The organism is Pseudomonas sp. FP1154 (assembly GCF_030687245.1).
Classification (GTDB): domain Bacteria; phylum Pseudomonadota; class Gammaproteobacteria; order Pseudomonadales; family Pseudomonadaceae; genus Aquipseudomonas; species Aquipseudomonas rhizophila.
The window spans coordinates 5,819,177-5,934,519 of the sequence record NZ_CP117465.1 but is presented as its reverse complement, the minus strand read 5'-3'; the positions used below and the strand labels follow the sequence as shown (position 1 = coordinate 5,934,519).

The window sequence follows — 115,343 nt, the reverse complement described above, 5'->3', positions numbered from 1 at the left end:
GCACGATTTTCAGCATTGCGGCGTTGATGTTTATCGCCCCGATCCTGGCGGACGTGGCCTTGAGTTTCGGTCCCCATGAATATTTCTCCATTGCCGTTTTTTCGCTGACCCTGATTGCCACACTGTCCACCGGTTCGCTGGTCAAAGGGCTGTTCGCCGGCGCCTTGGGCTTTGCCTTTTCAACCGTCGGGATCGCCCCGGTCGACGCCATTCGGCGTTTCACGTTCGACCTGCCGAGTCTTAACGGTGGCTTCGCCATGCTTACCGTCATGATCGGCATGTTTGCGGTCTCCGAAGTGCTGAAATTCGCCGAGAGCGCCCGCTCAAGCCACCGTGCCAAGCCACAGAACATCAGCATGAAAGGCGTGAAAGGGTTTGGTTTTTCCATCAAGGAGTTCATCAGCCAATTGCCGAACGCGACCCGCTCGGCGTTCATCGGCCTGGGCATCGGGATCCTGCCGGGCATCGGCGCTGGTACCTCGAACATTGTTTCCTACATCGCGGCAAAAAAGCGCTCAAAGCACCCGGAAGAATTCGGTAAAGGCTCCATCGAGGGCGTGGTTGCCAGTGAAACCGCGAACAACGCCGGTATTGGCGGTGCGATGATCCCGCTGCTGACCCTGGGTATTCCCGGAGACACCACCACGGCGGTGATGCTTGGCGGCTTCATGATTCACGGCATCCAGCCTGGCCCGCTGTTGTTCATCAGTCAGGGATCGCTGGTCTACACCATCTTTGCCGCGCTGATTCTGGCTTCGTTGCTGATGTTGGTGCTGGAGTTCTACGGACTGCGCATCTTCATCAAGTTGCTGGCGGTGCCCAAGCACATTCTGTTGCCGATCATCCTGGTGCTCTGCGTAGTCGGTGCGTTCGGCCTCAACAGCCGCATTTTCGACGTCTGGGCGGTGCTGCTGTTCGGCCTGATGGGCTATGGCTTCGTCAAAGGTGGACTACCGATTGCGCCGTTCATCATTGGCTTCATCCTCGGCCCTATGGCTGAAACCAACCTGCGGCGCGGTCTGATGCTCTCGGATGGCAACTTCAGTGGTTTCCTCACCACGCCGATCTCGGCGGTCTTCCTGGCCCTCGCAGCGGCGTCTGTCTCCTGGCACCTGGTGACGGTGATCCGTCACAAGAAAAGTGCCGCCATTGAGCTGATGCGCAGCTAGTTCATCTCAATCGGTCGCTTCCACTGCTGCAACGCACGATGTGCGCTGCAGCAGCCGAATTCAAACGCCGGAGACAGTCATGCAAAACCTCAATTCTCTCTCTTCGGCCGATCTCGACCCGATGGCCTGGGAGACGTTGATCCAAAGCGTCGAGCAAGTGGTCGGCGCGGCGGGGCTGGTGCGTGATCCTGAACTTATGCACAGCTACCTGACTGACTGGCGTAACGCTTACCAAGGCCGGGCCGCACTGGTGGTGCGCCCGGCCACAACCGAAGAAGTGGCGGCGGTGGTGCGGCTTTGCCATGACGCCGGGGTTGCCTTGGTGCCGCAGGGCGGCAATACCGGATTGTGCGGCGGCTCGATCCCGGATTCGTCTGGTCGTCAGGTGGTGCTGTCCTTGACTCGGATGAAGCGCATCCGCGAAATCGACCTGGCCAATGAAACCATAACGGTCGAGGCCGGGGTGATTCTGCGGCAGTTGCAAGAAGCCGCTAGCCAGGCCGGTCGCTTGTTCCCGCTGTCACTGGGGGCCGAAGGCAGTTGCACGGTGGGCGGCAATCTGGCCACCAATGCCGGCGGCACGGCCGTGCTGCGTTACGGCAACATGCGCGAGCTGACCCTTGGGCTTGAGGTGGTATTGCCGGATGGACGTGTCTGGCACGGCTTGCGAGGTTTGCGCAAAGACAACACCGGCTACGACCTCAAGCATCTATTCATTGGCTCGGAAGGTACGCTTGGGATTATCACGGCGGCGGTACTCAAGTTGTTTCCGGCCACCCATAGCACGGCCACCGCTTGGGTCGCACTGCCCACGCCGCAGGCCGCGGTGGACTTGATCGGGCATGTTCGCAGCCTCTGCGCCGACCGTCTGACGGGCTTTGAGATGATGTCGCGCCAGAGCCTGGAGTTCGTCCTGGATCATGTGGCCGGTTGCAGTGACCCCTTGCAAGGGCCGCACCCGTGGTACGCCCTGATCGAATTGCGCGACACGGTGCCCGACGCACCTTTGGACCTGTTGCTGGAAAGCGGCCTGGGCCATGCATTTGAGACCGGGTGGGTGATTGATGCCGTGATCGCCAGCAACCAGACTCAGGCTGCGGCATTGTGGGCTCTGCGCGAAGGTATTTCCGAGGCGCAGAATCATGAAGGTCCAAGCCTCAAGCATGACATCAGCGTGCCCGTCAGCCAGATTCCGGCGTTCATCGAGCGTACCAATAGCGTCTTGCAACAGGCGTTTCCCGGCGTACGCATTGTTTCTTACGGTCACATGGGGGATGGCAACCTGCACTACAACATCAGCAAGCCGCTGGGGCATGCCGATGCCCCGTTCAAGGCCCAGGAACAAGCGATCATGCAGGTCATCTACCAGATGACGAGCGCTTTCAATGGCAGCATCAGTGCCGAACATGGCCTGGGGCAAGCCAAGCCGGACGCGGCGGCTCATTTCAAGGATCCGCTGGAGATCGAGTTGATGCGTGCCATCAAGCACACGCTGGATCCGAGCGGGTTGATGAACCCCGGCAAGGTGTTTGCCACCGGGCTGGAGTGATCGATCCTGCCTCTGCTAGCCTGCCTCAATCATGGCAGGCCGTCGGCCTTTAGGGCCACTCTGCCGCTTTCAGACACTGGACATGGAACGGCTGAATGACTCAGATAAGCACCAAAGATCGCGTGCGCATCAAGAAAGTCGAAGTGCTCTCGGACAACTGGTACGTGCTGCGCAAAACTACCTACGACTACCTCGGCCGCGATGGCCAGTGGCGCGAACTGGCCCGCGAGACCTACGATCGGGGCAACGGCGCGACCATCCTGTTGTACAGCAAGGCCAAGCAAACCGTGGTGCTGACCCGGCAGTTCCGCTTCCCGGCCTTCGTCAATGACCACGATGGTCTGTTGATCGAAACCTGTGCCGGCCTGCTGGATAACGATGACCCGCACACCTGCATCCGCAAGGAAACCCAAGAGGAAACCGGCTATATCGTCCAGGATGTACGCAAGGTGTTCGAGGCATTCATGAGCCCAGGGTCGGTGACAGAACGCCTGCATTTTTTCGTCGGCGAATACTTCGACGAAGATAAACAGCATGAGGGCGGCGGGCTGGAAGCCGAGGGCGAGGAGATCGAAGTGTTGGAGATGTCTCTCGACAAGGCGCTGGGCATGATCGAAACCGGGGATATCTGCGACGGCAAGACCATCATGCTGTTGCAGTACGCCAAGCTGCATCGGTTGCTGGATTAGCCTGCTTCATTGATCAATTCAGCCCAGGACGATGTAAGGCGCAGCGTAGGTCATTGGCTGCGCGATTTCATTCAACTGGACTGGGCGTCACTGTCTTCCTGGACGAGGTTCAGGTAATCCGAGGGTTCTGTCTGCTCCGGCAGTTCGGTCACGACACTGAAGTCACTGATTTCGATGGCGCCCACCCCGTGCCCCAGCAGATGGAAAGAGAAAGCCTTGCGGGGTTGCGGGTTATCGAAACGGATATTCATCACCAGCGGCTGTTCGGGCGTCACCGCCACTTCCGTCGGCAGGTCGATCGCTACATCCTGCTCGAACTCTTTGGCCTTGAGGGAAATATAGGCCGCATTGTCCGGACCCAGGGCGCGGATGGTCAGGCTGACGCGGGTCTGTGAGCCCTTGGGCATCTCCAGGTATTGGGCACCGATCAGGTTGTCGGTCCAGTCGTTGGTGATTTGGGCCGGAAGCGGGATTTGATCGGCGCTACCAAACTGATAATGCTGGTTGAGCGGTGTATGGAGCAGGGTGCGGTCCAGGGCCGTGGCCCGTGCGCTGATCAACCTGGCCCGTTGACCGCTGTATTGCCCGCCGTAAGTGGCGCGCTCCGTGATGAAACCTTCGCTGGTGTAATAGCGGCAGCGCTGCAGGAAATCGCATTCGGTGAAAGTGCTCTTGCCATCGTGGTAGCGCAGCTTGCCGTTGGTGAACGACATGATTTCCCGGCCCGTTGCGTAGTCCCGGAACAACGAGCGACCGGACAATGACTTGGGCACTTTGAAACCGAAGTAATCGAGGACCGAGGCGCTCAGGTCCACATGACCGTAGACTCCCGACTTGACCTGGGGCAATGGCTCTGGTGCCAACGTCAGGTTGAAACCCCAGGATGACGCCAGGCGTACATCGTCGATGCCGTGGGATTCGTCCGAGGTGATGATCACCAGGGTGTCTTTCAGCACGCCTTGGCGTTCCAGCCCCGACATGAAGCTGTCCAGTGCGTCATCCAGGTAACCGACGGCCGCCTGCTTGGTGGTGTCGTAGCGTTGCAGGTAGTCATCCGGCGCTGAGTAGGGCTGGTGCGTGCCCACCGTCAGCAGCGTAAGCATCCAGGGCTTCTTTGCCTTTTGCAGTTGCCCGACGTAATCCAGCGCGCCCTCGAAGAATGTCTTGTCGTCCTTGCCCCAAGGGAATTCCAGATAGGCAGGTTTGGTGAACCAGTCCATGCCCAGGGTGGTGTCGAAGCCGATGTGCGGCATGATCCGGTCCTTGGCCATGAACCGCAGGCCCGCACCTTGCAGGAAGTGCGTGGAGAACCCGTTGCGGCGCAACTGGGCCGGCAGGCAGGCCTGGTTGCGCCGGCTCAGGTTCAACATCTCGACGCCTTTGGGCGTGCCGTCGTCGAATTTGTCGTAGTCGCCACACAGCATCGAATACAGACCACGAATGGTCTGATGGTTGTGCAGGACGTAGTCGGGTGTATTCATGCCGCGCTTGGCCCAGGCACTGAGGTGCGGCATCAGGTCCTCCTGATAGCTGCTTTTCAGGGCCTGACGGTTGACGCCCACGTAGGCGCCAGGAACGCCTTCCAGGGTGATGATCAGGACGTTGCGGGCCCGGCCCGGTGCAGGCAGGATTTTCTGGCCTTCAAGATCGAGCCGGGTAAGACCCTCCATGGGCGGGGCTTGAACCACTGTGTCATCTTCAAGCCATAGTTGGGTTCGATCCTGCCCGGCGGCAACGGCCGCCGTGACGAGTTGGTGGGGAAGATTGAACAGGTTCCATTGGTCTGCCTCACTGGGGCGCCAGGTTTGCACCACACTGTGGCTCAGCAAAAGCACTACCGGCAGCGCCCAGGCGTGGCGCGGCAAGCGAGGCGCCATATACAACCGGCGGGGCCATTGGACGATCAGCCAGACCATCAACGCGGCCAGTTGCACCCCTGCCAGCCAGGGATGGGCGAAGCCGCCGCTGGTGGAGTTTTCGACGAATTGCGGGTCGGTCAGGTAATGCAGGTCCGATGGGGTGGGCATGCGCCCGACAGCGCTGACCAGTTCGATGCTGGCCAGCGTCAGCATGCTCCAGATCAGCAAAATGGGTAATGCCACCCACCAGGGACGACGGTAAAGCAGCACGATCAGCAACCCGCCCATGCCCAGGTCAGACAGATAGCCCAGCGGATCGGACCATCCCAGCGAGAGGCGCAGGCCCATGGGGATGATTAATACACATCCGGCCAGGGCGATGAGAGGGGCAAGGGGGTGCGTGAAGCCGCGGTAAAAAACATTCACAAAAAGGGGCCTTCCGAGGGACGCCAGTCAGGCACGCATCTTGTGGACACGGGCTTGCGAGCAAGCCCGTGTCCACAAGACCTACGCCATGGTTCGAGTCATTAAGTTGTCATGAAAGTATGCTCGATGGTACCAAGCATAGTCGCAATTGATCGGTCGATGTGCCGATGCCCGATCGCGTTGCGCTGTGGTTCGCTGGCGCAGCCCCCTACAATGGCGGTGCGGCGCTGATTTGAGGTGCGCAGCCAACTTGTATCAAGGTTTCTCATCGGGGGATGAATGGACAGGTTTCAGGAAATGCAGGTTTTTGTCGCCGTGGCCCAGGACTCCGGTTTCTCGGCGGCGGCGCGACGCCTGGGCCTGTCGGCGGCCAGCGTCACACGCGCCGTGGCGGCGTTGGAGCAGCGTATCGGTACGCCCTTGCTGGTGCGCACCACCCGCAACGTATACCTGAGCGAAGCGGGTCAGCGCTTTCTCGAGGACTGCCGCCGAATTCTGGCTGACTTGCAGGAAGCCGAGGATTCAGCGGTCGGCAGTCACGCCCAGCCTCGCGGGCAATTGACGATTACCGCCCCGGTGCTGTTTGGTCAGTTGTTTGTCACGCCGGTGCTGGTCGATTACCTGCAGCAATTCCCCGAGGTGGGCATCAATGCCTTATTGCTGGACCGTATCGTCAGCATGGTCGAGGAGGGCATCGACATTGCCATACGCATTGGCGAGTTGCCCGACAGCAGCCAGCACGCGGTGCGTGTGGGTGAAGTACGACGGGTGGTTTGCGGTTCCCCTGATCTCTTCGCTCGCCATGGCCGACCCGCACACCCGCAGGATCTGGAGCACATGCCGGTAGTCGCCTCATCGGCCACCGGTCAGATCAGAAACTGGACGTTCATCGACGCAGGGCAACCGCTCTCTGTGCGACCCGCGCCCAGACTGGTGGTCACGGCCAACCAGGCCGCAATCACGGCGGCCTGTCAGGGGTTGGGGTTGACTCGGGTCTTGTCTTATCAGGTGGCGGGCAACGTTGCCAACGGGGAACTGGAGATCGTTCTGGCTGACTTCGAACTGCCGCCCCTGCCGATCCATGTGGTGTACCAAGGTGGACGCAAAGCGCCGGCGCGAGTACGCAGTTTTGTTGACTTTACCGTCCGTGCATTGCGTGAGCACCCGGACTTGAAAGGCTGAGACATTGTTTCGCTGTTTGAAACAATGGATTGCATATTCGGGTGATTCTCTAGTCTTCAGTCGAAGCGGAAGATGACCCCATCGACGCCGTTCTGCTGATGGCGTCACTTGCAACGGAGTCGACCATGAATCCCATCAAGCTTTATCACTTTCCGCTTTCCGGCCACGCGCATCGCGTTCAGTTGATGCTTTCCTTGCTCGGGTTGCCCGTCGAGGTGGTTTTTGTTGACCTGGCCAAAGGCGAACAAAAACAGGCAGATTTCCTGGCCATTAATGCCTTTGGCCAAGTCCCGGTCATTGACGATGACGGTATGGTGCTGGCCGATTCCAACGCCATCCTGGTGTACCTGGCAAGCAAGTATGGCAAGGGCCACTGGCTGCCAACGGATCCGGTCGGCGTCGCCCGGGTGCAGCGCTGGTTGTCGGTGGCGGCCGGGCCGCTCCATGCGGGGCCGGCCGCGGCGCGATTGATTACGGTATTCGGCGCGCCTTACAACGCAGAGGAGGTGATCGCCCGTTCCCACAGCCTGCTCAAGGTCATTGATCAACACTTGAGCAGCAGCGCGTATCTGACAGGTGACGTTGCGACGATTGCCGATGTTGCCGGCTACAGCTACATCGCCCATGCCCCGGAGGGCAATGTGTCTCTGGAAGACTACCCCCACGTACGTGCATGGCTGGGGCGGATCGAGGCCTTGCCCGGGTTCGTCGGTATGCCGCGTACGGTTGCCGGGTTGCAACAGCACGTCTGAAATGCACTGAGCCGCCTTGAGGCGAGGGGATTTATCCACTCGCCTCATCGGCGAGTGTTACGCGTAGGAAAGCGCCTTTTGCTCCAGCAACGCCTCATACAGTTGCAGCCATTTGCGGCCCATCTCCTCGGAGGTGAACAACTGCCGGTAACGCTCTTCGGCCCTGATGCCCATTTCCCTGGCCTGTGCCGGGTTGTCCCACAGGGTACGCATCGCTTCCCGGAAAGCTTCGGGGTTGCTGGGGGGCACCACCAGGCCGGTTTCATTGTGGATATTGATGTAGCTGGTGCCGGTGCCGATCTCGCTGGAAATCATCGGTTTACCATACATCGCGCCTTCGAGCAGGGAGATGCCAAACGCTTCAGAGCGCAGGTGTGAAGGGAACACGATGGCGTAGCTCAGCTCCAGCAATGCCACCTTGTCTTCATCGTCCAGGCGTCCGAGGAAGTGCAGGTTGCGCAGGCCCAGCGCCTGTGCCTGGGCATGAAGTTCTTTCTCCAGCGGGCCTGCACCGACGATGACCACCGGATAATCCACGCCTTTGAGGGCGTCGAGCAGAATGTGCAGGCCCTTGTAATAACGCATCACCCCCACGAACAGAAAGAAGCGCTCGCCCAATTTCGCCTTCCACTGCGCGATGCGTTCAGCGTCACGCTGTGGATAACTGGCTTTGTTCAAGCCATAGGTAATGATCTGGGTCTTATCGCGGTACTCCTTGAGCACGTCGCTGGTATGCACATAGTTAGGTGATGCCGCGACGATGCGATCCGCGCCGTTCAAGAAGCGTCGCATCAGGGGGCGATACAGTTTCAGCAGGTGCCGCTGACGCACGATGTCCGAATGGTAGGTGACCACATAGGGTTTTTTCAGGGCGCTGCAAAAATGCACCAGGTCCATGAATGGCCAGGGGAAGTGGTAGTTGATTACGTCTGCTTCGGCAGCCAGCTCGCGGAATTTCTTGAAAACACTGTAGGAAAACCCGGTGGAGGCCAGTTGGAAGTCCATCCGGGCCTGATGAACCTTATGCTGTCGGATGCTGATCGGACCCGGCGCTGGATCGTTGCTCAGCGTCAGCACGGTGTTATCGATGCCCAATCGGTCACTGCTGTCGCACAGCTGGAAAATAACCTGTTCGATGCCGCCCATGGAGTCAGGCAGATAGGTTTTGTAAAAGTGCAGGACTCGCATTCAACCTCCCAGAACCTGGCGATACGCCTGGGCGGTCACCTGTGCACACCGTTGCCAGGAAAAAAGCGCTGCTTGTTGCAACCCGGCTTCACGACACGCCTGCCAATGCAGGCGATCTTCGATCAACTGGCCCATGGCTTCGCGCATGCCTTGGGGATCGTCGGGGTCGCAATAATTGCCGGCCGCCCCGGCCACTTCCGGCATCGCCGAGCAGCGGGTGGTAATCACCGGGGTGCCGCTGGCCATGGCTTCGAGCACCGGCAGGCCAAAGCCTTCATAGCGCGACGGAAAAATCAGTGCACGTGCCCCTGCCAATAGCTGGGCAACCTGTTCGTCGGGCAAGTAGCCCGCGAGACAAACATGACCTCCGGCCAGGGCATTTTTCAACTCGTCGCTGAGTTGTGCGCGCTGCCATCCGCTCATTCCTACGATGAACAAAGGGAAAGTCTGACGGACGGATTCGGGTAGCCTGGCGTGGGCGCGCAGGGCCAGCGACAGGTTCTTGCGTGGCTCCAGGGTGCCGACACACAGAAAATATCGGCCCGCTTCCAGCCCATGGGCTTTGAGAACCCCATCGATGGCTTCGGGTTCGCGTGGATGGAAACGTGCAGCAGCCCCCAGCGGGGCGACTCTCAAGCGTTCCGCGCAAAGGCCGAAGTGTTCTCGGGCTTCATCGGCGATGAACTGCGAGTCCGTCAGAATCAGCTGCGACTGCTCTACCGCACGGCTGAGCCGACGCTCGATTTCCCTCAGTCGTGCCGGTGGTTGCGTCTCGGGGTAGCGCAGGTGCGTCAGGTCATGCAGCGTCATCACCGTCGGCCCTTCGAAGGCCAGGGGCCACAGGCTCGGTTCGTGATACAGGTCGATGGCGCGGGAACGGCCCTGATCGAAGCGTTTCTGTTCCAGCCAGCGCCGCGCCCGATAGGCCCCCGGTACTTGGCGCAGCAAAGGTGTAAGCCGCGAGTAACCTGGCGTGGCCGCTTGCGGCAACTGCGAGCTCCAGCCCCAGCCGTGGAACAATGACAGCTGTACATCCGGCTCCTGGGCCAGGGCAGTAGCCAGTTCCGCCACGTAATGGCCGATGCCGGTGCGTGGCGCCTGGAGAATCCGGGCGTTCAGAGCTATTCGCATGCGGTTTCCCTGTCGAGGATCACTTCATCGATGTGTCGCTCGATTCGCTCCACCAATTGCGCACTGGCCTGGCGCCAGCTCAGCCAGTGCCATTTATCGAGGGGACGACTGGCCGGGAAAACCCCGCTGTTTTCCATACCGGTCACCAGGTCTGCCAGGCTCTGGGGATCTTCGAGATTGAAATAGGCCATGAATTCACCGCCGATTTCTCGAAATACCTCAATGTCGCTGCCCATCGCCGGCAAGCCGCGTTGCATGGCCTCCACCAGCGGCAGACCAAAGCCTTCAACGTAGGAGGGGAACACCAGCGCAGTGGCATTTTGGTAAGCGTGTTCCAGGCTATGGTCCGAAAGATTGTTGAACATAAACAGGCGGCTGTTGAGTTGCGGGTGACGCTTTATGCGCTCGATCAAGTCCTCACATTTCCAGCCAATTTTTCCGACGATGCATAACCTTGCCTTTGAGCCGGCAGCCCAAGCGCGTTCGAACGCATCGAGCAGGTAAGCGTGGTTCTTGCGTGGTTCGATGGTGCTGACCATCAGGAACACCGGTTCGGGCTGCGTGAATACTCGCAGCAGTTTGCTGTCGATGGCGCTGGTGGCATCCGCCAAATCCAGTTCGCTGCCCAAGTGGAAATAGTCGAACCAACGTTCACTGACCTGCTGTTCGCCAACGCGCTGCTCCATCTCCAGCCGAACCTGATCACGGATGGTGCTGGAGATCGCGATGTAACCGTCAGCGGTGCGAGCAATCCAGTCGAACCAATGATTGAATACCTTGACCAGGCCGGCGTCGCAGAACTGCGGATGGGTCAGGGGAATCAGGTCGTAGATCACTGATACAATCCCGACCCCATCGCGCTTGAGCTGTTCGGCCAGAGGAAAGAAATCGGCGTGCCAGGAAGAGTCCAGCAACACCAGCTGATCGCCGGGCCGGTGCTGCAATGGTACGCAGCGTGTCGGGACGTGCTGGCGTTTGAGCAAGCGATCGAGCACCCGGATCGGAATGCTCAGAAAGCCCAGGGCAAACAGCCGGCAGCCGAAGTACAACGCGTGGCGCGCCCATCGCGACTGGCTGAAGGGGCGTCGCCGTTCGAGCGTTCGATGCCTGAGCCAGAACAGGCTGGCGAATTGCTCCAGCCGTACCCGCAGGCTGACCAGATCCAGCCCCCTGGAGGGCAACGGGGCGAGGCTCTTCACTTCGTACAACTTGCCCCGCAGTATCACAACGGGGATGCATTCGTGCTCTGCCTCTCTGGCCGGCAGCTCGCGGATAACGTTGCGCACTACTCGCTGAATCCCGGAATTGGCTCTGGGATGTTCATACACGTAGGTGCATTCCATCAGCAGGCGAGTCATGGCAGTTCCTTTTGCGTCAGTTCCTCAACCGCTGGTAATGCCGTGCGCTGGATGCTGGTGCGGGCCTGCAGCCACGAACAGCCAACGAAATCTTCCTGGCGATTGTTGATGACGTGGAACACCAGCCCGTAGTCGCGCCATTCGAAGTTGCGGTCCAGGTGCGAATCCAGTCGGGACAGGCTCAGCGCGACAGAGTAATTGCCCTTGCCCAGGCGCATGTCGAAACTGAAACGGAAGGTGACGTGTTCGCCGGCCTTGAGGTCGGTCACGGCTTTATCCTGGCGATGGGTGTTGATGCCGTACATGGGCTGGCCGAGGCGGTCCTTGATCAGGAAACCCAGCACCAGCCGCTCGATGTCCTGGCGGATTTCGACCCGCACCTGCAACACCATCGGCTGGCCGATTTCGGCCACTTCCACCGGCTGGCCCTGACTGTTCAACAGCCGTACATCAACAATGCCGGCCTCGCCGGTGCCGGAGATGGTACGGACCTGGCCGTTGGCGAGCATTTCCTGGCGGACGATCTGGCCCTCGCGCTGGGCCAGCATTGCGTTGTAATAATCCATCACCTCTTCCGGCTTGCCGCGCATGGCCATGCGCCCGTGCTCCAGCAGGATGGCGGTGTCGCAGATCGACTGAATCGCCGAGCGGTCGTGGGACACGATCAGCAGCGTCGTACCGGCCTTGCGAAAACTGCGGATGCGCTCAAAGCTTTTATGCTGGAAGTAGGCGTCACCCACCGACAGGGCTTCATCGACGATCAGGATATCCGGGCGGCGGGCCGTGGCGACGCTGAAGGCCAGGCGCATTTGCATGCCACTGGAATAGGTGCGTACCGGCTGGTCGATGGCCGCGCCGATTTCGGCAAAACCTTCGATCTCAGGCATCAACGATTCGATTTCCTCCACCTGCATGCCCAGCAACTGCCCGGCCATGAAAGCGTTCTGGCGGCCGGTGAAGTCCGGGTGGAACCCCATGCCCAGCTCCAGCAACGCCGCGACGCGGCCACGCAATTGAATGTGGCCGCAGGTGGGTTGGGTGGTGCCGGTGATCATTTTGAGCAACGTGCTTTTGCCCGCGCCGTTGACCCCGACGATGCCGACGGCTTCACCGGGCTGGATCTCGAAATCGACGCCCTGCAGGACCCAGTGCAATTGATGACGCGGGCGGGAAAAGGGAATCAGCCATTCGAACAACCGGCTCCAACGGTTCGGATACTGCTTGTAGGCCTTGCCCAGGCCACTGACGCGTAAATGCCCCATCAGAGTTCATCCACCATTTCACCGCCGCGGCGTCGAAACATCCGCAAACCGGTGACGCACATCAGTAGGCCGATGACCAACAGCGGTGTCAGCGAACTCCAGACCGGCCACTGGTTGTAGAGAAACAGATTCTGGTAACTCTGCATCAGCGCTGTCATGGGGTTGAGGGCCAGCAGTTGCTGGATCGACGGCGGAAGGATGGTCATCGGGTAAACAATGGGCGTCAGCCAGAACCAGAATTGCAGGCAAATGCCAAACAGTTGCCCGACATCGCGAAAGAACACATTGAGAATCCCCAGCAACATGCCCAGCCCGGCGGCGAACATCACCTGCAGGGCCAGCAATGGCACCAGCGCCAGCAACGTCATCCCTGGCCAGCGGCCGGTGATCAACAGGAAACCGAGAAAAAGGCCGAGGATGATCGCGAAGTTGATCCCGGCGTTGAACAGCACAATCACCGGCAGGCAGATCCTGGGAAAGCTGATCTTCTTCAGCAGATTGGCGTTTTCCAGAAACATGCCCTGACTGCGGGTCGTGATCTCGGCGAAGAACCCCCAGGTCAGCAGCCCAGCGCAGAGGTAAACGCTGTAGGCCATGCCATCGTCCACCCCCGGCAGGCGGGCGCGCATGATGTGGGAAAAAATCACGGTGTAGACGAGGATCATCGACAGCGGGTTGAGCACGGTCCACAACGCGCCGAACAAAGAGTTGCGATAACGCGCCTGGAATTCGCGCTTGACGCTGCCGAGGACAAAACCGCGGTAGCTCCACAGCGCACGGTGCAAGGTCAGCAACATCAGACGGCCCTGCCGTAGTGATCCTCGAAGCGCACGATGTCGTCTTCTCCCAGGTACTCACCGCTCTGGACTTCGATGATCACCAGGTCGATGACACCGGGGTTCTCCAGCCGATGGCGGTGCCCGGCGGGGATGAACGTCGATTCGTTCTTGGCCACCAGATGAGCCTCCGAGCCATTGTTGGTGACCTTGGCCATGCCTTCGACGACCACCCAATGTTCGTTGCGATGATGATGCATTTGCAGGGACAGCGCCGCGCCTGGCTTGACCACGATGCGCTTGATCTTGAAGCGCGGGCCTTGTTCCAGCACGGTGTAGCTGCCCCATGGACGGCTGACCGTGCGATGCAGGCGATAGGCTTCGTGTTCCTTGTCCTTGAGCTGGCGCGCGACGCGGCGTACATCCTGGGCCCGGTCGGAATGGGCGACGAGGATGGCGTCGGCGGTGTCGATGATGATCAGGTTTTCCACACCCAGCGCGGCCACCAACCGTCCCTCACTCTGGACATAGTTGTTCTGGCTGTCGATGAACAACGCCTCACCGCTGACGCGGTTGTTCTGTGCATCGGCGGGCACCAGATCGGCGACGGCACTCCAGGAGCCGATGTCGCTCCAGTCGAATGCGGCAGGGACCACCACCACATTGCTGGAGCGCTCCATCAAGGCGTAGTCGATGGAGATGTCCGGCATTTCGGAAAAATGCGCGACGGACAGCTCCTGTTGCACGCAACCTGATGTCTCCACGGCCGTGCTCGCGGCTATGCAGGCGCGAGCCTGTTCCAGCAACGCCGGGGCGTGGTTCTGCAATTCCGCCAACAGGGTTTTGACTGAAAAACAGAACATGCCCGAGTTCCACAGGAAACGGCCGCTTTCCAGATAGTGTGTTGCGGTTTGCAGGTCGGGTTTTTCGACGAAGCGCACGACCTTGGCAGCGCCCTGGGTATCCAGGGGTTTGCCCCGTTCTATATAGCCGAAGCCGGTTTCCGGTGTCGTGGGCAGTACGCCGAAGGTCACCAGGTAACCGCTTTTGGCCAGTTGCGTGGCATGCTCCACGCTAGCCTTGAAGGCCGCCTCGTTCTGGATCAGGTGGTCTGCGGGCATCACCATCAGGATGGCATCGTCACCGTGCACGGCTTGCACCGCGAGCGTCGCCGTGGCGATGGCCGGCGCGGTGTTGCGGCCTGTCGGTTCAAGTACGAAATGGCCGCGATGGCGTGCCAGATGGGCGCTTTGGTAGTGGTCGCGGCTCTGAAAGTAATACTCGCGATTGGTCACGGTAACGATGTCGCCGCGGCCGTCGAACAACCCGGCGGCGCGTCGGTAGGTCTTGCTCAGCAGCGACTGGCCGTCAGGCAGGATCATGAAGGGTTTGGGATGGCCCTCGCGGGACATCGGCCACAACCTCGTGCCGGCACCGCCGGAGAGAATCATGGGAATCAGCATGGCCTACTCCTTGGCGACGCGTTTCATGTCCGCATCCATCATCATGCGAATCAGGGTGTCGAGGTCGGTCCGGGGTTTCCAGCCAAGAACCCGTTGGGCCTTGGCCGGGTTGCCGAGCAACACGTCCACCTCAGCCGGGCGGAAAAACGCCGGGTCGATCTTCACGAAGTCACGGTAGTCCAGGCCCACATGCTCGAAGGCTATCCTGCACATCTCGCGCACAGTGGTGGTCACGCCTGTGGCAACCACGTAATCGTCGGGTTTGTCCTGTTGCAACATCAGCCACATGGCTTCGACATAATCGCCGGCAAAACCCCAGTCGCGCTTGGTGTCGATATTGCCCAGGCGTAACTCCTGCTGTTTGCCTTGCTTGATGCGCGCAGCGGCGTCGGTGACTTTGCGCGTCACGAATTCGATGCCGCGCAGGGGCGATTCATGATTGAAAAGAATGCCGCTGCTGGCGTGCAGACCGAAGCTTTCGCGGTAATTGACGGTGATCCAGTGGCCGTACAGTTTCGCCACGCCATAGGGGCTGCGTGGGTAGAACGGGGTGTGCTCATCCTGCTGCTCGGCCTGGATAAGGCCAAACATTTCGCTGGTGGACGCTTGGTAGAAACGGGTTTGAGGGCTGAACTGGCGAATGCCTTCGAGCAGGTGGGTCACCCCCGAGGCCATCGACGATTCCCGTGGTCACCGGCTGGTTCCAGGAAGCGGCGACGAAACTCTGCGCGGCCAGGTTATACACCTCGTCCGGCGCTGACTTGATCACGGCGCGTTGTACCGAGCAGGCATCGGCCATGTCGCCGTCCAGGTAAACAATGTCGTTCTCGATCCCGGTCTCGCGCAGCCGCCAGCGCGAATCGCTGCTTCGCCGGGCCACCAGGCCATGGACTTTGTAACCCTTGTCGAGCAGTAACTTGGCCAGATACGCGCCGTCCTGGCCGGTGATCCCTGTGATCAATGCACTTTTTCATTCTTGTTGTACCCGTATCTCCCAGTCGGACAGGATCGCCCGCAAGGATTGTTGTGTTGTTGTTTCAGGCGTCCATCCCGTGGCCTGGCGTAGCTTGGCAGGGCTACCGCAGACGCGACGCTGTTCTGCGCGGCGAAGACGCGCAGGGTCCTGGATCAATTGCACATCGACCTGGGCGATGTCGCCCAATTGTTCGATCAGGCTGCGAATGCTTTGCTCGTGACCCGAGCAGATGTTGTAGGTCTGCCCCGGCGCGCCGTGATCCAGCAACGCCAGGTAGGCTGAAATCACATCGCCTACGTCAAGAAAGTCGCGGGTGACATCGATATCGCCCACTTGCAACTGGGCCGATTGCAGGCCCAGCTTGATGCGGCTGATCTGCCGGGCCGCGCTGGCGATGACGAAGCTGTCTTTCTGACCGGTGCCGATGTGGTTGAAAGGGCGGGCTACCAGTACCGGCCAGCCTTCGCTCATGCCCCATTGCAGGCTCAGCAGTTCGGCTGACAGCTTGCTGACGGCATAGGGGTTGCGCGGGGCAGGGGCGTGCAGTTCGGTAATGGGGAGCTGGGTTTCATTGACCTGGCCATACACATCACCAGAGCTGACATACAGAAATGTTCCGGTGAACCCCCGGGCCTTGAGGGCCTGGAGAAGATTCAAGGTGCCAAGCAGGTTGATTTGCAGGGTGCGGGCCGGATCGCGAAAGGCTTCGGGAACGAATGTCTGGCCTGCCAGGTGGATCACGGCATCGGGGATCTCGGGCCAGAGACCTTCCAGGGATCTACCGTCTGTCAGGTCATAACGGCTTGGGACGGACATCACCTGCCAACTGGAATTGGGGGCATCCAGGCGAGATTTGATGTGGCGTCCTACGAAACCGCCGAGGCCTGTTACGAACAGACGTTTTTTCAAGCACCAGCCCTCTCGATGCAAACTTCGTCTGGTGCGGATCTGAGTAGGATATTTCCGTAAGTTCGGAGAAACCCAGTTGAAAGTCAGCCCAGATGAAGCGTTTGTTGTAGTTGTTTGGTTGCCAATCTGTGCCAATTTCGAAGCAATTTCAACCATGTAAATCGTGACCGGTCAGTTCTCATATTTATAGCCGGTTTATTCTCATTCGCCTGTTCACGAACCCTTGGTTGATGTGGTTAGAATGCCCCTTGTCACGATCCCTGCGAGGTCGATTTCAAGTCGAACCACGGGGCAAGGGCCACTAAAAACAAGAACGAGACGGGTACGCAGACAATCGACGAGCAACGGCCTCCTGGCCGGGCCGGTTCGTGAGTCGACCGTCATGAGGTGGAGTCGCCGGGATGGCCGCTCCATGATGGGATGCCATGAATTTCATTCTTTACTCGGACGTAAACGATCACTCCATCAGCCAGAGCCTCGGCCGCCCTGAGTACAGTTATTACTTCGTGCTCAAGGCTTATCGCCCCGTGCTGGAAAGCCTGGGCCGGGTGCATGTGGTGTCATCGGTCGCCGAGGTCGATCCGCTCTATCAAACGTTGCAGCAGGCGGGGCAGGACTGTCTGTTTCTCTCGTTTTCACCTCCCCACAAGACGCCCGTCGATCTGTTGTGCCCCATGGTCTGCGTGGTGGCCTGGGAGTTCGACTCGATCCCGGCCGAGCACTGGGATGACGACCTGCGCCATGACTGGAGCCGCACGCTGGCGCGCCATGGCCGGGTGATTACCCTGTCCAGCCACACGGCCGAGGCGATCCGTCGTACGTTGGGCGAGGATTTCCCGGTGCTGGTCTTGCCCACGCCGCTGTGGGAACGCTTCGCTGCGGTTCGTGAGCAATATCCCATCACACCGGTCAATCCGGGCACGCTCTTGCAGATCAAGGGCTGCATCATCGACAGCCGCCCCCTTGGGCTGTCGGCAGATGGCTTGATCGCTCCGCTTGCCGAAGGGGCATCGGGGAGGGCATCCAGCGAACCTACGGCCCTGACGTGGCGGCGCCGCGCTTTCATCTCCCGGCATTACCTGCGCGAAGTGCTGCGCGCCTTGACCGCAAAGGCTACCCAAGGGCCGTTGTGGCTGATCAAGCACAATCTGTTGTGCTGGTATCGCGAAGCGGTTCGCGACCTGGTGCCAGTGCCGGTGCGCATTTTGGTGAGCCGACTGATGAGAGGCCCGACGCGGCCTGTGCCAGGTGTCGTCGAGTCCACTCCAGAGTCGGCGTCACCGGAACATCCCCAAGCGGTGCTGCCGGATACCCATCGGGTGGTGGAAACCCAAGTCAGCGGGGTGGTCTATGTCAGCGTGTTCAACCCCGATGACGGTCGCAAGAACTGGCATCACTTGATCACGGCATTTTGTTGGGCGCTGCGGGACGTCGAGGACGCCACGCTGGTGCTGAAAATGACCCAGAACGACCTGTCGACCTACTACGTCGAGTTGCTCACGCTGCTGTCCCAGCTATCGCCGTTCAGCTGTCGGGTAGTGGTGATGCATGGCTATCTGGAGGACGAGCAATTCGCCCGGTTGTACGGTGCGGCGAGTTTTTACGTCAATGCTTCGCGCTGCGAAGGCTTGTGCCTGCCGCTGATGGAGTTCATGTCTTGCGCGCGCCCGGCCATCGCTCCGGACCACACGGCGATGCGTGACTACATCGATAGCGAGGTGGCCTTTATCGTCAAATCCAGCCATGAACCCACCATCTGGCCGGAAGATTCGCGCATTTTGTACCGCACCCTGCGCCATCGGCCCGACTGGGGATCGCTGAAACTTGCTTACCAACAGAGCTACGCCATGGCCCGGCATCAGCCGCAGGCCTACCAGGCCATGGCGGTGGCGGCGAATGAGCGCATGCGTCGCTATTGCGGTTTTACCCCGGTGCAGCAGCGCCTGGTGGATTTCCTGGCCCCGCAAGGCCGTGCCGAGAATGCGCCGCTGCTGGCCCAGGTGGGCTCCACATCATGCTGATCATCGTTTATTCGGAAACCAATCAGAGCAACATTCTGGCGAACCTCGGCAAACCCGAATACAGCTATTACTTCGTGCTCAAGGAGTTTCGCCCGGTACTGGAGCGGCTGGGGCGTGTCATTGAAGTGACCCGGCCGGAAGAAGAAGTCGATCAGCTATATGCCGATTGCCTGGGGCGCGGCGAGGATTGTGTCTTCCTGTCCTTTTCCCCACCCCATCGCACAGATGCCCACTACGCCTGCCCGACGATTCCCGTCTTCGCCTGGGAGTTCAGCACCATCCCAACCGAAAGCTGGCAGGGTGAGCCGCGGCACGACTGGCGAGTGGTCCTTGGCGCGACCGGTATGGCGATTACCCATTCCAGCTTCACCGTCCACGCCGTGCGGGAGGTAATGGGGGCGGACTTCCCCATCGTTGCCATTGCCGCTCCGGTATGGGACCGGTTTTACGCGCGCGGTGCGGTGCTGGCCCAGCGACCGACGGTCGATCACATGCGCCTGCAGTTGCGCGGGCTGTTGATCGACAGCCGCACCGTCGACCTGCGGCCCTACGGTCCGCCAGCGCACCAGGCCGGTACGGCGCTGGTTTTTGATGCGCCGGCCCAGGATTGCGAGCTGCTTCTGGACGGAGTGGTGTATACGTCGGTCTTCAACCCTTACGATGGACGCAAGAACTGGAAGGACATGATAAGCGCATTTTGCGCGACGTTCCGCGACGTTCCTGACGCAACGCTGGTACTCAAGCTGACCCACCACGACGTCACCGCCGCTCTCAACGACATGCTGCACCATGTCTACAAGAACCAGTCATACCGTTGCCGCATCGTGCTGATCCACGGTTACCTGGCGGACGCGGACTACGAGCGGTTGGTGGAGGCCACTCGCTATGTGGTCAACTGCTCTTACGGCGAAGGCCAATGCTTGCCCCTGATGGAGTTCATGTCCTGCGGCCGGCCGGCGATTGCACCCGTGAACACGGCGATGGCCGATTACATCGACCACGACAATGCCTTCGTCGTCGAGTGCACCGAGGAACTGACTGCCTGGCCCCACGACCCGCGTGCAGCGTTTCGAACCCTGCGCTATGTCACCGATTGGGACTCGCTGTGCTCGGCCTATCGCGCCAGCTACGACGTGGCAAAAAACGACCCTGAGCGTTATCGCCGCATGTCGGCCCATGCCGTGCGCAGTCTGGAAACGTTCTGCAGCCAGGCCAACGCCGAGCAGCGTCTGCGGGTGTTTTTTGAACAGGTATTGGAGCGTCGCCGGAACGCGCAGCAGCCATGATCGGGCGGTTGCTGGCGTGGCTCAGGCCGCCCGTCGTACCTGCCGTGTCGCCATCGACTGGCGCCGTGTCGCCCCGTGACGTGGGCCTCTACGATGCAATGCTCGACGGCTGGTTTCTCAACGACAGCGGCGAGCTGCTCAAAGGCTTTGCTATCACCGCCCAGGACACCTTGTTGGACGTTGGTTGCGGGGAGGGCGTGGCGACCTTGTTTGCAGTACGCCAAGGCGCTTCAGTGATTTTTACCGACAGCGAGCACGACAAGGTGCGCAGCCTGGCCCGTCAGGTCGAGGCCCAGACCCGCGCGCCGTTTCTGGGTCTGGTCAGCAATAGCCTGCCGCTGCCGCTGGCCGATGGTTGCGCTGACAAAATCGTGTGCATGGAAGTGCTCGAGCATGTCGACCAACCCGAGCCGTTCTTGGCTGAACTGGTGCGCATGGGCCGGCCAGGGGCGCAGTACCTGCTCAGCGTGCCGGCCCCGGTGGGCGAGCATTTACAGCAGGGCATCGCACCGCCGGGTTACTTCCAGTCTCCCAACCATGTGCAGATTTTCAGTGCCGAACGATTCGCTGCATTGGTGGAGGACGCGGGGCTGGTCATCGAGCATCGCCAGGCCAGCGGCTTTTTCTGGGTCATGGGCATGATTTTTTTCTGGGCCAGCGAACGCGCGGCCGGACGAGCCCTCGAGGGGGCGGTGCGTGACCGGATCCAGGCGCCTTATCCGCCGCTGATGGAGAGCTGGGCGAGTCTCTGGCAGGGCGTGCTGACACGACCCGATGGCCTGGCGATCAAGCAGGTCCTCGATCAATTCATGCCCAAGAGCCAAGTCATCATTGCCCGCAAACCTGATCCTGCCACCCGGAGCTCAGCATGAGCAGCAAGCGAATCATGGACATCGAGTTGTTGCGCGCCGTTGCGGTGATGGGTGTGCTGTTCCATCACGTACAAGGCATGCCGTTTCCCGGCGGATGGCCGCGTCTGTCGGCTCTTTCCGGTAGCTTCCAACTATGGTGGGGCGTGGATCTGTTCTTCGCGATATCGGGCTTTGTCATTGGCCGCAGTCTGATCCCGCAACTGCGCGGTTGTGACAATTCTCGGCAGTTCTGGGCCACCGCCCGCGAATTCTGGATTCGCCGGGCGTTTCGCCTGCTGCCGTCGGCGTGGCTCTGGTTGCTGCTGATGCTGCTGGCTGCGTTGTTTTTTAATCGTTCCGGTGCGTTTGGCAGTGTGCAAGCCAACGTACAGGCGACCCTGGCCGGTTTTCTGCAATTCGCCAATTTGCGTTTTGCTGATGCATTCATGCGGTATGAATATGGTGCGAGCTTTGTTTACTGGACGCTCTCGCTGGAAGAGCAGTTCTATTTGATTCTGCCGCTGCTGGTGTTCGTCTCGCGCCGGTATCTGGTCTGGGTGTTGCTGGCGGTGGTGCTGGTACAGTTTTTCACCTGGCGTGCGGTATGGCTCTCGGTGATCCGCACCGACGCCCTGGCCCTCGGCGTGCTGCTGTCGATCTGGAGCTTGCGGCACGGGTACGGGCGGTTCGAGCCCAAGTGGCTGCGCTGGCCCGGAGCGGGGATGTTGCTGATCGTCGTTTTGGGGGGCGTGATGGCGTGGATTGCCACTGAACACTTCAATCTGTCGTTCTACCGTCTTGGGGTCATCGCGCTGCTCAGTGCCGTGCTGGTATGGGTGGCCTCCTATGACCGGGACTATCTCCTGCCCCGCAGCCCTTTGAAAACCGCGTTGACCTGGGTTGGCAGCCGCTCCTACGGGATTTATCTGATCCACATCCCGGTGTTTTTCCTGCTGCGCGAGCTGTGGTTTCGTTTCGCCCCGTTGGGGTCGCCGGACGTGGCGAGTGATCCCTGGCTGGCCCTTGCCTGTGCCTTGACGCTGATCGGGCTGTTGAGCGAACTCAACTACCGGATGGTTGAAATGCCCATGCGCCAGCGCGGAGCTCAACTGGTTGAACGCCTGCGTGCCGCCCGTCCCGTCCTTCCCGTCTCTGGAGCCCCTTCATGCTGAGCCTTTTGAAGAAACTCACCACGGGTACGCCCGCGCCCGCAACACCAGCGGCCGACAAGGTCGATCCCTATATGCTCGGGCTGCACGATGCGATGCTCAGCGGCTGGTTCAATCAGCAAACCGGAGAGCTGTTCAGCGGTTTCCCGGTTGCGCCTGAGGACATATTGCTGGACGTTGGCTGCGGCGACGGTGGCAACGTGCATTTTTGTGGCATGCGCGGGGCGAAGATCATCATCGCCGACATCGACGCGGCCAAGGTCGAGGCCACCCGCCAGCGCTTGAGCGACACTCCGGCGCGTGACGTCGAATGCCATGTGACCGACTGCAACCCGCTGCCCATTGCCGATGGTACGGTCACCCGCGTGGTGTCCACGGAAGTCATTGAGCATGTCGACGACCCGGCGCAGTTTCTCGCCGAGCTGGTCCGGGTCGGCCGGCCCGGCGCGCTGTACCTGTTGAGCGTGCCGCACCCCAGCTCCGAAGATCTGCAAAAAGACATCGCCGCGCCGGAGTATTTCCAGAAGCCCAACCACATTCGCATCATCAGTGAAGAGCAGTTCAAGGCGATGGTCAGCGAGGCCGGGCTGGAGGTGTTGAGCCACAGCCAGTACGGTTTCTACTGGTCGATGTGGATGCTGTTGTTCTGGGAAGCGAAAGTCGATTTCAGCAATGCCGACCACCCGTTGCTCAACCATTGGGCCGACACCTGGCAAGCGGTGCTCAATTCGCCACGCGGCGCGCAGATCAAGCAGGCGCTGGACGCGGTGGTGGCCAAGAGTCAGGTGATTATTGCGCGTAAGCCTGGATGACAGGGACTGAGGATGAATTCATTTGTGGCTGGCGCGGGAGGGGTTAATCTGCCAGCCTTTTTTGGGTGCTGAAACTCCATGGCTTTTCTTTTCCGGCTATCGCTGATCCTTGCCGCAGTGCTGTTAAGCGGCTGTGAACAGTCCCCGCCACCGGGTCTCGATCAACAACTCTATGTCTGGCAGCGCCAGTGGACGCCGGCTCACGTGCCGGCGCTGCAACAAAGCCACAGGGATTTTTCCAGCCTGCGCATTCTTGCCTTGCAGGCCTTTCCCCAGGCCGGCTGGAGCCGCGCGCGGATCGATGCGCAACTGCTCAAGGCTGACGGTCGACCGCTGATCGCAGTGATACGCCTGGACGGTCAGCTCAAATTTCTGGATCAGGACGATGTGATCGCGCAGATCCAGCAGCTGCTGAGCGACTGGCAAGCGCAAGGCCTGGCCCCAGTAGGGATCGAGATCGACCACGACGCCGGTAGTGCGCGACTGCCTGCCTATGGCGCATTTTTGAACCGCTTGCGGCAAGCCCTGCCCGCCACGCTGGGGCTGAGCATCACGGCATTACCTGCCTGGCTCGACAGCCCTGCGTTGCCAGGGCTGCTGCGGACGGTGGACAGCAGCGTGTTGCAGGTCCATGCGGTCAGTGATCCCCGGCAGGGGCTGTTCGACCCGAAACAGGCTTTGCGCTGGGCCGAACGCTGGAGCGGTGTTACCACGCGACCGTTCTATCTGGCCCTGCCAGCCTACGGCATGGCGCTGTTGACTCAGGACAGTGGTGTGCCGGTGGTTGAAAGTGAAGTGCCGATCGATCAAGGCGGCGAACGTCGTGAGCTGCTGGCCGACCCGCAGCAAGTGGCCGGGCTGGTGACAGAACTGCGGGCCGACCCGCCGACACATCTGGCCGGGCTGATCTGGTTTCGCCTGCCGCTGGCGGATGACCGACGTGCCTGGAGTTTGACCACCCTCGGTGCCGTTGCGCGGGGAGACCGCCTGGATAGTCGCCTGGCCTTGCGTGTGCGTGAACAGGACGGGCTTTACGATATTGAGTTGGTTAACCAGGGCAATCTCGACAGCCCCTGGCCCCAACGCCTGACCTTGGTCGTTGGCGCCTGCGACGGTGCCGATGCGCTGGCGGGGTACACGTTGCAACAAACTCCCGGACTGCTTACCTTCACCCGCATTCAGGAAGGCCGCCTGGCCGCCGGCGCCCAGCGTGCCGTTGGCTGGGCGCGCTGTACGAAAATTGACCAAGGAGGTTTCAATGTTCACCCGTAAGTGGCCCAGTCGTCTGCTCTGTCTGAGCCTCAGCCTGCCGTTGGGCCAGGTGCTGGCCTGCGGACCGGATTTCCCGATGCGCCTGCTGGATAACCGCAGCCAATCGCTGGCGGATCTGCCCGAAGGCAGCTTTCGCTTCGAGATCAGTCGCCTCGGCCACGCCATAGCCGGGCTCAAGTCGGCCTCCGATGCGACGGCCAACCCGGATCAGCGTTATGGTGATGTGCCTGCCTACGTCGAACAACGCAACAAGGCCGAACGGCTTGGCCTGACCCCGCCGCAGCAAGCGGTGGTGGAGCGGGTGCGGGCGCTGACCGACGTTCAGCAGGTCACCACCGAAGCGGCGAATCTGCCTGCCGAACTGCGGCTGTACGCGATCGGCGCGGCAGCCTTCAACGCCGGCGAGCATGCGCTGGCGGTCGATTCGTTCCGTCAGTTGCTCGCGTTGCCATCGCACGAGCGCCGGTTGCGCAGCACATGGGCCGCGTATTCCCTGGGACGAGCCTTGTTCGCCATGAGCAGCGAGGCGGGCAACGGTGAACCGGCCGTATTGCTGGAGCAGGCTCAAGAGGCGTTCCGTCAGGCTCGTCAGTTGAGCATCAGTGGCTTCAGTGACCCGTTGGAGTTGGGTGTCGCCAGCCTCGGCGAAGAAGCCCGGGTTGCCTACACCCGTGACGATTGGAACAGTGCCATTGAACTCTACGCCAGCCAGAACCTGCTGGGCTCCGAGGTCGGCTACAGTTCGTTGAAACAATTGGTCGGTGACCTGAGCGAGCTGCCGGACGAGCAGTTGATGCGCCAGCTCAAAGGCAAAGCAGTGCAGCAACTGCTCACCGCTTCGTTGCTCAGCCGTATCGGTTGGTCATTCGGTGAGCAACCGGCCGGCGAGAAGCGGCTGGTCAAGTTGCTGCAAGCCAGCACCCGTGACAGCCTCGATAATGCCGACCGTCTGGCGGCGGTGAACTATCAGCAAGGCGATTATGCCGCCGCCAAGGCGTTCCTGGAAAAGGCCGGGGATAGCGGGCTGGCCTGGTGGCTGCGGGCCAAACTGGCGGTGCGCGAGGGTGACAAAGGCGCCGCGGCGGCGGCCTATGCCAAAGCCGCCCAGGCGTTTCCCAAAGACGAGTCGTGGGGCGAGCGACGCACGCCGGATTGGAATTACGAGTCCGTGCAACCCAAGTGCCGGGTCGAAGGCGAAAGCGCGATCCTGGCCTTGCAACGGGGCGATTACCTTCAAGCCTTCGATCAGCTCTACCGTAGCCAGAGCATTTATTGGTATGACGCCGCTACGGTCGCTGAGCGGGTGCTGACCGTCGACGAACTCAAGCAGTACGTCGATGCTCAAGTCCCGGCGGTGCCGCCGTTGAGCCAGCAGGATCGCGACAATTACGTGCAACTGCCGGTGGCCGCGAACCTGCGCAATCTGCTGGGGCGCCGCTTGCTGCGAGAAGGACGCTACGACGAGGCGCCGGACTACTTCGACAACGTCGAGCTACAGAACCAGGCCCGAGCGTATGGGCAGTTGCGCCAGGAGGCCGAGTCCAGGTGGTGGCCCACTCGACGGGCCGAGGCGTATTTCAATGCATCCTGGTTCGCGCGTACCCACGGTATGGAACTGCTCGGTTACGAGATGGCGCCGGACTACGCCACCTTTGGCGGCAACTATAGCCTTGAACCCGCCGACCTGAAGGTTGGACCGCTGATCAGCGAAGGCGAGTGGCAACGCCAGCAGGCCAGCGCCGCGCAACCGGACGCGCGTTATCATTACCGTTTTGTCGCCACGGCGTTGGCGAGCCAGGCGGCCGACAACCTGCCCCATACCAGCCATGCGTTTGCGGCGGTGCTGTGCGCCGCGGTGGGGTACAACTCCAACCTGGCGGAGCAACGTGCGTTGTATCAACGTTATGTGCAGCACGGCCCTTACGTGGAGTGGGCCTGGGATTTTGGCCGCCACTGCCCTTATCCTGATTTTCGTAACGCGGACAAACGCTACGTGACCCAGGCGCTGGAGCCGATTCGTTCGGTGTTGCGGCCCTATAAGGTTTGGCTGCAAATAGCCGGTGGCCTGCTGGTGGTGGCGCTGGGGCTGGGATTGATCAGCCGTCGCCAGCGCAAGGCCCGGATTTCGGCTCGTTAAGCTTTGTAGACATCCAGATACGCGGGGAGCAAGCCTTGCTCCCCGCGTGTTGTGGATAAGTTCACGCATTACATCTGTGTCGCCATCCCTTCCACATTCATCGCCGCCTGGCGCAAGGCTTCCGAGCGGGTAGGGTGCGGATGGCAAGTCAGCGCGATGTCCTGGGCTGAGGCGCTGAACTCCATGGCGACGCAGTATTCCCCGATCATCTCGCTGACGCTCGGCCCCACCAGGTGTACGCCGAGGATTTCATCGGTCCGTTCATCGGCCAGTACTTTGGCGAAACCTTCGGTCTCGTGGTTGATCTTCGCCCGGCTGTTGGCCGTGAACGGAAACTTCCCGACCTTGTAGGCGCGGCCTTCAGCCTTGAGCTGTTCTTCGGTCTTGCCGACGCTGGCCAGTTCTGGACGGGTGTAGATAACGTTGGGGATCAGGTCATAGTTGACCTCGCCGGCCTTGCCGACGATCTGTTCGATGCAGGCCATGGCCTCGTCTTCCGCCTTGTGGGCCAGCATCGGACCGGATGTCACGTCGCCGATCACCCACACGCCGGGCGCTTCGGTGCGGTGGCCCTTGTTGGCGAGCAGGCCGCGTTTGTCGGTGCTGAGGCCGACGTTCTCAAGCCCCAGCCCCTGGGTATACGGCCGACGGCCAATGGCGACCAGCACATAATCTGCATCCAAGAGCTGCGTCTCGCCGCCCGCTGCAGGCTCAACCTGCAATTGCACGCCGCTGGCCGAAGACGTGGCGCCGGTGACTTTGGAACTCAGTTTGAACTGGATGCCTTGTTGGCCCAGGGCCCGTTGCAAGGTCTTGCCGGCCTCGCCATCCACGCCAGGACAGACGCGATCGAGGTATTCCACCACCGTGACCTCAGCGCCCAGGCGCCGCCAGACCGAACCCAATTCGAGGCCGATGACGCCTGCGCCGATCACCACCAGATGACGCGGCACTTCACTCAAGGACAATGCACCGGTGGAGTCGAGGATGCGCTGGTTATCGATCGCCACACCCGGCAGGGGAGTGGGCTCGGAACCGGTGGCGATGACGATGTCCTTGGCGCTCAGTGTGGTCTTGCCGCCGTCTTCACCAGTGACCGTCACTGTGCCGGGCCCGTCGATGTGGCCCCAGCCCTTGATCCATTCGACCTTGTTCTTGCGAAACAGGAACTCGATACCCTTGGTCAGGCCTGCCACGCTCTCGTCCTTCTGCTTCATCATTTGAGCGAGGTTGAGGGTGGGGCTGACTTCGATGCCCAGATTGGCGAATGGCGTTCCCATGGCCGCTTCGTACAGCTCCGAGGCGTGGAGCAATGCTTTGGAGGGCATGCAACCGACGTTCAGGCAGGTGCCGCCCAAGGTGGCTCGGCCCTCGACACAGGCGGCCTTCAAGCCCAACTGTCCGGCGCGAATCGCCGCGTTATACCCACCGGGGCCACCGCCCAGAATGATCACGTCGTAGTTGCTCATGGCGCTTCTCCCGCTCTGCTTGAGAAAAATTATGATCGTAATATGTGCGTTCTCGAATATCTCGGTCAAGGGCCAGGGTCGAGAATTTGCGAGAAGGTGCTCAAACATAAATTTCACAAGAGTCGTTATAAGGTAACGATATGTAACAGAGCCGCGTCGGGGTGGTATGCAAATCGATCTTGATGTCGAGGGGGTAGAGATAGCCCAGTTGCCGCGGTTCCAGCAGGCGCTCTTTCAGGGGCGTCGCTTGAGGCGGATCGCCTTCGGGTTGGGTGGCGTAGCGAGCCTGGGCCTGGTGGTGGCGTTTTTCATCGGGTTGTTCTCGCCGCAGTCGATGTGGCCGCCGCTGCTGGTCAGTCAAAGTGCCGGAGTATGGGTGCTGGTGGCGGGTCTGCAATCGGCCTGGTGGATCACCCAGTGGCGGGGCAGGGCGCTGATGCCGGTTATGGATATCCCGGTTTCTGAAACCCCGCCAGTGGATGACCATGGCTGGTATGAGCGCCTGCTGGATCGAATCAGTGTCCGTTGGATCGCCCTGCTCAAGCACATCGGCGGCCCCACGTTGTGGCTGCTCGGTTGGGCACTCCTGGTGCTGTTCAGTCTGGAGCAAACCTGGAACCTGGAATTACCTGCGACCGAGCTCGGCGTGTCGGCCAGTGTGGGAGCGGTGCTCTCTTTACTGCTGGCGTTCGGGTTGTTGGTGTTGGAGCGTCAGTGGGTCCAGCAATCCCCTCAGCAATGGCCGGAGGCCCAGGCGCTGGCTCAGCTGACCCGGGTGGCGATTGTCGTACTGGTGCTGGGCGCCTTGTGCGTGCTGTTCGCCGCACCAACGTCCATCTGGCCGGTGCGCCTGGCCGTGCTGATGGGGGTGCTGCCGGCTCTGGTGGCGGCGGAATTGTTACTGCGCGCATTGCTGTCGTTGTTCAGCCCGCGCCGGGATTCCCAAGAGCCATCATTGCTGGGCCGAAGTGTCATCGCCGAGTTGCTGCGCTGGCCACCACGGCCGTTGTCGGCGCTGCAACATGAGCTGCACAGTCATTTCGGGATCGACTTGCGTCAGATCTGGGCGTTCAGCTACATGCGTCGCGCCTTTTTGCCGGTGGTGGCGCTAGTGTCCTTGGTGGGGTGGCTGCTGACTGGTGTGCATGAGGTTCCGTTGCAAGGGCGGGGCATCTACGAGCGCTTTGGTAAACCGGTGGAAGTATTCAGCCCTGGCCTGCAAGTCGGCTTGCCGTGGCCGTTGGGCAGGGTGTTGAACGTCGAGAACGGCGTCGTGCATGAACTGGCCACCAGCGTCGGCGGCAACCGGATGGTTACCGAGGCTGATTCAGTGGAAGGACCGGCACCCGCGGCTGCCAATCGATTGTGGGACGCCAGTCATGTGAACGAAAAATCCCAAGTCATTGCCAGCCGCCGAGCCGACCAGCAGAGCTTCCAGATCGTCAACATGGACGTACGTTTTGTCTATCGCATCGGCCTCACCGACGCGGCGGCACTGGCGGCCACCTACAACAGTGCCGATGTGCCCGCGCTGATCGGCAGCACCGCCAGCCGCGTCCTGGTGCATGAGTTCGCCTCGCGGACGCTCGATGGTTTGCTGGGTGTCGATCGGATCAGTCTGGCGGATGAAATCGGCCGTGCAGTACAGGCTGACTTGCAGAGGCTCGACAGCGGTGTGGAAATTCTGGCAACGGTGGTCGAAGCGATTCATCCGCCGGCCGGCGCCGCCAATGCCTATCACGGCGTGCAAGCGGCGCAGATTGGCGCCCAGGCCCTGATCGCCCGGGAGCGTGGTGCCGCAGCGCAGCAGACTAACCAGGCGCAGTTGCAAGCCAGCATCATCCATGACCAGGCTCAAGCCACCGCCCGAGAAATCAATGCGACCGCCCAAGCCGCCGACTTGCGCTTCAACGCCGAACGCCAAGCCTACGCAACGGCTGGCCATGCTTTTGTGCTGGAGCAATATCTCAGCCAGCTAAGCCAGGGACTTGGCAATGCAAAGCTGCTGATTCTCGATCATCGCCTGGGGGCTGGGAGCAACGCGCCCACCCTCGATTTGCGTACGTTCACGCTGCCGGCGGATCCCGCCTCGCCGCCTAACCCGGTCCAGCCAGGAGCTGCCCATTGAGCCAGTCTTCTTCACATGATCACCATGATCATCCCGGTCACGCTCATGCCGGCCACCACCATCACCATGGGCATCATCACCATCATGACGATCCACATGTGGCCGGCCCGTTTCCTTGGGGCCGGATGGGCTGGGCGGCGCTGCTGGTGGCGTTTGCTATCGCTGCCGCCAGCCTGGTGCAAGTGCGCTCGGGAGAGGCGACGGTCATTACCCGTTTCGGCAATCCGGCGCGGGTGCTGCTGCAACCAGGTTTGAACTGGCACTGGCCGGCACCGTTCGAAGCGGCGATCCCGGTGGACCTGCGATTACGCACCACCTCCAGCGGGCTGCAGGACGTGGGTACCCGCGACGGATTGCGGATCATTGTTCAGGCCTACGTGGCGTGGCAGGTGCAGGGTGACCCGCAAAACGTTCAGCGCTTTATGCGTGCGGTGCAGAATCAACCGGATGAAGCTGCACGGCAGATTCGCACGTTCGTTGGTTCAGCCTTGGAAACCACCGCCGCCAGTTTTGATTTGGCCAGCCTGGTCAACACCGATGCCAGCCAAGTGCGCATCGCCGATTTTGAAGCTCAGTTGCGGCAGCAGATTGATCAACAATTGCTCAGCACCTACGGCGTTCGGGTGCTGCAAGTTGGCATCGAGCGCTTGACCTTACCGTCGGTGACGCTGACTGCGACGGTGGATCGCATGCGCGCTGAGCGTGAAACCATTGCTACTGAGCGCACCGCCATTGGTAAGCGTGAAGCGGCGCAGATTCGTTCTGCCGCAGAGCGTGATGCGAGGATTCTTCAGGCCGATGCAAAGGTGAAAGCGGCTGAGATCGAGGCGCAGTCCCGTGTTGAAGCTGCCGGGATCTATAGCAAGGCATACGCCGGGTCCCCCCAGCTCTACAACCTTCTGCGCTCGCTGGACACCTTGGGAACAATTGTTTCCCCGGGTACGAAACTGATTTTGCGCACCGACGCCGCACCGTTTCGCGCCTTGGTAGAGGGCCCACCATCCGTGGAACGTTTAGGTGGAACACGGCCATGAGTTTGGTTCCACGTGGAACAAATACCTCCGTCAGCCCCTGGATTCAGGCCGGACGGCTAGCCTTTCTGGCGCTCTATGCCGTCACGGTTTTAGCCGCGCTGGCCTGGGCATTTTCAAATGTGCGACAGATTGATCCGCAGAGTCGTGCAGTGATCCTGCGTTTCGGCGCCCTGGATCGAGTCCAGAATGCCGGCCTGTTGCTTGCTTGGCCTCGTCCGGTGGAACACGTGATCTTGCTGCCGGCGGCGGATCGGGTCCTGGAGCGGCGGGTGGAAAACCTGCTGCGTTCGGACGCGGCTCTGCAGGCTGACCGCGTCGCCAGTTTTGCCTCCCCGGTCAGCGATGCACTGGCCGGTTCTGGCTATCTATTGACCGGTGACGCGGGAGTGGTGCAGCTGGATGTGCGGGTGTTCTACAAAGTCAGCGAGCCCTATGCCTTCGTTGTACAGGGCGAGCATGTGTTGCCGGCGCTGGACCGGTTGGTCACCCGCAGCGCCATAAGCCTTACTGCAGCACGGGACCTGGATACGATTCTCGTGGCTCGTCCCGAATTGATCGGCCGCGATAACCAGGCGGCCGAACGTCGTGAACGCTTGCGCAGTGATCTGCTCCAGGGCATCAATCGACGCTTGGCCGATCTTGCCGCGACAGGGCAGGGGCTAGGGATTGAGGTGGTGCGCGTCGATGTGCAATCGAGCCTTCCGGGCCCTGCGGTGAGTGCGTTCAATGCGGTACTGACCGCTAGCCAGCAGGCAGACCAAGCCGTGGCGAACGCCCGCACCGAAGCCGAGAAACTGACCCAGACCGCCCGCGAGGACGCCGACCGTGCCCTTCAGATTGCCCATGCTCAGGCCAGTGAACGGCTCGCCAAAGCCTCGGCTGACACTGCTACGGTCCTCAGCCTGGCGAAGACTCAGGAGAGCGATCCTCAGATGTTGCTACGTCTTTATCGTGAACGTATCCCCGGGATTCTTCGCCAGGCCGGTTCAGTGACAACGGTCGATCCGCAAGACGATTCCCGCCTGATCATTCAGGGAGCTGAGCAATGAACGCCGAAACCCTCACCGCGCCCATGTTGTCTTCCAGTGAACAGCGTACGGTTGCGCGGCAACTGACGCTGGCGATGATTGCCCTCGGTCTGCTCGCGTTGGGTCTGGTATGGCGCGGATGGGCACCAGAGCAGAATGCTGTCAGTCAATTACTGTGGGGATTGGCCTCCGTGCTGGTGGCTGTACCGGTGATGCGTTCGGCCTGGTACAGCCTGCGATATCCGAGCCTGCATGGCGTCACCGATCAACTGATTGCCCTGGCCATGCTCGGCGCTTGGGCCACGGGGGATTTGCTGACGGCTGCGCTGTTGCCGATCATCATGACCTTTGGTCACGTGCTGGAGGAGCGCAGCGTCCTCGGTTCCCAGGAAGCCATCGATGCCCTCGCCCAACTGACCCGAAGCCAGGGGCGCAAGGTTCAGGCCGACGGCTCGATAATTGAAGTCGACAACGCCACGCTCCAACCCGGCGATGTGGTGGAGGTGCGCGCCGGTGATCGGGTGCCGGTGGATGGTCGGGTCCTGTCTGGCCAGGCCAGTCTCGACACCGCGCCCATTACGGGTGAATCGGTGCCGTTGGAGGCGCTGGTGGGCACTGAGGTCTTTGGGGGCGCGATCAACCTCGATGGCCTGCTACGCCTGGAAGTGACTCGCACGGGGGATGAGTCGACGCTGGGCAGAGTCATTGCCCTGATGCAAAACGCCGAGCGTTCCAAGCCGCCCATCACCCGGTTGCTTGAACGGTACGCCGCCAGCTATCTGGTGCTGGTGTTGCTGTTGGCGGCGGTGACCTGGTTCGTTACAAACGACGCCCAGGCGATGCTGGCGGTGTTGGTGGCAGCGTGTCCTTGCGCACTGGTCCTGTCAGCTCCGGCGACGGCGGTTGCCGGCATCGCAGTCGCGGCGCGTCATGGAATCCTGATCCGTAGTGCGGCCTTCCTGGAGGAACTGGCGGACCTGACCTCGCTGGTCGTCGACAAAACGGGCACGCTCACCCACGGCATCCTTCGCCTGCAATCCATCGACAGCGTCCGCGAGCATGAATCCTTTCTGCTGCCATTGGCCGCCAGCCTCGGTTCGGCCAGCAGCCATCCGGTCAGTCGTGCGTTGGCTGGGTTGGTGGCGCCGGAAAAATATCTGCCGCTGACCGAAATCCACGAACACCAAGGGTTGGGTGTGGTGGCGATGACCGACCAAGGTGAGGCGGCTCTTGGTCGGGCTGAGTTGTTCGCCCGGTTGGGGATCGAGACTTCGCCGATCCCTGACCATGACGGACCTATTGCCGGCCTGGCCTTGGGGGGAACGTTCATCGCCTGGCTGTTGTTGGCCGACAGCACCAAGCCGGAAGCGCGCCAGGCCATGGCTGAGCTGCGGGCGCTGGGCCTGGGGCGCCAGTTGTTGCTGACCGGGGACCGCCAGAGCGTAGCCAACAGACTGGCGTGGGAAATCGGTATTGGCGAAGTGCAGGCTCACGCTTTGCCTGAAGACAAACTTAAACGGGTCATGGCCGAGATCGACCACGGCTTGCGACCCATGGTGGTGGGGGATGGCATCAATGATTCCCTGGCGCTCAAGGCCGGAGTAGTGGGCATAGCGATGGGGGCGGGTGGCTCGGACATCGCGCTTGCGTCGGCGGACATTGTATTGATCGGCAGTGACCTGCGCCGCCTCGGCACCTGCGTGCGCCTGAGTCGTCGATGCAGGCGCACGTTGCAGGTCAACGTGATCATCGGGGTGGGCTGGACGCTGGCGATCATCGCTTTCGCCGCATTCGGTTGGCTTGGCGCGGCTGGGGCGATGATCGCGGCATTGCTGCATAACGTGAGCACGTTGCTGGTCTTGGGTAATGCCGGGCGTCTTTTGCGGTTTCAGGAACCGTTGTTGAAAATCGAGACCCTCGACCAAAGGGGAATTTCGGCGAACTGTAGGCCATACTCATAGTCAGCTACGCAGAGGGTGTACCCCTTCAGGGAGTTACTGGTTAGAACAGTAGATGTGGAAGGCGATAGAAAAAGGCTATAAATTCGATAGCCTGCTATTTTTCTAGGATGGTCTACCCTCATTTCAGTCGTCTGAAACAAGGGGGATATCTCATGCTCGCGCAACTTCCACCGGCCTTACAGAATCTGCATTTACCGCTTCGGCTGCGGCTCTGGGACGGCCATGAGTTTACGTTGGGTGCCGACCCCAGCGTCACGATCGTGGTCAAGGACCCACAAATGGTCGCGCAATTCACCCACCCCAGTCTGAACGCGCTGGGTGCGGCGTTTGTAGAAGGCAAGCTGGAACTCGAAGGTTCGATCAACGAAGTCATTCGCGTCTGTGATGAACTGAGTCAGGCGCTGATGGAAGACGATGGCGCGAATCAACCCGTGCGTTCAGTTCATGACAAGGAAACCGACGCCAAAGCGATTTCCTATCATTACGACCTTTCCAACGCGTTCTATCAGCTGTGGCTCGACAGCGACATGGCTTATTCCTGTGCCTATTTCGAGACCGGTAGCGAAACCCTCGAACAAGCCCAGCAAGCCAAATTCCGCCATCTGTGTCGCAAACTGCGTCTGCAACCCGGTGATTATCTGCTGGATGTGGGGTGCGGATGGGGTGGTTTGGCCCGTTACGCTGCCCGGGAATTCGGCGCCAGGGTCTTCGGCATTACCCTCAGCCAGGCGCAACTGACCCTCGCTCGGGAACGGGTCAAGGCGCAGGGGTTGGAGGATCAAGTGGAGTTGCAGTTGCTCGACTATCGGGACCTGCCCCAGGACGGTCGCTTCGACAAGGTGGTCAGCGTCGGCATGTTCGAGCATGTCGGTCATGCCAATCTCCAGCAGTACTGCAAAACGCTTTTCGGCGCGGTTCGCGAGGGTGGCTTGGTGATGAACCATGGCATCACCGCCAAGCACACTGATGGCCGCCCGGTCGGACGTGGCGCGGGCGAGTTCATTGAGAAGTATGTGTTCCCCAATGGCGAGCTGCCGCACCTGTCGATGATTTCCGCCCAGATCAGCGAAGCGGGGTTGGAGATTGTCGATGTGGAAAGCCTGCGCATGCATTACGCCCGCACGCTCGATCATTGGAGTGAGCGGCTGGAAGACAACCTTGAGGCCGCCGCCAAAGAAGTGCCGGAGCAAGCGCTGCGGATCTGGCGGCTTTATCTGGCCGGATGCGCCTACGCATTCGCCAAGGGGTGGATCAACCTGCACCAGATCCTGGCGGTGAAGACGCACGCCGATGGCAGCCATGAATTGCCCTGGACTCGCGACGACATCTATACCCCTTGATCAGATGTGTGCCACTTAGAGTATCGGGGAAATAAGCCGGGCGATCCGCATGCCGATCTTCTGCAGGCGGTGGGTCTCCCGGCTTTCCTGTTTGTCTATTTCCAGCGCTTGGGCGAAGTCGTCCTCGAGCATCTGCTCGACCTGAGTGGCGAACGAAATATCCACGGTCAGTAGCATCACCTCGAAGTTGAGCCGGAACGAACGATTGTCCAGGTTGGCGCTGCCGATGGCGCTGATTTCCCGGTCAATCAGCACGACTTTCTGGTGCAGGAAGCCCGGCTCATAACGAAACACCCGCACGCCGGCCCGTACGGCTTCGAACGCGTACAGGCTCGACGCCGCGTAGACGACCTTATGGTCCGGGCGTGAGGGCAGCAAGATGCGCACGTCTACCCCGCGCAATACCGCCAGGCGCAACGCAGCGAATACCGCTTCATCAGGAATGAAGTACGGCGTGGTGATCCAGACACGTTCGCTGGCCGCATGGATCGCTTCGACAAAAAACAGTGAACAGGTTTCGTACGCGTCGGCCGGGCCGCTGGCCAGTAACTGGCAGAGCACGCCATCATCCGGGTACGCGTCCGGCAGGATGAGCGGCGGCAATGAGCGGGCCGCCCAGAACCAGTCTTCAGCAAACGACTCTTGCATGCTCGCCACGACGGGCCCGCGTACTTCCACATGGGTATCGCGCCATGGCGCCAAGGGCGGCTTTTCACCCATGTACTCATCGCCCACGTTATGGCCGCCAACGAAACCCAAGACGCCGTCCACCGCGACGATTTTGCGATGGTTGCGAAAATTGACCTGGAATCGGTTGAGCCAGCCGCTACGGGTGGCGAAGGCTTTGACATGGACCCCGCCATCACGCAAAGCCTGGACGTAGCGGTGGGGCAGGGAATGGCTGCCAATGCGGTCATACAGCAGATACACCGCAACACCTTCGGCGGCTTTCTTCAGGAGCAGCGTTTTCAGACGTTGACCGAGGCGGTCGTCGTGGATGATGAAAAACTGAATCAGCACGGCTTCCCGGGCACTCTCAATGGCCTCGAAAATCGCCTCGAATGTGGCGAAGCCATTGATGAGCAAGCGCACCTGGTTGTTCGCCAGGCACGGCGTGCGGCCCAGCTTGGGCATCGCCCGTAACGAGGCGTAGGCCTCAGAGGCGCGGGCGGCGAGGGCTTCTTCGACCCATGGCCGCCAGTTCAGCTCGGAAACCGCTTTGCGCATTTCTTCGTTGGCTTGCCGGCGCGCCTTGATATAGCCGTCGAACGTGCTCCGGCCGAAAACCAGGTAGGGAATCAATGTCAGGTAGGGGATAAATACCAACGACAGGGCCCAGGCGATGGAACCCTGAGCGGTACGCACCGTAAGCACCGCGTGAACGGCGGCGATGGAACCCAGAGTGTGAAGCAGTGCGATCAGGTAACCGAAAACATGCGGGCCGAAGTAATCCATGGGGCAGCCTTGCTCCTGAAGTTTCAATGCTTAACAGACCATGTTCCACGACGGATGTCGCTAATTAATTCACTCCTGCCGAGCCTGAACCGAAGCCTGTGGGAGACGTCTAACGGCCACCTGTCCTCTGGAGTGCTTGTGATGAAAGTTTGCCTGCTGGGTTTGGCCCTGACGATTGGTTTGTCGGTTTCTGTGGCGGCTCAGGCGCAGATGCTTCAACCAGGGTTGTGGGAACTGACTACAAGCAATATGAAGGTCGACAACCAGAATCTGCCGGACCTGCAACTGATTCTTGGCCAACTGCAAAACCAGATCACCCCGGAGCAACGGGCGATGCTGGAAAAGCAGGGCATCACCATGGGTGGCAAGGGTATTCGCGTATGCCTGACCCCGGAGCAGGTCCAGACCAATGACATTCCGCTGCAAGACCCGCAATCGGGGTGCAAGCAGCAGATCACCGAGCGCACCGGCAATCAGTGGAAGTTTCGTTTCAGTTGTCCGAAAGCCCAAGGCAATGGGGTGGCAACATTCCAGAGTGATCGGGAATTCACTACGGCGGTGAACGGCACATTCAATGCCACCGGTATCCAGCAGAACGGCAGCCTGGACACTCGCGCCGTGTGGCTGGGGCAGGATTGCGGGACGGTCAAGCCGAGGGCTTGAATCCAGCTCTGGCGTACATGACCTGGTTGATCTGTGGCAGCAAGGCTCGTGCGCGTCGCGAGCAAGCTTTGCTCCCACGGAAGTTCGTTCAAGGGCGCTTGCAAATCATGGCCGGCGCAACGCGTCGTACAACGTATTCAGGTTGTACTCGAACAGCCCGATGAAAGAACTGGCCGGTCCGCTGGCCGCCAGCGCATCGGAGTACAGCGTGCCGCCGATGTGCGCACCGCTTTCAGCCGCTATCTGCTTGAGCAGGCGCGCGTCCTTGATGTTCTCCATGAACACGGCTTTTACTTTTGCTTGGCGTATCTGGGTAATCAGCGCCGCGACATCGGCGGCCGAGGGCTCCCGTTCAGTGGACAGCCCCTGGGGCGCGATAAACTCAATGCCATAGGCCTGTCCCAGGTAGCCGAAGGCATCGTGGGACGTCACGATCCTGCGATTGCCCGGTGGCAAGGCACCAAGCTTGGCCTTGGCATCGGCGAGCAGCGCATAGATCTTTTTCAGATACGCCTGGCTGTTACGTTCGTAGTCGGCCTGGTGGGCCGGGTCGGCGGTCTCCAGCGCCTTGGTGATGTTCCTGACGTACAGCTCGGCGTTTGCCAGGTTATGCCAGGCATGCGGGTCGGGGACGGTCTCGCCCTCTTCATCCAGCGAACGAGGAATAACGCCGCGACTGGCGCTGATCACCGGTGCGCTGGTTTCGGTGCTGGTGACCAGGCGATCCAGCCACGGTTCAAAACCCAGACCATTCTTGATGATCAGTTTGGCGCTGAGCAACGCCTTGGCGTCGTCTGGGGTGGGTTCGTAAGTGTGAGCATCCGCGTCCGGCCCCACCAGGTTGGTGATCTGGATATGCTCGCCGCCGACCTCTTGGGTCATGTCGGCAAGGATGCTGAAGCTGGTCACCACTTGGAGCTTTTCGGCTGCAGACGTGGATAAGGACAGCATCAGACTGAACAGCACGAGCAGAACGCGCATCGGGAAACACCTCATTGGGATGTGAGTAAAGGCGGGCGACGCAGCAAACCGTGCACCGGACCGAACACTACGGACAGCAGATACAACGCGCCCGCCACCAGTACGATGGCCGGCCCGCTGGGTAGCGAGAAGTGGAATGACAACAGCAGTCCGAGCCACACCGACACACATCCAAGCAGCGCCGCGACTCCCATCAGAACCGGCAAACGGCGGCTCCAGAATCGTGAAGCGGCAGCCGGCAACATCATCAAACCGACCACCATCAGTGCACCGATGGCCTGGAAGCCGATGACCAGATTCAGCACGACCAAGGTCAGAAATACGCCATGGGCCAGTGGGCCCAGCCGACTGACGGTTTGCAGGAAAAGAGGGTCCAGGGTGTCGAGCAACAGCGGTCGGTAAATCAGCGCCATCGCGAGCAGGCTGACCCCCGAAACCCAGAGCATGCCGGTAAGTGTCGGGCCATCTACCGCCAGCGCGGAGCCGAACAACAGGTGCAGCAAGTCCAGGCGTTTGCCGGCCATACCAAGAATCAACACACCGGCGGCCAGGGAAATGGGATAGATCGCCGCAAGGCTGGCGTCTTCCCGCAGACCGGTGCGACGGGTAATCCAGGCTGCCACCCCGGCCATGCTCAAGCCTGCACCGAGTCCGCCCAGCGTCAGGGCTGGCAGGCTCAGCCCGGCAAACCAGAAACCCAGTGCGGCTCCGGGCAAGATGCCATGAGCGACGGCGTCGCCTATCAGGCTCATGCGTCGCAGAATCAAAAACACCCCAAGCGGTGCCGTGCTGCACGCCAATACCAGGCCGCCCAGCAGCGCCCGGCGCATGAAGACAAATTCCTGAAAGGGTTGCCAGAGATGGGTGGCCGCGAGCATCAGGCCACCTGCGTGAGGGGTTGTTGGGAAATCAAATCGACACTGCGGCCCAGCGTGCAACCGGCCTGGCTGACCAATAGTGTATGAGGAATATGTTGGCGCACCGCAGCGAGATCATGACAAACCACCACCAGGGTGCGGCCTTCGGCATGCCAGCCGTGAAGGTGTTTCCACAGTAGCGCCTGGCCTTGTTCGTCGAGGGCGGCGTGGGGTTCGTCGAGCAACAGCAGGGGCGCTTCAGCCAAACTCAAACGGGCGAGAAGGGCGCGTTGCAACTCGCCTCCCGACAACGCCATTAACGAGCGATGCTCCAGGCCATCCAACGCCCAGTCTTGCAGTACGGCTTTCAAGCGATGGCGGCGCATCGCTGGCGTGTGCCTGCTCCCCCAGGATCCCGCCGCCACCAGCTCTTGCAAGCTGATTGGAAATTGCCGATCCAGATGTTGCTGTTGCGCCAGAAACGAGACGCTGCCGCGACGTGGAACATCCAGCACGACTTTGCCGGATAGGGGTTTTTGCAGGCCCGCCAGCACTTTCAGCAGGCTGCTTTTGCCCGCACCGTTGGCTCCGACGATGGCCGTCAGGCTTCCCGCCGGCCGCTCTATGTTCAACGGGGGTGTGAGGGGGTGGCCCGGGGCGCCCCAGCGCAATGACTGGCAACGAATCACAGTGCCTCCCTGACCCAACGGCTTTGTGCCACAGCGTCATGGGCATGCAAACTTTCGGCGTGCACCACTCGCACATCGAGGGAGGCGATATCGGGGGATCGCCTCAAAGCCATGCTCAGCCGCCGCGCGGCGTCTTCACAGAACATTAGGTTTTGACCATTGGCGAGGGCGAAGGCTTGTTCGTCTGCCCGTTTCACGGCGGTTTGTACGGCCGTGCCGAGGGCTGCTTCGGCTTCGTTGATGAGCGACAGCAGCGGCAATTCGTCGACGTCGCTGTTCAGTCTCAGCTTCACCGTGGCCGTGCTGCGTTGACTGTGAGGCGTGGCGAGGATGCCTTTTGATGAGCCTAGCCAGGCCAGGACTCCGGCGTGCTCGAGCGCTTTATTGGCAAAGTCGTCTACAAATTGCTGCTGGATTAACTGACGAGCGAGCGCGGCCGAGCAAGGGCAGGTGGACGAGTAGGCAATCTGAATGGTCAGTTCCACGTGGAACACATCATTTTTCAGGTGGGCCTCGACGCTGACCGGATAGCGCTTCCAGCCAGCCAGTGGGCTGACTAGCGCAGGGCGCTTGAACAGTAGATCGGTACAAATGCTCAGCGAGGCGGCGTCGGACAGACCGGCGTGACTGTCGAGGAATTGCTGGAGGATTCGGCGTAACAGCATGGGAGACAGCGCTGCGCTTTCGAGCAGCTCCAGCGCCAGGTACAAGCGTGACATATGGATGCCTCGGGCTTCACCGTCGTCAAGGCTGACACCGGCATCAGCGATCGCGTTAAGACGCTGACCGTCGATCAATACGGGTACCGCGATGCCGCACATGCCTACCCAGTCAAGGGCCAAGGCCTGGCGCGAAGCCTGCGCGGCAACGTCCGGCAGAGTGAACGCATTCATATTCAAGGTCCGTCATAGGTACACAACAAACGTTATACTATAACAGTGTGTTCGACGAGCACTAGTTCATGAACGCAGTTTCATTTTGCTGGGTGTGAGGGCTTTTCGTACCGTTCCACGTGAAACATCAGCGTGGTGCGTCCTGGCAACCGCTTATGCGTCCGCATAAAAATTTCCCAGTGCTTCCACCCGAGCTCGAGAAACGGTTGAGTGTCGTCCAACCTACGCGCCGGCTGTATCCCACCCAGGTCTCTCCGTCAGAAGCTATTCCGGTAAAGAACGTCAGCTGGCCATAGCGGCTAGTGGTTTGTGCCCAATAGCGGCGGCCATTTACTTCAAATCCACGGAGATACAGGGTGTTTCCGGCCGTCATGACGCTGTAGGCATTACCTTGCCCATCGACACAGGCCAGTAAATTCGCGCTGCGAGTGCAGTTTGCCAACATAGGGCTCTGGGCTGAAGCATCTAGCGCCAATAGCAGCATCGGGCTTGCGAATACGAATTTCAGAAAACTGCGCATGTTTTTTACTTCAGACCGGTGGAGCCGAGAGGCTGGTTAAATGTTGTTGTTATACTATAACATTAAAAAGGCTTAGACCTTGAACCGAACCCAAGCCTGAAGAAAAGAGCCGCGACATGCATTCAACCGCATCAGCGCGGCCCGCCCGATGAGGATATACCTGGTGCCCAATCGTCTCCCTGTAACCGTGCTGTCCGGATTTCTCGGCGCCGGTAAAAGCACACTGCTCAATTACGTCCTGCGCAATCGCGACAACCTGCGCGTCGCGGTGATCGTCAACGATATGAGCGAGATCAACATCGATGGCAGCGAAGTCCAGCGAGATGTCACCCTAAGCCGGTCTGAAGAGAAACTGGTGGAGATGAGTAACGGCTGCATTTGCTGCACGTTGCGTGAAGACCTGCTGGAAGAAGTCGGCCAGCTCGCCAGGGAAGGCCGTTTCGACTATCTGCTGATCGAGTCCACGGGGATTTCCGAACCCTTGCCGGTGGCGGAAACCTTTACTTTTCGTGATGAACAAGGCCGCAGCCTGGCGGATGTGGCACGGCTGGACACGATGGTAACGGTGGTCGATGGGGTCAATTTCCTGCTGGATTTCCAGGCGGCCGAAAGCCTCGCTTCACGCGGCGAAACCCTGGGGGAGGAGGATGAGCGTTCCATTACTGATCTGTTGATTGAGCAGATCGAGTTCGCCGATGTGATTCTGATCAGCAAAATCGACCTGATTGGCCGTCACGAACGGGAGGAGTTGATCGCGATTCTGGAACGGCTCAACGCCCAGGCGCAGATCATTCCCATGGTTATGGGCCAAGTACCGCTGGAAAAGATCCTCGACACAGGCCTTTTCGACTTCGAGCGCGCGGCTCAAGCACCGGGCTGGCTGCAGGAGCTGCGCGGTGAGCACGTGCCCGAAACAGAAGAATACGGCATCGCTTCGGCAGCTTACCGGGCGCGCAGGCCGTTTCATCCCCAGCGTTTTTTCAGTTTTATCGACCGTCCGTGGACCAATGGCAAGCTCTTGCGCTCCAAGGGCTTCTTCTGGCTGGCCAGCAAACATGAGGAAGCGGGCAGTTGGTCCCAGGCCGGCGGCTTGATGCGACATGGATTCGCCGGGCGCTGGTGGCGCTTCGTGCCGAAAAGCCAATGGCCGCAAGATGAGGAAAGCAGCGCAGCCATCCTGAAAAACTGGCTTCCCACCACCGGTGATTGCCGGCAGGAGCTGGTATTCATCGGCCAGAATATCGACTTCACGCAACTGACCGCCGAGCTGGACGCTTGCCTGCTCAGTGACGCGGAAATGGCCCTGGGTGTCGACAGTTGGCGTTTGCTGCCGGATCCGTTCGGCCCTTGGCATGACGAGGCCGCAGCGTGATGCTGGCGCCCAGTCCGAAGCGGGAAGTGCCGGTACGCCAGGTTCAGGGCGATACCCCGCGGATCCTGACGCAAATTCTGGACGACGATACCAACCTGGCGGTCTGGCAACGTCAACTGCCGGCGCACATCAGTGATTTTGCGGCAATGGTGCTTTCCATGGATCAGCCTCTGGCCGAATCGCGGGTGCTCGACCTGCCGCACGAGGACGCGCAACCGGCACTGAACGGCCTCGCCGCAGGCTTTGGCGATCTGCACGGCTATGAAGGCTTCATCACCGATGTCTCCTGGCTGGTCAGTGCGTTTGCCTGCCTGCTGGGCGCCAAACGTGTCGGCCTGCGCCTGCGAACGCTGGACAAGGCCATGTGCCCGCGTTTTCACGTCGACCATGTGCCGGTACGGCTGATCACCACGTACGCCGGTGTAGGCAGCCAGTGGCTAAAGGACGGTGTGATGGATCGTCGATGTCTGGGGCAACCTGACGCTGAACCGGGTGACCCGCATGCGGTTCAGCAGTTTGCCTGTGGCGATGTGGCGCTGCTCAAAGGCGAGAAGTGGCATGGTAATGAGGGCATGGGCATGATCCATCGCTCGCCGCAGCTGGCGCCGGGGGAGCGGCGATTGATCCTGACTCTGGACTGGCTCGCTTAAGGTTTGAGCCAGTTGCCCTGACTTTGTCCTTCACAGAACGGCTGCAAATAGGCCGCATCGCTGGCTACGCCGTAATAGTGAATATCCTGGCGGTAGGGCATATTGGCGACCTGGGCATTGCTGCAGATGCCAAACGCGCCGCCAGGGCATTGATCGACGTACTGTACCTCGACTTTTTGTCCGGCAAGGTTTGGCTGGCAGAAGCCGTCGGCGAACAGTTTCTGCGGAATATTGCGGTTCTGCTGGCAGACTTTTACATCGAGCCGTTCTGCCTGGCTATGCACGACACAAGCCTGGGCCAGCGCCTGGTTCGACGTCAGCGCCAATAACAAACAGCCGATCAACCGCATGTTCACCTCCCTCGAAAGCCGCCGATTATGTTGCAGAATATTCCCACCCACGTCATCGCAGGCCCTTTGGGGGCTGGCAAGACCAGCCTGATCAAGCAATTGCTGGCGCAGCGCCCGGCGAATGAGCGCTGGGCGGTGCTGATCAACGAGTTTGGTCAAATCGGCCTGGACGCGGCGTTGCTGACCCAGACTGCCGATGGTATCGCACTGGGCGAAGTGGCCGGGGGCTGTTTGTGTTGCGTCAACGGCGCGCCATTTCAGATCGGCCTCGCTCGTTTACTGCGCAAGGCGCGCCCGGATCGACTGTTTATCGAGCCCTCCGGCCTGGGCCATCCGGCGCAGTTGATGCGGCAACTGAACGAAACGCCATGGCTCGGCGTGCTGGCGGTTCAGCCTTGCGTGTTGGTGCTCGATGCCCGAGCGATGGCGGATGGCACGCCGTTGCCCGACGCGCAGCGGCAAACTTTGGCCGATGCAGGGTTGGTGGTGCTGAACAAATCCGAGCACCTGAGCGAAACCGAACGCCTGGGCATCATTGCGCAACTGCCGGAGATTGCCCTGTACTGGACCCGACAGGCAGCCTTGCCGATCGATCGGCTGCCAGGTCTTGCGGCTCGCGGAAGCGGGATTGTGGCTAACGTGAGTCTGCCCAGGGAGGTGGGACAGATGCCGGCCGTCTGGACCGACCCGACATCGCCCATCTGCCTGTATCAGCAACAGGAAGGCGGCTGGAGTATTGGCTGGCGCTGGCATCCGAGTCAGCGACTGGACACGGCGACGTTGACGCGCTGGCTGCAAGGCTGGGGCTGGAAGCGGGCGAAGATGGTTATCCACAGCGCCGATGGCTGGGTTTCAGCCAATGCGCTGGAGGGCGCGACGCTGCGGTGGCAGGCCAGCGAGTGGCGCCAGGACTCACGAATCGAATTGATTTTTGATGAGCCTCAAGACGTGGCAGCGCTGCAAGCCGGCCTGGCGAACTGTCGGTGCCCGTGAGTCAGCCTTGCTTCAAGGCTTCCACTTGTTGTGTTCCTGGCGCCACTGACTCAACTCGATGACTTCGGCCCTGGGCCTGGTCTGGACCGGTTCGATCGGTGTCGGCGCTGACTCTTCGAACGGCATTGGGTAAGGCGCCAGCTCGATTTGCGCGCTGTGGGCCCCGAACTGGGTAATGGTGCCCGAGTGGCGCGATTCACCCGTAACGGTGAATTCGAAGTTATAGATACGGGCCAGGCGCCGGCGTCCGCTGGCGTCTTTGACGAACCCAATCTTTTTCAGCGCCACGTTGCCGTCCAGCAGCTCGATCTTGAGGTTGGCGCAATGTTGCATGACCCTCGCCAACGCTCGTTCGCGCAAACCATGGTTGTGCCACAGCCAGGCGCCGGCGGTAGCCAACAGCATCAGCACGAAAATATTTCCAAGGGTCAGCATGAACGAAGTGCTCCTACAAGTTGCTGTCAGCTTAACTGTGTCCCCGGTCTGTCGTACAGGTTGCGTTTAGTCGCATACTGCGCGGCTTGAATTTCATTCGTTTTACGGAAACATCCCGCATGAAACGTACCCCTCATCTGCTTGCCATCCAGTCCCACGTGGTCTTCGGTCACGCCGGTAACAGCGCTTCAGTCTTTCCGATGCAACGGGTGGGGGTGAACGTGTGGCCGCTCAACACCGTACAATTTTCCAATCACACTCAGTACGGACAGTGGACCGGCGACGTGCTTGCCTCTGAGCAGATACCGGCATTGGTAGAGGGGATCGCCGCAATCGGCGAGCTGGGCAATTGTGACGCGGTGTTGTCCGGTTACTTGGGCAGCGCCGCCCAAGGGCAGGCGATTCTGGCGGGCGTGGCGCGAATCAAGGCGTGCAATCCCAAGGCAATTTATTTGTGTGATCCGGTCATGGGGCATCCGGAGAAGGGTTGCATCGTGGCGCCCGAGGTGAGCGATTTTCTCCTGGAGGAAGCGGCTGGTGTGGCGGACATCATGTGCCCGAACCAGCTGGAGCTGGACAGTTTTTCGGGACGCAAGGCGCAGTCGCTGCTGGACTGCCTGGCCATGGCTCGCGCGCTCCTGACCCGCGGACCCAAAGCGATACTCGTCAAACACCTGGCCTATCCGGGAAAGCCGGAGGACAGCTTCGAAATGTTGTTGGTAACCGCCGACAGTAGCTGGCACCTGCGTCGTCCATTACTCGCATTCCCTCGTCAGCCGGTGGGGGTGGGAGACCTGACCTCGGGGCTGTTCCTGGCGCGAGTGGTGCTGGGAGACAGCCTGGTGGCGGCGCTCGAATTCACTGCCGCAGCCGTACATGAAGTACTGCTGGAAACCCAGGCGTGTGCCAGTTACGAGTTGGAACTGGTACGCGCCCAGGACCGGATCACCCATCCGAGGGTAAGGTTCGAAGCTGTACCGATCAGCCTCTGATCAACGCGCATCCCTGTGGGTGCGAGCCGGGCGGATCTGTTAAGGGCCGTCGGCTTTGATTTCCTGATAGCGCCTCTCCAGCTCCTGGCGAATTTGCCGACGCTGCTGGGCTTGTTCGTAACGGCGTTTTTCTTCGCTGTTCTGCGGTTGCAATGGCGGGACGGCGGCGGGTTTGCGCTGATCGTCCACCGCAACCATGGTGAAGAAGCAGCTGTTGGTGTGGCGCACCGAGCGTTCACGAATGTTTTCGGTCACGACTTTGATGCCCACTTCCATTGACGTGTTACCGGTGTAGTTCACCGACGCCAGAAACGTCACCAGCTCGCCGACATGAATCGGCTCGCGGAAAATCACCTGGTCAACCGACAGCGTCACTACATAGCGCCCGGCGTAGCGGCTGGCGCAGGCGTAGGCGACTTCGTCGAGGTACTTGAGCAGGGTGCCGCCATGCACATTGCCAGAGAAGTTGGCCATATCGGGGGTCATCAGCACCGTCATCGACAGCTGGGCGTTTCCGGGTTCCATAACGTACTCACGGTTCAAGGCAGCAATTTCGGGAGTGCACCTCTGCGGGTGCTGGAAGGTTTTCAAACTACCAGTATCGGGACGCTGCGCCTGTGGCTGCCGTCACGCCCCGGTGGATCTGTTTCCATATATTGCACTGTCTTTTTGTCGGAAGTCGCGGTGGTACCCTTCAAAAGCCCCTTGCGAGGGTATTTCCTACAAAGGAAACGGACTCGTCCAGCTCTGTGATGAGTCATATGAACAGGGAGCCCCACCATGCATGCCATCAGTTTTATTCAAGACCTGGCGATCATCATGATGGCAGCGGGGCTGGTCACGGTACTCTTTCATCGTTTCAAACAACCCGTGGTGCTGGGTTACATCGTTGCAGGCTTCATCATCGGCCCGCATACGCCGCCTTTCGGTTTTATCCACGACGAAGAGACGATCAGGACCCTGGCCGAGTTGGGGGTCATCTTCCTCATGTTTTATCTGGGCCTGGAGTTCAGCCTGCGCAAGTTGTTCAAGGTGGGCACCACGGCGTTCATCGCGGCGTTTCTCGAAATTGTGTTGATGATCTGGATCGGCTACGAAATCGGGCGCTGGTTCGACTGGAACACCATGGACTCGTTGTTCCTCGGGGCGATCCTGGCTATCTCCTCGACCACCATCATCGTCAAGGCTCTCAATGACCTGAAGATGAAGAACGAGCGCTTTGCGCAACTGATCTTCGGGGTCCTGATCGTCGAAGACATCCTGGGCATCGGCATTATCGCCTTGCTGTCGAGCATCGCTGTCAGCGGGACGGTCAGCTCCGGCGAAGTGTTCTCCACGGTCGGCAAATTGTCGTTATTCATGATTGTCGCCCTGGTGATCGGCATATTGCTGGTGCCCAGGCTGCTGGCTTACGTGGCGAAGTTCGACAGCGACGAGATGTTGCTGATCACCGTGCTGGGCCTGTGTTTCGGCTTTTGCCTGCTGGTGGTCAAGCTGGAATACAGCATGGTGCTGGGAGCGTTTCTGATCGGCGCGATCATGGCCGAGTCGCGGCAGTTGCTGAAAATCGAACGGCTGGTGGAGCCGGTACGCGACTTGTTCAGCGCAATCTTCTTCGTCGCCATCGGCCTGATGCTCGATCCGGTCATATTGCTCCAATACGCTTGGCCGATTGCCGTGATTACCGCCGCAGTGGTGCTGGGCAAGATGCTCTCTTGCGGCCTCGGTGCTTTTATTGCCGGCAACGACGGGAGGACCTCGCTGCGAGTCGGGATGGGCCTTTCGCAGATCGGCGAATTTTCCTTCATCATCGCATCGCTGGGGATGACCTTGCAGGTCACCAGCGATTTCCTTTATCCGGTAGCGGTCGCGGTTTCGGTACTGACCACTCTGCTGACCCCGTACCTGATCCGGGCCGCCGACCCTTTATCGGTCAGGCTGGCTGCCGTTATGCCACAACGGCTGTCGAGGGTACTGGGAATGTATGGCGAGTGGCTTCGCAGCATTCAACCCCAAGGGGAGGGGGCGCTGGTGGCCGCCATGATCCGGCGGATTTTGCTGCAGGTGGGCATCAATCTGGCGCTGGTCATCGCGATTTTTATCGCCGGTGGCTACTTTGCCGAACAGATGTCGGCCTACCTGCAAGCCTGGATCAGCGACCCGAGTTGGCACAAAGCACTGATCTGGGGCGGGGCGTTGTTGTTGTCGCTGCCGTTTTTGATTGCCGCGTATCGCAAGCTCAAGGCGTTGTCGATGCTGCTGGCGGAAATGGGCGTGAAGCCGGAGATGGCCGGCCGTCACACCCAGCGCGTGCGTCGAGTGATCGCAGAAGTGATCCCGATCCTCTCGCTGCTGATGATTTTCCTGCTCTTGGCAGCCTTGTCGGCCAGTATTCTGCCGACCAACAAGTTGCTGGTACTGATCGCGGTGGTGGCCACGGTCGTGGCGGCATTGCTCTGGCGCTGGTTCGTCCGCCTGCATACGCGGATGCAGGTGGCCTTGCTGGAGACCCTGGACAATCACAAGGAATCGTCCGGGCATTGACCGGCGGCGGGCGTGCGGCGGATCAGCTTTCCAGCCAGACGTCCCGGGCCCAGTGCCAGACCGATTCCCAGGTTTCTTCGGCAATCAGCTCTTCTTCGGCCTGCCACAACACCACGGTCCCGTCTTCTTCGACGCAGTAATAGTCGTCGCCGTCCTGGCAGATCGGGATCAGGCTACGGTCGACACCGGCATCCCAGGCGTTGGCGGCCACATCTGGCAGATAGGTGTGGGACTGCGGATCGGTGACGGTCACGGGTTCCAGGCTGCCGTAGACAACATCGCTGACTGTCAGCAAAAACTCTCTGAATACGAACGGAATATCGATGAACAGCTGCTCTTCGATCTCCACCAGCAAGTCTTCGTCAGGTAACTCCAGTGGAACCGGCACGGGTTCGTTGGCTTCACGCAATTGTTCGATGATTTCTTCCACGTCCGGGATCCTCTTTCTCGATGGCGCGGTTTATATGGAGCGGTTTATACAGTAGCTCGCTATAGATGCAACCGCGAAATAGAAAACCCCGGCCTGAGCCGGGGTTCTTTTATTTCAACATGCAAAACGCGCAGAGGTTCAACCGTTCTGGCGGATACCGGCCACCAGCCAAGGCTGGTCATCGCCCTGGGGACGTTCCATGTTCCAGCTTTCGCTGAACGCTTCGCCTTTGTCGAAGCGCGAGTCCTTCGACACACCGCTGAAGGTCAGGGTGGCGATGGTCTTGTCGGCGCGATCATCGACACCGTCCAGCTGTACTTGCAGATTGTCGATGTAGGTCGACTGGAAGCCATCGCCCAGTTCGGCCCGCTCGCGCTTGAGGAATTCCAGCAGTTGCGGGGTCACGAACTCAGAGATCTTGTCCATTTCGTTCGCATCCCAGTGTTGCTGCAGGGACATGAAATGGTTGCGCGCCGCTTCGATGAAGCGCTCTTCGTTGAACCAGGCTGGCGCATTGATCACCGGTCGAGCAGCCACCGGTGCTGCCGAACCGCCGAAGATCGAACCACTGGCCGGTTGCTGGTTGAACACCTCACGTTGCATCGGCGCATGACCGGCCGGAGCCAGTTGCTCCTGCTGCTTGCGACGACGGGCGGCAATGAAGCGGAAGACCAGGAAGGCGATGACCGCCATGATCAGGATGTCGAAGATTTGCATGCCCTGGAAGCCGTCGCCCATGAACATGGAGGCGAGCAGGCCACCGGCGGCGATGCCGGCCAGGGGGCCGAGCCAGCGCGAAGCACCGCTGGCTTTGGTGGCGGCGCCAGCCGCACCGGCCGCCCGCAGTAGCCGCGGTAGAGCCGGCCGCAGAGGACGGCGCCATCTGGCTGGTCTGGTGGGTCGGGGCAGCGCCCGAACTTTTACCACCGCCAAAGCGCTTGGCGGCATTGGCGTCGATGGCCATCGTCAGGCCGATGCACAACGCCATGGCGATGCTAAGAAAACGTTTCATATAAGGGCATTCCCATTTTGTGGATAGCACGCGCGCCATGTTGCACAGGTGAACTGTTGCTGGCTAGCGGCAGAGTGTTTCGGGCTTTTGCGTGACAGGTTAGGTTCAGCTTCAGCCGCGCAAGAGGGCTTGTTGGCTTTTGGCTGTAGGAAAGGGGGACAAGTTCTATCGGAAAGGCAGCAGGCGTGAGCAATCCGACCTGTGGGAGCGAGCCTGCTCGCGATCGCGGTGGGTCAGTCACTGTCAATGTTGCCTGATCCACTGCTATCGCGAGCAGGCTCGCTCCCACATAAAAAGCTTTCAGAACGCCTAGATCGCTTCCAACTTGGCATACCCCAGCATCAGCCACTTGCTGCCTTCGCTGAAGTTCACCTGAACCCGGGCCTGGGCGCCGGCGCCTTCGAAGTTGAGGATCACGCCATCGCCGAACACCGAATGTCGCACGGTCTGGCCGAGACTGAAGCCGGTTTCCGGGATGTCGCTGCCGCCAAACAGACTGCTGGTGCTTTGCTGCTGGCCGCCGCCGAACGGACGGCTGACGCTGTTGGACAGCCGCACCTCCTGAATCAGGCCTTTGGGCACTTCACGGACGAAGCGCGACACCTTGTTGTAGGTTTCGCTGCCGTACAGGCGTCGGGTCTCGGCGTACGTCAACACCAGGTTCTGCATGGCGCGGGTGATGCCAACGTAGGCCAGGCGTCGTTCCTCTTCCAAGCGTCCCGGCTCTTCCAGGCTCATCTTGTGCGGGAACAGGCCTTCTTCCATTCCCACCAGGAACACGTAGGGGAATTCCAGACCCTTGGCACTGTGCAGGGTCATCAACTGGATGCTGTCTTCATGCTCGTCGGCCTGGGTGTCGCCGGCCTCCAGAGAGGCGTGGCCCAGAAAGGCCGACAGTGGCGAAAGCTCTTCGTCTTCCTCGGTGTTCTCGAAGTTGCGTGCGGCGCTGACCAGTTCCTCGAGGTTTTCCACCCGGGCCTGGCCTTTCTCGCCCTTTTCCGCCTCGTGGTAGGCGATAAGGCCGGACTGCTCGATAACGGTCTGAGTCATCAAATGCAGCGGCATGTCCGTGCACTTGGTGGCCAGGTCGTCGATCAGGTCCATGAACGCCTTCAGCGCACCGGCGGCGCGGCCGGTCATGCCCTTGTTGGTGACCAACTGGCGCATGGCTTCCCACATCGACACATGGCTGTGGCGCGCGTGGTCGCGAATCGCTTCGACGGTTTTCTCGCCAATGCCCCGGGTCGGGACGTTGATCACCCGCTCCAGGGCCGCGTCGTTGCCGCGTCCTTCGAGCAGGCGCAGGTAGGCCATGGCGTTCTTGATTTCGGCGCGCTCGAAGAAGCGCTGGCCGCCATAGATGCGGTACGGGATACGTTCGCGCAACAGGGCTTCTTCCAACACCCGGGACTGGGCGTTGGAGCGATACAGGATGGCGATGTCGCTGCGGGCCAGGCCGGTTTTCAGCGCGCTTTCGATGGTTTCCACCACGTAGCGGGCTTCATCGTGTTCGTTGAAGGCGGCATAGAGGTTGATCGCTTCGCCTTCGCCGCCATCGGTCCACAGTTCTTTGCCCAGGCGCCCGGTATTGTTGGCGATCAGGGCGTTGGCGGCCTTGAGAATGCCGGCGGTGGAGCGGTAGTTCTGTTCCAGGCGGATCACTTGGGCGTCAGGGAAGTCCGCCGAATACTGATGAATATTCTCGATTTTGGCGCCGCGCCAGCCGTAGATCGACTGGTCGTCATCGCCCACCACCATCAGGCTGTCGCCGCCCTTGGCCAGCAGGCGCAACCAGGCGTATTGCACGGCGTTGGTGTCCTGGAACTCGTCCACCAGCACATGCCGGAAGCGCTTCTGATAGTGCGCCAGCAGGCCTGGGTGATCGCGCCACAGGTCCAGTGCGCGCAGCAGCAGCTCGGAGAAGTCGATCACGCCAGCCCGCTGACACGCCGCCTCGTAGGCTTCATAGATGCTGCGCATGGTCGCCAGGAACAGATCGCCGCTGGCCTGGATGTGTTGCGGGCGCAGGCCTTCGTCTTTCTGGCCGTTGATGAACCACTGGGCCTGACGGGCCGGCCAGCGCTGTTCATCCAGGCCCAGCTCACGGATCACCCGCTTGACCAGCCGCTGCTGGTCGTCGCTGTCGAGAATCTGGAAAGTCTGGCTCAGGCCGGCTTCCTGCCAATGCGCCCGCAACAAGCGGTGCGCCAGGCCGTGGAAGGTGCCGACCCACATGCCGGCCGGGTTGATGCCCATCAGTTGCTCGATGCGATGGCGCATCTCGGCAGCGGCCTTGTTGGTGAACGTCACCGACAGGATCGAATGGGGCGAGGCGTTCTCGACCTGGATCAACCAGGCGATACGGTGCACCAGCACCCGGGTTTTACCGGAGCCGGCACCGGCCAGGACTAACTGACGACCCACGGAGGCCGCTACGGCCTGGCGTTGGGCATCGTTGAGGGAGTTCAGCAGAAGGGAGAGATCATCGCGCATCGGGGCATTCTAGGGTGCGGCGGCAGCCCGGGCAAACCGAGCTTTGCCCCAGCCGATAAAAGACCGGTCGGTGATGACCGGTCGGTCATGGGCCACAGGCATTGGCCGGGCTCGCTTGAAGGGCTCGCGACCCAATGAAATAGCGACTTTTTCAGCATTTTTATGAGCTTGGGCAGTGTGGGATGGCCGTTGCCTTGTGTATGCTCGCTGCATGTTTCGGGTTCTCCATGCTCCGCTGAATAAGAACAAGAACAGTGCCTATGACCCTAAATTCCGATCTGGCGGGCCCCTGTGTGGAGCCACGGATCATCTGCAAGCAGTACGCCACGGAAATGGCGGTCGAACGCACAAGGCTGTTGTATCAGGGTTCGCTGCTGCCCACGCTGTTCATGCTGGTCAACGGCCTGGTTTGCGCCGCGTTGTTGTGGGGGCCTTCGCGTCATTTTCAGGTCAGCGTCTGGCTGGTCTGGTTGCTCTCGCTGGTTGCGCTACGGGTCATTCAGGTGGCGGCCTTCGATTCGGCGATACCCAGCCGCCAGGCGCACCCGATATGGTTGCGAATGTTTTTGCTCGGCTCGGCGATGACCGGGCTGACATTGGCCGGAGCAGGTATTGCACTGGTACCGGCCGACAGCTTTCAGCAACAGGCCTGGGTATTCGGCCTGATTGGCGCGGCCACCTTGTCAGCCAGCGTTGCCTATGCCGTGAGCCTTCCGGCGTTTTTGTCCTTTACCTTACCGTGCCTGTTGCCGGCCATCGGTTATCTCTTCTGGGGCGGCGATGAGCAGCAGCGCGGATGGGGCTGGCTCGGACTGGTCGTACTCGTCTCGCTCAGCGTGGTGGCCTGGCAGGTCAACCGGTTGATACAAAGTGGCATGCTGCGAAGGTTCCAGAATCAGGCGCTGATCGAGCATTTGCAGCAGGCGCAAGCGCGTAGCGCACAGCTCAACGAGGCACTCGGCCGGGAAGTCGAACAACGTCGCAGCGCCGAGGAAAAACTGCGGTCGGCCCAGGTAGGGCTGGAGGCGCGCGTGGTACAGCGCAGCCTCGAGTTGGAGGCGACCAGCCAGGCCCTGAGCAAGAGCGAAGCCCGTCTTGACCTGGCGCTCAAGGCCAGTGAGTTGGGGCTCTGGGACTGGAACCTGCAAACCGACGAAGTCCATCACACCCAGCTCAAGGAACTGTTCGGCCTGGAGCCTGAGTACATCACAGCGATGCTCAGTCACCTGACCCCGCGTCTGCATCCTCAAGACGTGCCGGCCCTCAAACGCGCCCTCGTTGAGCACCTCAAAGGCCGCAGCGAGGACTACCAGATCGAATACCGCGTACGTCACGGCGATGGCCATTGGGTCTGGATCGAAGACCGCGGTCGGGCTGTGGAGCGCAGCCCGAGTGGCCGAGTGTTGCGCATGGTCGGCACCCGGCGAGACATCAGCACCAGCAAGGAACTCGAGCAACAGCGCCAATTGGCGGCCACGGTTTTCGAGGCCGCCAGCGAAGGCATTGTGATTTTTGACCCGCATTACGCACTGCTGGCCGCCAATCAGGCGTTCACGCGGGTCACCGGTTTTAATATCGATGACATGCTGGGACGCAATGTCGTCGACCTGCCGTGCAGTCGTGATGCCCGCCGGCACTACCCGATTATCCGCCAGGCGCTCAAGCAGCACGGCACCTGGCAAGGTGAACTGGTGGAGGCCCGGGCCAATGGCGAGTTGTATCCCCAGTGGCTGCAACTGAACGTGGTGCGCGATGCGCGGGGAAATGTGAGCCATATCGTGGGCTTCTTCGCCGATCTTTCGGCCCGGCGCGAGTCCGAAGAGCGAATGCGCTACCTGACCCATTACGACGAACTCACCGGGCTGGCGAACCGCTCGTTATTCCGTGAGCGCCTGCACGAAGCCCACCAGCGGGTGCGTCAGGGCGGACGACGCAGTCTGGCACTGCTGCATATCGACCTGGACCGTTTCAAGCTCCTCAACGATAGCCTCGGCCATGATGTTGCTGACCAACTGTTGCAGAAGATGGCCCGCCGTCTGATCAATGCGTTGCCCGAAGCGGACACCATCGCCCGCTTGTCTGGCGATGAGTTCGGGGTGCTGTTCGACGCCTACGGCAACCTTTCCAGCCTGGCGCGGGTGGCGACCCGCCTGTCCGCCAAGCTGCGCCTGCCGCTCACCATCGAGGGCCACGAACTGGTGGTCAGCGCCTCGATCGGCATCAGCATGTTGCCCGACAACGCGAGGGAGATTTCCACGCTGGTCAGTCAGGCGAACATGGCCATGCAACATGCCAAGCATCTGGGCGGCAACAATTTCCAGTTCTATACCGACAGCCTTCAGGCCAGCACGTTGGAGCGCCTACAACTGGAGAATCAGCTGCGCAAGGCCCTCGAAGAACAGCAGTTGAAGGTTTTCTATCAACCCAAACTGTGCCTGGCGACCGGCCGTCTGAACGCTGCCGAGGCGTTGGTGCGTTGGGATCATCCGGTCATGGGCCGAGTTCCGCCGGGAGACTTCATCAGCCTGGCCGAAGAGACCGGGCTGATCGGGCCGATCGGCGAGTTCGTGTTGCGCCAGGCCTGTTGGCAGGCGTGCCAATGGCAGCGTGAGGGGCTGGCGCCGATCAGGGTGTCGGTCAACCTGTCGGTGCATCAGTTGCGCCAAGGCAAGCTGGTCAGCCTGGTTCGGCAAGTGCTGGAGGAAACCGGTCTGGCGCCGCAATACCTGGAACTGGAACTGACTGAAAGCCAGTTGCTCGACAGCGTTGAGCACATCATCGCGACGTTCCAGCAATTGCGCGACCTCGGGGTCAAGCTGGCGATCGATGACTTTGGTACCGGCTATTCGTCTCTGAGTTATCTCAAACGCATCCCTGTGGATTACGTGAAAATCGATCAGGCGTTCATTCGTGGGCTGACGGAGGGTAGCGAAGACGCGGCCATTACCCGGGCAATCATTGCAATGGCCCATGGGTTGTCGCTCAAAGTGGTGGCCGAAGGCGTCGAGCGGCCAGAGCAGCTCGAGTTTCTGAAAGCCGAACAATGTGATGAGGTTCAGGGCTATCTCATCAGCCGACCGGTTGAAGCACAAGGGTTGGCCGCGCTGTTATGGGCTAATCGGGATGATTGCTAGCCCGCCGTTGCTACATGGCGTGCATGCGGCATGAAACCGGGAGATTGAGTTACGGATTGGGCGGGCAAAAAGCCGATTCTTGTAGTATAACTACAAGCTTGCTACATCCCGGCTTCTGCCAATAACAAGAGTCCAATCCCTTGAACCTGTTGCAACACATCGCCCAGTCACGCCATCTGCTGCGCAAGTCGGAGCTGAAAGTCGCCGATCACGTATTGCTTGATCCTGCGGCCGTGATGCACAGCTCCATGGCCGATCTTGCCCACAGCGTCGGCATCAGCGAACCGACCATTGTGCGTTTCTGCCGAGCCATCGGTTGTTCGGGTTTCCAGGACCTGAAACTCAAGCTGGCGCAAAGCCTCGCCGCGGGTGCGAGCTTCGGCCAGTTTGCGATCCATGAAGACGATTCGGTCGCCGACTACAGCCTGAAAATCTTCGACACGACCCTGCATACGCTGATGGAGGTTCGCGAGAAGCTTGATCCGGTGGCGTTGCAAAAAGCCGTCACGGCCATGTCCCAGGCCCAGCGTGTCGAGTTTTATGGTTTCGGTGCTTCGGGCGCGGTGGCGGCCGATGCCCAGCACAAGTTCTTCCGGTTGCTGCTGACGGCCGCGGCTTATTCCGACCCGCACATGCAGGCGATGTCGGCGGTCACGCTGAAGCCCACCGACGTGGCGATCTGCATTTCCCAGTCGGGCCGTTCCAAGGATCTGCTGATCACCGCCAACCTGGTGCGCGAAAGCGGCGCCTCGTTGATCACCTTGTGCCCGAGCCAGACCCCATTGGCCGAGCTGTCCACGGTGAACCTGGCCATCGACGTGCATGAAGACACGGAGATCTACACGCCGTTGACCTCGCGCATCGCCCATCTGGTGGTGATCGATGTGCTGGCGATGGGCGTCGCCATGGCGCGCGGCCCAAGTTTGGTCAATCACCTCAAGAGCGTGAAACGCAGCCTGCGCAGCTTGCGGTTGTCACCCAAGTCGGTGAAAGCGCTGGACGATTGACCGCTGGTCTTGAAGTTGAGGGCATCTGTGGCGAGGGGATCTGCGAATTCATCGTTCTGTAACGCTCGCGCCGCCAAACCGTCATCGCGCGCCTTCATCGTAAAGCTCCCGTATACGTCTTGGGAGTCTCGACATGACCCAGTCCTACGAAGAACGCAGCGCCGTCAAAACCCGTCGTCAGCAGGAAGACCAGCGCCGCATGGCGTTTCGTCGTGCCATCGAAGACCGCTGTGAGCAGCGCCAGCTGCTGGCCGAAATCAGCGAGTTTCCGGACGCAGCAGAATTCAACTATTGGCAGGCAACATCGGCGGCTTCCCGTCGAAACGCTCAACCAGGCCAATGATCTGAGCACGCTCGCCGCGAACGAACGCCAGGAAGGCGTGAGCCACCGGTGACAGGCGCTTAGCCCTGGCCTGCACCAGGCACCAGCTGCGGTACAGCGGCAGCTCCTCCACCGGCAACTCGATGAGAGCGCCGGACACCAGCTCCCGGCTTACGGCGTGGCGCGTCAATAGCGCCACGCCCAGCCCTGCGAGAACGCATTCGCGTTGGGCCTCCGCCGACGCCACTTCCAGCGTCTGGGTGAAGTGCACCCGTTTCTCCTTGAAATATTCCTCGCAGGCCAGCCGCGTGCCTGACCCTGGCTCGCGCAGCAGCAGCGTATACGGCTCAAGGTCTTGCAAGCGCAACGGGCCCATGTGGCACAGCGGATGGTCGGGCGGCGCCACAGCGACGATCGGGTTATTGAGAAATGGCAGGAATTCCAGGCCCATGTCCTGAGGCACCATGGACATGATCACCAGATCGTCCCGGTTGTCCGAGAGCCTTCGGATCACTTGGCCGCGGTTGACCACCGTGAGGTTCAGGTTGACCTCCGGGTGCTGGCGCTTGAAGGCGGCGAACAGGTGCGGCACGAAGTACTTGGCGCTGGATTCCACCGCCAGCTTCAGTTGGCCTTGCAGCGAGCCCTGCATGTCCGACAACTGCATGTCGAGGTTTTCCAGGCGCCCGAAGATGTCCCGGCTGGCGCGTTGAAGGGCTTCGGCGGCTTCGGTCATGTAGAGTTTTTTGCCAACGTACTCAAACAGCGGCTGGCCAATCAGCTCCTCAAGTGATCGAATCTGTAGGCTAACGGCCGGTTGTGTGAGAGACATTTCGTCGGCTGCGCGGCTGTAGGACCTCAGGTCGCACACCTCATTGAAAATCTGCAGTTGACGCAATGTCATACGCATCAATGACTTACGCATTTTCTATAGACTCTCGGGCGGGGCGGATGAGTCAACTATAAGTCTTTGCTTATGCACGACCCAATAAATATTCATTTTTGTTAATCAACAGCCAGGACTAGTGTGGTGCTGCGACCGATTGTTACATCTGGTCACGCGTCGACCTGAAGCTCCAGGTCGTGGTACCACCGGCTCAAGGAACCTCCAATTGATAACAAAGATCCTGATCGCCAACCGTGGTGAGATTGCCGTCCGCATCGTGCGCGCTTGCGCCGAGATGGGCATTCGCTCGGTCGCGGTCTATTCCGACGCTGACCGTCATGCGTTGCATGTCAAGCGTGCGGACGAGGCCCACAGCATCGGCGCCGATCCGCTGGCCGGCTATCTCAACCCGCGCAAACTGGTGAACCTGGCTGTGGAAACCGGTTGCGATGCGTTGCATCCCGGTTATGGCTTTCTCTCGGAAAACGCCGAGCTGGCGGACATCTGCGCCGAGCGCGGGATCAAATTCATCGGTCCGTCGGCTGAAGTCATTCGCCGCATGGGCGACAAGACCGAAGCGCGTCGCAGCATGATCAAGGCCGGCGTACCGGTCACGCCGGGCACCGAAGGCAACGTATCGGGCATCGAAGAGGCCCTGACCGAAGGCGACCGCATTGGTTACCCGGTGATGCTCAAGGCTACGTCCGGTGGTGGCGGTCGGGGTATCCGTCGCTGCAACAGCCGCGAAGAACTCGAACAGGCTTTCCCGCGGGTCATTTCCGAAGCCACCAAGGCCTTTGGTTCGGCGGAAGTGTTCCTGGAAAAATGCATCGTCAATCCCAAGCACATCGAAGCGCAGATCCTGGGTGACAGTTTTGGCAACGTGGTGCATCTGTTCGAGCGTGATTGCTCGATCCAGCGTCGCAACCAGAAGCTGATCGAGATCGCCCCCAGCCCGCAACTGACGCCTGAGCAGCGCGCCTACATTGGTGACCTGTCGGTGCGCGCCGCCAAGGCTGTGGGCTACGAGAACGCCGGCACCGTGGAGTTCCTGCTCGCCGAGGGCGAGGTGTACTTCATGGAGATGAACACCCGGGTGCAGGTGGAACACACCATCACCGAAGAAATCACCGGCATCGACATTGTTCGTGAACAGATTCGCATCGCCTCCGGGCTTCCGTTGTCGGTCAAGCAGGAAGACATTCATCACCGTGGCTTCGCGCTGCAGTTTCGGATCAACGCCGAAGACCCGAAAAACAACTTCCTGCCCAGTTTCGGCAAGATCACCCGCTACTACGCCCCCGGCGGCCCGGGCGTGCGCACCGACACAGCGATCTATACCGGCTACACCATTCCGCCCTTCTACGATTCGATGTGCCTGAAGCTGGTGGTCTGGGCGCTGACCTGGGAAGAAGCAATGGACCGTGGCCTGCGGGCCCTGGACGACATGCGTCTGCAAGGGGTCAAGACCACCGCGGCGTATTACCAGGAAATCCTGCGCAACCCGGAATTCCGTAGTGGCCAGTTCAATACCAGCTTCGTTGAAAGCCATCCTGAGCTGACCAACTACTCGATCAAGCGCAAACCCGAAGAGCTGGCCCTGGCCATCGCCGCCGCCATTGCCGCCCACGCAGGCCTGTAAGGAAAATAACAATGTCCAAGAAGATTCACGTAACCGATACGATCCTGCGCGACGCTCACCAATCGCTGCTCGCTACCCGCATGCGCACCGAAGACATGCTGCCGATCTGCGACAAGCTCGACAAAGTCGGCTATTGGTCGTTGGAAGTCTGGGGCGGCGCAACATTCGACGCCTGCGTGCGCTTCCTGAAGGAAGACCCGTGGGAGCGCTTGCGCCAACTGCGTGCGGCGCTGCCCAACACTCGCCTGCAAATGCTGCTGCGTGGTCAGAACCTGCTGGGCTATCGCCATTACAGCGATGACGTGGTCAAGGCGTTCGTGGCCAAGGCTGCGGTCAACGGCATCGATGTGTTCCGTATTTTCGATGCGATGAACGACGTGCGTAACCTGCGGGTCGCCATCGAGGCGGTGAAAGCCGCCGGCAAGCACGCCCAGGGCACCATCGCCTACACCACCAGCCCGGTGCACACCATTGAGGCTTTCGTAGCCCAGGCCAAGCAAATGGAAGCCATGGGTTGCGACTCGGTGGCGATCAAGGACATGGCCGGTTTGCTGACTCCGTACGCCACTGGCGAGCTGGTGAAGGCATTGAAGACAGAGCAGTCGTTGCCGGTATTCATCCATTCCCATGACACCGCTGGCCTGGCGGCGATGTGTCAGCTCAAGGCCGTAGAAAACGGCGCCGATCACATCGACACCGCGATCTCCAGCTTCGCCTGGGGCACCAGCCATCCGGGCACCGAATCGATGGTTGCAGCCCTTAAGGGCAGCGAGTTCGACACAGGTCTGAACCTGGAATTGCTGCAGGAAATCGGCCTGTATTTCTATGCGGTGCGCAAAAAATACCACCAGTTCGAAAGCGAGTTCACGGCGGTGGACACCCGCGTCCAGGTCAATCAGGTGCCGGGCGGGATGATTTCCAACCTGGCCAACCAGCTCAAAGAGCAGGGCGCGTTGAATCGCATGAACGAGGTGCTGGCAGAGATTCCACGGGTGCGCGAAGACCTTGGCTTCCCGCCGCTGGTGACCCCGACCTCGCAGATCGTCGGCACCCAGGCGTTCTTCAACGTGCTGGCCGGTGAGCGCTACAAGACCATCACCAACGAAGTGAAGCTCTATTTGCAGGGCGGCTACGGCAAGGCTCCGGGTTCGGTGAATGAGAAGCTGCGCCGTCAGGCCATCGGCAGCGAAGACGTGATCGATGTGCGTCCGGCCGACCTGCTCAAGCCGGAAATGACCAAGCTGCGTGGCGAAATCGGCGCACTGGCCAAATCCGAAGAAGACGTACTGACTTACGCCATGTTCCCGGATATCGGGCGCAAGTTCCTCGAAGAACGCGAAGCCGGCACCCTGACTCCGGAAGTGCTGTTGCCAATCCCTGAGGCGGGCAGTGTGAGCTCGGCGGGCGGTGAAGGCGTGCCGACCGAGTTCGTCATCGATGTTCACGGCGAAACCTACCGCGTCGACATCACCGGCGTGGGCGTCAAGGCTGAAGGCAAGCGTCACTTCTACCTGTCCATCGATGGCATGCCCGAAGAGGTCGTGTTCGAACCACTCAATGAGTTTGTCGGCGGCGGCAGCAGCAAGCGCAAACAAGCCACTGCGCCGGGCCATGTCAGCACCACCATGCCGGGCAACATCGTCGATGTGCTGGTCAAGGAGGGCGATGTGGTGAAGGCCGGCCAAGCGGTGCTTATTACCGAAGCCATGAAGATGGAAACCGAAGTGCAGGCGGCTATCGCCGGCAAGGTCACCGCCATTCATGTCGCCAAGGGCGACCGGGTCAATCCGGGCGAGATCCTGATCGAGATCGAAGGCTGAGCTAACAGCCTCGATACAACCGTTTAACCTCGGGGGGGCATGTGCTCCCCTTTTTTTTGCCTGTCAGAACATCATTCGCCATTGGCCCATCAACGCCCCGTTACGGTTGTCCTGACCGGTTTCACCCTTATAACTCACCCCCAGGGTATGCCTGGGCGAAACGGCCAGGTCCAGCCCTGTTTCGAAGAGCAGGCTGTCACGGTCCAGTTCGACGCCTTCGACGGTATACGACTTGCCTGCGCCGACCAGGCCCTGGCGGGAAGCGCCTCGGGTCTCGCCGTAGAGATGTTTCCAACCGAGACTCAAGCGCGGCGTCAGTCGCATGCCCTGGTCAAGAGAGAATGACCGGGCGAGGTGCAGGCCCAGGTTGCTGTGGAAATAGTCCTGGGTCTGACCGTTGAACTGCAACGCCGCGTCGCCACCGTTCTCCGAATAGCGATCGCGTTGGTAGCGTTGGTAACCAAGGTCGATATAAGGCTCGATATCGAAGTGACCGATGTTCAGGTTGTAACCGAGCTGGCCAAAGACCTGCTGCGTATTGGCATCGTAGCGACCTTTGAGGCGATCCCTGAAACCGTTGAAGAGCACATGACGCTTGGTACTGCCGTCATGATTGCCGTAAACGGCGCCCAGGCGCAACGCCCATGGCCCGTCCTGGCGCAAGGCGTAGGCGCCCAGGTGCCAACTGTCGAGCCGACCATCGAACTGCTGGCCGTCCAGCCGGGTTTGCGTCTTGCCGCCGATTATCCCCAGGCGCCAATCAGGGCTGATGGCCCAGTCGGTTCCCAGCATCACACCTCTGGTCGAGTGTTTCAGGGCATAGCTGCCCAATTGTTTGCCGATACTGCCGCTGTTACCAATGGCCTGGACCCAGACTTGACCGTCAGCATGCACGTTCCCCGGGTTTTTCTGGCCCATGGCCGAAAGCATTCCGCTGCTGATCGGCGCGATGCTGCTCAAGGTGGCGTTGCCCAGATCCGCAGTGTTGTAGCCACTCAGTTGGTCGATGGCGCTGGCGGCGGTCATCATATCGCTGCCGAGCAAGGCGTTGATGGCGGCGTTGGGTTTTGCGACTGGCTGGGTGGTTTGCAATTGGCCGGTGGGTTTGGGAGCGGTGCTGGTGATTTTGGGTGGCTCGACGGGTTTGATTGCTGGGGCTTCGATCCCTGGTCGGGCACCAGCTGCCTGTGCAACGGCGGGCCCGTCGTTGGGGACGGGCGCTGTTGGTTTGACCGGTTGCAGCGCTTCGATATGGGCCGCAAATTCTTGCCCGTTTTCGGTAGTTGCTGCTTGCTTGAGGGGAACATCGTTGCGCGCGTAAGTCAGGTTGACTTGCGTATCGGTGGGGCTCAGCGTCGCCGTCATGAATGCCAGATTGCTGGAGACCGTGCCGAACGTTCCTTCGATCTTCCCCGCGCGGATGACCGTGTGCTCGCGCGCCTCAATGTATTCGCCCGGCACGCCGGCGACGGTCAGCGTCGCGTTGTTGAGGAGCGCGGTGCCTTCAACGTTGATCGTGGAGCTACCACCATCTGCATTGACCCCGTAGATCAGTTCGGCACTCTCCGCCAACGAGAAGTCCTGAGTAATGGAGGGTGCGCCTATTTCGGGGCCGACTTCCAACTGGCCCGCGACACTCAAGAACTCCACAGTGCCATTGCCGCTGAAGCTGGCCCTTTCGCGTACATGAACCTGCCCATTGACCACGCCGGAGTTCGTCATGCTGGCACCTGGCTCGACAGTCACGCGATTGGCGACCACACCCTGGTTGTCCAGCTTGCCGAGAACCCCTACCTGGCCGTCGATTCGGCCAGTATTGAGCAACGTGGCCTCTGGCTCGATCACCCCCCAGCCTGCGAAATGCCCGGTGTGTTGCCATTCACCTTGCGCAACCTGCAAAGCCATGAAGTTTCGGGTTTCAGCCAATATCGGATGCTTGGCGGCGTCCAGGCGCAGAACGTTTTTTCCACCGCCACCATCAATGATCCCGGGGAATTTTGCGTTTGCGCTGATGATGACCCAGTCATTTTTGCCCGTCCATTTTGCGTCGCCTTTACGGGAGGTGTTGGCATTTTGCCGCTTGGTATCCTTAGCTTCGGCGAAGGCCTTGAGGTACTCTTGTTGCTCGGCGGTTGTGAGAATATCGGCTGATGGCTGAGCCATCGAAACATCGGCGCAGCCGAGCGCCAAGGCGATTGCCAGGGCAAGGTGTTGGGGTGGGTGTAAATGTTGGATAGACATCGAGTGCGGCCTCTCTTGAAAGAAGTCCGCACTTTAAAAATTCCACCCCCGGTCACGCTGCCAGCTAACGCCGCGCCTTGGGCAAGCCACAGCAGATGGCATCTGTAGGCCGGTCGTGTTGCGATCCAGAGATCGTCGCGTTGGCTTCCATGACATGAAGCGTCGCCCTACAAGATCCTCGGAACTGTCCTGTCAGCTGCGCTTGAGATAAGCCTTCCCATAATGCCGCTCCATCCGCGCCTGGATCAGCTCCAACGCGATGGACATCAACCAGTAAATGATCGCCGCCGTGGTGAGCATTTCGATGTAGCGGTAGCTGGAACGACCATAGGATTGCGCCAGGAACATCACTTCCCAGACGCCCATCACCGAGATCAGGGACGAGTCCTTGAGCATGGAGATGAATTGGTTGGTGGTCGGTGGAATGATGGTGCGCATGGCCTGGGGCAGGGTGACGCGCCAGAAGATCACGGTTTCACCCATGCCCAGCGCAAGGGAGGCTTCGCGCTGGCCATGGGGGACGCCAAGGATGCCGGCGCGGAAGATTTCGCTCAGGTAGGCGCCGTAGTTCAGCGACAGGGCGATGATCCCGGCGGCAATCGCGCCCGGCACCAGCCCCAGTTGTGGCAGGCCCAGGTAGATCAGCAGAATCTGGATCAGCAGCGGTGTGCCGCGAAAGAACGACGCGTAGAAACTGGCAATGCCGAAGGCTCCCGCGCTGCTGGACAGCCGCGCCAGGGCGGTGATGAAACCCAGCAAGGACGAAGCGACGATCGAACACAGGCATAGAAACAGCGTCAGCGCCGCGCCCTGCAGAAAGCCGTTGGGTGCCAGGTGCACGCCCAGCAGATTCGGCAGCTTGTCCAGGATGATGGAGAATTTCAGGTCGAAGCTCAGGAAAAAACTCGCGAACAACACCAGCATGGCTGCCCAGGTCAGGTACAACCGTGTGCGAAAACCGAAGATCTTTTTCAGGCGCGACTCGGCCACCGGTTGCGGTGGCCGAGAAGGGGATGGAAAGGAAGTCATTGGCTGATGTCGGCGCCGATCCATTTTTGGGAAAGCTTGCTCAAGGTGCCGTCCTGTTTCAACTGGGCGAACACTTCACGCACCTTGCTGTTCCACTCGGCGTCGCCTTTTTCGATGGCCACCGAGTTCGGCTCGGAATAGAGCGCCTCGCCCGCCAGTTTGAAGCGTTTGTCTTCGCTCAGGCGCGGCTGCGCAGTCACCAGATTGGTCAGCACCGCGTCCAGCCGCACCCCGGCACCCAGCCCCAAATCCTGGAAGGCCACGTTGTCGGTGTCGTACGGGGCGATCTGCACGTCCTCGAAGGGGTAGCTCAAACGGGTGTCTTCGGCGCCTTCGATCACCAGGTTCTTGTTCAGGTAGCTCTCGTAGCTGGAGGCGCTGGTGAGGCCGACTTTCTTGCCGCTCAGGTCACTGGCGCCATGGATGCTGTCGTCCTTGGCGTTGACTACGATCACCGCTGGCGAGGCGTAATACTGGACCGGGAAATCGAACACCTCGGCGCGGGCCTTGCTTGGCGTCATGGAGCAGATGCAGATGTCATAGCGCCCGCTCCAGCGCCCGGCGGCAATCACGTCCCAGGAGGGGGTTTCCAGGCGCAGTTTCACGCCCAGTTTTTCGGCGACCGCTTTGGCAACATCCACGTCGAAACCGTCGAGCTGGTTCTGATCGTTGAGGAATGAGAAGGGCGGATAGCTTTCCATCAGCACGCCGACCAGTTCTTTTTTCTGCTCGATGCGATCCAGCGTGGCGCCAGCGAGCGCTTGTGACGAAACGGCCAGTAGAGTCAGGCCGAGGGCCAGCAGCGGTTGAAATTTCACGAGAGATCCCTGGCTGAAAAATAAGTTGTGGTTAACCGATGGGTGCGTATTAAATAGTTATAAGAAGGACTCCGGTAGTGAGTATTTTTCATAAGCTTATGAGTGAATCGCATATGGGCGCAGCAACGATAGTCATCCTTGATGGCGGCATGGGCCGCGAACTGCAACGCCGGGGCGCCCCGTTCCGGCAGCCCGAGTGGTCGGCGCTGGCCTTGAGCGAAGCACCCCAGGCGGTAGAAGCGGTACACGCGGCCTACATCGCCAGCGGCGCCAACGTGATTACCAGCAACAGCTACGCCGTAGTACCGTTTCACATCGGAGAGGAGCGCTTTGCAGCCGAGGGCCAGGCATTGGCGGCGCGGGCTGGGGAGCTGGCGCAGCGGGCGGTACAGGCCTCAGGCAAATCAGTACGGATTGCCGGGTCGCTGCCACCGTTGTTCGGTTCCTATCGACCCGATTTGTTCGATGCTTGCCGTGCCAATGAACTGTTGGCGCCGCTGGTGACAGGCCTGGCGCCTCATGTTGACCTGTGGTTGGCCGAAACCCAAAGCTCGACGGTTGAAGCGCGAGCGATCCACGCCGGGCTGCCGAAGGACGGCAAGCCGTTCTGGCTGTCATTCACCCTGAAAGATGAAGACACCGATGAAGTGCCGCGCCTGCGTTCCGGTGAGCCGGTGGCGGACGCGGCGGCAGTGGCCGCCGAGCTCGGCGTCGAAACGCTGCTGTTCAATTGCAGCCAACCAGAAGTGATCGGCGCAGCAATCGATGCCGCGCGGGACACCTTCGAGCGTCTGGGGGTGAAGATCCACATTGGAGCCTACGCCAACGCGTTCCCACCGCAGCCGAAGGAGGCGACGGCCAACGACGGGTTGGACCCGCTGCGCGAAGACCTTGATCCACCAGGGTACCTTCAGTGGGCGGCTGACTGGCGCAAGCGCGGGGCAAGCCATCTGGGCGGCTGCTGCGGGATTGGGCCGGAGCATATTGCGGTGCTGGCGCAAAAGCTGGTCTGAGCCTGGTTCATCGTACTGTGGAATAACCCTGTGGCGCGGGGCTGCGCAGCGGCCCTAAGAACTTGCGGTTGCTGCGCAACCGAGCGCAAGCAAGCGCCTTCGCCACGGAGTCGTGAGATTCTGCTGACATTTGGACTTACGCTTTTCCCCGAACCCTCTAACCCCTCCATACATATGTATGTCATTTCCGCTCGAACGGCGCGATAGGGTCCCAGCCCTGATCACAACCGGACACTGAAATGACTGTTTTCTCTGAAAATGAACGTGGTGTGCCTTCTTTCGCGCGCTTGAAACCCATCAGCCTGTTACCCAACGGGAGCCGATTTCAACCTCATACATTTGCCGATCAATGGTTAGCCCAATGGGGCCTCACCGGCGAGGTGCAGGTTCAGGTCACTTATCTGGAGGTCGAGACTGTCGATTCGGCCGCTGAACGCAAAACCGCCGCGGTGACGTTGCGGGACGCCGTGACACAAGGCTTTCTGAGAGCCCATCAAAGCCGGGCTTCCTCCTCCGCCTTGTCCCCGCGAGAGGGCTGGGTTTATCCCCACCGAAGTCAGATGTCCCTGGACTTTTCGTCACTGCGGGCCAACGGTAAAGCACTCTCGCAAGACGTCCTGCAGCAATTGCGAGCCGGCATCGAGCCCGGTTATCAGGGCACTGGACAGCCCCTCATCACCGAGGTGGATGCTCACGGCAATCTGCTCGGCGCCCGTGAAAAAGAGCAGCTCCGGCAATTGGGGCTTCTGGATGCCAATCAGGTGAAGCTGGCCCGGTTGCTCGCCGCGCTTCCAACGTTCGACACGGTACTCAAGAGTCTGCTGGTCGGCAGAATCAAGGCAAAGCTTGCGCAAGGGAAATTCCGTGCCTCGGCGTTTGAGCACCTGGACCCGGATCACTGCTACGTGAACCACTTTAGCGTCGACTCGATGGGTAAGCGTGCGTTGATCTCCTCGCAGCGTTTTACCGACGTCATGTTGAGCTGCCTGACAACGGACACACGGCCCACCTACACGGTCGATGGCGTGGGATTCTTCAGTCGTGCGGATACGGTGGAAGAGGCTGACAGCCTATTTGTCAGCCCATTGGATCGGAAAACTGCAGCGATCATGGAGTCGGCATTCTATGTCGCTCAACCGGCCACCAACGAAAGTCTCAAGCGGCAGTTTCAGGATGACCTCCTTGCGTTTCGCACGGGTAAGTACGTAGCGGACTGGCTCGATGCACCAAGCCCATCCACAGCTGAAGCGGCGCTTGCTTTTTTGCTGTCCCGGCGCTTCTTGTATTTGTTCGATCTGTACAAGGCTGATCGGGATCCGGCCCTCCAATTGACTCTGAGTGAGCGCAACCTGCAGAACGATGAGGATCGCCTGCTGGACCTCATCACGACCCATCCTCGCATGACGGACAGAAACCGCCTGTTGCGGGCGCCCATTCCCCATGTTTATGCCGTCATGCTCGACATGGGTGCCGCAGAGCCCCGCAAGTGGCCCGCTGCAATGACCATCAAGCGGGCAGATCAGTCCGCATTGTTCCTGTACTCGCTGGAAGGAGGAATCCAGAAATTCCGTTCCTTCAAGGATCTGGTCAATAAGGTCAGCCCTGTCTATGAGGGACAAAAACGCAGGATTCGGGATATCGCCTCTGAATTGTCTGGACACGCCTTTGAAATCGCCGCAGATGACCTGCTGTGGTTTCAAAGTGCCGCGCTGGAAACGTTTCTGAATGCGCCTGTAAACGAAACACTCGCCTTGCCTGCCTTTGCCCTGAATGTCGAAAATGCGCTGGACCTGCCCATGCTGTCCCTTGCCGGGCCACTGGCTGTCCGCCAGGAAACCCTGGTTGAAGACAATCGCCCCGATTTTGTTAAAACGGCGACCTCTGCGGAAAAATCGCATTACCGCGGTCTGGAGCTGCAGGTGCTGGAAGCCGCCTATACATTGGCAGCCAGTGATATCCAGACGTTGTTGCAGTTCACCCGCCAGAAGATCAGGCAATATCTGCAAAAGGTCGTGCACGCGGACATAGACCCCGATCCGGACCTGTCCATGGTTACGTTTTTCTATGGGAAGAAGGCCAACCCGAGGCAGTCCCGTGTCAGCAGCCTGACCCAGTTGCTATTGGATAACCTGCGACCGTCTCAGCACCCGAATGCAATGAGGGAGGTACTGAGCGCCTACCTGATCGATCCAGACGGCGAGCGTATCCGCAACCCGGCCAACGGCTATTTCATCACGTTGAGCGGGCGCGAACTGGCCAAGATGGTGACGAGCATCGATGCCGGTGGCAGTTATGAGGCCATGCTCAGGGAGCAAATGAATAAACCGGCCTACAAGAAGGCCTGGCAGACAGCGTACCTGGCCAATCTGAAATTCAAAGGCTATGAGGCCTCGCTCAAGGGCGACGCAGTGTTCAAGGCCATGGTGGTCGATAAGGCCTCCAACCCACCCAAATCAACTAAGAAACTCGCCCTCTGGCTGGACGCTGTCCTGAGCTTGCCGTCGGTAGAGGCCCGCCCCCCCGTCATGGGGCGCAGCGTGCATGTGTACGGTCTGATGTTGGGTGGAAGCATGGCCGTCGGCGGCCGACACGCCCATATGGGCAATGCGGTCAGCATCAATGGTGTGCTGGTGTTTTCCGATCAGGAAGGGCCGGATATCAAGGGCACCGTGGGGGTTTATTTTCCCGACAGTCCCGAGGGCGAGGACTTCCACGAGTTTGCCGATCTGAGCGAGGGCGTTGCCGAGCTGTTGTCACGGGAGGATTGGCAGGCGTATTTCCGTTCGCGCATCTCCACGCGTAACCCTTCCGAGATAAAACGCACGCTGGGGCAGCAAGGGGGGCGTCCGCTGATTCGCGGTTCGTTGATCACCGGCGACCTTCTTGAAGCCCTCCACCGGGCGCACATCAACTTTCACAGTGCCCATGCCGATCAACGCTCCAACAGTAACCGCGATGTCCGTCATCAAACCTATGGCAGGTTCGGGCAGATGGCGATCGAGGTTGTCATGGAGTTGGCCGGTATGTTCCTGGCGCCGGGTTTCCAGATGCTCAAGAGCGCCGTCAAGACCGGCTTGCTGGTGTACAGGACCGGGGCTATTCCGCTGAACCTGAAGACTCTGGCGCTTGTGCATGCGGTAGCGAACCATGGCGGATCGCGTCTTGCCCGAGGCACCGTGCCCTCCCGGGGCCAATCTTTTTTCCGCGCGGTGACCGCGCGCCAGAGTCAGGATGAAGCGCTGTCCGGGTTGCCATTGGACATGGCGATCTATGCTCCTTATGCGGTGAAGGATGTCTCGGTGATCCGTGGGCTGACCGCGGACGCGCGAGGCTTTTATCGTGCAACGATCAACAATGTGGCCACCGGCAGTGTGACGGCTCGCCCCGTGTATGTGCGACAACCCGACGGGACGGTGTTCCGTGTGCATGACCACACGAAGCTGGATGCAACCGAAGCCACCCTGGTCAACCCGATGACGGGGCTGGACATCCGCTCCAGTGGGGTGATGCGCAGCACCGTGGCGCGCATGTCCGATGGGCAGTGGCGTGCCGTGGGCTTTGGCCGGGGCGGCGGCAAACGGCCGGCGCAGACGCCTGCCCAACCGGGCCCGTCAAAGAAGCCTGCCCTATCGGTTTCCGCTGTTTCCAATTCGATACGCACGCCGGGCAGTTGGAACAATCGGATCATAGACCTGGTGCCGTCAATCATGACGCGCCTGGCGATCTGGCCACAAAACCGCAGCTTGCTGATCATTGATGAAATATCCGCACAACGTGCCTGGTCGGTGCGTTTTACCCCGGGGCAACATGAAACGATTTATCCGGTGGCCGAGCATCCGGATAGAGCAGATACAGATGTCGTTTTGAGACGAACCGGTCATGACCATTACAGTTTGCTCTTGGGTGAGCGCGTGGTGGATATCGATGCCGATGGTGATTGCCTATTCAAGGCCTTGGCGGCTGGGTTGAATGAAGGGCAGGCCCAGGAGACGTTCACGATGCAGAGGCTGCGCGATGCGGCAGCCGATCATGTCGATCTACATCCGGAGTTGAGTCAATACGTGGCGCCGCCAGTCTCCAGAGTGCAGCAAGCGCTTTTTGAGAATGCGCCATCGCTTGTCAATCTTCTGGACAATGCGGCGATGCTCGATCTCACCCGGATCGTCTACGGAACGCCCAACCCGCAGCGCTTGTTCCAACCGACCTTGGATTACTTGGACCTGCATGCAAACAGAACTGTTCGTATGGCAATTACTGCGGCACCAGGGACTAAGTTACCTCCTGAGATCCTGCAGGAAGTCGGCCGCATGTTATCGCCCCGGCCCCCGGCAAATCTGGCGGCAGGCACCAGCGGCCCTTTTTCCGCGCAGGAAAAAGTCACCATGAAGCAACTGTTCGAGGACATTCTGCTGCCGCCTGTCGATGATCAGAACATTCTTCGGCTGCTCGGTGACAAGTACCTGCTGGTTTCCAAAGACGTGGCCCACATCATGCTGGAGTATGGGCTCACCGCCCGGCAGTTGGTCGGTCATCATCCCCGCAATAGCCTGGCCTATGTCAGGCATGAGGAGGCGCTGCACGATCATCTGGACCCGGATGAGCTAGAAACGCTGCTGGACGGTGCCCATCTCGTGGATCGCAATGATCTGGATGACGTAAAAGACCAGCTGATGCGCGTTCGGGACAAGTTCGTCGATGACGATGCTGAGCTGTTTGATCAGTTCATGTATGCCGACATGGTCGAGCGGACCGTTGATTTATTCAGAACGGCCCTTGGGCGTTTCCCTGATCTGCTGCGGCGGGCCAACATTATCCTGAGATCCCGCGTTATCGCTCACAACCTCGGTGGCATGTTGTCCGTGAGTGACGTCGCGAGGTGGATCCGTAATCCGGCGCTGTCCGACAGGCGCTTTGAACTCATTGCCGCGTATGCAGACGCCCGTTATGCCGAACTGGAGCGTACGGGACGCATCGACCTTGACTGGATGCAGGTGTTCAATGATCAGAACCTGCAAAACATTCTCGTTTATCGACCTAATTTGATGGCGTTCATGAAGTTCCTGGGCGGGGCGCGGAAGAACGTTGAGAGCATAGACGTACCTGCCGTCGCGAAATTGTTTAGCCCTCCAGGGGAGTTGCCGTCCAATAACCGGGTGGCCATCTTGTTAAATACCCCGGGTTTAGTGGGGAACCTTATGCGTCTGCGAGCCGATTACGCCATGCAGATCTGGCTCGACCTGATTGGGCCGCATTTTAGCGATGCGACTATTCGGCAGGCGCTTGGACGACCGGGGTCGCTGCGTACTGGACTGGAATTTGGATTGGCATTAAGAGAAAGCCTGGGGGCAGAAGAAGCCCGTGCGAATCGAATCATCCAGACCCTGTTCGCCATCGGCCAACGACGGGCCCAGCTCTATCTCTACAACTTTAACTTCCCAGCTAACCGCTTGGGGCATAGCCGTCTGGATTTTGCCGTGTACCTGGAAAGTCATCTGAGCATCCCGCAATGGGCCTGGCAGTATGCACGACGGGGCGTAACTCCTGACTCGCTCAAGCAGTTTGGTGAGGTGAAGCGCAAGTCGGAGTGATTTGACGGTGGGCAGGCGACGAATGTGTCGACTGCCCAATAGCCATCGCGAGCAGGCTCGCTCCCACAAGGGATTGGCGGCGAATACAGATTCTGCATTCGCCCTGGGCTCCTGTGGGAGCGAGCCTGCTCGCGATAGCTGACTGTCAGGCGAAACAATTCAAGAGCGACACTCCACCAACCCAAGCACCTGCCCACCCGCGCTCTGGTTCTCCTCACTCAGCCAGCGCTCGAATCCTGCCCGGATCGCCGGCCATTCCGAATCCAGCATCGAGTACCACGCGGTGTCGCGGTTCTGGCCCTTGACCACCATGTGCTGGCGGAACACCCCCTCAAAGGTAAAGCCCAGCCGTTCGGCGGCGTATTTGGAACGGGCATTGGCGTTGTTGCACTTCCACTCCAGACGCCGATAACCCAGGGCGAAAGATTCCTTGGCCAACAGATAAATCGCCTCGGTGCTTTTCGGCGAGCGCTGCATCGGCGCGCCGAAGGTCACATGGCCGATCTCGATGCGGCCTTGTGCTGGCACGATCGACATCAGGCTGAGGATGCCCTGCACCTCGCCACTGGCGCGGTCGATCACGCTGAAGAAATACGGGTCGACGTTGGCGGCGTGATTGGCCAGCCACGCATCGAACGCACTGCGATCCTTGAACGGGCCGTAGGGCAAGTAATCCCAGAGTTTCGGGTCGGCACCGGGCCCTTCGAGGGCTTGCCACAGGCCGTCGGCGTGACGCGCCGGATCGAGTTTTTCCAGGCGGATGAAGCGCCCTTCGAGCAACTGCGTAGACGGCGCCGGAGCGCCTTTCCAATCGGCGAGGGAAATCGACATGCTGCGCTCCTTACAGGGCTTTGCGAAATTGAATGTAACCCGGGCGCTCGGCGATGCGCTCATAGAGCTGGATCGCCGTCGCGTTGGTTTCGTGGGTCAGCCAATGCACCTTGCAGCAACCATCGGCCTTGGCGGTGGTGTAGACAAATTCGATCAGCTGGCGACCGACCCCGGTGCCGCGGCTGTGCTCTGTCACCAGCAGGTCTTGCAGGTAGCAGGAGTTTTCGATGCTCCAGTTCGACCGGTGATAAATGAAATGCACCAGCCCTACCGCCGTGTCGCCGTTCCAGGCGAGGGCGCCGTGGGTCGGTTCGCGGTCATCGAGCAGACGTTGCCAGGTGCTTTGGCTCACGGCCTGCGGCAGTTCGGTGTTGTAGAAACGCAGGTAGGCCTGCCACAACGGCAACCAGGCGGCGTGATCGTCAGCGCTGACGAGGCGGATCTGGGGATGGCTCATGTTCACTCCTTGGACGATAGGTCATGCATCAGGTGTGCGAGGGCCTGGTCCTGCGGGTCCAGGCTGGCGGCAAGACCCTGGCGCACCCCGCTGATGTCCGCGGGGCTGCGGTTCTGGCTGAGTTTGCGTTTGCCTTCCAGGCGCTGGATGGGCAGGGTGAAACCGACGATGGCCTTGAGCATGCTGTCGATGTACTGCGCCGGGGCATCATCGATTTTCCAGGGCTGGGCGCGGCCGGCTTCGTGACGATCGGTCAGGGCGCCCACCAGGTTACGCAGGCGATGGGGATCGCTGAACACCTCTGCGCGGCCATAGGCGTGTACGGCCAGGTAGTTCCAGGTCGGCACGACTTTGCCGTGTTCGGCCTTGCCGGGGTAGAAACCGGGGCTGACGTAGGCGTCGGCCCCGGCGAAAACCACCAATGCTTCGGCACCGGCTTCCAAGTCACGCCATTGTGGATTGGCCCGGGCCATGTGGCCGTAGAGGCTGCCATTGGGGCCTTGTTGCGGGTCCAGCAACAGTGGCAAATGACTGGCCTGCAAGCCGTGTTCACCGTGAGTGATCAATACAGCCAGGCGGCAATCACCCATCATGGCATGCAGTTGGGGCAGGTCTTCGACGACAAAGGCTTGTGGGTTGTACATGACGATTTTCCTTGGCGAATGCGAGCATCCTAGGCAGGCTATTGGTCTGTTGTAAGAGCCACTTATGACCAATTCGATAGGTCCATTTGCGAGGGCGCTCATGAACAATGCCGTGCCGCCACTGTCGTTCAACCCCGCAGGCATTGAGCTGGACCGCCGCCAGGGGCTCAGTCGCCAGCTTTACCAGGCTTTGCGTATGCGGGTGCTGGATGGGCGGTTGGCCAGCGGTACGCGTCTGCCGGCCAGTCGCGATCTGGCGGCGGCCTTGGCGATTTCCCGCAATAGCGTGGTGCGGGCCTATGACCAGCTCTACGCCGAGGGTTTCATCGAGGGACGGGTCGGTGACGGCACTTATGTGGCAAAACTGTCGTCGACGGCCCTGCCGCTGAAAAACATATCCACAAAAGTATCCACAGGGTTTTCAACAGGCTTATCCACTGGTTTATCCACAGATTGGCTGGATTTACCTGTGGGTCCATCCAGTAAAGTTATCCACAGTGGTGCATTGGAACGGGTCGAAAAGCACCATTTGCCCCAACCACCCCTGGGTCCGCCAAGGGCATTTCGGGTCGGTGTTCCGGCGTTCGATCTGTTTCCTTTCGAGGTTTGGGCCAAGCTGAACGCGGCTTTCTGGCGCAAGCCGGATCTGCAGCAACTGTGCTATGGCGATTCCCAAGGTGATGCGCGCTTGCGCGGTCTTATCGCAGCGTATCTGCGCAGCTCCCGAGGCCTGCACTGCACAGCTGAACAAATTGTGATCACCAGCGGAGCTCAGCAGGGCATTAGCCTTTGTGCACAGCTACTGGTGGACCCGGGTGACGTCGTGGCTGTGGAAAACCCCGGCTATCGCGCCGCCGGGCATGCGTTCTCTGTCGCCGGTGCCGAGGTCAGAGGGGTGCCCGTGGATGGCGATGGTCTGGATTGCGCGGCGCTGGGTACGTTGAACCACTGTCGGCTGGCTTATGTCACGCCGTCCCATCAATACCCGACCGGGGTCGTCATGAGCCTTGCGCGGCGCTTGGAGCTGCTGACCTGGGCCGAGCGCAATAATGGCTGGATCGTCGAGGATGACTATGACGGCGAGTATCGCTACAGCGGTGCGCCGCTGGCGCCCCTGGCTGCACTGGATCGCCAGGGGCGGGTTCTTTATGTCGGGACGTTCGGCAAAGTCGCGTTCCCGGCCTTGCGCCTGGGTTATCTCGTGTTGCCACCCGGCCTGGTAGACGCCTTCGCCCGACGTCGTGCGGTGGATGTACGCCACTCTGAAGTCAGTACCCAGGCGGTGATGGCCGAATTCATGGCCGCCGGGCATTTCCAACGGCACATCAGGCGTATGCGCCGGGCCGCCCTGGCCAGGCGCGACGCGCTGCTGGCCGGCTGGCCGAAGGCGGTTCCAGGGGTTGGCGCCATGCCCACGGTGGTGGCGGGCCTGCACGTCACTGTGCCGGTGGACAGCGTCGAGCGTGAGCAAGAGCTGATAGCCCGAGCGACCCATGCCGGTGTCGAAATCAATGGCTTGAGTGGCTATTGGTTGCCCACCACGACGACGCCAGTGCGAGCCGGGCTGGTGCTGGGGTTCGCGGCCGTCCCGCCAGCAGCGATTGGCACCGCGCTGGCGAGCCTGGCCAAGGCCTGGAGAACAGGAGGCTGAGCGCCTGGCACAATCCCTGTGGGAGCGAGCCTGCTCGCGAAGACGTGGGCGCATCCAACATGGCGGCTGGCTGATCCACCGCTTTCGCGAGCCAGCCCGCTCCCACAGATTCAGATCCTGACCGTTATGAGGGCCGCTTTGGAAAGAACACTTCCCTGGCCTGATCCACCGCAATTTCGCTGCGGTAAAGATCGATCAATTGACGCTGGGTGAGATCCTGGGTGGCGTCGGCGCGTGCTCCCTTGTTGACTTGTTCCGGTGTTTTCAAGCGACCGGAAAGGTAGGCGTGGGCGGGGACCCAGTCGGTGGAGTAACGGAAATCGGCAAACCAAAGCGTTTTGTTTTCCTTCACGTCCCTGATCTCATACCGGTCGAGATAGCCGCGAAGAGGGCCTTTGTTTTTTTGTCGGTTCTTTAGTTTGGTGATGGAAATACGGTTGCGGCTTTTAAGCCAAATGACGCCATCCATGGTCGGAGGGCGATGTTTGATGACATTCAGTACGGCATCGAAGGCTTCCTCGTACAGGGCCTTCGCTTGCGTCTTGAGTGCCATGCGCAGGGCTTCGGCGGTACGCTTTTGTTTTACTGACACTTCAACGGTTTCGTTCGAGGCACTGTCCACTGCCTTTTTGATTGCAATGCCGACTTTCTCCATCCTGTTTGCATGGGCGTTCAGGATCATTCCGAGACCGGTGGGCGATCGGCCTGGCGCATTCATGTGCTCCTCGACCTGCGCCTGGAACGCCTCCAGCCCATCGATCAGGGCTTGGCCCTTTGCGAGGCTGGTTGCCAGTGGCGGGACGATCTGCGGCGTGTCGGCGAGCGCATGGGGCACCCACTCACCGGTTCCCTTGCGGTGGAAGGTGGCGATGATCTTGTCCGTGACCGGGTTCTTCACATCGACCCAATCGGTTTCTTCCTGCATTTTCGTTAAACGAGGCTCACCACTGACAAGGCCCCAAAAGCGTGCCCTGATGAACTTTTTCCTGAACCTGGGGCGTGGCTCGTAAGGGTTGCCCATGCTGCGCCGGTTGCTTCTCTCATCCAGGGCCTGGGCCAAATGTTGCAGTGCCCGTTTTTTCAGGCCGCCGATCTGCTTGTTCAGCCGATTGAGTTCGGCCGGCCGGGCGCTGTCCTTGTATTCAGTGCCCACGTATTCGAGTTGTTCTTCAAGGGCGGTGAACTGTTCCGTGAGACTGCCAAATGCATCGATTTGCTCATCCAGCCGGATCACGCTGCGTTCCTCGATGGCGTCGTGCAGGCTTTGGAAGGCGATCGTGGCGCTATCAACCAGTTGGTTAATGACGGCCCAACCTTCGGGCACTGTATTGATGCTGTCGAGCGACAGGCAGAGGTGGCGATACATGTCCAACTGGATAAGACGAATACCGTCGCTCTTGTAGGTCGGCATTCTTCCACGGTGCTGCCGGATAAACTCAAAACCTTCACGCCCCAGTATCTTGAGCCTGGAAAAACGGGTCTCCATGTAATCCAGGCGCTCGTTCATATCCTCGCCGACCCGGATCATGCTTTCGGCTGCATCGACGTGCTGCTGCTCCACGACCGCGACGCCGGTGGTGGCCATGTCCATGGCTGTTCTCAGGGCAGGGGTAAACCGCTCTTTCAGCGCGTCTATCTCTTCGAACGTGAAGTTGATCTGTGCGTTCAGGTAGCCAAGCCTGGCTTTAGGCGCGTCGGGTCTTGATTGGAAGACGGGCCATTGCGTCAGTATGTTCAGCGCTTCTTCATAGCTTTCGCGCTGGGTTTTCAAGGTGCTCAAGTAAACGTTGCGCTTGGTCTCCTTGGCGGAGCCCGAGGCGCTGTTCAATTCTTGCGCATTCATTGTCAGCAGTGCCTGGTGCTCCGGTTTTTTTTCTTCGAAGCGGTTCAGTTCGGCCAGCAGTTGAACGCTGCGGCGGTGAGTGTCGGCGATGACTTTTTCCATCGCACCTTTTGAGCCCGTTCCGCGCAGGCGCAGACGGATGTCGATATGCCAATTGCCGTGTACATCCAGCCTCAGGGGAGGGCCCAGGCGCGAGGGATTCTTCCCGTCGACGACGCAGACCTTATCGCCCACCATCAGCACGTTGAACCATTTTTCTCCCACTTTGGCGTACCACCGCCCCTGTCGTTGATAGAGCCCTTTGGACATGCCATCGGTATGGGCCTGCCCTGGTGTTTCGGGCGCGTCGACACTGAAACTCTCAAGGAGCTTGGCACCCTCTCCCGATTTGCCTGTCAAGGCACCGCTGGAATGGATGGACTCATAGTGTTCGGGGTGCGGTTGCTTAGCGGTGGAAGGCGCGAGTTTTTCGATAATGAGCTTGGGTTTAACCAGCTTGACCGGCTCCTCTAACACCTCCGGCGCCGCTGCCCTGCGACTGCGTGTGCCTTCTCTGGCATGGTCGATAGCGTGGGTGGTGATCGCCATGGCCAGGTTCAGCAGCAGGTCGACGAATGCCTCCCATGTGGCTTGGTCGTTGGCGTGTTCGCTGTCCTGCATCAGCGTTTCAATGTCATCCAGAATTTGCCAGAGCCAGACGGCGGTGCCCACGGCAGCGCCCAGATAAGGCAGGGCCAGGTTGAAAATCAGCCAGCCTGCCTGCTTGAACGTACTCCAGCGGGTTTCGCTGTTGGAGACCGATTGCCGGTCTGCAAGCTCGACCAGGGCATTGGCATTGGCCTTGAACAACAGTGGCAGGAAATCGGAGCCCAGGGTTTTTTCGCTCAAACCGACGGGGGCGCTATCGAGCCATGATGTAAAAGGGTCCGTCGCAAACTCAACGATGACCCAGGGTGAGGGCAGCGGGCCCGAGAAAATGTATCGGCTGTAATTGCTGCGCACCTCATCGGGCAGCCAGGCCAGGACCGATTGGCGCAATTCAGGGATTTGCCTGATCGCATACAACAGGTTGCTGGAGGAGGGGTACTGGCACAACTGCGGCTCAAGCAGCGGTCGATAAAGCAGGCAGGGACCGGCGTCTGGATTCTTCGGACCGATCACGAACATGTTGGTCACGATGTCTTCCAAGGGGATCAGTTTCTGTTGGGATATGAAGGCCAGCCTGCGCAAGACGATGGGTTGTCCGTCGACCTTGCGATCGGCTTCCTCCGGTTCCATCAGTGCGGCGACATAACGGTAACCCCGTTCGTCGATGTTCCCACGCCCTCGGATCTTTCCCTCCAGCGCCAGCATGGGCAGTTGAATGCGCAACTGGGAGGTGTACAACTCTTCGCGGCGGGCTGATTCGGTCGGATCGTCGAGCAGTTTGCTCTTCACCAGATCGGGATAGACGCGACCGATATCGATTTTGGTGATCAGGGTTTCGATGTAGTCGGTCGTCATCCAGGTGGGCAACACCTTGCCGGTGAGGGACCTGACGGTTTTGTTGCCCAGGGGCAGTGCAATCAGGTTTTGCAAGGCCAGCTCAACGAGATTGAACCGGGTGGTCTCGAATTTGCCCGGAACGATAAAGGACCCCCAGGCCACGAGGCTGCGAATCTGGATCTCGATTTTTTCCGGATCGAGTGTCGCAGCGTCGGCATGGTCCGCTTGCATCTGCTTCTTGAGGGCGTTCAAGGCAAACTCCTTGATAGGAGCAATATCGTCCAGGTAGGTCTTGCCGGCATGGGAACTGCTCAACGCCGAAAGGTTTTTCATGTGCTGGGCGAACAGAATCTGATCGGATATCGACGCTGCCAGCAGCCAGTCGGGGATCTTTTTATCGAACCAGGTCGCGCCAAGACCTTTTTCTGCGTCCAGCCCGCTGGTCACTGGCTGGTCGTCTTCGATGGATGCAACTTTTTTCAGAAAGCTGGGGGAACCGAGGATCTTGACCTGCATGGCTATCAGGCCGCAGGCCTTTTGATCGAAGATGTTGCCGGTGGGCTCATACAGCCGCCACTGGATTTTCTTGCGGAACGTGGTGTCCAGTTGCGTCGGGAGAAATTGCCCCAGCGCCTGCTGTGAATCGAATTTTTTATAGCTGTCGCGCAGCGAGTACGTAAGGATGACCTCTTTGCTGGCGATGGTTCCGATCAGTACCACCAACGAATTTTCGTTCAGGCGGCTCACTTTGGTCCCGTCAACTTCATCGATGTCGATCAGGTACGCGTGAGTGTCGTAGCGATCATGTTGCTTGCGGTCCTCCGGGTTGGGGTAAAGGAACAATTGCCTGGCCATGTCGCATTCGGTCGCGGTCCAGCCATTGACCTCTTTGACGTCCCAGATCTTGCGCAGCGTTCTGGAGAGCTCATGCCAGCGTGGGCCGGATGTGCCCACTGGCGCGTTCCAGTACGCCAGTTGTTGTTCCTGGCAGGCGGACAACATGACGGGCTCCAGTTCGTTGATCAGGGCTCCGATCTGTTCGATACGTACCGGCAGATGCACCTCCGGGGTGCTGATCGGTAGCTGAGTCAAAAAGTGCACGCCTTCGATCAGCATGGTCGAATCGCTCGCGCCTACTCGTTCGGCCACCATATCGCTGAGGGTTTCGTAACGGGTGGGCAGTTCCAGGATTTCGCCGTCGACAATGTCCCAGCGAGGCTCGCCAACGACTGTGTTGAGCGGATCGAGGTCCAGTGTCGGATACATTTTCTTGAGGGCCCTGCGCAGGAGCACGGCGGCAACTTCCGGGGAGGTAGGCCCTGCGAGTAGCTGGTTGAGCACAGCATTCTTGAGGCTGGCTTCAGGTGTAGTGTTCGTGGTTGTAGAGGTTCTGGTCATCTGACGCTCCCTGTCTTGCGATAGGTGGAATCCCCGCCGCTGAATGCTTCGGGGATTCCATGCTAGGGAGGTACAAGACAGGGAAGGTGGTAACTATGTATAGGCCGGCTGACAATGCCCGGTTGGGAATAAACCCCTTGCCGCAGAGCCTTTACTGGCCGGATTTAATCCGGGTCCAGGCCCGCGTCCGCGCGCGCTCGGCGTCCCTGGGCAACGGTTGCAAGGTGTAGAGCGTAGCCATCGCCGCCTCGGTCGGATACAGGTTGGGGTTGCTGCGGATCGCCGGGTCGACCATTTCGGTGGCATCCTTGTTGGGGTTCGGATAGCCAACGAAATCGCTGACCGGTGCGATTACCTCCGGTTGCAGCAAATAGTTGATGAAGGTGTAGGCGTCGTCCGGGTTTTTCGCCCCTTTAGGGATGGCGAGCATGTCGAACCAGATTGGCGCGCCTTCCTTGGGCAGGCGCATGTCCACGGTCACGCCGTTCTTGGCATCCTTGGCGCGGTTGGCCGCCTGGGAGAAGCTACCGGAGTAACCGACCGCCACGCAGATATCGCCGTTGGCGATGTCGGCCATGTACTTGGACGAGTGGAAATAGGTGATGTGCGGGCGGATCTTCATCAGCAGCGCTTCGGCCTTGGCGTAGTCCGCCGGCTTCTTGCTGTTGGGGTCCAGGCCCAGGTGCTGCAAGGCCAGGGGCAGGATCTCCGACGGTGAGTCGAGCAGCGCCACGCCGCACTGCTTGAGCTTGCTGATGTTCTCTTCCTTGAAAATCAGGTCCCAGCTGTCCACCGGCGCGTTGTCACCCAGGGCAGCTTTGATTTTGTCCGGGTTGAAGCCGATCAGGATGGTGCCGTACATGTAGGGCACGGCGAATTTGTTGCCCGGGTCGTTGGCTTCGATCAGCTTCATCAGCTTGGGATCGAGGTGGTTCCAGTTTGGCAGTTTGCTGCGGTCCAGGGGCTGGAACACCCCGGCCTCGATCTGCTTGGCCAGGAACACGTTGGACGGCACCACCACGTCGTAGCCGGAATTGCCGGTCAGCAGCTTGGCCTCCAGCGCTTCGTTGGTGTCGAAGATGTCGTAGACCAGTTTGACCTGGCTGTTCTGCGCCTTGAAATCGTCCAGGGCCTTGGGCGTGATGTAGTCGAACCAGTTGTAGACACGCAGGGTGCGCTCTTCGGCCTGGACAGCGCCGCACAGCAGCGCGGCGCACACGGTCGGAGCCATTAAACGCTTGAGTCTGTTCATGCTTGTATTCCTCATTCGGCGCTTTGGAAACCTTCGAGAACGTTGACGGCATTGATGCCGATTTCTGCCACCGCGTAACCGCCTTCCATCACGAACAGGGTCGGTTTGCCCAATGCAGCGATGCGCTTGCCCATCGCCAGGTAATCCGGGCTGTCGAGCTTGAACTGCGAGATCGGGTCGTCCTTGAAGGTGTCCACGCCCAGGGACACGACGATGACATCGGCGTCGTAGCCTTGGATTTGCCCGCAGGCCTGCTCCAGCGCGACGCTCCAGGTGTCCCAACCTGAGCCGGCCGGCAAAGGGTAGTTGAAGTTGAAGCCTTCACCGGCGCCTTCACCGTACTCGTCGGCGTAGCCAAGGAAGAATGGAAACTCGGCTTCCGGGTGGCCGTGGATCGAAGCGAACAGCACGTCGCTGCGCTCGTAGAAAATCGACTGGGTGCCGTTGCCATGGTGGTAATCGACATCGAGGATCGCGACCTTCTTATGGCCCTGGTCGAGAAACGCCTGGGCGGCGATGGCGGCGTTGTTGAGGTAGCAATAACCGCCCATCAAGTCGCCGGCGGCGTGGTGCCCCGGCGGGCGGCACAGCGCGAAGGCACTGCGAGCGCCGCGCTGGATCTCGGCCTGGGCGGTGAGGGCGACCTGGGCGGCGCTGTAGGCTGCCTGCCAAGTGCCAGCGGTAATCGGCGCGCCGGCGTCGAAACTGTAATAACCCAACTGGCCGTGCAGGCTCGTGGGTATGACCGTGCGAAAGGTCCGCGCCGGCCAGGTGAAGGGCAACAAATCGCCCTCGCGGTTGTACTTGGCCCAGCGGTCCCAAGCACCTTTGAAAAATTCCAGATACGCCGCGCTGTGGATGCGCTGGATCGGCCCCAGACCAAAATCCTGCGGCGCCTCCACTGGCCCCAGCCCCTGCGTCTTGACCCGCTCCAACACATGATCGGCCCGGGACGGCATCTCGAAGCAGGGCATCAATTGCCCGTCCATCAACTCGCAACGCCCGTGGTGCAGGTGGTGATCGTCTGAATAGATCGTCAGCATTTTTTTGTTCTCCGCAAGGCTGGTCGGTTTGAACACAGTCTTGCGGCGTGCGGCGTTTCAGAGAACGGCAGGAGAGGCCAAAAGGGGATCGAAATGGCCAAAAGGTTTGACCGTAAATCGCCCCTTGGTGGCGCGGGTGTTCGCGGGGGTGGGGCATGGAAGCCCCTGTGGGAGCGAGCCTGCTCGCGAAGGCGGCAGCACGTTACACCTGATCTGAAGGCATACACGGCATGTGGCGAGGGAGCCTGCTCCCGCTCGGCGGCGCAGCCGTCGTAAACCGGCTGATGCGATTTGTCTGGAGAATGCGTCAGCCTGTTTTGGGGCGGCTTCGCCGCCGAGCGGGAGCAAGCTCCCTCGCCACGGGGTTGATGGTGTAACGGCTAGCGTGGCTCGACGTTATCCAGCGCTCGGTTCGCCAGCAATGAACTCAGTTCGATCAGTTGCTGGATGCCGAGGAGGAAGTGGCGGTGCGAGCCTTCCAGATCGAAAGCCAACTCGTTGACCATCGCTTCGGCAGAAGCCAGAGTTTCGCTGAGGTTGGCCAGCAGGCATTCGTTGTCGAGGCCTTTTACGACGGAGAATAGCTGGCCGGGTGGATGGTTTCCGCGGGTTTTGCTGGTTTGGCCGCCAGGTAATAGTCCAATGCGCGTTTGGAGGCTTCGTCGAGCTTTTTTGCGTTGAGACCGTCCAAGTAGGGGGAGTTGGGATCTGCTTCTGCTGGGTTTGGTTTAATCTTGAACATAGTGAAGCTCCTTTCACGTGAGGAACTTTCGTCAACCGGGCCGCCAAACCCGTTCGCTGGTGTCAGCGACAGGGAGACGATAGGTGGTGAGGGCAAGGCGCACAAGCAGGCGGATTCTGGCGTAGTTGTAGGCAACTGCGCAGGGTTGCGTGGGGTGGTGGAAGTGTGACGGCGGGTGGGTAAACAGAGCTTCGTGTCGCTCTGCGATTCGTGGCGAGGGAGCTTGCTCCCGCTCGGCGGCGCAGCCGTCGTAGACCGGTTGTTGCGGTCTACCTGGCGTCAGCCTTTAGGACGCCGGATGTGTCTGAGCGGACGCCATCGCGGGCAAGCCTTGCTCCCACAGGGTTAGGTGTTGTGCGTGAAAGCGGCGATTCCCGAAGGTTCAGGACCTGAACTGACTCGGTGCCACCCCACTCCAGCGCACAAAGGCATGTCGAAAACTGGCGGTTTCGCTGAAGCCCAGCATTTCGGCAATCTGATAGATCGGCAATTTGTCCTCGCACAGCATCTGCTTGGCCCGTTCGAAGCGCAGTTCGTCGAGCAGTTCCTGATAGCTGCAGCCCATATTTTTGAGGTGACGACGCAAGGTGCGCGACGAGCAGTTCATCTGTTCTGCCAAGCCTTCCAGGCCGGGAGCGGCGTTCAATTGTGCACTGAGCAGTTGGCGAATCCGCCCCAGCCAGGCCTGGCGACCGGTGAACTCGGTGTTCTGCCGACGGCAGCGTTCGGCCATGGCGTGGTGGGTGATGGGGTCGGCCAGGGGCAGCGGTTGTTCCAGCCAGTGACGGTCGAAGGCGAACGCGTTGTCGATGCTGTCGAAACGCACCGGGCAGTCGAAAAGCGCTGCGTAGCGCGCCTGGTAATCGGGCGCCGAATGTTCGAAGCGCGCCGCGCGCAGGGGCAGCGTCTGGCCGAGGAGGTCGTTGCAGATGACTTTGAGCGAAACCATGCAGAACTCTGCGTTGAACACCGCCAGGGCCGGGTTCTCCCGATAATCGCTGGCGCTGAGCCAGACCGTTTCATGGCCTTCTTCCAGGTGCAGGTCGAAGAGTGTTCCCAATAGCGCCGGATAGCGCAGCGCCAAACGCAAAGCGTCACCCAAAGTGGCACTGCTGAGCAGGGCATACCCCAGCATCCCGTAGGACGACACGTGCATGCGCAAGCCCAGTTCCAGGCCGATGTCGCGCTTGAGGGCCACGGCATTGGCGCAGACCTGCATCTCCTGATTGGTGGTGATGCGCGTGTCGGCCCGGCTCAGATCCGCCGCGCTGATGCCGCTGCCGGTCAGCAATGCATCACTGGGCAGGCCTTCGTGCTTGAAGGTATTGAGTACCAGGGAGACGGCGTTGAGTGTGGTCAGGTGGGAGTGCAGCATGTTCGTTTCCGGCCGGGGGAGGCTGGAAATGGAGCAAGTTGTGTGCCGAACGAAGATTGCCAGGCTTGAGCGAACCCCTGTGGGAGCGAGCTTGCTCGCGATAGCGGTGGAACATTCAATATTGATGCTGAATGAAAGTCAGCCATCGCGAGCAAGCTCGCTCCCACAGGTTTTGCCGGGTGTCAGCTCAACTCGCCACACAGGTCCAGCTCAACCAGCCGGCGAACCTCATCTACCGGCAGCCCGGCGCCGATCAACGCCTGCAACTTGCCGAGCGCGGCTTCGCGGGTCATGCCGCCGCCGGACAGCACGCCAGCGCCCCGCAAACGGCTGCCGGCCTCGTATATATCCAGCTCGACGCCACCTTCATGGCATTGAGTCACGGCCACGACCACCACGCCGCTGTCCCGCGCCCGCTCGAGGCTGGCGAGGAAGGCCGGGTTGTCGCTCGGGCCGGTGCCGCTGCCGTAGCATTCCAGCACCAGGCCCTGGATGCCGCTGCCCAGCAGGCCATCGAGAATTTCGGCGCTGATGCCGGGAAACAGCGGCAGCGCCGCAACGTTCGCCAGTTGCTTGGGCTGGTTGTAATTGAGCTGTGCCGGTAGCGAGGTTGCCTTGATGCCACCGCCCTGACGCTCCAGGCGTTTGAACGGATGGCGACCGAAGCTGCGCACCTTGGCGCAACGGGTCGGGGCCAATAGCTCGCCGTGGAAATACAGATGCACACCCGGCGCCAGCCCCTGGCCGAGGGCGACCAGCGCGCCACTGAGGTTTTCCCAGGCATCGCTGTCGGTCACGCCGGCGGGCAACATGGAGCCGGTGAAACACACCCGCGCATGCAGGCCGAGTAACTGGAAGCTCATGGCGGCCGCGCTGTAGGCCAGCGTATCGGTGCCGTGCAGGATCAATACGCTGTCGCAGCCCTGTACATCCACGGCGTCGACCACTGCTTCGCGCAGTTGCTGCCAGTAGGCCGGGGTCATGTTGGCGCTGTCGATCAGCGGCGACATTTCCCGAAAACGCCATTGCGGGATGACGAGTTCGGGTTGGCTGTGCAGGTAATCGCGCATCCGTGCTTCGAAACCGGATGCCGGGGCCAGACCATGGGCGCTGGCCTGCATGCCGATGGTGCCACCGGTGTAGAGCACCATGACGTGCTGGGCGGCAGGGTAGGTCGAGAAATTCATGGGTGTTCTCCGAGGACGAAAGCGACAGCTCATCGGGCTGTCACAACATAAGGTCGAGCATGACGCCGACCTTACGCTGTGTCACGCCGGGCGCAGAGGGTGCGCCCGGTTTTTCCAACAGCCTACCGATCAGCGTTGCGCGGCGGCCACGCCTGCCGGAGCCTTTCCAGGCGCGGCTACCGGTGCCGAAGGGTTGGCTGTCCAGGCCCTGCGGTCCAGATCCAGGTCCGGGAACTTGCTGGAATCGAAAACCGGAACCTTGATGCCGGCCGAACGCTGGTCATCGTAGTCACGCAGGATGCGCATGCCGACCTTGAACAGCAGGAACAGCGCGATCAGGTTCACGAACGCCAGCAGGGTCATGGTGATGTCGGCGAAGGCGAACACGGTGCCGAGGTTCTCGATGGCACCCCAAAAGATCAACACCAGTACCAGGGTGCGGTAGCCGATCAGCACCTTGCGGTTTTCGCCGACCATGAAGCGCAGGTTGTTCTCGCCCAGGTAGTAGTTGTAGAGGATCGAGGTAAACACGAACAGCGACAGGGCCACGGAGATGAATACCCGCCCCCAGTCACCCACCACGGCGGCGAGGGAGTTCTGGGTCAGGGCAATACCGTCACCTTCGAAGCCCGGGGTGTAGAAGCCCGACAGCAGGATCAGCAGCGCGGTGCAGGTGCAGATCAGAAAGGTGTCGAGGAACACGCTGAACGCCTGAATCACACCCTGAGCCACCGGGTGCTCGACCGAGGCCACGGCGGCGACGTTTGGCGCACTGCCCAGGCCCGCTTCGTTGGCGAACACGCCACGCTTGACGCCCATGACGATGGCGCTGCCGATCAGGCCGCCAAAGGCCTGGTCAAGGCCGAAGGCGCTTTTGACGATGGTGGTCAGCATGGCCGGCACCTGATCGAACTGCAGCACGATCACGTAGAGGGTGACGCCGATGTACGCCAGGGTTTTGACCGGCACCAGCAGGTCAGCGACCTTGGCGATGCGCTTGATCCCACCGATGAACACCAGGCCCAACAGCACCGCCAGGCCAATGCCTGTGTAGGTGGTGTCGAAACCGAAAGCGTTGTTCAGCGAGTGAGTCACGGCATGGGCTTGCAGGCCGTTGAAGGCGAAGCCGAAGGTGATCAGCAGCAGGAACGCCATGATCATGCCCAGCCAGCGCTTCTGCAGGCCGTGCTGGATGTAATAGGACGGGCCACCACGGAACTGGCCTTCGGCGTCGCAGCGCTTGTAGAGCTGGCCGAGGGAACATTCGAAGAAGCTGCTGGACATGCCGACCAGCGCGGTCACCCACATCCAGAACACCGCGCCGGGCCCGCCGAGGGTGACGGCGATGCCGACACCGGCGATGTTGCCCGCGCCGACACGACCGGCCAGGCTGAGCATCAGGGCCTGGAAGGAACTGAGCTGGCCGGCGCTGCTTTTGAGGCTGTCACGGAATACCGCGAACATGTGAAAGAAGTGGCGGAACTGGACGAAACGCGAGCGGATCGTGAAGTAGCTACCGAGCCCGACAATGAGCACGATCAGCACTTTCCCTGAGAGGAAGTCGTTGATGACTTCGAGCATGAGTATTCCTCGCTGTTTTTTGTTTAAGCAAATGCTGGCCATTTGGAAACATCGTGTTACATCGGTCGGCGCGCGGCACGACAGGTGAGGCGATGTTTCGTCCCGGTCCATATTGCGGGTTTGTTATTAGTTCGGTTTTCGCATGTGTTGGGGGTCTCGTTTCTGACGACCGCTCACGCGAAGAGGGGCGGCACTATACCTACCAGTGCGGCGCCCGTCTGCACGATTGTGGTGCGTGCGACGAAACGGACCTTTGAATCACCTGGCCTCGCGGTCAGGTTCTTGTGGGAGCGAGCCTGCTCGCGATGGTTGGCGACGCGGTTTTTTCAAACGGCAGCGCGTCATCGTTTATCGCGAGCAGGCTCGCTCCTACAGGTTCTCTAAGCGTTTGTAGCTATCAGTTAAAAAAAAGGGCTTGGGGAATAAATCCCCAAGCCCTCAAAAGGTGAGAGGTGTCTAGTCCCTCGACCTGGTGAGCAGTCATTGCGTCGATCACGCCTTCAGCGGGACGAGACGCGGAGCAATCATGTTTTCGGGGCGCAGGATGTCGTCGAGCATGGCGTCGTCGAGCAAGCCTTCTTCGCGCACCAGTTCCAGTACGCCGCGGCCGCTTTCCAGCGCAACACGGGCGATACGGGTGGCATTTTCATAGCCGATGTACGGGTTCAGGGCGGTGACCAGGCCGATCGAGTGCTCGACCAGTTCGCGGCAGCGCGCTTCGTTGGCGGTGATGCCGACGATGCAGTGTTCGCGCAGCATGTCCATGGCCCGTTGCAGCAGGCGGATCGAGTCGAAGATCTTGAAGGCGATCAACGGCTCCATCACGTTCAATTGCAGTTGCCCGCCTTCGGCCGCGATGGTCAGGGCCAGGTCGTTGCCGATGATCTGGAACGCTACCTGGTTGACCGCTTCGGGGATCACCGGGTTGACCTTGCCCGGCATGATCGAGCTGCCTGGCTGGCGAGCCGGCAGGTTGATCTCGTTGATGCCGGTGCGAGGACCGCTGGACAGCAGGCGCAGGTCGTTGCAGATCTTCGACAGCTTGACCGCGGTGCGCTTGAGCATGCCGGAGAACAGTACGAAGGCACCCATGTCGGACGTGGCTTCGATCAGGTCGGCGGCCGGTACCAGCGGCTGGCCGCTGATGGTTGCCAGGCGCTGCACGGCCAGGGCCTGATAGCGCGGATCGGCGTTGATGCCGGTGCCGATGGCGGTGCCGCCCAGGTTTACTTCGGTGAGCAGTTCAGGCGCCAGGGTTTTGAGGCGTGCCAGGTCTTCGCTCAGGGTGGTGGCGAAGGCGCGGAATTCCTGGCCGAGGGTCATCGGCACAGCGTCCTGCAGTTGGGTGCGGCCCATTTTCAGGACGTGGCTGAACTCTTCACCCTTGGCGGCAAAGGCTTGGATCAGGCTGTCGAGGCTGGCCAGCAACGCGTCGTGACCCAACAGCAGACCCAGGCGAATCGCGGTCGGATAGGCGTCGTTGGTGGACTGCGCCATGTTCACGTCGTTGTTGGGGTGCAGGTACTGGTATTCGCCTTTGTTGTGGCCCATGGCCTCCAACGCAATGTTGGCGATGACTTCGTTGGCATTCATGTTGGTTGAAGTGCCAGCGCCGCCCTGGATCATGTCCACCACGAACTCTTCGTGGAAATCGCCGCGGATCAGTCGTGCACAGGCTTCGCTGATAGCGGCGTGCTTGGCTTCGCTGAGTTGGCCCAGCTCGCGGTTGGCATCAGCGGCGGCCTGTTTGACCATTGCCAGACCGACCACCAGCTTGGGGTAATGCGAGATCGGGACGCCGGAGAGACGGAAGTTGTTCACCGCTCGCAGGGTCTGGATGCCGTAATACGCTTGCGCCGGTACTTCAAGTACGCCAAGCAGGTCTTTTTCTGTGCGGAATGATGCAGCGGAAGACATGATAGAAATCATCTCGATAAGGACCCGGTCTGAGCCGGAACGCTGTGAATCCTAGGCTTTCAGAAAAATTAGGGCCAATGCTGTTAAACACTGCCCTATGCACATTCGGCATAATGCGGGTGTGACGCCGACGGTACGGCGAGCGTGTGACTGTTTTGGTGCGTGCCTTGGGAGGACGTGATGAATCTAGAAAGCAAATGGCTCGAGGACTTCAGTGCCCTGGCCGCGACTCGCAGTTTTTCCCAGGCGGCCGAACGGCGCTTCGTGACGCAACCGGCCTTCAGCCGACGCATCCGCAGCCTCGAAGCGGCGCTGGGGTTGACCCTGGTCAACCGCTCTCGCACACCGATCGAACTGACAGCGGCGGGGCAGTTGTTCCTGGTGACGGCGCGCACCGTGGTCGAGCAACTGGGTGAAGTGCTGCGTCATCTGCACCATCTGGAAGGCGGGCAGGGCGAAGTGATGCAAGTGGCGGCCGCGCACTCCCTGGCGCTGGGCTTCTTCCCGCGCTGGATCGCACAACTGCGCAACGAAGGCTTGAACATCGCCACGCGGCTGGTGGCGACCAACGTTGGCGACGCCGTGCATGCGTTGCGTGAAGGGGGTTGCGATCTGATGCTGGCCTTCTATGACCCGGATTCGGCCATGCAAATGGACCCGGAGATTTTCCCCTCGCTGCACTTGGGCCAGACCGAAATGCTGCCGGTGTGTGCCGCCGATGCTGAGGGCAAACCGCTGTTCGATCTTGAAGGCGAGGCCAGCGTGCCCTTGCTGGCCTACAGCGCCGGTGCATTTCTCGGACGCTCGGTGAACCAGTTGCTGCGCCAGCGGGCCCTGCGTTTCACCACGGTTTACGAAACGGCCATGGCCGACAGCCTCAAAAGCATGGCGCTGGAGGGCCTGGGTATCGCCTGGGTGCCACAACTGAGCGTGCGCGCCGAACTGGCTCGGGGCGAACTGGTGGTCTGCGGCGGCGCGCAATGGCACGTGCCCCTGGAAATCCGCCTGTACCGCTGCGCGCTGGTGCGCAAGGCCAACGTGCGCTTGTTGTGGCGCAAGCTCGAGGGCGGCGCGGCGCAAGGCGTGACTGGCACCTGATACCACGAAGATCTTCTGTGGGAGCGAGCCTGCTCGCGATAGCGGTGTGTCAGGCAACGATGATGTTAAATGTCAGTCCGCTATCGCGAGCAAGCCCGTTCCCACAGGGGCATTGTGGTGCTTTTTCGCTGACCTGAGAGTCAATAAAACCGCCGTTTAACCACAAATGACAGATGGTCGCGACAGGGGCTGTTTATCTATTTCATTGAGGTATACTGCGCGGCCTTCGGCCGGTCCAGATCGGCCATAATTCGTACAACAAGCCACGCCGGTTTCCTGCGTGGCTTGTTGTTTTTTGACGCGCCTGCGGGCGCCCAGAGAGAAGAGGCACGACGATGAGTGCACTGGTTGGCGTGATCATGGGCTCCAAGTCCGATTGGTCCACCCTTAGCCACACCGCCGATATGCTGGAAAAGCTCGGCATCCCTTACGAGGTGAAAGTGGTCTCCGCCCACCGCACCCCGGACCTGCTGTTCCAGTACGCCGAAGAGGCTGAGGCGCGTGGCATCGAGGTGATCATCGCCGGTGCCGGTGGCGCGGCCCACCTGCCAGGCATGTGTGCGGCCAAGACTCACCTGCCGGTGCTGGGCGTGCCGGTGCAGTCGTCGATGCTCTCGGGCGTCGATTCGCTGCTGTCGATCGTGCAGATGCCGGCCGGCATTCCGGTCGCGACCCTGGCCATCGGCAAGGCCGGTGCGATCAACGCGGCCCTGCTGTCGGCGAGCATCCTGGGCGCCAAGCACCCACAATTTCATACCGTGCTGAAAAAATTCCGTGCTGAGCAGACAGACAGCGTCCTGGACAATCCAGACCCACGCATTGCCTGAGGTGGTTGACGAATGAAGATCGGTGTAATCGGTGGCGGCCAGTTGGGTCGCATGTTGGCCCTGGCGGGAACGCCGCTGGGAATGAACTTCGCTTTCCTCGATCCGGCGCCGGACGCCTGCGCCAGCGCGCTGGGTGAACACCTGCGGGCCGACTACGGTGATCAGGACCATCTGCGCCAACTGGCCGATGAAGTCGATCTGGTGACCTTCGAGTTCGAGAGCGTCCCGGCCGAAACCGTTGCCTTCCTGTCCCAGTTCGTCCCGGTCTACCCGAGTGCCGAAGCCTTGCGCATCGCCCGCGACCGCTGGTTCGAAAAGAACATGTTCAAGGACCTGGGCATCCCTACACCCGCGTTCGCCGACATCCAATCCCAGGCCGACCTGGAAGCCGCCGTTGCTTCCATCGGCCTGCCGGCCGTCCTCAAGACTCGCACCCTGGGCTACGACGGCAAGGGCCAGAAAGTCCTGCGCAATCCTGAGGATGTGGCCGGCACGTTCGCCGAGCTGGGCAGCGTGGCCTGCCTGCTGGAAGGTTTTGTACCGTTCACCGGGGAAGTCTCGTTGATCGCCGTGCGGGCTCGCGACGGGGAAATCCGTTTCTATCCGCTGGTGCACAACACCCACGAGGACGGCATTCTCAAGCTGTCCGTCGCCAGCACCGATCATCCGCTGCAGGCCCTGGCCGAGGACTACTCCAGCCGGGTGCTCAAGCAACTGGACTATGTCGGCGTGATGGCGTTCGAGTTCTTTGAAGTGGACGGCGGCCTCAAGGCCAATGAAATCGCCCCGCGCGTGCACAACTCCGGGCACTGGACCACCGAAGGCGCCGAGTGCAGCCAGTTTGAAAACCACCTGCGGGCGGTGGCCGGGCTGCCGCTGGGCTCGACCGCCAAAGTCGGCGAAAGCGCGATGCTCAACTTCATCGGCAAGGTGCCGGACAGCGAGAAAGTCCTGGCGATTGCCGATTGCCACCTGCATCACTATGGCAAGGCGTTCAAGGCCGGGCGCAAGGTCGGTCACGCCAACCTGCGCTGCGCTGACCGGGCCACGCTGGCCCAGCAGATCATCAAGGTCGAGACACTGATCGCCGAACAATAGTCTTCAGTGTCGGTGGAACCATTGGTCGGCTAACTTCTCTGATGGCTAGGTGCCAAAGCCCGAACGGGCTTTGGTCTAGCTACTTACCTCAGAGGGAAATGCCATGGGAATCATTGGAACCATCTTTATCGGCTTGATCGTGGGCCTGCTGGCGCGCTTCCTGAAACCGGGCGATGACAGCATGGGCTGGATCATGACCATCCTGCTCGGTATCGGCGGTTCGTTGGCAGCCACTTACGGCGGCCAGGCCCTGGGCATCTACCAGGCTGGCGAAGGCGCCGGTTTCATCGGTGCCCTGGTGGGCGCGGTGGTGTTGCTGGTGATCTACGGTCTGATCAAAAGAAACTGATTCTGTGACAAAGCCCCCTCTGCGTTGGCGCGCAGGGAGGGCTAGAATGCCCGGCGTCGCACTTCCTACTTATTGCCGAGCCCATTCATGCGCCGTTTAGTCTTGACCCTCCTTCTGCTGGGCAGCGGCCTGGCCCACGCCGCCGAACTGCCGGAAACCGACTGGCTCGAACTGATGCCCAAGTCGGACCAGAAAGCCCTCGAGGCCATGCCCGAGATTGACCACAACACCCCCGAAGCCAGCGGCACCTTCACCGAAAAAGGTGGCTTGAAACAAAGCAAGGGCTTACCGGCGGTGATGTATTCGAGCAAGACCGTGGCGTCGATGAACGACCGGCATATCCGCCTGGGCGGCTACCCGGTGCCGCTGGAGTCCGACGCCAAGGGCCGCAGCACGCTGTTCTTCCTGGTGCCTTACCCCGGCGCCTGCATTCACGTCCCGCCACCACCGCCCAATCAACTGGTGCTGGTGCGCTATCCCAAGGGTTTGAAGCTGGACGACATCTACACGCCGCTCTGGGTGACCGGCACGCTGAAGATCGAAAAGGTCGACAATGACCTGGCCAGTGCGGCGTACGCGCTGGAAGCGGAAAAGGTGAGGGTGGTGCAGGAGGCGGATCTGTAACGGCCGGCTGGCCTGATACAAATCCCAATGTGGGAGCGAGCTTGCTCGCGAAGCGGTGGGTCAGCCATCAACGATATTGACGGTCAGTCCGCTATCGCGAGCAGGCTCGCTCCCACAAAGTTTTGTGGTGTGGCTTAGAGCGGCTTGCTACCGATGCTCACCCCGAGGGTATGACTGGCCTGCGGCAACAGCGTTACCACATCGTCCATCACGTTCGCCGTCTCGATACACAGCATGCGCTGCCAGCCATCGTCGGCCATGTCGCTGAAGGCCTTGGCGCGTTCGGTCCAGGGGTTCCAGATCACCGCCGAGCGTGAACCGCTGCTGGTCAGTTCGATGCGTCGTTCCCAGTGCGGGTCAACGATGCTCAGCTTCGCTGGGGTATCGAGATAGATGCGATCAGTCTCGCCGGCAAAGTGCAGGTCGCCGGCCTGGGTCACGGTATTCCAGTCGTCCAGTGTTTCGATATAACGCAAGCCATCCACGCCTTCGACATGCACGTTGCGCACGTCACTGACAGCGAAGTAACTGTGCAGCGCCTGGCTCAGACTGACGGTTTCGCTGCCGCGGTTATGGCTGGTGAGGTGGATGTGCAACTGCTCGTCCATCACGATAGTCAGCGTCAGGTCCACCTGATGGGGCCAGCCCGAGAGGCCGTTTTCGGGGTAGGGCAGCACGAATTCCACTTTCAGGCTCTCGCCCTGGGCTTCGATGCCCTTGAGCTCCCAATCCATGGCCCGCACCAGGCCGTGAGCGGTGGCCGGATCGTTGCTCACGCGCATGGCCTGCACGCTGTCGGGGTTGCGCGTCAGGTTGCCGAACCACGGCCAGCACACCGGCACCCCGGCACGGATGCTCTTGCCCGCCTTGAACGTTGCCTGGTCGTTGAGCCAGATCAGCGGCGGCTGGCCGTCGACCTGATAGCTGAGGATGTGCGCGCCTTGCTGGGCCACCAGCAACTCGGCCTGACCGTGGCGGATGCGCCAGCCGTTCAGTTCATCCAGTTTGACGGCTTCGACATGGGGCGTAGGCATACTGCAAGTCTCGCTCAGGAACATGAACTGCAATGGACCGCAAAACGGCCCCCGTGTTTAACGGGCGCGCGGCGGAACCGAGCGGGTACGGCCACTGCCATCGATGGCGACGAACACAAACACCGCCTCGGTGACCTTGCGCCATTCGCTGGACAGCGGATCGTCACTCCAGACCTCGACCATCATCTGGATCGAACTGCGGCCGATCTCCAGCGCCTGGGTATAAAAAGACAGCTGGGCACCCACGGCCACCGGCACCAGAAACGCCATGCGATCGATCGCCACGGTGGCCACGCGTCCACCGGCCACTTTGCTGGCCATGGCCGTGCCGGCCAAGTCCATCTGGGAAACCAGCCAGCCGCCGAAAATATCGCCAAAGCCGTTGGTTTCGCGGGGAAGCGCGGTGATTTGCAGGGCCAGGTCGCCTTGCGGGATTGGATCTTCCTGTTCGAGCTCTATCATGCCGGGGGTGCCTCTGACCCGTAACTCTGTCTTATGTATCAGGTGAATAGCCGTCTTTGAAAAAAACGATTCAGCCCGAACATGCGTTCGTCACGTTTTTCGTAAAGGCGTGCCAAAGGGAAACTCTGCGAAACCGGCTGGCAGGTTACTACGCCACCAACGACGTTTTCGCACAGCAACCCCTTACAGAGTGTTGCAAGGTTGCGAGTATATCGAGCGATAGACGTCGAGACGACCACCCGGTTCCGATTTTGACTGTCAATTACGCACCTCTATGTGCTTTTTTGAACAATTTGCTATCGTGCCGAGCCTGCCCACCGTTGTCCGGGGTTGCAGAACTGACTATAAGAGAAGCCCTTGCCATGACCACTGCGCCTTCGAGCACGGCGACACCCGTTCAATCGGCTCGTCCGTTGACCCGTAACGATTACAAGACCCTGTCGCTTTCTGCCTTGGGCGGTGCGCTGGAGTTCTACGATTTCATCATTTTCGTGTTCTTCGCCACCGTGGTTGGCAAATTGTTCTTCCCCGCCGAAATGCCTGAGTGGCTGCGCTTGATGCAGACGTTCGGCATTTTTGCCGCCGGTTATCTGGCCCGGCCGCTGGGCGGGATCATCATGGCTCACTTCGGTGACCTGCTGGGACGCAAGAAAATGTTCACCTTGAGCATTTTCATGATGGCCGTGCCGACCCTCATCATGGGGTTGCTGCCGACCTATGCCCAGATAGGCATGTGGGCGCCGATTCTGCTGTTGCTGATGCGCGTGATCCAGGGCGCGGCCATTGGTGGTGAGGTGCCGGGAGCCTGGGTGTTCGTTTCCGAGCACGTTCCGGCGCGCCACATCGGCTACGCCTGCGGCACGCTGACGTGTGGCCTGACCGTGGGGATTTTGCTGGGTTCGTTGGTGGCCACGGCCATCAACAGCATCTATACGCCGGTGGAGGTCGCGGATTACGCCTGGCGGATTCCGTTCCTGATGGGGGGTGTGTTCGGCCTGTTCTCGGTGTACCTGCGCCGTTGGCTGCACGAAACCCCGATATTCGCCGAGCTGCAACTGCGCAAGGCCCTGGCTGCGGAAGTACCGTTGCGAGCGGTGCTGCGTGATCATCGTGGCGCCATTGCCCTTTCGATGTTGCTGACCTGGCTGCTGTCGGCCGGCATCATCGTGATCATCCTGATGACCCCGACCGTGCTGCAAACGGTGTATCACTTCAGCCCGACCACCGCGTTGCAGGCCAACAGCCTGGCGATCGTATTCCTGAGCTTTGGCTGCATCGGCTCGGGCGTGCTGGCCGACCGCTTCGGTGCCGGGCGAGTGTTCGTGTTCGGCAGCGCGTTGCTGTTGATCACCTCCTGGACCTTCTACCACAGCCTGTTCAACCACCCCGACTGGCTCTTTCCGCTCTATGCCCTGAGCGGGCTGCTGGTGGGCACCATCGGCGCGGTGCCCTATGTCATGGTCAAGGCGTTTCCGGCCGTGGTGCGCTTCAGCGGCCTGTCGTTCTCCTACAACCTGGCCTATGCAATCTTCGGCGGCCTGACTCCGATGATCGTCACTTTGCTGCTCAAGGAAAGCCCGATGGGGCCGGCCTATTACGTGGCGGTTATCTGCGGTATCGGGATTGCGGTGGGGGCGTATCTCTGGAAGGAAGGTCGTTAAGCAGTTATTGACTGTATTGACTTCATCGCGAGCAGGCTCGCTCCCACACCGGATCTGCGTTCACCGCACATCCCCTGTGGGAGCAAGCCTGCTCGCGATTGGGCCTGCTCGATCGTCTTTTAAATCTCAATAATGGCCTTTCATCCAATTGTCATATTTCAGCCATAGAGTGTTCACACGGCTTACCGATACTTGGCCGACTTAACACACCTATCTGCTAGGAGTAAGGCATGAAACTGAAGCGTTTGATGACGGCAATGACCTTTGTCGCCGCTGGCGTTGCGACCGCCCACGCGGTTGCCGCTGTCGACCCAGCCATCCCGAGCTACACCAAGACCACCGGTGTGTCGGGCAACCTGTCCAGCGTCGGCTCCGATACTCTGGCCAACCTGATGACCCTGTGGGCCGAGAACTACAAGAAAGAATACCCGAACGTAAATATCCAGATTCAGGCCGCCGGTTCTTCCACTGCGCCACCTGCTCTGACTGAAGGCACCTCCAACCTGGGCCCGATGAGCCGCAAGATGAAGGACAACGAGCTGCAGGCCTTCGAAACCAAATACGGTTACAAGCCTACTGCTGTTCCAGTGGCCGTGGACGCCCTGGCGGTGTTCGTACACAAGGACAACCCGATCAAAGGCCTGACCATGGCTCAGGTCGATGCAATTTTCTCGTCGACTCGCCTGTGCGGCGCCAAGGCTGACGTCAAGACCTGGGGTGACCTGGGCGTGACCGGTGACCTGGCCAACAAGCCAATCCAGCTGTTCGGTCGTAACTCGGTATCCGGCACCTACGGCTACTTCAAAGAAGAAGCCCTGTGCAAAGGCGACTACAAGTCCAACGTCAATGAGCAGCCTGGTTCGGCGTCGGTTGTACAGTCCATCAGCAGCTCGCTCAACGGTGTTGGCTACTCGGGCATCGGCTACAAGACCGCCAGCGTGAAAACCGTTGCTCTTGCCAAGAAAGAAGGCGGCGAGTTCATCGAAGACACCGAAGAAAACACCCTGAACGGCAAGTACCCACTGTCGCGTTTCCTCTACGTTTACATCAACAAGGCTCCGAACAAGCCTCTGGCCCCGCTGGAAGCTGAGTTCCTGAAGCTGGTTCTGTCCAAGCAAGGTCAGGAAGTTGTGGTCAAGGACGGCTACATCCCGCTGCCAGCCAAGGTTGCCGCCAAGGCCCTGGCTGACCTGGGTCTGTCCGAAGGCGGCAACGTCGCCAAGAAGTAACACCTGAGCCCGGGCCACACCCGGGCTTTTGTGGGGGCGAGCTAGCTCGCGATAGCGGTAGGTCAGTCAACATTGAGGTTTGAATGTGATGACCCCATCCCGAGCAAGCCCCCCACACCCCAATTTCTGTCCGCTGCCGGTATTCACGGGCGGCGGATTTGTTGCGTCACTGCATTGTCATCTTTCTGTCATACAGGATCGCTAGGGTGTGCGCATGAATGATCTGGCCAATTCCACAATGACTACGACTTCCCCTCCCAAGCGCATTGACTTCAATACGCCTGAACTGCAACGCAAGCGCCGTATCCGCGCGCTCAAGGATCGCCTGACCCGCTGGTACGTTCTGGTCGGCGGGCTCGCCGTGCTGGCGGCCATTACCCTGATTTTCTTCTTCCTGGCGTATGTGGTCCTCCCGCTGTTCCAGGGCGCGGACCTGACCTCCAAGGACTCGATTACTCCTGCCTGGATGCAGGACGCCGGCAAACCGCTGATGATCGCCATCGAAGAGCAGAACCAGGTGGCGATGCGGATCTCCGACAAGGGTCAGGCGCTGTTCTTCGACATCGATACCGGAGCAGAGCTGCGTCGTGTCGACCTGCCGGTGCCGGCGGGTGCCAGCGTGACCTCCATCGGCGAAGACCAACCCGGCAGCCCGCTGGTGGTGATCGGTCTGTCCAACGGCCAGGCACTGGTGGTGCGTCATACCTATAAAGTCAGCTATCCGGACGGCAAGAAAACCATTTCGCCGGCCATCGAGTACCCGTACGGCGAAACGCCGATTGTGCTCAACGAGCAGGGCGCGCCGCTGGAGCACGTATCGCTCAACGCCACTGATTCGACCCTGTTGCTCGCCGGTTCCACGGGCGCGCAACTGCAGGTGCTGTCGATCACCAGCGAAGAAAACATGATGACCGGTGAAGTCACCAGCGAGCAGACGCGTATCGATCTGCCGCAGATGACCGAGCCGGTCAAAAACATCTTCGTCGACCCGCGTCAGCAATGGCTGTATGTGGTCAACGGGCGTGCCCAGGCCGATGTGTTCAGCCTGCGGGAAAAGAGCCTCAACGGTCGCTACAAGCTGCTTGAGAACGGCGACGCCCAGGTCACCGCCAGCACCCAATTGGTAGGCGGGATTTCCCTGATCATTGGTGACTCCACAGGTGGCCTGGCTCAGTGGTTCATGGCCCGCGATGCGGACGGTGAGCAACGCCTGAAACAGATTCGTACGTTCCAGATGGGCACTGCGCCGATCGTTGAGATCACCGCCGAGGAACGGCGTAAAGGTTTCGTGGCCTTGGACGCTTCCGGCAAACTCGGCGTGTTCCACAGTACCGCTCACCGCACCTTGCTGGTGGACCAGGTGGTCGACGGCCAGGGCCTGTTCGGCATGTCACCTCGGGCCAACCGTCTGATCGTGGAGCAAGGCGGCAAGTTGCAACCGTTGCTGCTGGATAACCCGCACCCGGAAGTCTCGTGGAGCGCGTTGTGGGGCAAGGTCTGGTACGAAAACTACGACGAGCCTAAATACGTCTGGCAATCGACCGCAGCCAACACCGATTTCGAACCCAAGATGAGCCTTTCGCCGCTGACCTTCGGCACCCTGAAAGCGGCGTTCTACGCGATGCTGCTGGCTGCGCCGCTGGCGATTGCTGCCGCGATCTACACCGCGTACTTCATGGCCCCGGGCATGCGCCGCAAGGTCAAGCCGGTGATCGAACTGATGGAAGCGATGCCGACGGTGATCCTCGGTTTCTTCGCCGGCCTGTTCCTGGCGCCCTACGTCGAAGGGCACCTGCCAGGTATCTTCAGCCTGCTGATGTTGTTGCCCGTTGGCATCCTGGTGGCCGGTTTCGTCTTCAGCCGCTTGCCTGAGTCCGTGCGCCTGAAGGTGCCAGAGGGCTGGGAAAGCGCGATGCTGATCCCGGTGATCCTGTTCGTGGGCTGGCTCTCGCTGTACATGAGCCCGTACATGGAAGCCTGGTTCTTCGGTGGCGACATGCGCATGTGGATCTCCCATGACCTGGGCATCACCTACGACCAGCGCAACGCCCTGGTAGTCGGCCTGGCGATGGGTTTCGCGGTCATCCCGAACATCTACTCCATCGCTGAAGACGCCGTGTTCAGTGTGCCGCGTGGCCTGACCCTGGGCTCGCTGGCCCTCGGTGCCACGCCGTGGCAGACCATGACCCGCGTGGTGATTCTCACCGCCAGCCCCGGCATCTTCTCGGCGCTGATGATCGGCATGGGCCGTGCGGTCGGTGAAACCATGATCGTGCTGATGGCCACCGGTAACACGCCGGTCATGGAAATGAACCTGTTCGAAGGTCTGCGCACCCTGGCGGCCAACGTGGCGGTGGAAATGCCTGAGTCGGAAGTCGGCGGCAGCCATTACCGCGTGCTGTTCCTGTCGGCACTGGTGCTGCTGCTGTTCACCTTCATCATGAACACCCTCGCCGAGCTGATCCGTCAGCGTCTGCGCAAGAAATATTCGTCGCTTTAAGAAAGGTAGAAGTCTGTGAAACAGAACTCCCTGAAAGGATGGTTCAAGAGCGGCGCCCCCGGCGTCTGGATCAGCGGTGGTGCGGTGTCCATCGCGGTCATCATGACCATTGGCCTGCTGGCAGTGATTGCCGTGCGCGGTCTGGGCCATTTCTGGCCGGCGGACCTGATCCACGCCAGCTACAACGTGCCGGGCATGCCCGCGCATCTGGTTGTAGGCGAAGTGGTGCAGAAGGAATCAGTGCCCCGCGAGCGTCTGAAAAGCGCTGGCCTGCCGGTGCCGGACGAAGGCCCCGAGTTCATGACCCGCGAGTTGATCAAGGTCGGCAACCGGGACCTCAACGGCACGGATTTCACCTGGATCGTCGGTGACTGGCTGACCAACCAGACCACGCCGCCGGAGCTGATGGCCATCGAGCGTCGTGAGTGGGGTAATTTCTACGGCTACCTGGTCAACGTCAAAGAGAACGGCAAGGTCATCGCCGAAGGCGAAGCGGCCTGGCCGGAACTGCAAGCTCGCGTGGCCCGGGTCAACAAACTCGCGGCTGAGCTCAAGACCCTGGAAAAATCCGACATCGGCGCAATCAACGCAGGGCTTGAGCGCATTCGTCTCAAAGGCCGCAAGCTGGAGCTGGAAGGCAAGCTGGACGCTGCTGCACAAGCGGACCTGGACGCTGACCGCGCCGAGCTCGATGCCCGCTACAAAGACATCGAAGCGCGTCTGGGCGACCTGCATTCGCAGTTCAACCGCGACAGCCTGACCGCCCGCGATGCCAATGGCAAAGAACTGGAAATCGAGATCGGCAAAGTGGTGCATGCCTACCAGCCGAACGGCATGGGGACTTTCACCAAGATCGGTTTCTATTTCAGCAAGGTCTGGGAATTCCTCAGCGACGATCCTCGTGAAGCCAACACCGAAGGCGGGATCTTCCCGGCGATTTTCGGCACCGTCATGATGACCCTGATCATGGCGATGGTGGTGACGCCATTCGGTGTGCTGGCAGCGGTGTACCTGCGCGAATACGCTCGCCAGGGACCGATGACCCGCCTGATCCGCATCGCGGTGAACAACCTGGCGGGCGTACCGGCCATCGTCTACGGTGTGTTCGGCCTGGGCTTCTTCGTTTATGTGTTAGGTGGTTCGGTTGACCGGTTGTTCTTCCCCGAAGCCCTGCCGGCACCGACATTCGGTACCCCGGGCCTGCTCTGGGCGTCCCTGACCCTGGCGCTGCTGGCGGTGCCGGTGGTGATCGTCGCCACGGAAGAAGGCCTGGCGCGTATCCCGCGTACTGTGCGCGAAGGCTCCCTGGCCCTGGGCGCGACCAAGGCTGAGACATTGTGGAAAATCGTGCTGCCCATGGCGAGCCCGGCGATGATGACCGGCATGATCCTCGCAGTGGCTCGCGCCGCGGGTGAAGTGGCGCCATTGATGCTGGTAGGTGTGGTGAAACTGGCCCCGTCGCTGCCGCTGGACGGCAACTACCCGTACTTGCACCTGGACCAGAAGATCATGCACCTGGGCTTTCACATCTATGACGTAGGCTTCCAGAGCCCGAACGTCGAAGCGGCGCGACCGCTGGTATACGCCACGGCGCTGTTGCTGGTGCTGGTGATTGCCACGCTCAACCTGTCGGCGGTGTGGATCCGTAACCACCTGCGCGAGAAGTACAAAGCACTCGATAGCTGATTTCACACTGATCTTTTGTGGGAGCGAGCCTGCTCGCGATGGCATCACCTCGGTTTTAAAGCCAAACCGAGTTGCCTGAATCGCGAGCAGGCTCGCTCCCAGACAACCGAACCGAATTTGTTAGCACAGGGAGCCTCCCATGCAACACGAGACACAAGCACGCGGCATCAACATGTCGGCCCTGGGCCGCGACAAGCAGAGCCTGGACCTAGCTCAGGAAACCGTCGCCATCGAAGTGCCCGGCCTGAACCTGTTCTACGGTCAGAAGCAGGCGCTGTACGACGTCAGCCTGAACATTCCGAAACAGCGCGTCACCGCGTTCATCGGCCCGTCGGGCTGCGGCAAGTCAACCTTGCTGCGCACGTTCAACCGTATGAACGACCTGGTGGACGGCTGCCGCGTCGAGGGCGAAATCAACCTCTACGGCAACGACATCTACCGCAAGGGCGAAGATGTGGCCGAGCTGCGTCGTCGTGTGGGCATGGTGTTCCAGAAGCCTAACCCGTTCCCCAAAACCATCTACGAGAACGTGGTCTACGGCCTGCGCATCCAGGGCATCAACAAAAAGCGCATTCTTGACGAAGCCGTGGAATGGGCGCTCAAGGGCGCGGCGCTGTGGGACGAGGTCAAGGATCGTCTGCACGAATCGGCACTGGGCCTGTCCGGTGGTCAACAGCAACGTCTGGTGATTGCCCGTACCATCGCCGTTGAGCCGGAAGTCTTGTTGCTCGACGAACCTTGCTCGGCCCTGGACCCGATCTCGACCCTGAAAGTCGAAGAGCTGATCTACGAGCTCAAATCCAAATTCACCATCGTCATCGTGACCCACAACATGCAACAGGCGGCGCGGGTTTCCGACTACACCGCCTTCATGTACATGGGCAAACTGGTGGAATTCGGCGACACCGACACCCTGTTTACCAACCCGGCCAAGAAGCAGACCGAAGACTACATCACCGGTCGTTATGGCTAGTCGAGGCCGCTGCAAGCCGCACGTTTGACGCGGCGATACAGAAGCGGTGCGGTATCAGGATCAACATTCAACTGCTTGAAGCTTGCAGCTTGAAGCTTGCAACTTTCGCGGAGCGCACAAGATGATTTCGAAGGAAGGCCTTACTCACCACATTTCCGCACAGTTCAATGCCGAGCTCGAGGAGGTGCGCAGTCACCTGCTGGCCATGGGCGGGCTGGTGGAAAAGCAGGTCAACGACGCGGTGACCGCGCTGATCGAGGCCGACTCCGGCCTGGCCCAGCAAGTGCGCGAGATCGACGACCAGATCAACCAGATGGAGCGCAACATCGACGAAGAGTGCCTGCGCATCCTGGCCCGTCGTCAACCGGCCGCTTCCGACCTTCGCCTGATCATCAGCATCTCCAAGTCGGTGATCGATCTGGAACGAATCGGCGACGAAAGCACCAAGATCGCCCGTCGCGCCATTCAGCTGTGCGAAGAAGGCGAGGCGCCGCGCGGTTACGTCGAAGTTCGTCACATTGGCGACCAGGTGCGCAACATGGTGCGCGACGCACTGGATGCCTTCGCCCGTTTCGACGCCGACCTGGCACTGTCGGTGGCCCAGTACGACAAGATCATCGACCGCGAATACAAGACCGCGCTGCGTGAGCTGGCGACCTACATGATGGAAGACCCGCGCTCCATCTCCCGGGTGCTGAGCATCATCTGGGTGCTGCGTTCTTTGGAGCGTATCGGCGATCATGCGCGCAACATCTCGGAACTTGTGATCTACCTGGTGCGCGGCACCGACGTGCGGCACTTGGGGCTCAAGCGCATGAAGGCCGAAGTGGAGGGCACCTCGTCCGAAACCGCTAATGTTCCGGGCGAAACTGACGATAAGTAAGATTGCCCAAGAAAAGCGCCCGGCCTTCTGGTCGGGCTTTTTTTTGCGGCTTTTTTAATCGAAAGCAGCACCCCGCGAACGAAGAGTCCCGGCGTGACTGAAGGTTTTTTGGCAATATGCCATCAGTAAAAGCGGTATGCTTGCCGGGATTTTTTAGAGGTGTATCTGGATGAGTAAGGTCAGTGTGTTGGTCGTGGACGACGCTTCGTTCATTCGTGACCTGGTGAAGAAGTGCCTGCGCAACTACTTCCCGGGCATCCGCATCGAAGATGCGGTGAACGGTAAGAAAGCCCAATCCCTGCTGGCCCGTGAGGCGTTCGACCTGGTGCTGTGCGATTGGGAAATGCCGGAAATGTCGGGCCTGGAGCTGCTGACCTGGTGCCGCCAGCAGGACAATCTCAAGGGCATGCCGTTTGTGATGGTCACCAGCCGCGGCGACAAGGAAAACGTGGTCCAGGCGATCCAGGCCGGCGTTTCCGGCTACGTCAGCAAGCCGTTCACTAACGAGCAACTGCTGACCAAGGTCAAGCAGGCCCTGCACAAGGTTGGCAAGCTCGACACCCTGATGAACAGCGCTCCGACCAAGATGAACTCGGCGTTCGGCAATGATTCGCTCAGCGCGCTTACCGGCGGCAAGGCGGCTCCGGTTGCGGCGGCGGCTCCGGCGTTCAATCCGTTTGCCAAGCCTGCTGTCGTTGCAGCTGCCGCGCCTGCCGCTGTTGCTGCTCCAGCCCGCGGCATGCTCAATAGCCCGCCGGTCAAAGCGCCTTCAGCCTCCACCGCCCCGGCTGGCGCCAACCGTGGTCAGGGCCAGTTGCGCCTCTCCAGCGGCACCCAGCAATGCGTGATCAAGGCCCTGAGCCTCAAGGAAGCGCTGCTGCTGGTCAAACGCACCGACACCCTGCCACAGGTGCTGGAAAGCGCCGTGCTGGACATGGAGCAGGGCGACAACGCCGAAACCGCTCGCCTCAACGGTTACTTGCACGCCATCGTTGCTCACGAGCAGACCCCCGACAGCGAATGGCTGCAACTGACCTTCCGTTTTGTCGATAAAGACCCACAGAAGCTTGACTACATCTCCCGCCTGATTGCCCGCGGTACAGCGCAGAAGCACTTCGTACCTGGCGCCTGATTCGGCGGCGCCCTTCAGTCAGTCATCGCGAGCAGGCTCGCTCCCACAGTGATCTCTGTTGTTCACAAAATTTGTGTCCACAGCAGATCCAGTGTGGGAGCGAGCCTGCTCGCGATGGGGTCACCAGCGACAATAGCGCCCTATCGGCCAACCCATTTTGAAACATCCGTCGACTACGCTGGTCCATCCAGCTGCTAGGCTGCTGTACAGGCCTTCATTTCGACAGAATTTTTGCCCATGTTTTTGCCCCTGCTGTTTGCCTGTGGTCTTGTCCTGGCCTCCACCTCGGCCGTGGCCATGACGATCTACAAATCCACCGATGCCAATGGCGTGGTGTCCTACAGCGATCGCCCCAGCAAGGGCGCGCAGGTGTTCGTGTTCCGTGATCGCATGGTCGAACGTCTCGAGCGCCAGGTGTTTCTCGATATCAAGAAACAGAAGGGCGCGGACGCGGTGTTCGTGCGCAACGACTTGTACGCGCCGGTGGAGATCGAATTGAGTTTTGCCGGGCTACGCAACGTCAGCGGGGCGCCGAGCCGGCCGATCCGGCGGGTGCTGCCGGCGCGCAGTAACCTGCGTCTGGCGCTGCTCACGGCCACGCGCCCCGGAAAGCCTTTGGTGTATACCCCGCGGTTCGAATACTCCCTGGGCGACCCTGCAGGCACGGCGCAGGCCTATCGATACCCGCTGCCGTGGCGTGGCGGTCCGTTTCGGCTGAGCCAGGGGGCCAACGGTCAATACAGCCACTATGGCCCCAAAAACCGTTATGCCATGGACATCGCCATGCCCGAGGGCACGCCGATCATCGCGGCGCGCGGCGGCGTGGTGGTCAAGACGGAAAATCACCAGACCGGCCGTGGCACCGACCCGTCGGGCAACTTCGTGCGGGTGCTGCACGATGACGGGACCATGGGCGTGTACCTGCACCTGCAAAAAGGCTCGGTGAGCGTGCGGGAAGGGCACCGGGTGATGGTGGGAACGCCGCTGGCGCTGTCGGGCAATACCGGCAACAGTTCAGGTCCGCACCTGCATTTCGTGGTGCAGCGCAATACCGGGTTGGGGCTGGTGTCGATTCCCTACCAGTTCAATCAACCGGTGGGCGACTTGCCCAACTTTGCGTTGGGCAAGCAGTAAGTCCTGAATAGGCAGGGGGCTCTTGTGGCGAGGGGATTTATCCCCGCTGGGGCGCGAAGCGAGCCTCAGCACTGCTAACTCAATTGACCCGTCACCCTGGAATGTCAGCTTTTGGGGCTGCTTCGCAGCCCAGCGGGGATAAATCCCCTCGCCACAGGGGTGTTCAATATCAGGTTGACGCTCAATCGAGCATCAACACCTTCGCCAGAATAATCTTCGGCCCTTTCATCTTCTTGATGATGATCCGCAGGCCTTCGACTTCCAGCACTTCTTCCTCTTCCGGCACGCGCTTGAGGGTTTCATAGACCAGCCCGGCGAGGGTCTCGGCCTCGATGTGGTCCAGGTCGATGCCCAGCAGACGCTCGACCTTGAACAACGGCGTGTCACCGCGCACCAGCAGCTTGCCCGGCTGATAGGCCAGGATGCCGCGCTCGGCCTTGCGGTGTTCGTCCTGGATGTCGCCCACCAGCACTTCCAGCACGTCTTCCATGGTCAGGTAACCGATGATGTTGCCGTCGGCCTCTTCAACCAGGGCGAAGTGCGAGCCGCCCTTGCGGAACTGCTCCAGCAGCTGCGAGAGCGGCATGTGCCGCGACACGCGCTCCAGTGGGCGGGTGAGTTCGGCCAGGTTGAACGACTCGGGAATGTGATCCAGGGCCGCCAGTTCCAGTAGCAGATCCTTGATGTGCAGCAGGCCGACGAACTCCTGGCGATCGCTGTCGTACACCGGATAGCGGCTGAACTTGTGGCGACGGAACATCGCCAGGATCTCCTTGAGCGGCGCATTGAACTCCAGCGTCACCAGGTCTTCCCGGGAGTTGGCCCAGTCCACCACTTCCAGCTCGCCCATTTCCACAGCCGAGGCCAGCACACGCATGCCCTGGTCGCTTGGGTCCTGGCCACGGCTGGAGTGCAGGATCAGTTTCAGTTCTTCACGGCTGTAATGGTGCTCGTGATGCGGGCCGGGTTCGCCTTGGCCGGCGATACGCAGGATGGCGTTGGCGCTGGCATTGAGCAGGTAGATCGCCGGGTACATGGCCCAGTAGAACAGGTACAGCGGCACGGCGGTCCACAGCGACAGCAGCTCGGGCTTGCGGATCGCCCAGGATTTGGGCGCAAGCTCACCGACCACGATGTGCAGGTACGAAATGATGAAGAACGCGGTGAAGAACGACACGCCCTTGATCACTTCCGGTGACTCAACGCCGACCGCGCCCAGCAGCGGCTCCAGAACGTGGGCGAACGCCGGCTCACCGACCCAGCCCAGGCCCAGGGAGGCCAGGGTGATACCCAGTTGACAGGCCGACAGGTAAGCATCGAGCTGGCTGTGAACGGTACGCAGGATATGCCCGCGCCAGCCGTTTTTCTCAGCGATGGCCTCGACCCGGGTCGAGCGCAGTTTGACCATGGCAAATTCGGCCGCAACGAAAAAGCCGTTGAGCAGAACCAGGATCAGAGCAAAAAGAATCATGCCGAATTCGGCGAAGAGTGTTGCCAGGGACAAGCCAGGGGAAGGGTCCATGATGGAGTTTTGCGGGTTCCGTATATTCGAAAGGATTGGAAATGAGTGCCTGAAAAGGCAGGCACAAGTCAGCCAATGTAGCGGCTGACTGGGCTGTTGCCTAGTGGCGAGTGCTGGCCGGTCTCAATCGGCGGCGCGGGTGAGGCGCGCGCGAACCGTCTGTGCCGGGGCAAAATGGCAGGTAAACGTACTGCCATGGCCGGGCACGCTGCTGATTTCCATGCGCCCGCGATGCCGCAGTAACACGTGCTTGACGATCGCCAGGCCCAGCCCGGTGCCGCCGGTATTGGAGTTGCGGCTGGAATCGACGCGGTAGAAACGTTCGGTCAGGCGCGGCAGGTGTTTGCTGTCGATGCCGATGCCCGAATCCTGCACGCTCAGGTGTGCGCCTTGGCCGTCGCCCCACCAGCGAACGTGAATCCGGCCTTGTTCCGGCGTGTACTTGACGGCATTGAACACCAGATTGGAGAAGGCACTGCGCAGTTCGGCCTCGCTGCCCTTGAGCTGCACGTTCGGGTCGGCTTCAAGGGTGATGGTCTGCTGCTTGGGCCCGGAGAGTTCCTGGGCATCCTCAACAATGATTTGCAGCAAGTCGTCGACAGGCACCGGCTGGTTGTCCGAGGGGTAATCGGTGGCTTCAAGTTTGGCCAGCAGCAGCAGGTCATTGAGCAGGGTCTGCATACGCCCGCTTTGCTGGTGCATCTGCTGCAAGGCCCGGCTCCAGCGTGGGTTCACTTCCTCGACATTGTCCAGCAGGGTTTCCAGATACCCGCAGATCACGGTCAACGGTGTGCGCAATTCATGGGAGACGTTGGCGACGAAGTCTTTGCGCATCTGTTCCAACTGATGGATGCGCGTCACGTCACGCACCAGCATCAAGTGCTCGTTGTTGCCGTAGCGCGTGAGGTACAGCTGAATGCGCACCCGGTCATTGGTGGGCGAAGGAATCTCCAGCGGCTCGGCGTAGTTTTCCTGTTCGAAGTATTCCTTGAAGCGAGGGTGGCGCACCAGGTTGGTCACCGGCTGGCCGCTGTCCTGGGGGGTCTTGAGGCCCAGCAGGGTTTCGGCGGCGCGGTTCCACCATTCCAGGTTGCCATCGCTGTCGAGCATGATCACCGCGTCCTTGAGCGCCGCAGTGGACTCCTGGACCCGGTCGATCACCGCTTGCAGGCGGCCACGCACGCGCTGGTCGCGCCGTTGCAGGTGATAGATGCTGTCGAATACCTCACCCCACAGGCCATAGCCGTCAGGCGGGGCCTCGTCGGGTTTATGCAGGCGCAGCCACTCATGCATGCGCAGCAATTGCTTGAGCGTCCAGGCCAGGTACAGCGCCAGGCCCGCAGCCAGACTCCAGCCGTAGAAGCCGGTGATCAGGCCCACGACCAGACAGCCGGTCACTAGCAACAACATGTGGCGAATCAGGGTGCCATGCCAGTTTTGATTCAATTGAACGCGCGTCCTTGTCAGCTTGTCGGGCGGTAAGGGCTCGGGTCAGGCCTTGGTCGAAAAACGGTAACCGGTGCCGCGCACAGTTTGTACCAGATTCTCATAGGCATCGCCGAGGGCTTTGCGCAGGCGACGAATGTGCACGTCCACGGTGCGCTCCTCGACATAAACATTACCGCCCCAGACCTGGTCCAGCAGTTGCCCACGGGTATAGGCGCGCTCCTGGTGAGTCATGAAAAATTGCAGCAGACGGTATTCGGTCGGGCCCATCTCGGCGGGTTTGCCGTCGATGGTCACGCGGTGGCTGATGGGGTCCAGCAGCAGGCCGCCGACTTCAATCGGTGCCTCGCCGTCGGTCGGGCCGGCGCGCCGCAACACGGCCTTCAGGCGTGCCACCAGCTCCCGAGGGGAAAACGGCTTGGTGATGTAGTCGTCGGCGCCGACTTCCAGGCCCTGGATCTTGTTGTCTTCTTCGCCCTTGGCGGTGAGCATGATGATCGGGATATCACCGGTCAGCTCATCGCGCTTGAGGCGTCGCGCCAGTTCAATGCCAGACGTACCGGGAAGCATCCAGTCCAGCAGAATCAAGTCGGGCTTGCGGTCGACGATGATGGCGTGGGCCTGTTGGGAGTTTTCTGCTTCCATGCAGTCATAGCCGGCCATCTCCAACGCAACGGCGATCATCTCGCGGATGGGCGCTTCGTCGTCGACGATCAGAATGCTCCTGCCAACCATGGGGTAATCCTCTTGTCATTTAACTGTCTTGCGCCGCATTAGATAACGGAATTATTGCAGTCGTGTGACACTTGTTTCGGCACCCGGCAGTGTAGAGGATCCTGGACTAAGCTTTTGAGTCCGATTCCTGACAACTGCAAAAGAAGGTTTCCATGACTTACCTTACCCAATCCATCAAGGCTCTGGGCCTGGCGGTTGCCTTGGTGCTGCCGGCGCTGGCGTACGCGGCTGACGAACCGGCGATGATCAAAGATGGCATGCTGACCGACCATAAGGGCATGACGTTGTATACCTTTGAAAAAGACCAAGGCGGCAAGTCAGCGTGCATTGCCAAATGCGCCGAGAACTGGCCACCGCTCAAGGCTGAAAGCGCTGCCATGCCCATGGGTAAATGGACCGTGATTACGCGCGACGATGGGTCGTCGCAGTGGGCCTACGACGGCAAGCCGCTGTACACCTTCGTGAAGGACAAGAAAGCCGGAGACAAGACCGGTGACGGCGTGATGGGCGGTGCCTGGAAGGTTGCCAAGCCCAAGTAGCTGATCGGTGCTAGAACGCTTTTGTGGCCGGGGAGCAAGCTCCCCCGCCACAAAGATTTCATGACCGTGGGTTCAGCGCTGGGTCAGCGGTCTCACCGCAACGCGTAATCCAGCACAATCCCCACGAAAATCGCCAACCCGGCCCAGTGGTTGTGCAAAAACGCCTTGAAGCAGCGCATCCGGTCCCTGCTCCGGGTGTACCAGAATTCCCAGGCAAAACACCCGGCAGCGGCCACCAGCCCCAAGTGGAACCAGCCGCCCAACTGGAATTTCGACCCGGCCAGCAGCAGGCAACCCAAGGCCAAGCCCTGCAGCGTCAGGATGATCACGCGGTCGGCATCGCCAAACAGAATGGCCGTGGACTTGACGCCGATCCGCAAGTCATCGTCCCGGTCAGTCATCGCGTAATAGGTGTCGTAGCCCACCGTCCACAGCAGGTTGGCGATGTACAGCAGCCAGGCCGCCGCCGGCAAATTCCCGGTTTCGGCAGTGAACGCCATCGGCATGCCCCAGGAGAACGCTGCCCCCAGCACCACTTGCGGATAGTAGGTGTAGCGCTTCATGAACGGGTAACTGAACGCCAGCGCCAGCCCGCCGAGGGACAGCAAGATGGTCGGTGCATTGGTGCACAGCACCAGCAGGAAGCTCACGCTCATCAGCACCGCGAAGAACACCAGCGCCTCTTTCGAACTGATCTTGCCGCTCACCAGCGGGCGCTGTTCGGTGCGTTTGACGTGGCCGTCCACCTTGCGGTCGGCCCAGTCGTTGATCACACAACCACCGGCGCGAGTCAGAACCACGCCAAGCACGAAAATCACGATGTTGGCCAGGGACGGCGAACCTTCCCCGGCAATCCACAAAGCCCACAACGTCGGCCATAACAGCAGATAGATGCCGATGGGCTTGTCCAGGCGCGTCAGTTGCACGAAGTCCCACGCCCGCGGGTTCAGGCGGTTCAAGGATTTGAGCAGTTGCACGTACATCAGCAGTTCTCCGAATAGGCGCGGGCGACGGTCCACAGGCGCGGCAGGAAAATTTCCGCCACCAGCACACTCAACGTTCCGCGATCAAAACGCGAACGGCGGCCCCACAGTTCACGGGCGCGCACCTCAGCCGGCAACCATTGTTCGGGGTAATGGCAAACCTCGATGGCCCGGCGCTGGAACGCTTGGTCGCAAAACAGCAACTCGCCCAGAGAGCGACTGCCCAGCTCGTCCATCTGCAAACCGTCGCCCTGCAACGCGCTACGCGCCGCCACACTGCGGGCAAACACCCAGGCCTCGCCATGGCCGCGCAGATACACCTCGCGTACCCAGCCTTCGCTGCCCTCGGCCAGATCCAGCGCGGCACATTCATCGGCACGCAAGGGTTGCCAACCTTCGAACAGCGGCGTCACGCTGAAACGCTCATCCGACAGCCGCGTCAGGCGCCGGGTCAGGGACCCTTCGTCGAATAGCCAGTCGAGCACACAGGCGTCAGGGCGAGGCGACAGCAGGGGCTGGGGCAACCATTGGAGTGTAGGAAATATCGAATTTGTATGCGGCACAGAGGTCTTGAATGGCAGCAAATGAGGCCGCGAGCTTACCATGTCGGTTGGCGAATTTGATTCAGCGGGGCGGTCTTAGCGTCGATCATGCTTGCATCTCTCGCGACCGATCAGTACAAAACGCCCTGAGCCGGAAGGGGCAGCTTTACATCGACCCAACCATACCGGCAAATGCCGACACCTGAGGAAGTACCTGAATGAAAAAGTGGCAATGTATTGTCTGCGGCCTGATCTACGATGAAGCCCTTGGCTGGCCGGATGACGGCATCGCGCCCGGCACTGCCTGGCAAGACGTACCCGAAGACTGGCTCTGCCCGGACTGCGGCGTGGGTAAATCGGATTTCGAAATGATCGCTATCTGATCGTTTCCTGCATGGAGAGCTACATGGAGAGCAACATGAGTGCACCTGTCGTCATCGTCGGTACGGGCCTTGCCGGTTACAACCTGGCCCGGGAGTTTCGCAAACTCGACAGCGAAACTCCGCTGCTGCTGATCAGCGCCGATGACGGTCGCTCCTACTCCAAGCCGATGCTCTCCACAGGCTTTGGCAAAAACAAAGACGCCGACGGCCTGAGCATGGCCGAGCCGGGCGCCATGGCCGAGCAACTGAACGCCGAAGTGCGCACCCACACCCGCATCAGCGGCATCGATCCGGGCCACAAACGCTTGTGGATCGGCGAAGAAACGGTGAACTACCGCGACCTGATCCTGGCCTGGGGCGCAGAAACCGTGCGCGTGCCGGTGCAGGGTGATGCCTCGGACCTGATCTTCCCCATCAACGATCTGGAAGACTACGCACGCTTTCGCGCAGCGGCTGCCGGCAAGCGCCGGGTACTCTTGCTCGGTGCCGGGCTGATTGGCTGCGAATTCGCCAACGACCTGATTCTGGGCGGTTACGAAGTGCAACTGGTCGCGCCGTGCGAGCAAGTCATGCCGACCCTGCTGCACCCTGCGGCCGCCGCTGCGGTACAGGCCGGGCTGGAAAGCCTCGGTGCGCGTTTCCACCTGGGGCCGGTGCTCAATCGCCTGCAACGGGTGGCCGACGGGCTGGAGGCGCACCTGTCCGACGGCCAGGTGATCGCCTGCGACCTGGTGGTCTCGGCCATCGGCCTGCGCCCCCGCATCGATTTGGCCGCCGCTGCCGGCCTGGTGGTCAATCGCGGCGTGGTGGTCGACCGCCACCTGAAAACCTCCCACGCCAACATCTACGCCCTGGGCGACTGCGCCGAGGTCGACGGCTTGAACCTGCTGTACGTCATGCCGCTGATGAGCTGCGCCCGCGCCCTGGCCCAAACCCTGGCCGGCAACCCGACCGCCGTGCGCTACGGTGCCATGCCAATTACCGTGAAAACCCCGGTGTGCCCACTGGTGGTTTCGCCACCGCCACGGGGCAGCGAAGGCGTGTGGAGCGTTGAAGGGCAGGGCAGCGACATCAAGGCCCTGTGCCGCGATGCCAACGGCAACCTGCTGGGCTACGCCCTGACCGGCGCGGCCGTGATGGAAAAACTGGCACTGAACAAAGAGCTTCCAGCGTTGCTGGCGTAAATGCCTGTCCTTCTGTCGTAAATACCCTGCTTTCGGCGCGACAAAGGCCACCCTGACACTGGCGCCGCCTGCGGCCCCGTGCCATCCTCACTCCCGTCTGCCGCAGAGTAGAGCCTGCGGCGCCTTAGGGGCTGTTTCCATGAGTACAGCCCAGACATAACAACAAAAAAACCGTCAAAAGGGGCTTCATTCATGCGTAAACCAGAACTCGCCGCCGCCATCGCGGAAAAGGCCGACCTCACTAAAGAGCAAGCCAACCGCGTCCTCAACGCCGTTCTCGAAGAAATCACCGGCGCCCTGCACCGCAAGGACAGCGTCACCCTGGTAGGCTTCGGCACCTTCCTGCAGCGCCACCGCGGCGCGCGTACCGGCAAAAACCCACAGACCGGTGAGCCGGTGAAGATCAAGGCCAGCAACACCGTCGCCTTCAAGCCGGGCAAAATGTTGAAGGACAGCGTCAATCCATAATCGCCGCGGGTTCCCCGGTTAGGGGGCAAGCGGTAGAAAAAAAGGGCATGCCGATTGAGTCGGATGCCCTTTTTTTATGGCTTTTTCCCGAACGTCGAAGGCCCCAAACCGCCAATGTGGGAGCGAGCCTGCTCGCGATGGCCGCCTGTTGGTTGGGCGAGGGGATTTATCCCCGCTCGGCGGCGCAGCCTAGATTAACGCCCGTATACCTTCTGCAACTGCGCCTCTGTCAGCGCATCCTCGAACGGCACCGGCACTGATTTCACCGCGCCGTAGAGGTTGCGATAACGCCAATAACTGCCGTTGTGGGCCAGTTGATAACCGCGTTCGACCACGCGCTGACCATCGAGCACATAACGCAAGGTTTCCTGGGCGGCTGGCGGTGGGGTCGGTAGCATCAGGTCGGTGGTCAGCACGCGCATCGATTCGTCGATGCACTCGTCCAGCACCGCCGTGACTTGCGTCAGATCCAGGCTGCCATCATCAATGCAGCGGCTGCCGCAACGCCGAATCGGCTGGCTGGTGACTTCGATGCGCATGCGGTACAGCGCCGAACCGGCAATATCCTGGACCTGCACCTGATTGATCAGCACGAAACTGCCGCGATCGGGGGTGAGCATCAGTTTAGGTTCGACCAGTAGGCGCGCGGTCACGGGCCCCGCTCCCTGCTTGAGGCCGGCCGCCAGCGAAGCCTGCTGGAAACGCTGTTGCAGACGTTCCTGCAACGGTACGCCCGCCAACAGGTCGGCCAGCGGGCGCGACTCCTTGGCCGCAGCGGTTTCCGCATCCCGCTGCAAGCTGCCGCTGCCCATCTGGGTATTGATCAGGCTGGCGACCAGCAAACCGGCAAGCCCGGCGGTGTTGCCGGAACTGGCAATCAGATTATGGCTCGACGACGCGGCCTGCTGCGCGGCCTTGGCGTCGACCACAGTGCTGGCCCCCACGAACGCCGGCGGCAGTTGTACATCCACCTTGACCCCATGGGCCTGGACGTAAGTCACCGCCTCTTGCGACTTGAAACCGGCCGGCGGCGCAGGCTTCTGCGCGCAACCGGCCAGCACCAGCAGGACCAGCGTGCCGGCCGCTAACAGTGCCCGTTTCATTGTTGTTCGAACGGGGTGATCATTTGCTGGCGGCTGGTATCCATCGCCTGATAGAACGCGTTGGTCAGATTGGCGTAGTTGGGCTCGTCCCACTCACCCTGAGCGGCCTGCACGACGGCAAAAGGTTTGAACCACAGCAGCTTGTTGTCGGCCAGATCAACCACCATGCCTTGCCCGCCCACCTGCGCCATCGGCACGCTGGTCGGCACGACGCTGTAATAGCTGCGAGTGGCGCCGGTAGCCAGAATGTTGACCAACAACAGGCGATCCACCCCGTAAGTCGCCTTGAGCGGCGTCAGGTCGCGGACCGTGTAGC

Annotated in this window: 92 protein-coding genes and 3 pseudogenes (2 of these 95 running past the window's edge); 49 read left to right on the top strand and 46 right to left on the bottom strand. The window is 60.5% G+C overall.

What is annotated here, in order from left to right; all coding sequences use genetic code 11:
• The 3 genes from PSH91_RS26495 to nudK form a co-directional block, all read left to right on the top strand.
• A protein-coding gene (locus PSH91_RS26495) for a tripartite tricarboxylate transporter permease (protein WP_076383167.1) crosses the window boundary here: on the top strand, positions 1-1,169 show its 3' portion. The gene continues 352 nt to the left of window position 1, outside the view; the window shows 1,169 of its 1,521 coding nt (coding positions 353-1,521); the start codon falls outside the window, past its left edge; its stop codon occupies positions 1,167-1,169.
• A 121-nt stretch (positions 1,170-1,290) separates the two neighbouring features.
• The gene (locus PSH91_RS26490) at positions 1,291-2,718 is read left to right on the top strand and encodes an FAD-binding oxidoreductase (protein ID WP_305468601.1); all 1,428 of its coding nucleotides are present in this window, start codon (positions 1,291-1,293) and stop codon (positions 2,716-2,718) included.
• A 95-nt stretch (positions 2,719-2,813) separates the two neighbouring features.
• Positions 2,814-3,407 (top strand): GDP-mannose pyrophosphatase NudK, encoded by a 594-nt coding sequence (nudK, locus tag PSH91_RS26485; protein ID WP_139048699.1) that lies wholly within the window; start codon positions 2,814-2,816, stop codon positions 3,405-3,407.
• 71 nt (positions 3,408-3,478) lie between these two features.
• Here the strand turns inward: nudK and PSH91_RS26480 are convergent, their stop codons facing one another.
• Positions 3,479-5,692 (bottom strand): LTA synthase family protein, encoded by a 2,214-nt coding sequence (locus tag PSH91_RS26480; protein ID WP_305466978.1) that lies wholly within the window; start codon positions 5,690-5,692, stop codon positions 3,479-3,481.
• Between the two features lie 279 nt (positions 5,693-5,971).
• Here PSH91_RS26480 and PSH91_RS26475 point away from each other — a divergent pair, with 279 nt between their 5' ends.
• Together PSH91_RS26475 and PSH91_RS26470 are read left to right on the top strand one after the other, a co-directional pair.
• Positions 5,972-6,874 (top strand): LysR family transcriptional regulator, encoded by a 903-nt coding sequence (locus PSH91_RS26475; RefSeq protein ID WP_076383170.1) that lies wholly within the window; start codon positions 5,972-5,974, stop codon positions 6,872-6,874.
• A gap of 125 nt (positions 6,875-6,999) precedes the next feature.
• Positions 7,000-7,626 carry a glutathione S-transferase family protein gene (locus PSH91_RS26470; RefSeq protein ID WP_076383171.1) on the top strand — a complete coding sequence of 209 codons (627 nt, stop codon included), beginning with the start codon at positions 7,000-7,002 and terminating at the stop codon, positions 7,624-7,626.
• Between the two features lie 57 nt (positions 7,627-7,683).
• Here the strand turns inward: PSH91_RS26470 and PSH91_RS26465 are convergent, their stop codons facing one another.
• The 8 genes and pseudogenes from PSH91_RS26465 to PSH91_RS26430 form a co-directional block, all read right to left on the bottom strand.
• Positions 7,684-8,814, bottom strand: a complete 1,131-nt coding sequence (locus tag PSH91_RS26465) for a glycosyltransferase family 4 protein (RefSeq protein WP_047226659.1) — start codon at positions 8,812-8,814, stop codon at positions 7,684-7,686.
• On the bottom strand, positions 8,815-9,945 hold the full coding sequence (locus tag PSH91_RS26460; RefSeq protein WP_076383173.1) for a glycosyltransferase family 1 protein: 1,131 nt from the start codon (positions 9,943-9,945) through the stop codon (positions 8,815-8,817).
• Positions 9,936-11,303, bottom strand: coding sequence for a glycosyltransferase family 1 protein (locus PSH91_RS26455; RefSeq protein ID WP_305466977.1), 1,368 nt, complete (start codon positions 11,301-11,303; stop codon positions 9,936-9,938). The genes PSH91_RS26460 and PSH91_RS26455 overlap by 10 nt, the downstream gene beginning before the upstream one ends.
• Positions 11,300-12,565, bottom strand: a complete 1,266-nt coding sequence (locus PSH91_RS26450; RefSeq protein WP_305466976.1) for an ABC transporter ATP-binding protein — start codon at positions 12,563-12,565, stop codon at positions 11,300-11,302. Before PSH91_RS26450 ends, PSH91_RS26455 begins: the two co-directional genes overlap by 4 nt.
• Positions 12,565-13,362, bottom strand: a complete 798-nt coding sequence (locus tag PSH91_RS26445) for an ABC transporter permease (protein ID WP_047226663.1) — start codon at positions 13,360-13,362, stop codon at positions 12,565-12,567. The genes PSH91_RS26450 and PSH91_RS26445 overlap by 1 nt, the downstream gene beginning before the upstream one ends.
• Positions 13,362-14,804, bottom strand: coding sequence for a mannose-1-phosphate guanylyltransferase/mannose-6-phosphate isomerase (locus tag PSH91_RS26440; protein ID WP_305466975.1), 1,443 nt, complete (start codon positions 14,802-14,804; stop codon positions 13,362-13,364). Before PSH91_RS26440 ends, PSH91_RS26445 begins: the two co-directional genes overlap by 1 nt.
• Positions 14,805-14,807: 3 nt before the next feature.
• Positions 14,808-15,765 (bottom strand): annotated as a pseudogene (locus tag PSH91_RS26435) (GDP-mannose 4,6-dehydratase).
• A gap of 9 nt (positions 15,766-15,774) precedes the next feature.
• Complete coding sequence (locus PSH91_RS26430) at positions 15,775-16,689, bottom strand: GDP-mannose 4,6-dehydratase (protein WP_076383176.1); 915 nt, start codon at positions 16,687-16,689, stop codon at positions 15,775-15,777.
• A gap of 425 nt (positions 16,690-17,114) precedes the next feature.
• On the opposite strand from PSH91_RS26430, the gene PSH91_RS26425 reads away from it, so the two are divergent.
• From PSH91_RS26425 to PSH91_RS26395, 7 genes are all read left to right on the top strand, one after another.
• The gene (locus PSH91_RS26425) at positions 17,115-18,710 is read left to right on the top strand and encodes a glycosyltransferase (protein ID WP_047226667.1); all 1,596 of its coding nucleotides are present in this window, start codon (positions 17,115-17,117) and stop codon (positions 18,708-18,710) included.
• Positions 18,704-19,996 (top strand): glycosyltransferase, encoded by a 1,293-nt coding sequence (locus tag PSH91_RS26420; RefSeq protein WP_047226668.1) that lies wholly within the window; start codon positions 18,704-18,706, stop codon positions 19,994-19,996. The genes PSH91_RS26425 and PSH91_RS26420 overlap by 7 nt, the downstream gene beginning before the upstream one ends.
• On the top strand, positions 19,993-20,868 hold the full coding sequence (locus PSH91_RS26415; RefSeq protein ID WP_047226669.1) for a bifunctional 2-polyprenyl-6-hydroxyphenol methylase/3-demethylubiquinol 3-O-methyltransferase UbiG: 876 nt from the start codon (positions 19,993-19,995) through the stop codon (positions 20,866-20,868). Before PSH91_RS26420 ends, PSH91_RS26415 begins: the two co-directional genes overlap by 4 nt.
• Positions 20,865-22,019, top strand: a complete 1,155-nt coding sequence (locus tag PSH91_RS26410; protein WP_139048689.1) for an acyltransferase — start codon at positions 20,865-20,867, stop codon at positions 22,017-22,019. The genes PSH91_RS26415 and PSH91_RS26410 overlap by 4 nt, the downstream gene beginning before the upstream one ends.
• Positions 22,013-22,828, top strand: coding sequence for a class I SAM-dependent methyltransferase (locus tag PSH91_RS26405; protein ID WP_047226671.1), 816 nt, complete (start codon positions 22,013-22,015; stop codon positions 22,826-22,828). The genes PSH91_RS26410 and PSH91_RS26405 overlap by 7 nt, the downstream gene beginning before the upstream one ends.
• A gap of 78 nt (positions 22,829-22,906) precedes the next feature.
• Positions 22,907-24,100 carry a DUF3142 domain-containing protein gene (locus PSH91_RS26400; RefSeq protein WP_305466974.1) on the top strand — a complete coding sequence of 398 codons (1,194 nt, stop codon included), beginning with the start codon at positions 22,907-22,909 and terminating at the stop codon, positions 24,098-24,100.
• Positions 24,087-26,237 carry a hypothetical protein gene (locus tag PSH91_RS26395; protein ID WP_305466973.1) on the top strand — a complete coding sequence of 717 codons (2,151 nt, stop codon included), beginning with the start codon at positions 24,087-24,089 and terminating at the stop codon, positions 26,235-26,237. Before PSH91_RS26400 ends, PSH91_RS26395 begins: the two co-directional genes overlap by 14 nt.
• Before the next feature lie 68 nt (positions 26,238-26,305).
• On the opposite strand, the gene lpdA is transcribed toward PSH91_RS26395, so the two are convergent.
• Positions 26,306-27,706, bottom strand: a complete 1,401-nt coding sequence (lpdA, locus tag PSH91_RS26390) for a dihydrolipoyl dehydrogenase (RefSeq protein ID WP_305466972.1) — start codon at positions 27,704-27,706, stop codon at positions 26,306-26,308.
• Between the two features lie 166 nt (positions 27,707-27,872).
• Between lpdA and hflK (PSH91_RS26385) the strand changes: the two genes are divergently transcribed.
• From hflK (PSH91_RS26385) to cfaB, 5 genes are all read left to right on the top strand, one after another.
• Positions 27,873-29,834, top strand: coding sequence for a protease modulator HflK (gene hflK, locus PSH91_RS26385; RefSeq protein WP_305466971.1), 1,962 nt, complete (start codon positions 27,873-27,875; stop codon positions 29,832-29,834).
• Positions 29,831-30,868 carry a protease modulator HflC gene (gene hflC, locus PSH91_RS26380; protein ID WP_305466970.1) on the top strand — a complete coding sequence of 346 codons (1,038 nt, stop codon included), beginning with the start codon at positions 29,831-29,833 and terminating at the stop codon, positions 30,866-30,868. The genes hflK (PSH91_RS26385) and hflC overlap by 4 nt, the downstream gene beginning before the upstream one ends.
• Entirely contained in the window at positions 30,865-31,917 is a 1,053-nt protein-coding gene (gene hflK / locus PSH91_RS26375; RefSeq protein ID WP_173406377.1) for a protease modulator HflK, read from the top strand. Before hflC ends, hflK (PSH91_RS26375) begins: the two co-directional genes overlap by 4 nt.
• Positions 31,914-33,857, top strand: coding sequence for a cation-translocating P-type ATPase (locus tag PSH91_RS26370; RefSeq protein ID WP_305466969.1), 1,944 nt, complete (start codon positions 31,914-31,916; stop codon positions 33,855-33,857). Before hflK (PSH91_RS26375) ends, PSH91_RS26370 begins: the two co-directional genes overlap by 4 nt.
• Positions 33,858-34,009: 152 nt before the next feature.
• Positions 34,010-35,197 carry a C17 cyclopropane fatty acid synthase CfaB gene (gene cfaB / locus PSH91_RS26365; RefSeq protein ID WP_047226679.1) on the top strand — a complete coding sequence of 396 codons (1,188 nt, stop codon included), beginning with the start codon at positions 34,010-34,012 and terminating at the stop codon, positions 35,195-35,197.
• A gap of 15 nt (positions 35,198-35,212) precedes the next feature.
• Here cfaB and cls read toward each other — a convergent pair whose 3' ends face one another.
• Positions 35,213-36,652 (bottom strand): cardiolipin synthase, encoded by a 1,440-nt coding sequence (gene cls / locus PSH91_RS26360; protein WP_047226680.1) that lies wholly within the window; start codon positions 36,650-36,652, stop codon positions 35,213-35,215.
• Positions 36,653-36,793: 141 nt separating this feature from the next.
• Here cls and PSH91_RS26355 point away from each other — a divergent pair, with 141 nt between their 5' ends.
• The gene (locus tag PSH91_RS26355; RefSeq protein WP_047226681.1) at positions 36,794-37,315 is read left to right on the top strand and encodes a DUF3617 domain-containing protein; all 522 of its coding nucleotides are present in this window, start codon (positions 36,794-36,796) and stop codon (positions 37,313-37,315) included.
• 105 nt (positions 37,316-37,420) lie between these two features.
• On the opposite strand, the gene PSH91_RS26350 is transcribed toward PSH91_RS26355, so the two are convergent.
• The 5 genes from PSH91_RS26350 to PSH91_RS26330 all read right to left on the bottom strand — a co-directional run bounded on the left by PSH91_RS26350 (position 37,421) and on the right by PSH91_RS26330 (position 41,255).
• Positions 37,421-38,296, bottom strand: a complete 876-nt coding sequence (locus tag PSH91_RS26350; RefSeq protein WP_173406379.1) for a metal ABC transporter substrate-binding protein — start codon at positions 38,294-38,296, stop codon at positions 37,421-37,423.
• 11 nt (positions 38,297-38,307) lie between these two features.
• Entirely contained in the window at positions 38,308-39,174 is an 867-nt protein-coding gene (locus PSH91_RS26345; protein ID WP_047226683.1) for a metal ABC transporter permease, read from the bottom strand.
• Positions 39,174-39,842, bottom strand: a complete 669-nt coding sequence (locus tag PSH91_RS26340; RefSeq protein WP_076383190.1) for a metal ABC transporter ATP-binding protein — start codon at positions 39,840-39,842, stop codon at positions 39,174-39,176. The genes PSH91_RS26345 and PSH91_RS26340 overlap by 1 nt, the downstream gene beginning before the upstream one ends.
• Positions 39,839-40,735 carry a GTP cyclohydrolase FolE2 gene (folE2, locus tag PSH91_RS26335; protein WP_160891421.1) on the bottom strand — a complete coding sequence of 299 codons (897 nt, stop codon included), beginning with the start codon at positions 40,733-40,735 and terminating at the stop codon, positions 39,839-39,841. The genes PSH91_RS26340 and folE2 overlap by 4 nt, the downstream gene beginning before the upstream one ends.
• A 127-nt stretch (positions 40,736-40,862) precedes the next feature.
• Positions 40,863-41,255 carry a glutamine synthetase gene (locus PSH91_RS26330; protein ID WP_076383192.1) on the bottom strand — a complete coding sequence of 131 codons (393 nt, stop codon included), beginning with the start codon at positions 41,253-41,255 and terminating at the stop codon, positions 40,863-40,865.
• Between the two features lie 163 nt (positions 41,256-41,418).
• On the opposite strand from PSH91_RS26330, the gene zigA reads away from it, so the two are divergent.
• Both zigA and PSH91_RS26320 read left to right on the top strand, forming a co-directional pair.
• Positions 41,419-42,627: a zinc metallochaperone GTPase ZigA gene (gene zigA, locus PSH91_RS26325; RefSeq protein WP_188251890.1), complete on the top strand. Its 1,209-nt coding sequence runs from the start codon at positions 41,419-41,421 to the stop codon at positions 42,625-42,627.
• Positions 42,627-43,277: a DUF1826 domain-containing protein gene (locus PSH91_RS26320; RefSeq protein WP_305466968.1), complete on the top strand. Its 651-nt coding sequence runs from the start codon at positions 42,627-42,629 to the stop codon at positions 43,275-43,277. Before zigA ends, PSH91_RS26320 begins: the two co-directional genes overlap by 1 nt.
• Here PSH91_RS26320 and PSH91_RS26315 read toward each other — a convergent pair.
• Positions 43,274-43,627, bottom strand: coding sequence for an NADH:ubiquinone oxidoreductase (locus PSH91_RS26315; protein WP_188251888.1), 354 nt, complete (start codon positions 43,625-43,627; stop codon positions 43,274-43,276). The genes PSH91_RS26320 and PSH91_RS26315 overlap by 4 nt on opposite strands.
• A 27-nt stretch (positions 43,628-43,654) precedes the next feature.
• Here PSH91_RS26315 and PSH91_RS26310 point away from each other — a divergent pair, with 27 nt between their 5' ends.
• A complete protein-coding gene (locus PSH91_RS26310; RefSeq protein WP_305466967.1) occupies positions 43,655-44,620 on the top strand; it encodes a GTP-binding protein in 966 nt (321 codons plus the stop codon).
• A 12-nt stretch (positions 44,621-44,632) separates the two neighbouring features.
• Here PSH91_RS26310 and PSH91_RS26305 read toward each other — a convergent pair whose 3' ends face one another.
• The gene (locus tag PSH91_RS26305) at positions 44,633-45,055 is read right to left on the bottom strand and encodes a DUF3301 domain-containing protein (protein WP_047226690.1); all 423 of its coding nucleotides are present in this window, start codon (positions 45,053-45,055) and stop codon (positions 44,633-44,635) included.
• A gap of 119 nt (positions 45,056-45,174) precedes the next feature.
• On the opposite strand from PSH91_RS26305, the gene pdxY reads away from it, so the two are divergent.
• On the top strand, positions 45,175-46,047 hold the full coding sequence (gene pdxY, locus PSH91_RS26300) for a pyridoxal kinase PdxY (protein ID WP_139048674.1): 873 nt from the start codon (positions 45,175-45,177) through the stop codon (positions 46,045-46,047).
• Positions 46,048-46,086: 39 nt separating this feature from the next.
• Here the strand turns inward: pdxY and PSH91_RS26295 are convergent, their stop codons facing one another.
• A complete protein-coding gene (locus tag PSH91_RS26295) occupies positions 46,087-46,572 on the bottom strand; it encodes an acyl-CoA thioesterase (protein ID WP_047226692.1) in 486 nt (161 codons plus the stop codon).
• Between the two features lie 255 nt (positions 46,573-46,827).
• Between PSH91_RS26295 and PSH91_RS26290 the strand changes: the two genes are divergently transcribed.
• Positions 46,828-48,591 (top strand): cation:proton antiporter, encoded by a 1,764-nt coding sequence (locus PSH91_RS26290; protein WP_305466966.1) that lies wholly within the window; start codon positions 46,828-46,830, stop codon positions 48,589-48,591.
• Between the two features lie 22 nt (positions 48,592-48,613).
• Here the strand turns inward: PSH91_RS26290 and PSH91_RS26285 are convergent, their stop codons facing one another.
• The 3 genes and pseudogenes from PSH91_RS26285 to uvrD form a co-directional block, all read right to left on the bottom strand.
• Positions 48,614-49,021: an SMI1/KNR4 family protein gene (locus PSH91_RS26285; RefSeq protein ID WP_003187120.1), complete on the bottom strand. Its 408-nt coding sequence runs from the start codon at positions 49,019-49,021 to the stop codon at positions 48,614-48,616.
• Positions 49,022-49,159: 138 nt separating this feature from the next.
• A pseudogene (locus PSH91_RS26280) lies at positions 49,160-50,033 on the bottom strand (Tim44 domain-containing protein).
• 309 nt (positions 50,034-50,342) lie between these two features.
• Positions 50,343-52,526 carry a DNA helicase II gene (gene uvrD, locus PSH91_RS26275; RefSeq protein WP_047226695.1) on the bottom strand — a complete coding sequence of 728 codons (2,184 nt, stop codon included), beginning with the start codon at positions 52,524-52,526 and terminating at the stop codon, positions 50,343-50,345.
• 260 nt (positions 52,527-52,786) lie between these two features.
• Here uvrD and PSH91_RS26270 point away from each other — a divergent pair, with 260 nt between their 5' ends.
• From PSH91_RS26270 to PSH91_RS26260, 3 genes are all read left to right on the top strand, one after another.
• Positions 52,787-55,660 carry a bifunctional diguanylate cyclase/phosphodiesterase gene (locus PSH91_RS26270; RefSeq protein WP_173406383.1) on the top strand — a complete coding sequence of 958 codons (2,874 nt, stop codon included), beginning with the start codon at positions 52,787-52,789 and terminating at the stop codon, positions 55,658-55,660.
• 140 nt (positions 55,661-55,800) lie between these two features.
• Positions 55,801-56,667 (top strand): transcriptional regulator HexR, encoded by an 867-nt coding sequence (gene hexR / locus PSH91_RS26265; RefSeq protein WP_003187110.1) that lies wholly within the window; start codon positions 55,801-55,803, stop codon positions 56,665-56,667.
• Positions 56,668-56,800: 133 nt separating this feature from the next.
• Positions 56,801-57,010 (top strand): PA3496 family putative envelope integrity protein, encoded by a 210-nt coding sequence (locus PSH91_RS26260; protein WP_047226697.1) that lies wholly within the window; start codon positions 56,801-56,803, stop codon positions 57,008-57,010.
• Here PSH91_RS26260 and PSH91_RS26255 read toward each other — a convergent pair.
• Positions 56,952-57,914 (bottom strand): LysR family transcriptional regulator, encoded by a 963-nt coding sequence (locus PSH91_RS26255; protein WP_305466965.1) that lies wholly within the window; start codon positions 57,912-57,914, stop codon positions 56,952-56,954. The two genes, PSH91_RS26260 and PSH91_RS26255, sit on opposite strands and share 59 nt — an antisense overlap.
• Positions 57,915-58,101: 187 nt before the next feature.
• On the opposite strand from PSH91_RS26255, the gene PSH91_RS26250 reads away from it, so the two are divergent.
• Positions 58,102-59,517 (top strand): acetyl-CoA carboxylase biotin carboxylase subunit, encoded by a 1,416-nt coding sequence (locus PSH91_RS26250; protein ID WP_047226699.1) that lies wholly within the window; start codon positions 58,102-58,104, stop codon positions 59,515-59,517.
• A gap of 11 nt (positions 59,518-59,528) precedes the next feature.
• Positions 59,529-61,337 carry a sodium-extruding oxaloacetate decarboxylase subunit alpha gene (gene oadA, locus PSH91_RS26245; protein ID WP_107323149.1) on the top strand — a complete coding sequence of 603 codons (1,809 nt, stop codon included), beginning with the start codon at positions 59,529-59,531 and terminating at the stop codon, positions 61,335-61,337.
• A gap of 63 nt (positions 61,338-61,400) precedes the next feature.
• Here the strand turns inward: oadA and PSH91_RS26240 are convergent, their stop codons facing one another.
• A complete protein-coding gene (locus PSH91_RS26240) occupies positions 61,401-63,059 on the bottom strand; it encodes an autotransporter domain-containing protein (protein WP_256676649.1) in 1,659 nt (552 codons plus the stop codon).
• On the opposite strand from PSH91_RS26240, the gene PSH91_RS26235 reads away from it, so the two are divergent.
• Positions 63,024-63,488 (top strand): hypothetical protein, encoded by a 465-nt coding sequence (locus PSH91_RS26235; protein WP_305466964.1) that lies wholly within the window; start codon positions 63,024-63,026, stop codon positions 63,486-63,488. The two genes, PSH91_RS26240 and PSH91_RS26235, sit on opposite strands and share 36 nt — an antisense overlap.
• A 282-nt stretch (positions 63,489-63,770) precedes the next feature.
• On the opposite strand, the gene PSH91_RS26230 is transcribed toward PSH91_RS26235, so the two are convergent.
• Both PSH91_RS26230 and PSH91_RS26225 read right to left on the bottom strand, forming a co-directional pair.
• Complete coding sequence (locus tag PSH91_RS26230) at positions 63,771-64,607, bottom strand: amino acid ABC transporter permease (protein WP_305466963.1); 837 nt, start codon at positions 64,605-64,607, stop codon at positions 63,771-63,773.
• Positions 64,604-65,425 carry an ABC transporter substrate-binding protein gene (locus PSH91_RS26225; RefSeq protein ID WP_047226703.1) on the bottom strand — a complete coding sequence of 274 codons (822 nt, stop codon included), beginning with the start codon at positions 65,423-65,425 and terminating at the stop codon, positions 64,604-64,606. Before PSH91_RS26225 ends, PSH91_RS26230 begins: the two co-directional genes overlap by 4 nt.
• A gap of 113 nt (positions 65,426-65,538) precedes the next feature.
• Here PSH91_RS26225 and PSH91_RS26220 point away from each other — a divergent pair, with 113 nt between their 5' ends.
• Together PSH91_RS26220 and PSH91_RS26215 are read left to right on the top strand one after the other, a co-directional pair.
• Entirely contained in the window at positions 65,539-66,438 is a 900-nt protein-coding gene (locus PSH91_RS26220; protein ID WP_305466962.1) for a homocysteine S-methyltransferase family protein, read from the top strand.
• A 239-nt stretch (positions 66,439-66,677) separates the two neighbouring features.
• A complete protein-coding gene (locus PSH91_RS26215) occupies positions 66,678-72,026 on the top strand; it encodes a dermonecrotic toxin domain-containing protein (RefSeq protein WP_305466961.1) in 5,349 nt (1,782 codons plus the stop codon).
• Positions 72,027-72,185: 159 nt separating this feature from the next.
• Here PSH91_RS26215 and PSH91_RS26210 read toward each other — a convergent pair whose 3' ends face one another.
• From PSH91_RS26210 to PSH91_RS26200, 3 genes are read right to left on the bottom strand one after another with little or no spacing between them, the layout of a single operon-like run.
• Positions 72,186-72,857, bottom strand: coding sequence for a GNAT family N-acetyltransferase (locus PSH91_RS26210; RefSeq protein WP_047226706.1), 672 nt, complete (start codon positions 72,855-72,857; stop codon positions 72,186-72,188).
• Positions 72,858-72,867: 10 nt separating this feature from the next.
• A complete protein-coding gene (locus tag PSH91_RS26205; protein WP_047226707.1) occupies positions 72,868-73,314 on the bottom strand; it encodes a GNAT family N-acetyltransferase in 447 nt (148 codons plus the stop codon).
• Between the two features lie 2 nt (positions 73,315-73,316).
• Entirely contained in the window at positions 73,317-73,958 is a 642-nt protein-coding gene (locus tag PSH91_RS26200; protein ID WP_305466960.1) for an FMN-binding negative transcriptional regulator, read from the bottom strand.
• A 100-nt stretch (positions 73,959-74,058) separates the two neighbouring features.
• On the opposite strand from PSH91_RS26200, the gene PSH91_RS26195 reads away from it, so the two are divergent.
• Positions 74,059-75,609 carry a PLP-dependent aminotransferase family protein gene (locus PSH91_RS26195; protein ID WP_188251879.1) on the top strand — a complete coding sequence of 517 codons (1,551 nt, stop codon included), beginning with the start codon at positions 74,059-74,061 and terminating at the stop codon, positions 75,607-75,609.
• 124 nt (positions 75,610-75,733) lie between these two features.
• Here the strand turns inward: PSH91_RS26195 and PSH91_RS26190 are convergent, their stop codons facing one another.
• The 8 genes and pseudogenes from PSH91_RS26190 to aspA all read right to left on the bottom strand — a co-directional run bounded on the left by PSH91_RS26190 (position 75,734) and on the right by aspA (position 89,432).
• A complete protein-coding gene (locus PSH91_RS26190) occupies positions 75,734-79,684 on the bottom strand; it encodes a dermonecrotic toxin domain-containing protein (RefSeq protein WP_305466959.1) in 3,951 nt (1,316 codons plus the stop codon).
• 802 nt (positions 79,685-80,486) lie between these two features.
• Positions 80,487-81,587 (bottom strand): polyamine ABC transporter substrate-binding protein, encoded by a 1,101-nt coding sequence (locus tag PSH91_RS26185; RefSeq protein WP_305466958.1) that lies wholly within the window; start codon positions 81,585-81,587, stop codon positions 80,487-80,489.
• A gap of 11 nt (positions 81,588-81,598) precedes the next feature.
• Complete coding sequence (locus tag PSH91_RS26180) at positions 81,599-82,630, bottom strand: histone deacetylase family protein (RefSeq protein WP_305466957.1); 1,032 nt, start codon at positions 82,628-82,630, stop codon at positions 81,599-81,601.
• Between the two features lie 380 nt (positions 82,631-83,010).
• Positions 83,011-83,372: pseudogene (locus tag PSH91_RS26175) on the bottom strand (DUF6124 family protein).
• A 382-nt stretch (positions 83,373-83,754) separates the two neighbouring features.
• Complete coding sequence (locus tag PSH91_RS26170; protein WP_047226713.1) at positions 83,755-84,747, bottom strand: AraC family transcriptional regulator; 993 nt, start codon at positions 84,745-84,747, stop codon at positions 83,755-83,757.
• Positions 84,748-84,929: 182 nt separating this feature from the next.
• A complete protein-coding gene (locus tag PSH91_RS26165) occupies positions 84,930-85,934 on the bottom strand; it encodes an asparaginase (protein ID WP_305466956.1) in 1,005 nt (334 codons plus the stop codon).
• Between the two features lie 129 nt (positions 85,935-86,063).
• A complete protein-coding gene (locus PSH91_RS26160) occupies positions 86,064-87,515 on the bottom strand; it encodes a sodium:alanine symporter family protein (protein WP_305466955.1) in 1,452 nt (483 codons plus the stop codon).
• Between the two features lie 492 nt (positions 87,516-88,007).
• Entirely contained in the window at positions 88,008-89,432 is a 1,425-nt protein-coding gene (gene aspA / locus PSH91_RS26155) for an aspartate ammonia-lyase (RefSeq protein ID WP_025216214.1), read from the bottom strand.
• 180 nt (positions 89,433-89,612) lie between these two features.
• Here aspA and PSH91_RS26150 point away from each other — a divergent pair, with 180 nt between their 5' ends.
• From PSH91_RS26150 to PSH91_RS26130, 5 genes are all read left to right on the top strand, one after another.
• Positions 89,613-90,530 (top strand): LysR substrate-binding domain-containing protein, encoded by a 918-nt coding sequence (locus tag PSH91_RS26150; protein WP_047226716.1) that lies wholly within the window; start codon positions 89,613-89,615, stop codon positions 90,528-90,530.
• 335 nt (positions 90,531-90,865) lie between these two features.
• The gene (gene purE / locus PSH91_RS26145) at positions 90,866-91,357 is read left to right on the top strand and encodes a 5-(carboxyamino)imidazole ribonucleotide mutase (protein ID WP_003196369.1); all 492 of its coding nucleotides are present in this window, start codon (positions 90,866-90,868) and stop codon (positions 91,355-91,357) included.
• A gap of 12 nt (positions 91,358-91,369) precedes the next feature.
• The gene (locus PSH91_RS26140; protein ID WP_305466954.1) at positions 91,370-92,455 is read left to right on the top strand and encodes a 5-(carboxyamino)imidazole ribonucleotide synthase; all 1,086 of its coding nucleotides are present in this window, start codon (positions 91,370-91,372) and stop codon (positions 92,453-92,455) included.
• Between the two features lie 103 nt (positions 92,456-92,558).
• Positions 92,559-92,804, top strand: a complete 246-nt coding sequence (locus PSH91_RS26135; protein ID WP_039593587.1) for a GlsB/YeaQ/YmgE family stress response membrane protein — start codon at positions 92,559-92,561, stop codon at positions 92,802-92,804.
• An 87-nt stretch (positions 92,805-92,891) separates the two neighbouring features.
• Entirely contained in the window at positions 92,892-93,428 is a 537-nt protein-coding gene (locus tag PSH91_RS26130) for a DUF3299 domain-containing protein (protein ID WP_076383207.1), read from the top strand.
• Between the two features lie 134 nt (positions 93,429-93,562).
• Here the strand turns inward: PSH91_RS26130 and PSH91_RS26125 are convergent, their stop codons facing one another.
• Complete coding sequence (locus tag PSH91_RS26125) at positions 93,563-94,462, bottom strand: D-hexose-6-phosphate mutarotase (RefSeq protein WP_047226719.1); 900 nt, start codon at positions 94,460-94,462, stop codon at positions 93,563-93,565.
• 57 nt (positions 94,463-94,519) lie between these two features.
• Positions 94,520-94,924, bottom strand: coding sequence for an acyl-CoA thioesterase (locus tag PSH91_RS26120; RefSeq protein ID WP_003177184.1), 405 nt, complete (start codon positions 94,922-94,924; stop codon positions 94,520-94,522).
• Between the two features lie 362 nt (positions 94,925-95,286).
• Between PSH91_RS26120 and PSH91_RS26115 the strand changes: the two genes are divergently transcribed.
• The 8 genes from PSH91_RS26115 to PSH91_RS26080 all read left to right on the top strand — a co-directional run bounded on the left by PSH91_RS26115 (position 95,287) and on the right by PSH91_RS26080 (position 106,122).
• Positions 95,287-96,585 (top strand): MFS transporter, encoded by a 1,299-nt coding sequence (locus PSH91_RS26115; RefSeq protein ID WP_047226720.1) that lies wholly within the window; start codon positions 95,287-95,289, stop codon positions 96,583-96,585.
• A gap of 230 nt (positions 96,586-96,815) precedes the next feature.
• Positions 96,816-97,814 carry a phosphate ABC transporter substrate-binding protein PstS family protein gene (locus PSH91_RS26110; RefSeq protein WP_076383209.1) on the top strand — a complete coding sequence of 333 codons (999 nt, stop codon included), beginning with the start codon at positions 96,816-96,818 and terminating at the stop codon, positions 97,812-97,814.
• Between the two features lie 466 nt (positions 97,815-98,280).
• Positions 98,281-100,314: an ABC transporter permease subunit gene (locus PSH91_RS26105; protein ID WP_172833810.1), complete on the top strand. Its 2,034-nt coding sequence runs from the start codon at positions 98,281-98,283 to the stop codon at positions 100,312-100,314.
• Between the two features lie 15 nt (positions 100,315-100,329).
• Positions 100,330-102,000 carry a phosphate ABC transporter permease PstA gene (pstA, locus tag PSH91_RS26100; RefSeq protein ID WP_047226723.1) on the top strand — a complete coding sequence of 557 codons (1,671 nt, stop codon included), beginning with the start codon at positions 100,330-100,332 and terminating at the stop codon, positions 101,998-102,000.
• Positions 102,001-102,139: 139 nt separating this feature from the next.
• Positions 102,140-102,973 (top strand): phosphate ABC transporter ATP-binding protein PstB, encoded by an 834-nt coding sequence (gene pstB, locus PSH91_RS26095; protein WP_047226724.1) that lies wholly within the window; start codon positions 102,140-102,142, stop codon positions 102,971-102,973.
• Positions 102,974-103,094: 121 nt separating this feature from the next.
• Positions 103,095-103,856 carry a phosphate signaling complex protein PhoU gene (gene phoU / locus PSH91_RS26090; RefSeq protein ID WP_047226725.1) on the top strand — a complete coding sequence of 254 codons (762 nt, stop codon included), beginning with the start codon at positions 103,095-103,097 and terminating at the stop codon, positions 103,854-103,856.
• A gap of 169 nt (positions 103,857-104,025) precedes the next feature.
• Positions 104,026-104,988 carry a response regulator gene (locus PSH91_RS26085; protein ID WP_305466953.1) on the top strand — a complete coding sequence of 321 codons (963 nt, stop codon included), beginning with the start codon at positions 104,026-104,028 and terminating at the stop codon, positions 104,986-104,988.
• A gap of 237 nt (positions 104,989-105,225) precedes the next feature.
• Positions 105,226-106,122, top strand: coding sequence for a peptidoglycan DD-metalloendopeptidase family protein (locus PSH91_RS26080; RefSeq protein WP_305466952.1), 897 nt, complete (start codon positions 105,226-105,228; stop codon positions 106,120-106,122).
• A gap of 181 nt (positions 106,123-106,303) precedes the next feature.
• Here the strand turns inward: PSH91_RS26080 and PSH91_RS26075 are convergent, their stop codons facing one another.
• The 3 genes from PSH91_RS26075 to phoB form a co-directional block, all read right to left on the bottom strand.
• Complete coding sequence (locus PSH91_RS26075) at positions 106,304-107,644, bottom strand: hemolysin family protein (protein WP_076383211.1); 1,341 nt, start codon at positions 107,642-107,644, stop codon at positions 106,304-106,306.
• Positions 107,645-107,767: 123 nt separating this feature from the next.
• On the bottom strand, positions 107,768-109,054 hold the full coding sequence (gene phoR, locus PSH91_RS26070) for a phosphate regulon sensor histidine kinase PhoR (protein ID WP_230682609.1): 1,287 nt from the start codon (positions 109,052-109,054) through the stop codon (positions 107,768-107,770).
• Positions 109,055-109,135: 81 nt separating this feature from the next.
• Positions 109,136-109,825: a phosphate regulon transcriptional regulator PhoB gene (gene phoB, locus PSH91_RS26065; RefSeq protein WP_003177195.1), complete on the bottom strand. Its 690-nt coding sequence runs from the start codon at positions 109,823-109,825 to the stop codon at positions 109,136-109,138.
• Positions 109,826-109,977: 152 nt separating this feature from the next.
• Here phoB and PSH91_RS26060 point away from each other — a divergent pair, with 152 nt between their 5' ends.
• A complete protein-coding gene (locus PSH91_RS26060; RefSeq protein ID WP_047226730.1) occupies positions 109,978-110,364 on the top strand; it encodes a hypothetical protein in 387 nt (128 codons plus the stop codon).
• A 92-nt stretch (positions 110,365-110,456) separates the two neighbouring features.
• On the opposite strand, the gene ubiA is transcribed toward PSH91_RS26060, so the two are convergent.
• Both ubiA and PSH91_RS26050 read right to left on the bottom strand, forming a co-directional pair.
• Positions 110,457-111,347, bottom strand: a complete 891-nt coding sequence (gene ubiA, locus PSH91_RS26055) for a 4-hydroxybenzoate octaprenyltransferase (RefSeq protein WP_107323133.1) — start codon at positions 111,345-111,347, stop codon at positions 110,457-110,459.
• The gene (locus tag PSH91_RS26050) at positions 111,347-111,910 is read right to left on the bottom strand and encodes a chorismate lyase (RefSeq protein ID WP_047226791.1); all 564 of its coding nucleotides are present in this window, start codon (positions 111,908-111,910) and stop codon (positions 111,347-111,349) included. Before PSH91_RS26050 ends, ubiA begins: the two co-directional genes overlap by 1 nt.
• A 197-nt stretch (positions 111,911-112,107) precedes the next feature.
• On the opposite strand from PSH91_RS26050, the gene PSH91_RS26045 reads away from it, so the two are divergent.
• The 3 genes from PSH91_RS26045 to PSH91_RS26035 all read left to right on the top strand — a co-directional run bounded on the left by PSH91_RS26045 (position 112,108) and on the right by PSH91_RS26035 (position 113,924).
• A complete protein-coding gene (locus tag PSH91_RS26045; RefSeq protein ID WP_047226732.1) occupies positions 112,108-112,272 on the top strand; it encodes a rubredoxin in 165 nt (54 codons plus the stop codon).
• A gap of 35 nt (positions 112,273-112,307) precedes the next feature.
• On the top strand, positions 112,308-113,456 hold the full coding sequence (locus PSH91_RS26040) for an NAD(P)/FAD-dependent oxidoreductase (protein WP_047226792.1): 1,149 nt from the start codon (positions 112,308-112,310) through the stop codon (positions 113,454-113,456).
• A 192-nt stretch (positions 113,457-113,648) separates the two neighbouring features.
• Positions 113,649-113,924: an HU family DNA-binding protein gene (locus PSH91_RS26035; protein ID WP_024777879.1), complete on the top strand. Its 276-nt coding sequence runs from the start codon at positions 113,649-113,651 to the stop codon at positions 113,922-113,924.
• Between the two features lie 194 nt (positions 113,925-114,118).
• Here the strand turns inward: PSH91_RS26035 and PSH91_RS26030 are convergent, their stop codons facing one another.
• Together PSH91_RS26030 and PSH91_RS26025 are read right to left on the bottom strand one after the other, a co-directional pair.
• Positions 114,119-115,027 (bottom strand): hypothetical protein, encoded by a 909-nt coding sequence (locus PSH91_RS26030; protein WP_047226734.1) that lies wholly within the window; start codon positions 115,025-115,027, stop codon positions 114,119-114,121.
• Positions 115,024-115,343, bottom strand: the 3' end of a protein-coding gene (locus PSH91_RS26025; RefSeq protein WP_047226735.1) for a hypothetical protein. It continues 379 nt past the right edge of the window; the window shows 320 of its 699 coding nt (coding positions 380-699); its start codon lies off the right edge, out of view; the stop codon is at positions 115,024-115,026. The genes PSH91_RS26030 and PSH91_RS26025 overlap by 4 nt, the downstream gene beginning before the upstream one ends.

Coding starts and splice junctions, on each gene's coding strand:
- PSH91_RS26490 (WP_305468601.1), top strand. CDS start 1,291: ATGGCCTGGGAGACGTTGATCCAAAGCGTCGAGCAAGTGGTCGGCGCG.
- nudK (WP_139048699.1), top strand. CDS start 2,814: ATGACTCAGATAAGCACCAAAGATCGCGTGCGCATCAAGAAAGTCGAA.
- PSH91_RS26475 (WP_076383170.1), top strand. CDS start 5,972: ATGGACAGGTTTCAGGAAATGCAGGTTTTTGTCGCCGTGGCCCAGGAC.
- PSH91_RS26470 (WP_076383171.1), top strand. CDS start 7,000: ATGAATCCCATCAAGCTTTATCACTTTCCGCTTTCCGGCCACGCGCAT.
- PSH91_RS26465 (WP_047226659.1), bottom strand. CDS start 8,814: ATGCGAGTCCTGCACTTTTACAAAACCTATCTGCCTGACTCCATGGGC.
- PSH91_RS26460 (WP_076383173.1), bottom strand. CDS start 9,945: ATGCGAATAGCTCTGAACGCCCGGATTCTCCAGGCGCCACGCACCGGC.
- PSH91_RS26455 (WP_305466977.1), bottom strand. CDS start 11,303: ATGACTCGCCTGCTGATGGAATGCACCTACGTGTATGAACATCCCAGA.
- PSH91_RS26450 (WP_305466976.1), bottom strand. CDS start 12,565: ATGGGGCATTTACGCGTCAGTGGCCTGGGCAAGGCCTACAAGCAGTAT.
- PSH91_RS26445 (WP_047226663.1), bottom strand. CDS start 13,362: ATGTTGCTGACCTTGCACCGTGCGCTGTGGAGCTACCGCGGTTTTGTC.
- PSH91_RS26440 (WP_305466975.1), bottom strand. CDS start 14,804: ATGCTGATTCCCATGATTCTCTCCGGCGGTGCCGGCACGAGGTTGTGG.
- PSH91_RS26425 (WP_047226667.1), top strand. CDS start 17,115: ATGAATTTCATTCTTTACTCGGACGTAAACGATCACTCCATCAGCCAG.
- PSH91_RS26420 (WP_047226668.1), top strand. CDS start 18,704: ATGCTGATCATCGTTTATTCGGAAACCAATCAGAGCAACATTCTGGCG.
- PSH91_RS26415 (WP_047226669.1), top strand. CDS start 19,993: ATGATCGGGCGGTTGCTGGCGTGGCTCAGGCCGCCCGTCGTACCTGCC.
- PSH91_RS26410 (WP_139048689.1), top strand. CDS start 20,865: ATGAGCAGCAAGCGAATCATGGACATCGAGTTGTTGCGCGCCGTTGCG.
- PSH91_RS26405 (WP_047226671.1), top strand. CDS start 22,013: ATGCTGAGCCTTTTGAAGAAACTCACCACGGGTACGCCCGCGCCCGCA.
- PSH91_RS26400 (WP_305466974.1), top strand. CDS start 22,907: ATGGCTTTTCTTTTCCGGCTATCGCTGATCCTTGCCGCAGTGCTGTTA.
- PSH91_RS26395 (WP_305466973.1), top strand. CDS start 24,087: ATGTTCACCCGTAAGTGGCCCAGTCGTCTGCTCTGTCTGAGCCTCAGC.
- lpdA (WP_305466972.1), bottom strand. CDS start 27,706: ATGAGCAACTACGACGTGATCATTCTGGGCGGTGGCCCCGGTGGGTAT.
- hflK (WP_305466971.1), top strand. CDS start 27,873: ATGCAAATCGATCTTGATGTCGAGGGGGTAGAGATAGCCCAGTTGCCG.
- hflK (WP_173406377.1), top strand. CDS start 30,865: ATGAGTTTGGTTCCACGTGGAACAAATACCTCCGTCAGCCCCTGGATT.
- PSH91_RS26370 (WP_305466969.1), top strand. CDS start 31,914: ATGAACGCCGAAACCCTCACCGCGCCCATGTTGTCTTCCAGTGAACAG.
- cfaB (WP_047226679.1), top strand. CDS start 34,010: ATGCTCGCGCAACTTCCACCGGCCTTACAGAATCTGCATTTACCGCTT.
- cls (WP_047226680.1), bottom strand. CDS start 36,652: ATGGATTACTTCGGCCCGCATGTTTTCGGTTACCTGATCGCACTGCTT.
- PSH91_RS26355 (WP_047226681.1), top strand. CDS start 36,794: ATGAAAGTTTGCCTGCTGGGTTTGGCCCTGACGATTGGTTTGTCGGTT.
- PSH91_RS26350 (WP_173406379.1), bottom strand. CDS start 38,296: ATGCGCGTTCTGCTCGTGCTGTTCAGTCTGATGCTGTCCTTATCCACG.
- PSH91_RS26345 (WP_047226683.1), bottom strand. CDS start 39,174: ATGCTCGCGGCCACCCATCTCTGGCAACCCTTTCAGGAATTTGTCTTC.
- folE2 (WP_160891421.1), bottom strand. CDS start 40,735: ATGAATGCGTTCACTCTGCCGGACGTTGCCGCGCAGGCTTCGCGCCAG.
- PSH91_RS26330 (WP_076383192.1), bottom strand. CDS start 41,255: ATGCGCAGTTTTCTGAAATTCGTATTCGCAAGCCCGATGCTGCTATTG.
- PSH91_RS26320 (WP_305466968.1), top strand. CDS start 42,627: ATGCTGGCGCCCAGTCCGAAGCGGGAAGTGCCGGTACGCCAGGTTCAG.
- PSH91_RS26315 (WP_188251888.1), bottom strand. CDS start 43,627: ATGCGGTTGATCGGCTGTTTGTTATTGGCGCTGACGTCGAACCAGGCG.
- PSH91_RS26310 (WP_305466967.1), top strand. CDS start 43,655: ATGTTGCAGAATATTCCCACCCACGTCATCGCAGGCCCTTTGGGGGCT.
- PSH91_RS26305 (WP_047226690.1), bottom strand. CDS start 45,055: ATGCTGACCCTTGGAAATATTTTCGTGCTGATGCTGTTGGCTACCGCC.
- pdxY (WP_139048674.1), top strand. CDS start 45,175: ATGAAACGTACCCCTCATCTGCTTGCCATCCAGTCCCACGTGGTCTTC.
- PSH91_RS26295 (WP_047226692.1), bottom strand. CDS start 46,572: ATGGAACCCGGAAACGCCCAGCTGTCGATGACGGTGCTGATGACCCCC.
- PSH91_RS26290 (WP_305466966.1), top strand. CDS start 46,828: ATGCATGCCATCAGTTTTATTCAAGACCTGGCGATCATCATGATGGCA.
- uvrD (WP_047226695.1), bottom strand. CDS start 52,526: ATGCGCGATGATCTCTCCCTTCTGCTGAACTCCCTCAACGATGCCCAA.
- PSH91_RS26270 (WP_173406383.1), top strand. CDS start 52,787: ATGACCCTAAATTCCGATCTGGCGGGCCCCTGTGTGGAGCCACGGATC.
- PSH91_RS26260 (WP_047226697.1), top strand. CDS start 56,801: ATGACCCAGTCCTACGAAGAACGCAGCGCCGTCAAAACCCGTCGTCAG.
- PSH91_RS26255 (WP_305466965.1), bottom strand. CDS start 57,914: ATGCGTAAGTCATTGATGCGTATGACATTGCGTCAACTGCAGATTTTC.
- oadA (WP_107323149.1), top strand. CDS start 59,529: ATGTCCAAGAAGATTCACGTAACCGATACGATCCTGCGCGACGCTCAC.
- PSH91_RS26235 (WP_305466964.1), top strand. CDS start 63,024: ATGAACCTGCCCATTGACCACGCCGGAGTTCGTCATGCTGGCACCTGG.
- PSH91_RS26240 (WP_256676649.1), bottom strand. CDS start 63,059: ATGACGAACTCCGGCGTGGTCAATGGGCAGGTTCATGTACGCGAAAGG.
- PSH91_RS26230 (WP_305466963.1), bottom strand. CDS start 64,607: ATGACTTCCTTTCCATCCCCTTCTCGGCCACCGCAACCGGTGGCCGAG.
- PSH91_RS26220 (WP_305466962.1), top strand. CDS start 65,539: ATGGGCGCAGCAACGATAGTCATCCTTGATGGCGGCATGGGCCGCGAA.
- PSH91_RS26215 (WP_305466961.1), top strand. CDS start 66,678: ATGACTGTTTTCTCTGAAAATGAACGTGGTGTGCCTTCTTTCGCGCGC.
- PSH91_RS26210 (WP_047226706.1), bottom strand. CDS start 72,857: ATGTCGATTTCCCTCGCCGATTGGAAAGGCGCTCCGGCGCCGTCTACG.
- PSH91_RS26205 (WP_047226707.1), bottom strand. CDS start 73,314: ATGAGCCATCCCCAGATCCGCCTCGTCAGCGCTGACGATCACGCCGCC.
- PSH91_RS26200 (WP_305466960.1), bottom strand. CDS start 73,958: ATGTACAACCCACAAGCCTTTGTCGTCGAAGACCTGCCCCAACTGCAT.
- PSH91_RS26195 (WP_188251879.1), top strand. CDS start 74,059: ATGAACAATGCCGTGCCGCCACTGTCGTTCAACCCCGCAGGCATTGAG.
- PSH91_RS26185 (WP_305466958.1), bottom strand. CDS start 81,587: ATGAACAGACTCAAGCGTTTAATGGCTCCGACCGTGTGCGCCGCGCTG.
- PSH91_RS26180 (WP_305466957.1), bottom strand. CDS start 82,630: ATGCTGACGATCTATTCAGACGATCACCACCTGCACCACGGGCGTTGC.
- PSH91_RS26170 (WP_047226713.1), bottom strand. CDS start 84,747: ATGCTGCACTCCCACCTGACCACACTCAACGCCGTCTCCCTGGTACTC.
- PSH91_RS26165 (WP_305466956.1), bottom strand. CDS start 85,934: ATGAATTTCTCGACCTACCCTGCCGCCCAGCACGTCATGGTGCTCTAC.
- PSH91_RS26160 (WP_305466955.1), bottom strand. CDS start 87,515: ATGCTCGAAGTCATCAACGACTTCCTCTCAGGGAAAGTGCTGATCGTG.
- aspA (WP_025216214.1), bottom strand. CDS start 89,432: ATGTCTTCCGCTGCATCATTCCGCACAGAAAAAGACCTGCTTGGCGTA.
- PSH91_RS26150 (WP_047226716.1), top strand. CDS start 89,613: ATGAATCTAGAAAGCAAATGGCTCGAGGACTTCAGTGCCCTGGCCGCG.
- purE (WP_003196369.1), top strand. CDS start 90,866: ATGAGTGCACTGGTTGGCGTGATCATGGGCTCCAAGTCCGATTGGTCC.
- PSH91_RS26140 (WP_305466954.1), top strand. CDS start 91,370: ATGAAGATCGGTGTAATCGGTGGCGGCCAGTTGGGTCGCATGTTGGCC.
- PSH91_RS26135 (WP_039593587.1), top strand. CDS start 92,559: ATGGGAATCATTGGAACCATCTTTATCGGCTTGATCGTGGGCCTGCTG.
- PSH91_RS26130 (WP_076383207.1), top strand. CDS start 92,892: ATGCGCCGTTTAGTCTTGACCCTCCTTCTGCTGGGCAGCGGCCTGGCC.
- PSH91_RS26125 (WP_047226719.1), bottom strand. CDS start 94,462: ATGCCTACGCCCCATGTCGAAGCCGTCAAACTGGATGAACTGAACGGC.
- PSH91_RS26120 (WP_003177184.1), bottom strand. CDS start 94,924: ATGATAGAGCTCGAACAGGAAGATCCAATCCCGCAAGGCGACCTGGCC.
- PSH91_RS26115 (WP_047226720.1), top strand. CDS start 95,287: ATGACCACTGCGCCTTCGAGCACGGCGACACCCGTTCAATCGGCTCGT.
- PSH91_RS26110 (WP_076383209.1), top strand. CDS start 96,816: ATGAAACTGAAGCGTTTGATGACGGCAATGACCTTTGTCGCCGCTGGC.
- PSH91_RS26105 (WP_172833810.1), top strand. CDS start 98,281: ATGCAGGACGCCGGCAAACCGCTGATGATCGCCATCGAAGAGCAGAAC.
- pstB (WP_047226724.1), top strand. CDS start 102,140: ATGCAACACGAGACACAAGCACGCGGCATCAACATGTCGGCCCTGGGC.
- phoU (WP_047226725.1), top strand. CDS start 103,095: ATGATTTCGAAGGAAGGCCTTACTCACCACATTTCCGCACAGTTCAAT.
- PSH91_RS26085 (WP_305466953.1), top strand. CDS start 104,026: ATGAGTAAGGTCAGTGTGTTGGTCGTGGACGACGCTTCGTTCATTCGT.
- PSH91_RS26080 (WP_305466952.1), top strand. CDS start 105,226: ATGTTTTTGCCCCTGCTGTTTGCCTGTGGTCTTGTCCTGGCCTCCACC.
- PSH91_RS26075 (WP_076383211.1), bottom strand. CDS start 107,644: ATGGACCCTTCCCCTGGCTTGTCCCTGGCAACACTCTTCGCCGAATTC.
- phoR (WP_230682609.1), bottom strand. CDS start 109,054: ATGTTGTTGCTAGTGACCGGCTGTCTGGTCGTGGGCCTGATCACCGGC.
- phoB (WP_003177195.1), bottom strand. CDS start 109,825: ATGGTTGGCAGGAGCATTCTGATCGTCGACGACGAAGCGCCCATCCGC.
- PSH91_RS26060 (WP_047226730.1), top strand. CDS start 109,978: ATGACTTACCTTACCCAATCCATCAAGGCTCTGGGCCTGGCGGTTGCC.
- ubiA (WP_107323133.1), bottom strand. CDS start 111,347: ATGTACGTGCAACTGCTCAAATCCTTGAACCGCCTGAACCCGCGGGCG.
- PSH91_RS26045 (WP_047226732.1), top strand. CDS start 112,108: ATGAAAAAGTGGCAATGTATTGTCTGCGGCCTGATCTACGATGAAGCC.
- PSH91_RS26040 (WP_047226792.1), top strand. CDS start 112,308: ATGAGTGCACCTGTCGTCATCGTCGGTACGGGCCTTGCCGGTTACAAC.
- PSH91_RS26035 (WP_024777879.1), top strand. CDS start 113,649: ATGCGTAAACCAGAACTCGCCGCCGCCATCGCGGAAAAGGCCGACCTC.
- PSH91_RS26030 (WP_047226734.1), bottom strand. CDS start 115,027: ATGAAACGGGCACTGTTAGCGGCCGGCACGCTGGTCCTGCTGGTGCTG.